The sequence below is a fragment of the Rathayibacter sp. AY1C5 genome, from assembly GCF_002931705.1.
GTDB lineage: Bacteria > Actinomycetota > Actinomycetes > Actinomycetales > Microbacteriaceae > Rathayibacter.
This window is the reverse complement of sequence record NZ_PSWD01000004.1, coordinates 56,423-166,474: the sequence shown is the minus strand read 5'-3', so window position 1 is coordinate 166,474 and position 110,052 is coordinate 56,423. Positions and strand designations below refer to the sequence as shown.

Genomic DNA, 110,052 nt, shown 5'->3' with positions numbered 1-110,052 from the left:
ACCTGAGTCTTGAACCGGCTCGTCTTGGTGAGCAGGTTGATCAGCTCGTCCGGCAGGTCGACGGTGTCCCCTTCCTCGTCGACGGCGCCCATGAGGACGACGTCGCCCGAGATGAAGTCCCGATGCCGGAAGGCGCTGTTGTGTGCCCACAGAAGCAGAGTGGCTCTGAGGTTGGCGGGCAGGTTCTTGATCTTGCCCTCGTCGTTCAGGTAGAGCGACGACTCCGGGTTGGTCAGCTCGATCACGTCGAACGTGCCGCCGACCGCTGTCTGGTACTCGGTAAAGTCATCGAACGAACGAAGCTCCAGCGGCTGCTCTGTGTCAGCCGGTACAACGAGGCCCTTGGGCATCTCATCACATCCTTCTCGTGGTTGGTTAGCACGCCCGGTGTTGGGCGCGCAGTTCCGATCACGAAGAGGCGGGAGCGAAATACTCCTCGATCAGGCCCACCGCTGCGTCGTAGCCGATGGCGAATCGTGCTGTGTATCCACGGTCCTTAAGCGCAGCGAGCATCGCGGCTTGCTCCTCCAGGTGCTCGTCAGCGCGAAGGGTCCCGTTCTTCTTGAAGACGACCACTCCGTCTCGCTTCAGCTCGATACAGAGGCCCTGAGAGACGCCTCTCGGCTCGTAGATCACCAGGTCCGGCCAAGCACGGCTGGACTGCAGGCTCTTGTGGAGCTTCGCTTGTCCGATCGTGAGCTTCAGACCGGAGGCGAAGTCTGAGCGAAAGATGACGTCGGGGTAGTGGGTCTTCAAGTAGAGGCAGACCCGCTGCTGGACGACCGACTCGGTGTTGGGCAGCATCGCCCTACGCATGCAGGTCTCCGTCACCAAGCCTCCGGCTTCTCAGTCGGAGCGTGCGGTCAGTCAGGCCGGCGAGGGCTCGCTGAGCAGCAGCGGCGTCCGCTTGAAGCGTGAGCGTTCTGACCAGCTCGTCGAGCGCCTGGTCCGTGGTGTCCTCATTGTCTTCCGCCCACGCCCAGAACTCGGGAGTGGCTTCGTCCTCGGCCAGGCCGATGCTTCGGTCCTCACGGAGCAGGTTCACCCAGCCGATGCGGTCCAGAACGGCTGAGCGGTGCTCCTCGATGCGAGCAGCGTGCTCGGCCCGTGTCTCGGTAGGTTGCAGGGCGTAGAGCGTCTCCAGCCTGAAGAGAGCGGGGCCGGTGGGATCTGGGGGAGTGGTGCGTTCGATAGTTGTGTCCTCCTAGTTCCGCGCACGCAAGGTGGGATTCCATGCGCGGAACTAGGAGGTCGACGAGCGGAGGGTGGTTACCCGTCGACCAGAGGTTGTGCAACGACTGCATCGTGAGGCGACGATTCGAACGTCGCAGTTTGGGCAGTTATCGGACTGAGGATCACCCCGGCGAGACGTCTCCGTCTTCGCTGCCATCGGCGTAACTTTCGCCTAGCATTCATCCTTCATGCTTCTCACGTGCTCAATCTGTCGTTTTGTTCAAGGTGCGAGGCGGCTGTGCTTCTTTACGTTGCGCACACGGTACGTCTGCCACGGTATTGACGCTCACCGCCTAAGTGGACGATAACGGTCTTCCACACTGATATTCGCATTTCTATTCTTGTTGGTCAATGCTATTTTGACCAGCTTTGACGATCCGGTCGGTGGCTCCAAAGACCTGACGGATGTCTGTCTCGGTCGGTTCACCTCCCGCAAGCCACTGCTGGATGTACGCGCGGCTTTCGCTCGGATCCATCTGGTCCTCCGCGCCGATCTGGTGTATCGCCAGGTAGGCCGTCGACTCCGCGCCGAACTCTGCGGTGCCACGATGCATCCCGCCGAGTTCCTCCTCTTCGGGCTCGTCGGACGTGTGCCCAAGCTCGACGTGACCCAGCTCATGCATCCGTGTCTTCAACGGGTAGGGAGCAACAGGGGAAACGGCGATGGTGCGGTCGTAGGAGTACCCCATGACGTTCCCGTTGTAGAGGCGGAACGGCTCCTCAGTGACATTCAGCGTCTCGAGTGCGCGGTCTTCATCCCAGTTCGGCGGCACGTAAGGAGGCAGCTCGCCTTCGCCGGCCACCTGCGCGTAGTGGAAGAGCGCACGGACGACCTTGAACCGGCGCATCGTCTTCGGCAGCTCGGCTTCTGTGTCAGGTGCCGGTTCAGCGGCGCTCTCGTCGCCCTTGAGGCGCACGGTGATGGGGCGGAGGATCGAGTACGCCTTCTCGCCCTTCTTCACGTGGTAGCCGAGCTCCTGCCAGCGCTTGAACGTGGCGACGGGGGACGGCGGGCAGCCCTGCATCGCCAGGAAGCCGAGGTTGCGGAGGCTGTAGTTGTGGAAGCGGTTGTAACTGTCACCGAACCGTCCTTCGATCATCAAGATCGACTCCAGCAGCTCAGCGTTGCTCGGTACGTCGATGGGCGGCTGACGCTCGCTCACGCGCCTGACTCCTTGAAGGCCTTCTGTACTTCGTGGAACAGGGCGACGTCACCTCCCTGGTCGGGGTGGTTGGCCAGGAGTTTGCGACGATAGGCAGCTCGCACGACATCGGCGCCCGCGCTCGGCTGAACCTCCAGCACCTCGTACCAGAGTCGCGACTGGTAGGGCGTGACGATCGCGCTGGCGGGTAGGGACTTGAAGCCACGGAAGGCGGCTTTGACCATCTCCTTCGCTCCCCAGCGGTCGAGCCCGCGTAGGGCTTCAACTGTCAGGCGGATGGCTTGAAGGTTGTCATCCACATGCGTCCACTTGTCGCACGGGATGCACTGGCTCTCACCGTCGAGGTCGAAGTACACGGCGACGCCGCGGTCATCGGGCATCCGTTGCTTCGCGTAGAGCAGTCCGTCCTGTCTCGTCATCATGTTGGAGCTGATGACGACGTTGCGCGCGCCGAGCATCCTCAACTCATTGAGTAGCTGATCGCGAGCGTACGAGAACGGCGTCTTGAACTTGGCCGTCTGAGGCGACTTCGTGCGCGGCCAGCTCGCGGGCCACTGGAGTGGGTAGGCCTCGATCATGCGGCGTCCCATCCGCAGCGATCACCGCCGTCGCAAGGGTGGTGTGCTCGTTGGCGTGGGCAGCGACCGATGTCGTGCAGGATGCGGTGGAGGAGCGCGATCACTTGGACGCTCCTGGTTGATGTAGCTGGTTCTGTTGCATGTCACCTCCTTCGGTGTTCGTTGATGTGGTTGGTCACCCGTAGGGTGTGGTTGTGGATCTCAGCGTTCTGCTCGACGACGTTTTGCAGTGGTGGTCGCAAGTCGAGGGACGCACGAGCTGGCTTGAACTGATCGCCGCCTTCTTGAGCATCATCCTGTCCGTCATGATCGCGCTTTCGATTCAGGGTCGCGACTTCCGAAAGCGAACCGCAGAAGCCGCTTCCGCGGTTATGGTCGCGGAAACCAATCGGACTTTGGAAAGACGACAAGAGTTGCTGGTTCGTTGCCTCGACCTAGTTACCGAAGCGTTCGATCTCTGTCTCAAGTCGGCGGATGGTGACTGGAGACAAGCGGAGCGTCTGAGCTTGAAGCTCAGGGTGGAGAACGCAGCGGAAATGATCGCGATGGAAGGTGGTAGCGGAGCATGGCTTGCTGGCCACGAGTTCCGCACCAAGACATTGAAGCTGATGAAGAAGCAGCCCGTCAAGTTAACGTCTTATTCTGACAAGAAGAACTTGAACTCGACTGCAATGAGTGCAAGCTTCTCCGCGCAGCAAATTCGCGAGGAGCTTATTAAATGGCTGAAATCGCCAATTCAACACAAATCGTGACCCGGAGCGAGCAGCGGGTGTACGACACGTTTTAGTGTGCCGCCGCTCGATGCGGGCCGCGACCTGTGGAAAAGTCGTCAGCATCGTCGTCTTTGACGGAGTTTTCAGATCATGGTCTGCGATACATATCAGCCCATGAACACGCCGCGCTGTCCAACTTTTGAACTAATTGACAAAGTGCTGTTCTGTTGCCTGGCTAGGCCTGTCTTCACGGCCCCTGGTGGGAACGTCGCAGAAGATACATTTCACGACTCGACGCTATTGCGACAGTTCGAGTATGCCGTCGATCTGCTTTGCTCGGTAGACCATGTTCTGCGATCCGTCAGCAGTTGCACTGAATCCCACCCAGTCTTTCGTGCGCACGACGAGACAAATCTCGTCCAGCGTCAATGCGCTAAATATTTCTAGCGTGGAGAGCTTATTACCCTCATTGATCGATAGCAGGTATTTCTTTATTTCGGTCATTTGACCCCTTGTGTTTAAATGGTTCTATCTATGCACGACCGCTACGACATCGAGGAGATCCTCTACTACGCCCAGAAGGGCATGTCAGCCCGCTTCATCAAGGAGGAGCTGGGGCTCTCGATCTCGGAGCGTCAGGTGCAGCGTCTGGTCGCGTCCCGTCTGGGTCGACGACCGACGCGTCAGGCGATCCAGCGTCCGGACTCGCTCCGTGACCGCGTGGTCGCCTACATGGAGTCGCAGGGACTCGATCGGTACTACTGCACCGCGTGCGAGCGGCGCCGGCTGGAGCCTGGCTTCATCCGCGCGCTGAACGCTGACCGTTCCCTCGACGTCCTGGTGTTCGTGTGTCGCCACTGCTCTGTGGCGAGCGACGTCTAGGTGGCTTGCTTCTTATCGGCCTCGTACTTGCGCACGAGTGAGTTCAGCTGCGCCACGTCGAAGGAGGTGAGACCTCCAGAACGTCGGAGCTTGGGAACCTTCACGCCTGCCGTCTTCAGCACCTTGATTCGTGCGGCTAGAGCGGCTCTCGTGAGGCCAAGACTCTTAGCTGCGCTGTCGAGGTCATCACTGCGCAGGTAGGTGACGAGTGTCTCTCTATAGTCCACTGCCACGGTCAGTCCTTCTTCACCCGCAGCGTGCCCGCTGGCACGCCGAGCTTCGTCTCGATCTCCGCGACGGACAGCTCTGTCGTGTCGTCGGCGGGGGACCCCTGCTTGATGGTCCAGTCGTAATTCTGCAGGTACTTAGCGGTGTCCCACTCACCCAGCTCGCCTTCGCCGTTGTCAAGGAAGATCATCTTTCCAGCAATGCCTAGGACTTCGCGCTCATCTCCGTCACTATTGACGAGGATGTCACCGACTTGGAGATCATCCCATTCGATTGTCGATCGTTCTAGCTGGTCGGCCTTGAATACTTCGGTCGTTCCATCTGCTGTCCTCAATTTATAGGAATAGGGCTCGCTGATGTCAATTGATTCGACGTGCGCTAGGTGGCCAGGCAACACCTGGTGATTCAACGTACCGAATTTGCCCGCATCTATTCTCACTTGGACTTTTTGACCTACCTTGAACTCGCTCATATCACCTCCTTGGTGTCATTAGTTTTTGCCCTGCCCCGGCGCGAGATGCGACCGCCCTTGGTGCCGGCCACGCTGGCAAGCTCGCGATTCGCCGCGAAGCCACCGGTGTTTCCGTTGCTGCCGCCCCTCTTGCCGATCCTCTTGAAAAAGTTCGGATCTCGGGCGAGGATCTTCGCGGTCGCCTTCGCTGCGCCTGCTTTCGTCCCGGCCACTAGCGATTGCCCCATGGCCAGGTTCGTTTGTCCTTCTTTGCCGAGATCATCTCAACGTGTCGGTCGAGTCGACGGTTCAACTCAGCGACGGCTGATTCAAACTCATCCCGTGTCGGTACCAGCGCGAGCTGGTCCAGGCCGTCTTGCAGTCTCTGCTCAACGCCCGTCAGTACCGGCGGAGTAGCACGGCGTACAGGCTTGAGCCCCGCTTTCTCTGCCGCGTGGAACTTCTGGTCCTTCGCGTTGGCGATGTACGACGAGCGTTGCTGCTTGTGCAGGACAAACGCTGGCCACGTCTTCGTGCGTCGGACCGTACGGACCGTCTGAGGCGTCACGTGATGGAACTCCGCCATCTCGGCGACCGTGCGGCGTCCGTCTTTGACGTCCCGCGCGATTGAATGAAACTTGATCTTGGTAAGTGCTTTCGGCATGCTCTAGATTCCTTGGGCCGTGCCCGTTAGTTGTAGTGGTGCCAGCAGTGGGAGCAGCTGTGCTCGTGCTGGCGTGCTCTCACAGTGGGCGCAGAGGCCGTCACTGTCTCGCGGTTCGTTCTCGCGTAGGCATGCTCGGCAGGTGCCGGGCTGAGCGCACCCCGCTTCGTGCTCCAGGATCTCGGCTTCGGCCGTCATGTCCTGCTCGTGGTCGCTGAAGTACTCGAAGACGTTCACTGCGCGTCCTCCAACTCTTGGAGCTTGGTGATCACCGTAGATGCGTGCGCGCTGCTCTTCACCTTCTCAAGCGTGCTGAGCACCCACTCGTCGTCCTTGCCTTTGCGCTTCGCGAGGGACTCAATGAGTGCGACCTGGCTCTCGCTGGCCGGCTTGGCGGTCGGAGCCGCAGCCTTTCGGCTGACAACTACCTTCGATCCTTCAGCTTCGTCGCCGTCGTCATCCTCGCCTTCGATGGCGATGCCGAGGTTCGCAGTGAACGCGTATCGACGGTAGTAGGTGATCATCGAGCCGACCTCTTGCGGTCGCAGTCCCTCGATCGGGATGCGGAGACGACTCGTCTCGCTCTCGCCTGACTCGTGCCGGATGACGGTGCTGAGGTAGGTGAAACCGTTCTCCTCAGTGTTGATCGGTTGCGTAACCGCGAGCTTGTTCTTCGCTAGGTATGGCTGCGCTGTCTCCTCGACGGTCGCCAGGTCGGCATACTTGTACGCTCGTGACCCTGCCTGACCGGAGGTAGTGCGCTTCACGACTGTCATCTCTGCTCGGAACTCTACGAGCGCTTGAGCGAGCGTGTTAGCTTCTGCTGACCCTTCTGCCATGTGTGTTCTCCTTCTTTAGTTGTCGTAGTATCTGTCGCAGCTCCTTTCTCTTTTCGATCGCGAACGCGCCGTTTCGGACGCTCAGGTTGGTGAGTAGTGTGACGACCGATATCTTCTGTCCGGTTCGTTCTGTCTCTCGCTGTCCTAGCTCCTTAAGTGCTGTCCGCATGAGTGGATCCCATTGATCCGTTGCTTTGACTTTAGTAGCCCCGCTGCCGTAGCTAGCACGCTCGATCTTCCAGGTGCCTTCTTCCATGTGTGATTGTCCTAATTGTGTCCCCCTTGTTTAGTTTTGGTATCCATGGATGAGCGACTGTCGGACCAAACTTTGTGTCCCGCGTTCTTCCTGTGTCTCATTATGCGCTTATGTCACGAATAGTCAATACTTTTGTCTGCTGAAATTGTATGGACTTATCCACATCTTGAAAGAGTCGCACTTCTGTCGTTCCGCTGGGTGTGTGGATCGCTGTGGTGGAGACGTGCCGGTCGACCCACGGCAGATCCGCGCCAGCACAGGGATCGGCGCCGCGTTGACACGCGTACTGTCGTGCCCCATAGTCGCTTCCATGATTCTCCTCGACCGTGACCGCCAAATAGTCCTGTCCGTTGGACGCTTCGGACAGTTGGCGGCCGGCCACATTCGGACAATGCATTTCGAGGGCTCTTCGGACACCCCTATGTACCGGGCCCTCGCGCGCCTCGTCGAGCAGAAGTTCCTTTCACGCCTAGAGCGACGCATGATCGGAGGCACAGGGGCAGGTAGCGGTCAGTTCGTCTTCCAGCTCGGACGCAAGGGGTGGGCGCTGTGTGGCAAGGAGGGGACGTACTGGCCGTTCCGCGCGGTAAAGCTGCACACGATGGCCATCGCGGACGCCTACACGGCGTTGCTGGACTACCAGAAGCGGGGGCGCATCCGCATCGAGAGCTTCGACGCTGAGCCGGAGAGCCACCGGAAGGTCGGCAACGTCATCGTGCGGCCAGACCTGTTCGTCGACATCGCGGACCTCGGGAAGCGGCGCAACCTGGCGTTCTGGGTTGAGATCGACATGGGCACGGAGCGCCAGGCACAGATCACCGAGAAGCTGACGAGCTACGTAGCCGCGATGAACGCGGCGGAGTCGTTCGTGCCGTACGTGCTGTTCATAGCACCAGACGACGAGAGAGCCGCCAAGCTGCGTTACTGGATCAAGCAGCACGGCGAGGGCGACTCTGAGTTATTCCTTGTCTCCACGGCCTCTGCGTTCGCGCCTTTGATCTTCGGTTAACGCACCATATAAGTATTGACTATTTCTCGAGGTGAGCGCATAATAAAAGCATAACTAAAGAGGTACAGAATATGACGCGACTCGGACTCATCAGACAGCAATATAGCCAGCAAGTAGTGGCACGCCCATTTAGCCGGTTCACGCAACGCGCGGCGGAGATTGAAGCCAACCGCACGTGGTGTGAGAAAGCGGACGCGTGGGGAGTAGCAGCATGATCGTCGACACGACTACTGGTGAGATCCTCGATCTGACGCCACTCCGCCGTAAGCCCACCGGTCCAAGGACTCGACGGATCAACCACCGCACGTATCGTCATCGCCGTAGGAGCTTAGAGCGCGAGACGCTTCTAACTCTTTGTACTTTCGCCGTCGTGTCCTGTGTCTTCTGGCTCAACTTCGGCGCTTAAGCGCCTTCGTGGAGCGTATCGACGGTATCGCTCGACGATCTGCGACTGGTAACGCTCTCGCTTCAATCCCTCCGCCCGCTCAGCGTCCACCGCGCTCTGCGGGCGTTTGATGTCTGGCGGCACTGTGTACTGCTTGTTCGTGAGTTTGAGTAAGTCGCCGCCCATATGTTTCGTAGTATGGGGGAGGATGGCCGGTTTGCCTAGTCTAATTCCGTCGAATTCGAGTGGATTAGATTGACTAAACTCGACTGCTGGCTCATAATCAGGCACAGTTCAAGCGCCTTCAATGCTGAAGCTGCTGAACCATCAAGTTAGATAGGGAAAAGAAAACCCGCTCGGGTAGAGCGGGTGGCCTTCAATGCTGCCTTCATTATACGACAGTCCTGCTACTTGGTAAATACTTTTACAACGAACAGTACGCAGTCTGTCTTTGAGGATAGCTGTGAGGTCTCGTCTAACTGGCCAGATGTCATTCCAGGAGGTGATGAAGATGCAAGTTCGAGTCTTGCGACCTCTCACATATCCTCAATCAAAATTGCACCGCTAGCCGTAACCCCTGTCCCTCCGTGGAGTGCAAGAACAAGCCAAGGCAGCAAGAGCGAGCACCCTCAGGTGTAGTGAGCCGTGACTAACCATCAAATCACTTCTCTTACAGAGTGCTTGAACTACCAAGAAGTCACGGTTGGACCAGAACCCAACTGTCAAGCCGAGGGAAGCCTCGTGAGCATTGGCCGTGACGTACGAGTAGGTTGTGATCGGTTCAGCGGGCTCGCTCCTCAGTAGTAGGGGAGGAGGGTCTAATTGGAGCTCTCCAGTAGGAAGTTACAGAAGCGGTAAGCAGTCCACCCAAACAGTGTCCAGGCGACGGGGATGGCGATTACTGGACGAACGATGCGGTCTGTCAGCCATCTGACTTTTTTCGGTTCCAGGACTGCAAGCTCCGCCGAGGCCGCGTCGTACTCTGGTGAATCGAGAGGTTTTGGGGCTCTAGCTATTCGCTTCATTAAGCGACGGTGCCGCACGAGTTCGACTACCGCGTTAGCCGGCCTGAACCTGTGTAGCACGAAAGCAGTGAACCAAGTCAGGGCCGCAACGGTGAACATGGAGACGCCGATCACAATCGCCCAGACCTGATCCCCCGGGAGCAGGTCATTGATCCACGCGTAGATGAGAACTGGGGAACCGACGATGACGATCGCAGCGGTGCCCGCTACCGTTCGAGTCGCTACCTCGCGCCAGAACGCCTGATCTCGCCACCAGATGGCAGGCCACTCAACGGGGTGGACCGCGGACTTGTCGTCGCTCACAGAGCAACCGTAGGACACGCCGCGTCGTCTCGCGTTCGAACATACGTTCGACTACCGTCTGAGGCCATGGGATCGAATCGACGCTACGCCGACCACTACGACCGCCTGATGAGCCAGCGGGTCGCGGAGGCCGGCGTACGTCCTGAGCCGGTCAGCCTGACGCCCGAGGAGCTGGACCTGGCGAAGAGCCCTGCCCGGCGCGGGGAGACGGTGAAGGTCCGCGCCTGGGTGCGCTTCGCTGAGCAGCCCGTCGTGCTGGAGGCGTACGCCGTCGAGTGGAACGACAGGGGCGTCCACATCGAGTGGAGCATGAGCGACGGGACGAAGCTCGACGCCTGGGTGTGGGCGAACGCGGTGCGGAGGATCTAGCGCCGCTCGAACCGGACGTCGCTGCTGCGGCCCTCGTGGCTCTCCTCCAGCACCCATCCTTCGTGCGCACGCTTTTCGACGGTGACGACGTGACCGTTGATGGTGATGCGGAGGGTCGGGTTGAAGTACTTCATCGGTCCCTGTGGGTGTGAGGTCCGCCACGTGCCGCCCCATCGGCTGGAGGGGTCCGACTCGCTCCACTCTGTGACAGTCCCGTCCTCGTTCAGCACGTTGATGAACACCTGGCCGTTGACGTACTTGTACAGCTCTACGCCGACGCCGCCGATGTAGTCCGTTGCCTCATTACGGCCGATGCGCTCTTCCTCATCGTTCATGTCATCCCACCCCTGTTCGTCCCGGTAACGTAGCCAGATCATAGCAGAAAAGTATTGACTATTGTTACGATAAGGCGTATAAGTAAGGATAGTCAAACATAAACGGAAACACAAACATGACTCACCTAATAGCAATCAAGAACTACGCAGCGCCGACCAAGGTCACGTTCGCGGAAGTCAAGTAAGCACAACTAAACAAGGACAACTGAATATGAGCAACACAACACACGAAGATAAGTTCATCCCGAGCAAGCAACCGAATGCGCTCAAGCGGGCACTCCAGTCGCGAGTCCTCCCATGGTTCATCGTGACCATCCTCGTCACCGCGTCCCTCGGCGTCATCACCGGCTGGATGCTGGCTCGTGAGAACGACCGTCAGATCAACGCAGCCGTAGCTGCCGCGTCTTTAGCCATCGAACGCTAGACACCGTCGCCAGCGTTCCAGTTGAACCACAGACGGAACCAGAGCCACCTCGCGCACCGATCGAGCCGCACACGAGCTCTCAGAGCGTCAAGGAGCCATCACCAGCAGCGAGCGGCTGCGAACAGTATCGACCGTTGCTCGCGCAGTACGCGTGGGACGTCGATGTTGCGCTCGCTGTCATGCAGGCCGAGAGCGGCTGCGACCCGAGCGCATTCAACGGCGCGAACAGCAATGGGTCAAACGACGCTGGCCTCATGCAGGTCAACAGCGTCCATGTGGCGAGCGGGCTCATCGGCGACGAGGAGCGGTTCGACGCCGAGGCGAACGTCCGCGCTGCATGGGCGATCTACGCAGGGCGAGGTTCGTTCTCGCCCTGGAGCGCGTACAACAGTGGCGCCTACGAGCGATTCTTATAGTGAAGAATAGTATTGACTAATTGAACCGATAGGCGCATAGTGAAAGCAGATAACTAAACAGGAACACTTCAATGAAGAAGATCAAGCAATTCATCCTCAACCTGCGACGAGCAGACCGCACTCCGGTGCAGTACGACACCGAGCTGACGCGAACGTATAGCGATTATGGGCGAGGTCAGCGATGACTGACGAGGATATGCGCAAGGAAATACTGAGCCACGTGACCTTCATAAGGTTCGGTAAGTCGTCTGGTCTTTGCTCTCAAGAACAGTTGTCCGAGGTGGTCATGGCGGCCTCGTCACTTGTCGACTACGTGCGGCAGTATTCTCGTGCCTATGCGGAGGAATTGATCGGTTCAGATGATCCGGTGTTCGGTCCGCAGAACGAGGCCGGGGACATCGACCCCTACGACTACGTAGTGACAGGACGAAACGATCTTCGTTGGGAGCTGCGCCAGCGTAACAAGGAGCACGCCTGATGGACTCCGACCTAGAGCACAGCATCGCCGCCAAGTTCGCCGGTACCTCCGACCAGGCCCTCGTGCGCCGCATGGAGCGGGCAGAGGACTTCGGCTACGACGACGAGAGCGTGGAGCTGACCCATCGACTCAAGCTCGGCGGGCTGGCGTGGAAGTGGGCGAACGTCGACGTGCGGGAGAAGGTGCAGATCTACAAGGAAGAGGAGGCGAGAGATGAGTAGGGAGATCAAGTTCAGGGCATGGCAACCTTTCAACTCGCTGCATCGCCAGAAGGGTATGTACCTCGTAGATGACATGGTGTGGCACAAAGTGACGGACGAGCAACCGGAGCAGGGCGAGGTCTTTCTGACGAAGGAGATCGGGAGCTCTCGCAGTAGCGAGTTCTTTGGCGACATCGAGGTCATGCAGTTCACCGGCCTCTACGACAAGAACGGCGTCGAGATCTACGAGGGCGACATCTTGAAATACTTCTGGAAGAGCAATTGGGGTGACCGAGAGGAGATTACTCGGCTGGTGTCGGTCGTGTACGAAGACGGTGCCTTCAAACAGGACGAAGCGGGACAGATCGACGACTGGCTTCAGTGGGATGCACTGGAGGTCATCGGCAACATTCACGAGAACTCGGACCTCCTCGCGTGACCGACCACCTCGACGCCCTCCGCTCCGCCCTCCACGCTCGCATCAAGCTCGCGACCGAGGCGCGTCGTACCGCCCGCACCAAGCCGACGACCTGCGCTCACACATGGGAGACGTTCAAGCAGACCGTGACGGTCGAGAACGTCGGCTTCGCGGGCAAGGCTTGGTTCGTCGTGCGCGGCTGCCGGCGCTGCCAGACGAAGGCGCTGGTGGACTACCGGGTGGACACCGTGTCCTGAGAGTTGTGCAGGGACCTTCCGAACCGCTACCGTGCGGTCAAACCCGAGAGGACGCCGCGATGCGACGTAAGTACGGCTCCGCCTTTGCTGTTGTTCTCATTCCTCTCCTGCTGTCCGGCTGCGGTGTACAGATCAACCCGGAGGCATTGCAGGACGACGCTTCGACGTCCGACGGATCAGCTGTCGGGGTTGATGCCAGCGACGAGATGATTTCAGACCCCGAAGGCAACTGGCTCTCGATCTCGCAAATGGATTCGCGTAACTCCATCGTCGAAATCTGCACAAATGCGGAGGACGCGCTTAAGGTGAAGGGCGCGTGGATCTATCGCGAAGAGCCGTCCTCATTTGAAGCAGCTCTACTGCTTGCGCTTGATGGAAAAGCTGCAAGTCCTGCTAGGCCAGGTCTGCCATCCCGCGTTCAGGCTCAACCTGCCGGAATGGCACACCTGGCAGAGGTTGCTGCGAGTTGCGCTGACGTCGTTTCTACTATTCAGTACGTCGCATCGGTCGAGAAAACGGATGAAGCGTTGGCGGCTCGTAGCACGAGCGGTGCAACTGAACCCGACTTCGCTTATCTGAGTTCCCTCGTTGCGGAAATAACAAAGCAAGAATGATGTTTTCCATATCCCTATTTGCGAAAGTGACTAATGAAGCGCAATAGTGCACTGGCAATGATTCCGGTAATTCTGATGCTTGCAGGTTGTGCCGCAGATGTGCCGGAAGATGTGCCGTCCGGCGGCTCCACGAGCGCTCTAGTGACGGAAGGCGAGAAGCTTACGATCGATTCTGCCGGAAATTACCTGTCCGAACGAGACGCCAGGATTCGAGAGACTTTCATTAGCATCTGCACCACCGGTGACGATGCTAACAATGTCCGGGGTGGTTGGAGCAATGAGGACCAGCCGCTGACCTTCGATGAGGTGCTTCTTCGGGCGATTGATGGGACCCCGGCCACGGGGGATACCCCGAGAACACGCTCGGTCGTGATCGACTGGTCTGATGGCATTCAGCATGTGCTTGATCAAACTGAGAGCTGCGCAGACCTAGTCAGCATGCTTCCCTACTATTCAGATATTGACGAATTGGACGCCGCCCTTCAGGATCGTTGGGATATGGGGATAGCGGGAGCTGACTTTTATTCGTTGCATGAGATTACGTTCCCAATCCTCAACGGAGAGGTTCCCTCTTCACAGTAGGCAGCGAGTGTGCGATAAATAGACATAGATGGCAGACCCCGCGCAAAATGGCAGCCAAAAGGCAGAAAAGCTACTGAAGAGTGGCGTTCCTGCCAGTGTGGGCAAAGCGACTCAGATCAAGAAGGGTCAAGTCCTCAACCCCAAGGGTCGCCCGAAGGGAAGCAAGAGCCTCTCGACGCTGATCCAGCAGATGATGATGGACGAAAACTTCGAGACGCTGCTCCCAGACCCACAGACCGGTTGGAAGGAGTTCAGGGGCGCTCCCGCCAGGGCGATCGTGACGGCCGCGATGCTTCGCGCCGTCCAGGGTGACCTCAAGGCGGCCGACTGGCTGGCGAAGTACGGCTACGGCACGAAGGTCGAGATCGACGCGACGATCACTGAGGGACCGATACCGCTGCTCGCAGGCGTGGCGCCTGAGGGCCCGCTCGTAATCGAGGACGACGACGATGGCGGCACTGCTCAAGCAGACGACAGCGCTGACGAAGATCAGCAGTCTTAGGCGTCGCCTCCGGATCATCCAGGGCGGGACCAGTGCGTCGAAGACGTTCTCGATCCTGGCTTACCTGATCCACGTCGCGCAGACCAACCCAGACATCCTCATCAGCGTCGTCTCGGAGTCGCTGCCCCACCTCAAGCTCGGAGCGATCCGCGACTTCCGCTTCATCATGAAGGCCCAGCGCTACTGGGATGAGAACGCCTGGAGCAAGGGCGACCTCTACTACACGTTCGCCAACGGCGCCGTGCTGGAGTTCTTCTCTGTCGACTCCTCCAAGGCGCACGGTCCCCGCCGTGACGTGCTCTTCCTCAACGAGTGCAACAACGTCACGTACGAGGTCTACACCCAGCTCGAGACCCGCACCCGCAAGCTCGTCATCCTCGACTACAACCCGACCAGTGAGTTCTGGGTCCACACCGAGGTCATGCCGCACAACCCGCACGACTTCCTGAAGCTGACGTACCGGGACAACGAGGCGCTGGAGCCGGCCATCGTGCGCTCGATCGAGAGCCGCATGCACGACGCCAACTACTGGCGCGTCTACGGCCTGGGGGAGATCGGTCTGCTGGAGGGCGTGATCTACGAGAACTGGGAGCAGGTCGAGGCCGTGCCCGAGGGCGCGCAGCTCCTCCGTCACACCTTGGACTTCGGCTTCACCAACGACCCGTCGGCGGTGGTGGACCTGTACCGCTACGAGGGCGGCTTCCTGCTCGATGAGCGGCTGTACCTCACAGACCAGAAGAACAAGGCGCTGGCCAACGCACTCCGCACCGCTGAGTGGCTGACGCCTGCCGCGCAGGACGGCACCTACGTTGGCCGCACGCACACGCTGACGATCGCGGACTCCTCCGAGCCGAAGAGCATCGCGGAGATCCGGGACTACGGCGTGCTCATCACGGGTGCGGTGAAGGGGCCGGACTCGATCGACTACGGCATCCAGCTCGTGCAGCAGCAGAAGCTGTACGTCACGGCGCGGAGCGTGAACCTCATCAAGGAGCTGCGCAACTACGCCTGGAAGATCGACAAGAAGACGGGGAAGAGCCTCAACGTCCCGATCGATGACTGGAACCACGCGCTGGACGCGGTGAGGTACGGCATCGCTGATGTGCTGAGCGCCAAGAAGCGATCGTCGGTCACGGTGATCTGAGGCCGCTACGGTGGCGGGATGACGTGTATCGGGTTCTGGGAGTGTGTCGAGCCGGGTACGTGGCCCGACTGGATCGCCGCAATCGCGACGACCCTCGGTATCGCGGGGGCTCTCATAGGATACGGCTTAAACCGTCGAGCGAAGTGGCGCGAGCAGGCGCTGGAAGTGGTTGTGCGCGCGCAGTACAGCGAACACCTGGAGGGTCATCAGGTTGCCGTTGAGAACCTATCCGATCGCGTGATTGTTGACCCCGAGTTGTGGTTCTACCAGTCAGACCGAGAGGTCGGGCGCGCTATCCGGACTAATCCTCGTGATGACGGCTATGTGCCAACTGAAGCGGGAATCATGTATGAGGCGTGGGAAGATCGTTCCGGCAATTCCACCGCTTTCTTCAAGCGAATCAAACCGGGAGCCATCTCAGAGACTGTCATATCAGGCTTCGAGGCATACGCCAATGCAAAGCTTGTTTTTATTGACGCAAAGGGCCGACGATGGATGACTGACATTCGAACTGGACGGATGCGTCGCTTATGGACTCGCAAAACTCCCTTCATTGCAATTCGCTGATTGGTATTCCCGAAGTGGCCGCGTTGCTTTACTATGGGCTCTAGAAGCACATAAGCAACGCCCTACATGCCAAACAGAATATCGAAACTCCGCAATAGACTCGCTCAAGCAATCTCTCACAAAGAGTTTATTCCGCCACTCTCGATGTTCGACCTGGCCAACGGCAGTGCCGTGCCACTCGTCACCTACGCCACCAAGCCTGAGCAGCTCCGCACCAACATCGGCTGGGTCCGCGCTGCCAACCGCGCGATCGTCACACCGACCGCCTCCGTGCCACTCAAGCTCCGTCGCCTCAAGAGCAACGGTGACTTCGAGGAGATCACGGAGCACGAGATCCTGACGCTCCTGGGCGACCCGCACGTGGCTCTCAACGGCAAGAAGCTCCGCGAGTTGAACCACACCTACCTCAACCTCACCGGCGAGACGTTCATGCTCATGCGCAAGAGCGGCACGCCGTTCGAGATGAGCGCTGGCGTCAAGGCGCTGCCCGACGCGATCGAACTGCTCCCGTCTCACCTCGTCCAGTTCAAGCTCGGCAAGGAGCGCTTCTCAGACAGCGTGATCAAGTACGCCCAGCAGGAGTACAAGATCGGCGAGGTCATCCGTGGCTACAACCCTGACCCTGAGAACCCGTACTACGGCGAGTCGATCATTAGCGCCGCCGCTGCGGCCGTCGACTCGGACCAGCAGATGCAGTCCTGGAACCGCCGCACGTTCAGCAACAACGCCCGTCCAGGTCTGGTCTTCAACCTCCAGGGCGAGAACATCGACCCTGCTGTCTACGATCGGCTCAAGCAGCAGATGGACGAGCTGTACACCGCTGACGGCGCCTTCAAGTCGCTCGTCGTCGAGAACGGTGACGTGAAGCCCTACATGCTCACCCACCAGGACCTCGACTTCCTCGCGTCTCGCGCGTTCACCCGAGACGAGATCCTCGCGATCTTCTCGGTGTCTCCGTCGATGCTCGGCATGACGACCGACTTCAACCGCGCCAACATGGACGCGGCTCGCTACCTGCACATCCTGCTCAACGTGATCCCACGTCTCGACGACGAGATGGCGATGTGGAACACCCAGCTCGTGAAGAAGTACGACCCGACGCTTGAGCTCTACTACGAGTCTCCGATCCCTGAGGACGTTGAAGCGAAGCTCAAGGAGGCGCAGGCCGGCACGAACTTGTGGCGCACGATCGACGAGACGCGCGAGGAGTACGGCCTCGAGCCGCTACCTGATGACCTCGGTGCGCAGTTGGTCGTCCCGATCAACACGACGACCCTCGACCGCGTGATCAACGCACCGAAGCCGACTGCCGGCGCCGGTGACGCTGCAGGCGGCGATGACGCCGACGTGCAAGACGACACCAAGAGCGAGGGTAAGAAGAGCGTCCCAAAACCAAGGCAGTGACCCGCGAGGAAGAGGGAGCCGTCAAGGCAGACCTCTACACGCGCAAGGCCACCGGCTACGAGACGAGTCTTCTCACCGGGATTCAGCGCGAGTTCAACCGCCAGCGAGACGAGGTGCTGGCCAACGTCGCGACAGTGCAGCGCACCTTCACCGGACAGCGCACGAAGGACTACGTCGATTCGCTCCTCAACTGGGAGCAGGCCGACGTGGCCATGAAGGCTGCCGTCGAGCCAGCCCTCCTCGCCGTGATCATCGAGACCGGCATGGACGCCATGCAGCAGATCGGCATGCAACCGAGTACCTACGACCCGTACAGCGAGGCCATCACCGCCTGGTACCAGCAGCGCACCACGAAGCTCGCTGAGGACGTCAACGATGAGACGGAGAAGCAGCTCCGAGCAACGCTGACCGAAGGCGTCAACGCGGGGGAGAGCAGCTACCAGCTCCAGGCTCGCATCGAAGCGGTCATGGGGTTGGCCTCCACGCTCCGCGCTGACCTGATCGCCCAGACCGAGATCGCCCGAGCGCAGAGCTACGCGGACATCGCGGCCTGGGACCAGAGCGGCATCGTCACGGCGAAGGAGTGGTACACCGCCCAGGACGAGCGCGTCTGCAAGTTCTGCGGACCGATGCACGGCCGAGTGATCGGGCTGGAGGAGAACTTCTACTCGAAGGGCGACGTCCAGACCGAGGCCGGCACGAACCGGAAGGGGGAGGAGACGACCTACGTCTACAACCACGACTATGACGACGTGATGGGCGCTCCGCTGCATCCTCGATGTAGGTGCACCTTGCTGCCTCTCCGCGCTCGTTAGTCGCCCAGCGCGGTGTCAATCTTGTCCATCAGCAGGACTAGGTATTGATCCGCCTGCGTCGATGACACAGAGGAGTTGGCAACGGCAATATAGGAGCCGTACTGAACGGCGGAGAACGTCTGGAGATCGTCCTCAAACGTCGAGGTGAGACCGATAGCGCCGTCAACTGATGAACTGACGGCCTCATAGGTGCGTTCTCCAGTCACCGACGTCGCGGGACACTCATCCATTGTTATGCGGACGTCGTTCATTGCGGCGCTGGCATCTTCTTCGGACGCGTATTGCTCGACGAGTACGCTGCCGTCTTCGTCTGCTCCCGATGAGGAGTCAATGAAGCCATTACCAGCTCTCTCCACCCACGGATTGGTATACCGAGATACCAGCGCCTCTGCACATTTACCAACCTGCTCTCCGAAATCTGGGATTTCAACTTCGTCTCTCGATTGGACAACGACTCCGCCGTTCTCGCTATTTCGACTTACAACCGAAAAACCAAATCTGTCCTCAAGATTCTCATTTGTGGGAATGAGCTCCGAAATCTCGACCTTGCTGAGATCAAGCGCCTCAGCCTCAGCCTGCGTCGGAGCCGGCGTCGCTACTGCCTCCGCGCCCGAAGGAGCGGGGCCAGAGGAGCATCCTGTCGTCAGGGCGAGTACAACGGCGGTGGACATCAACGTGGCACTGCGGCGTAGGGTCATGAAGCGGATGCTAGCAGTGACGAAGGTTTCGGGGCGAGATCGTTTCGAGCTTGTCATAAATGCTGCATTCCCTCATATTGGGCGGCATATGGCAGGCAAGTACAACTTCACAATTGAGCAGGGCGTCGCCTTCACCCGCGTCATCACGTGGAAGGACGGCTCAGGCGCGCCCGTCAACCTCACGAACAAGACCGCGCGCATGCAGGTGCGCGACGCAGACGGCACGGTCCTATTGACACTCACGGACACGGACGGCCTGACCCTCGGCGGCGTGGCCGGCACGATCGCGATTGAGCTCAGCAGCGCACGCACCACGGCGCTCGACTTCGACACCGCGAACTACGACCTGGAGATCACCGAGGGCACCTCCGTTGTGAAGCGCCTCCTCAAGGGGGTGGTCACGCTCGACCAAGAGGTCACCGTATGAGTGATCTGATCCAGGTACTCGAGGACGTTGTCAACGTCAGCGTCGACGAGACGCGTGTCGAGGTCATCACGGTCGGGATCCAGGGTCCTCCTGGTGCGCCTCCTGACACCGCAGTGAAGTCGGTAGCCGGCCGAGTCGGTCACGTCGTCCTCTCCAAGGCCGACGTCGGCCTTAACCTGGTCGACAACACGTCTGACGCAGCGAAGCCCGTCTCTGCGCCCGTACAGACGGCTCTGAACGCGAAGTACAACTCCAGCAACCCGGCTGGCTTTGTTGACGCGTTTCAAGCTGCTGCTTCTGCGCCCGTTCAGACGGTCGCAGGCAGGCAGGGCGCCGTCACCCTCGTGAAGGGTGACGTGGGGCTCGGCAACGTGGACAACACGAGCGATGCGGGCAAACCGGTGTCGACGGCAACGATCAGCGCGCTGGCACTCAAGGCTCCTCTGGCCTCACCTGCGTTCACCGGGACCCCCACGGGCATCACGAAGGCGCACGTCGGTCTCGGGAGCGTCGACAACACCAGCGACGCTGCGAAGCCGGTCAGCACGGCGACACAGGCAGCGTTAGACGGGAAGTTGCAGATCGGTGGTGACATCGGAGGGACGATCACGGCACCGGTGATCAAGAACGTGCAGAAGGTGTTCAACGTCTTCGACTACGGCGCGCTGGGTAACGGCAGTGACGACACCGTAGCGATCAACGCAGCCATGACAGCTGCCGGAGTTGGGGGAGTGGTGGTGCTTCCGTTTACCACGACGGGCTACACGATCGCTGGCTCGCTCATCCCGCGCGATGGACAGCAGATCGTTGGACAGCGCGTGCGCTTGACCACCTCAGCACCAGCCTCGGGTCACAACGGCATGATCAACATCAACAACCGCGCCAACGTCACTATCAGTGGAATCGATTTCGAGGCGAACCTCAACGTGACCAACAGCTATACGGCGATCACCTCCTACGGGCACACCAACCTGCGGATCCGCGATTGCAGCTTCACAGGTACGACTAACGCCTTTGGTGGTTTCGTCATGCTGGACGGCCAGAATGGCTATGCATCTATGGTCGACACCTTTATCGACGACTGCCGATTCTACTCGGCGGCGGGGATCTCGCGCTCCATTCACCTCTACGCGCGGAGCGGACGGACCGTGGAGCGCACCCGAATAACGAACTGTCGATTCCAGGGAACTAGAGGACCAGCGATCTATCTCGATCCTTACTCGGATGTAATCGACACACTCGTCATCAATAACCAGTTTAAGGACATTCTTTACGGGGGAAGTACCACTTCAGTCGGAGTAGCTTTCTACATCGGCGTGCAGACGACCGGGCGGGCAATCAATTCCGTCTTAACCGGCAACAACTTCTCAAATGCAATTATCTCGGCCGGTCACCAGCAAGGCTTTGCCTACTTCTACAACGCTTACGGAATCGTGATTAGTGACAACATCATGCGTGGAGCGTGGACGCCTAGTCAGAACAGCGTCGGTCCAGCCCTTGCTCCTGGTCGCATCTCGACACCGTCCTACAACGTTCTAGTGACCGACAACTACATTGAAGGATTCGACTCTCCAGTCGACGTCGACAGTCAGATAGCGGCGACCTACACGAACAATATCGTCGCCAACTGCGGTGACGGCATTATCATCGGCTACAACATTCAAAAGTATGTCAAGGTCAACAACAACATTTTCTACAACAGCCCTCACAGAACCACCAATGTCCTGATGTCGCTCGGCGGCGCAACGACTGTCCTAAAGTGTGAGGTCAAGGACAACATCTTTATCGATGACCGAGCCGTGCCGACAGCAACAATCGCAGTCAAGGCTTTTAGTCATATTGACCACAGTGGCGTTGAGATCACGGGCAACAGGTTCTACGTTCCCAATGGTGTGTTGACACAGACCGCAAAAGAGTACGGCGACGAGGTCCTACCGACAGTCTTCGATCACAACGAGTTCCACGACTCAGCTGGTATGGTGTCGTCAGTCTTAGCGGTTGCGCAAGGTGGTACCGGTTCGGCTACCAAAGCCTTTGTAGATCTGCTGACCGCTCAGACGATTGCCGGTACGAAAACCTTCACTGGGAATATGCTCTCGCTGGCTCCGGCCGGCGGCAACACCGAACTGCATATCGAAGGCACCACCGCTACCCAGCAGTACATTTCGTTTACGAAGTCCGGCACATTCAGATGGCAGATGTATATGCCGGGAAGCTCCACCGACCTCCGGTTCTCGGGTGGTGGCTCTGACCGGCTCGTCTTGCAGCTAGATGGCAAGGTCGGCGTAGGGCTCTCTAGCCCTACCTCGACATTCCAGGTGAATGGCTCGCTCGCCACCAAGGTCAACCAGATCTCCGCCGCCACCACACTCGACGCCACCTACTGCTCCGTCGAGCTGAACACGACCGCCACCCAGACGCTACCCGCCCTCGCGACCTGCCAGGGCCGCATGTACGAGTTCGTCAACATCAACGCTGCCGCCGCGACCATCAAGGGCAGCGGTACCGAACTGATCGGCAACGTGACGACGGCCAACACCTACACGCTGGCGTCCGGCGCGTCGGCGACGTTGAAGGCGTTCCCGAGTGCGTGGAGGGTCGTCTAGCCCGCTACGGTGAGCGGGTGGATGCGCGGAGGTTCTGGGATGGGATTGCCCAGTGGTTTGGGTACGACTTCTGGAACTGGGGGAGTGCCGCAGACTGGGTCACCGGACTTTTGACCGGCGGTGCTGTTCTACTCGCGGTGGCCACATTCGCTTCAGAGCGACGACGGGAGAGACAGTCTCAGGCCGACCGGATCGTCGTTCGTCTTCGACCTCAAGAAGACGGCACCATTAAAGCAATCATCCGGAACTACAGCGATTCCGATATTTCTGATGTAAATCTAGTGGTTCGTTCTCTTGGGGACGTAAAATTCCTGTCAATTCTATACTTGACCCTTGTCAGGGTGCTTAGAGATGGCGGAATTCTGGCAGTCAGTCTGACTTCTCTACTGCCCCCCAAACTGACAAAAGCAACTGTCGTTCAGGAAGACCCATTTTCAGAGATTCCGCCTGGAAAGGCAGAGACGGTTGTGATAAATCTCTCGAGACCACGCAGACATGCTTTCATCGCGCATCTTACCTTCACTGATTTTCGAGGAACGGTCTGGACACGCGACTTGATCCGCAAAAAGTATGTTCGTGACCCCGAATTTCTGTATTATCTGACGCAATGATAACGTTCCGAGTAACTAAACTTCCCGTTCAGCTTCGCGTCCTACCGGACGTATCACCGCCGCGCGCGCTCTCACTTCCGACCGTAAGTCCCGCATCGCTACCCAGTACGGTCCCTCGTGCGCAAAGTGGTCGTTCAGCGGCGGCACCAGGTCGCCAACGATCAACCGCTCGTGCGTTCCCGGCGCGGGCGTCTCGTGCCACGTCACGTTCAGGTTGCTCGCTATCCAGTGGGTGAGGAGCGAGTCGCCCTCCGCCGTGAGCCCGAACTTCTGACCCGGCCCGGGCGCGACCTGATCCCGTAGCTCCAGCTCGTCGACGAGCAGCGCGACAAGGGACCGTCTCAGCGTGGACATGCGCGTCGTCTTGAGGTGCATCTCCGATCCGCGTACCGCGAGGGTCGTCTTCGCGATACCGACGTAGAGCGGGCGGCTCGTGACGACGTCGGGGAAACGCGCAGGCCAGAACGGCGTCAGCGCCCCGTGCAGATCCCACCAGGCGTAGAGGCCGGGGGAGTGCACGTCACGGAGAGCTTCCGGTGCGACGGGTGCTGCGCTGAGGAGAGCGTCACGCTCGTCGGTCCAGTTCATGGGGGCAGTGTAGGGCCGCTACGGTGAGCGGGTGGATGGATTGTGGGCCGCCCTGGCCAGTTGGAACTGGGGCAGCGTCGCCGACTGGGTGGCCGGGATCGGCACCGTGGGAGCGTTGTATTACGCAGTGCACTCCTTCAACAGGTCCGGACTTGCAGCGGATCGGGCCCAGGCTGACCTCATCGCGTTCGATCATGAAGTTGTAAAGCTGAAGAACTTTGACACGTTGGAGAGATTCAACTTCGAGGGCGTCATTCGTGTCACGAACCGATCTTCGCAGCCGATCACGCTACGCGCTTTCAACGTCGACGACTATCCGGCGGGGCGCATCAGATTGGCCTGGGCGGCGCTCCGAGCGCGGACCCGGTGGCCGATCAAGTTGAGCAGAACGATCTGGATCGAGCAGGCAAAGCGGTACACCTCGTCGACGACGCGCACTGATTTCTCCGTCACGACTGCTGGCGTGGAGCGTTATCAACGCGAGGATCTGGTTCTCGCACCAGGGGAGGAAGCCGAAAGCTCCTTCTATACGTCGAAGAAGAATCACGAGGTTGTCGAGATTCGTTTCACCGACGCTCGGAACCAGTCCTGGAACATGCGGTTTGGCGACCGTCATCCCCAACGCTTGAAGATGCGACAGACTCCTCGCCTAGTAACCCGAAAAGAAATCACGATGGACGACCTCTTCGGAAGGTCGGAGAGTCAGTAACCTCGCTATTGCAATTCCCTCGCCACTTCCCTATAAGTAGTGGCAAGTATGAAGACACAACTGAACAAGAAGATCAACAAGCTGTTCAACATCAGCCTGAAGTCCATCAACGACGAGGAACGAACAGTGCAGTTCGTGTTCAGCGACGACAGCGTGGACCGCTACGGCGAGAAGGTCGACCAGAAGACCTGGGACATCACGCACTACAAGAACAACCCCGTGGTGCTCTGGGGCCACGACCCGTCTGAGCCGCAGAACATCCTTGGACGTGCCGTCGACATCCAGCTCGACCAGAGCGGCAAGTCGCTCCTTACAGCCCAGTTCGACACCGCTGAGGTGAATCCGAAGGCCGACCTGATCTTTCGACAGGTCAAGGCGGGCACGCTTCGCACCGTCTCGGCTGGCTTCATCCCTCACTCCATGGAGTTCGAGGACGACGTGCCAGTTCTCAAGGACAACGAGCTGCTCGAAGTGAGCGTCGTCGCCATCCCGGCGAACCGCAACGCTCTAGCGCTCAGCTACAAGAGCGGTGGGCTCGACACGAAGGACGCCAGCTTCCTCATCAAGAGCATGCGCGACGAGGCCGACGCCATCGAGGCGCAGGTCACGAAGGACGCGTCTGACGATGACGACGACAACGAGCTGACCAAACTTACTCAGCAGATCGCTTTGCTGACCGAGACGGTGACGGCTCTCACGACCCAGGTCGCAGAGCTCAAGCCAGCCGACTCAGACGACGCCGGCGACGGTGGCGACGACGACGCGAGCAAGGGCGACGCGGACGACTCAGCTAAGGACGGCGATGACGACCAGTCCGGTGCCGAGGAGGACGAGATCGACCTAGAAACCGACCTCACCGACGACCAGATCGCTGCGCTCGAGGCAGAGCTAGCCGAGAACGAATAGCAGAACACAACAAACGAACACTCGAAGGGGGTGATAGATGACCAAAATACAAGAGCTGATTCAGAAGTCTGTCGACGAGAAAGTCGCAGCGTTTGCGGCTGACGTCGAGACCAAGCTAAAAGCGATCAGCAAGGACCAGATCGCATCGAAGGAAAATAACACAGACGACGAAAAAGATCGCATCAAGTCGTTCTACACGGCCCTAGCTGCTGGCGACCGCGCTGCAATGAACGCGATCAACGACATGATCTCGAAAGACTACAAGGCGAAAGCTCAGACAGTCGGCACGAGCAACCAAGGTGGCATTCTGGTTCCGACCACGATCGACCAAAGTATCCGCGACAAGCTCGAATATGTTTCTCCGATGCGTCGGATCGCGACCGTCATCAGCAACATGCCTGCGAAGCTCGTACTGAGCACCGGCTCATTGCCAACTGTTTACTGGGTAGCAGAAGGCGCGCCAATCACTGAGAGCGGCGTGACATTCACTCAGACCACACTGACACCAAACAAGCTGGCCGGACTCGACAAGTTCACGAGTGAAGTCTTGGCCGACGCTGCGATCAACCCGAGCATCCAGAACTACGTCGAAGACCGCTTCGTCCTAGCGATGGCACTCGCTGAGAACGCTGCGTTCGTAAACGGCGACGGATCTGGAAAGCCATTCGGCCTCCGATCAACAGCGATCACTCCGACCTCAGTCCCTCAAGTAGGTACGACTGCAGGTTCGCTTGCATATGTCGACCTCGTCAACCTGAAGTACGCGCTCGGAACTGCGTATCGTGAGACAGGTACCTTCGTGATGCCGTCAGCGGCGATCCAGCTCATCGAGAAGCTCGTCGACACGTCAGGCCGCCCTATCTACCGCGAGAGCATCGCTGTGGGTACACCGGCGACACTGCTCGGACGACCAGTTGAGATCGTTGACGAGATCCCAACCAACCTCGGAACTGGCACGAACAAGACCGAGATCTGGTACGGCAACTTCAAGCAGTACATCATCGGTGACCGCGGCGGCCTTCGCGTCGACCTCGGTACTGATGCTGACGACTTTAGCCGCGACAAGATCAGTCTTCGCATCATCAAGCGAGTTGCTGGTCTTCCAGTAGGTAACTACAACTTCGGGAAGCTCACAAACGTCTTCTAGGCAGTTCATCCGCGAACCAGAGCCCTGTTCACGCAGGGCTCTTTGTGTTTTATTAGGAGCAGATGAGTCAACTAATCACCGTCACCGAATTGAAGGGCTACCTCGACGAAGAGGTCAACGCTGTTCAAGCCGCCCTCGCGGTGAACGCCGTGAACGAGTACGTCGAGAGCGAGACGGGACGATCCTGGGGTGAGATCCTCAGCGGTACCGAGACGCACGACTACGCGTCCGTGATCTTCCTCCGACACCAGGACGTGATCACCGCCACCGACGTGGAGGTCAACGGGAGCACCCTGGGCGACGACGCCTACTCGATCAGCGACACTGGCCGGCTCGTGCTGAGCGCGGTCCGCTCTGGGTTCCGTGCCGAGCGCAGTGCCGTCCGTGTCACGTACACCTACGGGGTGCTGTTCCCGCCGGCTGACCTCAAGCTGGCCGCACTCGCGCTGGCTGCTGACTTCTACAACTACGTTGGTGACGGCCAGAAGGAGGTCACCTCTGAGGGCATCGGCTCGATGCGTCTGACCTATTCGACGGGCAAGGACACCGCGACAGGTGGGCTCCACTTCGCCACGATCAGCCGCTACAGGACGCGCAATGTATGACGTCGCGCCTCTTCCCCCACCGGGTCAGCGTTAGACGATCGATCCCAGTCGGGACGAACGGCCGCACGACCCGCTCGACAGTCAGCTCCGGCCTCGTGTGTCTGGTGACGCCGATGGCTTCGCGGGCGGAGATCGAGAACAACTACTCGCCCGGAGTTGGGTACGACGTGTACCTCCGACCTGGCGCTGACGTGCGTACCGGTGACCAGCTCGTGTGGGGGGAGGTCACGTTGAACGTGCGAGCTGCACGGCTCTACGACGTGCCGAGGATCGGCCACATCCACGTCCTCGCGGCGCGTGAGGGCCACTAGGCCATGCAGGTGAACATCGACGCACGCGCGGTGCAGAAGGTCTTCAGAGAGCTTCCTGCGCGGTCAGTTGCCACGCTGAACGGTCTGATCCTGGCGTCAGCGATCGACACGCAGCGCGAGATGCGAAAGGTCGCGCCAGTCGGAGCAAGTGGTGACATGAGGCGCGCGGTGAAGTACGTCACCCACCCGTCATCGCTATCAGCCGAGATCTTCCCTGACACCCCGTACGCCGAGGCGGTTGAGAACGGGACCCGCCCGCACGCGGTCAGCGCCCGCCCCGGATCGTCGCTCGCTCGCTGGGCGCGGCACAAGGGGATCGACCCATACGCGGTTGCTGCGTCGATCAAGAAGAAGGGGACGAAGCCACACCCGTTCGTGAAGCCGACGTTCTCGAAGGCAAGGGTGACCGTACCAAAAGACATCATCAACGGCATGAGCCGATACATCGAAGGAGTCAACAATGGCCGAATCTAAATCACTCGACATCCGCAATGCCCTACGGAGCCGGCTACAGGCTATCCAGCTCGACGACGAGCCGGCATTCACGGAGGTATCGGGTATCCCGTTCGGGGAGTTCGACAGCTACCCATCAGCGAGGATCTTGCCGTCCGTTCAGGACAACGAGAAGGCAGCCTTTCGACAGAACGACCGCACCCCGAGTTGGGTCATCCGCACTTACCTGCCGTTTGGCGCGGCAGACCAGGAGGCTAGCACCGACAAGATGTACGTCTTGATGGACGCCATCTTCGACGCCCTGGACGAGGCGGACCAGGACAACACGTTTCAGGAGGCAATCGGCACGTACATCCTCGCGGTTGATCGAGGCGAGTGGTCAGTAGATGAGACGGCAGTAGGGGTCGTGCTTTATGCCGACATCAACGTCGAGGTCAGCTATAGCAAAGATTTGTGAACTGTCTTACATTGAAGGTATGAACAAAGTCAACCCAGAAGAGAAACCGAAAGCCGAGGTCGCTAGGAAAGTCATCGCCGCAAAGCGAAAGTACTTCGTGCCTGGCCACGGCGAAGTCGAAGCGGCGGATGTCGCTGAGGTCGAGAAGAAAGTAAAGAAAGAGGTAGGTGATGCCAACTAGTGACCAATACATAGGACGACGCGAGGCCATCGGGCTCGGAATCGAAGCGACGCCGGGAACGCCGGTCGCTCCGCAGTTCTGGCTCCACTGGTTGACCCAGGGGATCCAGCCGAAGAAGACGACGGTCGAGAACGAGAGCGCCATGGGCGTCGTCGACCGTGTGAACGATAGCCAGGTAACAGCGAAGTGGGTCGAAGGAACGATCGGCGGCAAGGTCACCGTGCAGTCCATCGGCGCGATGCTCCTCGGGATGTTCGGCAACGTCAGCACCGGCACCGCCGTCGGCGGCGTCTACCCGCACACCTTCACCAACAGCCAGTCGAGCATCCCCAAGACGTTGACTGCTGCTGTCGTCTCACCGCTCGCGTCGAAGCGACACCCGTACACGACGTTCGACAACCTGGAGATCACGGCCGAGGCCGGCGGTTGGGTTGAGGTATCAAGTGCCATCAAGGCACGCATCGGCACGACCTCCACAGAGACGATCGCCCTCGCATCCGAGACGGAGTTCACGAGCAAGCACGTCACCCTCAAGGTGGCTGCGAACACGGCAGGTCTGGGCGCGTCTCCAGCGGTCAAGGCGAGCCGTGTAGCGCTCACTCTCGAGCGCACGTCTGAGGCGTTCGCCCCCCTCGGCACGGACGATGCACTTGAGTTCGACCGCGGAGCCTTCGAGGCACGCGGCGAGTTCGTCGTGCGGCTAGGGGACACCCAGTACGAGGACGACTTCCTCAGCAACGCCCTCAAGGCGATGAGCATCACCATCTCGAACGGCAACGACAGCCTTGCGTTCACTGCCTCAAAGGTTCGCTACCGAGAGTTGGAGATGACCCGCGACCGCGATGCTGTAGTCACCGCGACAGTGCAGTTCTTCTGCGAGTTCGACACGGCTACGAATAGCTCGATCGTTCCACTACTCAAGAACACGCGAGCGTCGTACGTGGCGGCTTAGTGATGGCGGACGCTGTGTACGAGGAGATAGAGCCCTTCGGGGCTCTTTTCTTTTGCTGCGGCTTATGAGTAAATGATGGCAACACTTTATCGGAGAAACATCAATGACTCGCCAGCTCGCCATCACTAAAAGAACAACTTTGGATCAGTTCGAGGGCTGGAGCGATTGCTACGTCGAGTGGCGACCGAGTACCTATGGAGATAGCTTCAAGCTACGTGCGACCAAGGTAGAGGGTGTCGATGAGGAGACGGCCTTCACAGCCATTCTAGATCTCGTCAAAGAACATATTGTTGGCGGTAAGGTCCGTGTCGTTGAGGACGGAGAAGTGAAGCTCGTCGACTTTGAGAAGAGTGACATCGATCTCATGCCGACAGACATGGTCGACCGCATCTTCGCAGACATCACGGGGGTCGAGTTTGAAGACCCAAAAGGATCGGCAACGACACAGTCGCTCGACGAGCCGAATCCATCCGAGAGCACTTCCGTAACGTCATAGTCCGCGACGACTCGAAGGTGCCGCCATGGGTGGTCGACGAAATTAATCACTTCCGCTATAGGGAGCGATTTCACCTTAGTGCTGCAGAAATGCTGAATGAGCCGCAGGCCGATATAAAGCTGGCTTTCCTCATATGGTCATTGGATAGCGACCGTGCTAAATTGGAGGAAAGAAAGGCTAGACCCTAACTAAATACCGACACGCTTGATGGCATCCAACTCAATATCGATTCTGATCAAAGCTAGGGATGAAGCGTCCAAGGTTATTGATGGCGTCGGTGGGTCGTTGGACGGGGCCTCCGAGAAGTCGGGGAAGTTTGGTACTGCTCTAGCCTCTATGGGCAAGGTTCTAGGTGGCGCTGTCGTCGCCCTGGGCGCAGCAGGAGCCGCCGCCGCCGGAGCCGGCGCGGTCATCGGTTTCAAGTTCAACAGCTCTGTAGAACAGGCAAGCGCCAAGCTCAACGCGTTCATGAAGGACGGCGACAAGGTTGCCGCAACTCTTGAATGGGTAAAGAAGGAAGCGTCTGAGACGCAGTTCAGCTTCACCGAGATGGCGGACGCCGCTGCCAACCTCACGCCGGTCGCCAAGACGTCGGGACAGTCTCTCGAATCTCTGGTCAAGCAAGCCGAGATCCTCGCCGCCCTCAACCCGACCGAGGGTCTGACCGGAGCAACTTTCTCTCTCCGCGAAGCACTGAGTGGTGACTGGGTATCAATCGTCGACCGCTTCAATTTGCCTCGACAGCGCATCAATGAGCTAAAGGCACAGGGCGTGCCGGCGATGGAAATTATCAGCCGAACGCTTAATGAGATGGGCATCGACTACAGTCTCGTTTCCGCACAAGGAAAGACGGCTGCCGCGCGGTTTGACCAGATCAAAGACAAGCTCACCATGCTGGCGGGCACCGCGACGAAACCAATCTTCGACCTGGTATCGCAGGGACTCGACAAGATCAACGAGTTCGACGCGACGGCGTGGGGTGATCGTCTAGCGGCTGGAGTGCAGAACGCCATAGGGGCGCTCAAGTTGTTGACTTCTGGAGATTTCAAGGCCTCTGACTGGATGCCAGGGATTCAGGAAGACAGCGCAATCGTCGACACCATCCTCCGCATACGCGAGACGGTGATCGCAGCGCTCGACTACATCCGACCAGCTTGGGAGGCCCTATCCAAGGTGGTCGCCGATGAGGTGCTCCCAGCTTTCAAGCGGCTCATGACCGAGGCAATTGGTCCTTTGGCAGGCTCACTTGGGAAGATTCTTGTGGTGGCGATCAAGGCTGCAATCGGCATTATCGCCTTCCTTCTATCTGCGCTCGCGAATATCACGACATTCTTCCTTGACCTCCCGAAGAACATCGCCGCAGGGATCGAGGGCTTCAAGGGCATGATGGCTGACCTTTGGACTTCAATGGTTCAAGGTGTGGAGAACGCAATCAGCCAGGTGGGTCAGTTCTTCGATGGTCTGCCCGCAGCGATTGCTTTTGGTCTCGGTGCGGCGGCCGGCTACGTGTACTTATTCGCGACCGAGACTGTGCCCGCGGCTGTCAATGCGGCGGTCGCTTGGTTCGCGCAGTTACCCGAGCGGATCGGTCAATTTGCCTCTGATGCCGTTGGTCGCGTGGTGAGCTGGTTTACATCTATGCCGCAGCGCACTAGCGATGGACTGGCTTCATTCTGGCCACAGGTGGGAGCTGCTTTCGATGGCTTCAAGAACAGTGCAGTTGCATGGGCGCAAGATACGGTAGCTGAGATCGTACGAGCCTTCGCCGACCTACCCGGCCAAATCTCTAAGAAGTTCGAGAGTGCCGTCAATGGTGCAAAAGGCTTTCTATCGGATGCTGGTGCCAACATTGCGAATGGCTTCAACTCAGTAGTGAATGCGAAGCACGCGCTCGGTACCAACTACGCACCAGGCGGCACGACGCTCGTGGGTGAGCACGGTCCCGAGCTGGTCAACATGCCTGCTGGTTCGCAGGTGACCCCGGCGTGGAAGACCGCCTCCCAGGACGCGTCAGGAGCCGCAGGAGGCTCGTCGCTCACCATCAACGGCAATGTCATCCTCCAGACCGCTGGAGCTGTCGACGCGTTCTTCAAGCAGCAGGACCAGGCGCAGCGTTTCGCCCGTATGGGCATGGGAGCTCCTGCCTGATGCCTGCCCTTCAACTCGCGTACGGAGCGCTGAATCTCCAGACGACCTCGATCACTTCGGTTGAAACGGACGTCTGGAGCCCGGCGCAGAAGAACATCCAGACGGAGGACCTCGCGCAGCATGACGGGGCCGTCTTTGTTCGCGACTCCCTGAACCCGAAGACGTTCACGGTCGGGGGCTGGATCCGCGCTGCCACCATCGCCGAACTCGACGTCGCACTCGACTCGTTCTACCTAGGACTGAGCCCGTCGCAGCAGGCGTTCGAGATCGACAACGGCACAGGACGGCGCCGATACATCTGCACGGCGCAGCAGCCGATCATCGGTAGGCCGAAGGGACAAACCAGCGCCAGCTTCTCCATCGCCTTCGTCGTTCCCTCAGGCGTCGGGTCTGACCTCGCTGAGCGGTTCCTGATCCAGTCGTACCCGCTGACTTCGGCCGGCCAGGCGATTCCGATCGCAGTTGGCGGCACCTACAAGGCACAGCCCGTCCTACGCCTCGAGCTGACGACAGTCGCAGGCAGTGGGAGCCGCACAGTCACTCTCACCAACGGCTCTTCCTTGAGGGGGATCGCCATCACTCGCGTCTGGGCGAGCGGCGACGTCCTTGAAGTGGACCTGCTGAACCAGACCGTCTACGTCAACAACGTGCCGACACCGTTCGCTGGCGTCTTCCCATCCTGGGCTCCTGGCGCCGGGGTCATCAACTACCTCGACGACTTCACCGGCCGAAGTGCAAACCTGACTGCTCGCTACACGCGACGCTGGTTGTAGCCATGGCTGTCCAGTACGTCCAAGGCTCGGTGAGTCCGGCGAACGGCTACGACCTCTCGGTCACGACGACCATCAGCGGAGTCACGGCGGGCAACACCCTGCTCTTATTCATCGTCGGAGGGGATACCGCGAACGTCGCGGCATCGGTCACCGACAACCGGGGCAACATGTGGACCAGGATCCGCAGCCGCTTCTTCCAGCGCGGACAGCAGCTCTGGCTGGCGACCAACGTCGCAGCCGGCACGACGATCGTGAAGGCGCTGACGCCGGTTGTAGGTGGCACACCTGACTACAACGCAATGGCCATGACCGTGCGCGAGTACTCCGGCGCTCACCCGACGCACCCCATTGCGGGCATCAGCTTTGACGACGACGGTGAGTTCCTGCAGACGCACCAGGGCAAGGTGACGAACCCAGCAGACGGCTCGCGCTTGGTAGCGATGTACGCGGGTAGCAACGGAGCGTCCTCGTACTCATCGACGGGCACAGGGACCAACCTGACGACCGCGAACAACGGAGACTTCACCGGTTCCGCCGTCCTCGATGCTCCAGCTCCAGTTGCTGGCACTGAGTACGGCGCTCAGATCAACTCGACCGAGTACATGCGTGGCACAACCTGGGCAGTCATCCTGCGCGCAGCGGGGGAGCCGACACCCTCACCGTCGACTGACACGGTGGCCCGGGACTACATCTACAAGATCTCGAAAGCGGACGGGACCTACATCGGCGTCTGGCGCGACGTGATCGACGACCTCCAGTTCACCCAGCAGATCAATACACCGGGAACGACGACGACGGTCCGTCTTGCTCGCTCCGCTGAGAACATGCTGGAGCAGCGCACGCCACTGACCGACCACACTGGCGCTCCATACACCGACCAACTTGGTCAGCCGTACTTCGTGACCACGGAGACGCCGAACGCGATCGGTCCGGACACTGACGTCGAGAACGGGCATCTGGTGGAGGTGTTCGTGAGCTACGGCCGCTTCGAGCCGCTGACCGACCACCTAGGGCGCCCGTACACCGACACCAACGGCAACGCCTACCAGGTGAGTGCAGGCGCGCCGCTTGGAAGCGCCGTCTTCCGAGGCAAGATCATCGACTACGAGGCGACATACGGGTCCGCGGTGGGCGTGACCGTCACCCTCGCGTCACATGGAACCGAGTTGACCAAGGGCGAAGTCATCAAGAACGGCGCGAACACCACAGTCACCTTCTCTGGCGCTCAGATCGAGAGCATCGTCAAGACGATCCTGGACACGAACCCGGGGAGGATCGGCTACACGGCGGCGACGATCTCAAGCACGGGCGTCGGGATCACCTCGAAGTTCAGCCTGAACACGAAGCTCGAAGGCATCAAGAGCGCGTTCGACCAGACCGACGCCGGCTGGTTCTGGTTCGCGAACCCCGCGGACAACCTCGTCTACTTCCGTCCGCGCTCGGCGTCGGCCGATCACACGCTCCTGATGGGCAAGCACCTGACGGGCGTCAAGATCAAGAAGAGCGCCGAGGATCTGCGCAACCGGATCTACTTCGTCGGCGGTGACACCGGAAGCGGACCGCTCTTCAAAGTGTTCGAGGATCTGGCAGCCATCACGGCCCACGGACTCGGCGTCTACCGCATCACGGACAGACGCTTCACTCAGCCGCTGTCGGCGCAGCGCTATGCATCCAAGGTCATGTCGCGCTTCGCTCGACCGATCTTCACTTCCACGATCGAGGTTTCCGCAGCGCTCTACGACATCGAGAGCATTCAGCTCGGCCAGATGATCGCGATCAAGAACACCGGTAACTTCATCGACGCGCAGCTGCTCCAGATTGTTTCCCGCTCCTACATGCCGACGAAGCTTGTGCTAGAACTTGGCGAGATTCTCGACGACCAGCGCTCGATTGTCGCGGACATCGAAGAGGAGTTGTCAAATGAACAATACCAACAGCTTCCTGTATCTCCGTCTTGATGATAAATTGAGGCTATAAAGGAATACTGACCCATGGTACAAATACCCGACCAACCAGCTAAGACAAATGCGGCAGCCGAGGATCTACTACTCATTCGAGACGTAGCGGCCGGAACGGATAAAAGAGTCACGGTTGGAGGGCTTCGCTCCGCCATGCACCCCGTCACTGTCGACGCAAACGGCTGGACAAAGCTCGACATGGGGACATTCTCCATCTGGAAAAAGCGAGTCACGTACTCGATGACTACCAGCGCAGGCGGCTCGTACACAATCCCAATCTCCTCGTCCAACCTGCCAACCGGCATGGCGACTCTTGGTAACAACACGATCCAGGGATCGATGATTCAACTCGGGTCCGCGTTCAATCTCAACTGGAACTTCGAGATGTCATCTGCCTCGACTGGTCTTGCCATCACTGCTTACGCGTTGATCACCGGAACGCCTTCCGGATCGATCGAGATCGTAATCATTGGAGTAAATTAGCGTGTCGATTCCGAGCAATGCAGACATCATGAACAAGCTGATCGAGATCAGCACTAGTCAAGCGGTGCAACAGGATCAGCTCACGAGGGTCGAGGCGCAAGCCATCAAGACGAACGGTCGCGTCAACTCTATCGAGGAGTGGAAGACCGGACTGCTCGCCGTCGCTTCGTACCAAAAGGAGCACCCGAACAGCGCAAACCAGACGATCAACGCTCCCAACGCGAGGATGGTTCAAGTCGTGCCGAACAAGTGGTTCCAGAGCAAGGAGCTGGTCGGAACGGTCGGCTTGATCGGCGCCGCCATCGCCGCAGCGATCGGATTCTGGGCAGGGGGTGCATCGTGATCTCGGCAACGCTCGTCGCGTTGCTGCGGCTCATCCCGTACATCTTCACAGCAGTGAACGCGTGGACCAAGGGCTACAGATGGCTGACGATCTCGGCCGTGTTCGTCTCGATCTTGGCTTTGGCGAATTATCTCTATGTGATACCTCACGAGATTCAAGGTCTGCTGAGCAGCGTCTATGCGCTCCTGTTGATGACGCACGCCCTGGACCTGAAGCCTAAGGGGTCCGAGTGATGCAGAACATTCTTTTCCCGATGAAGGTGATGAAGATCACGACACGTGCAGGCGAAGGAACGCATGTCGGAAGTAACGCTATTGACATCGCTGGATCGGATGCGGGTATCGAGAGCGCTTTCGCGCCATTTACCGGAGTGATCAAAAAGATTTGGGCTAACGGCAACACCGTGTGGTTCGAGAGCGTGGAGCCTGTGCAATTCGCGGACGGACGCCAGGACTTTGCGGTGGTGAGTATGACACACGACAACTCGATCGCGGACCTGTCAGTCGGGCGACGTATCGAGCAGGGCGAGGTGTTCTATCAGGAAGGAACGGCAGGCAACGCATACGGCAATCACATTCACCTTGAGATCGGCGCCGGGAAGTTCAGTGGCTCGGGGTGGCATCAGATCGCGAACGGGAACTGGGTAATAAATAACTCCTACCCTGCCGTGTCCGCGTTCTTCCTTGACGGAACGACGGTACTGAACGGTGGTGGTTACGCATGGAAGGAGTTGAAAGGAGATGAAGACATGATCACGAAGGACGATGTATCGCTACTACGCATCATCAACAGCGAAGTGAAGGGCTACCCGTTCAACGAGACGCACGCGGGTCAGTTCGACCAACAGGAGCTAGCCGGGTGGGTCGGGCGAAGCTGGCGTGATCTCGTGTCGTCCGGCTGGGACCGCTCAGCAGAGTGGCGGGCACGGCGCATCGAAGCGCTGAGCTTCTCGGACCAGTACAGGCCGCAGATCGCTGATCTTGAAGCGCGGCCGACAGAGGTCACGGTGGAGAAGCCGGTTGAGGTCATTAAGGAAGTCATCAAGGAAGTACCGGTCGAACGTATCGTCGAGAAAGAGGTCGTCAGAGAGGTGATCGTCGGCGATGCGGACCGAACGGCCGGCGAGATGATACTGGTCGGATTAAAGAAGCTCTTCGGGGCAAAGTAAGGAGATTACATGGCAGAACCAACAAAGAACACACCAGCAGGGAAGGGCATCCGTACCGCGATTCAGGCGATCGGCGGTGCGTTGGTCGGCCTCGTTGCCGTCGTCTGGGCAGTGCCGGGCGTACCCGAAGCGGTCACCAGCTTCCTCGTAGACAACACGATCCCGCTGCTTCTCGCAGTAGGTATCCCATCGGGACTGATCGCGTTCTTACAGAACAAGGTCGAGAAGAACTAGCTCTGAGACGCGCTCAGAGCGCGCAGGACGCGGTCAAGGCTCGAAGATGAGCCAACGGACACTCAAGCCCTCAGCGATTGCTGGGGGCTTTCTCGTGCGGTCGTGTGTATAGTCGGCAACGATCATTGCAACCCGGAGGACAATATGGCTCAGAAGCTCACTCTCGTCGACGACCTTGACGGCACCCCCATCGATGACAACGACGGCGGAACAGTGCGGTTCTCCCTTGACGGTGTCTCGTACGAGGTCGATCTGAACAAGAAGAACATGGAGACGCTCCTCCAGGCGTTCTCCAAGTACATCGAGGTCGCGCGCAAGACGAGTGGACGCACCGCCCCCGCCAGCTCCAGCAGCAGCGCGAAGAAGAGCAACCCGCAGGAGCTCCAGGCGATCCGCGAGTGGGCGAAGAAGAACGGCCACCAGGTTTCCGACCGCGGGCGCATTCCCGCGACGGTGGTCGACGCTTACAACGCCGCCAAGTAGATCTGAACTAGACGAAGGCCGGGTGCTTCACTGCACTCGGCCTTCGTCATTGCTTCGCAGGGACGGTCAGTCTGTCCACTCCCTGACTCCCACGGTGGGCTTCCGCCTACTGGACGTCGGTTCGACCGGCTTGGCGGTGCGCCGGGTCTCGATCTCTGTGTCTACCTGGTCGATCGGTCGCCCGTACATCGCTCGTGACATCTTTCGGATCGCTGTTGTCGAAGACGAGGGGCGGCTGAGGTCTCGGGTACGCATCGTGAAGGGCTGCGACACGCCACTACTGGTCGAGACGCGCGCGATGGCCTCCCGGGTCTGGAGGTTCATAAAGTCCTCGGCGGTGACCAGCGTGCCGAACTCAGAGGCCATCAACCTCGCGTCGGTCTGGGTGGTCTGAAACACGATCTTCGTCCGGGCGTTGGCAAGTACCGCTTCACGAAGCTCGGGCTTGAGCTGACCGGTGTGCTGATGGGCGAGGACCATGCCCAGGCCGAACGACCGCGATTGAGCGAGCATGTCTGCTGGGCTCGTCGGCATCGTCACGAAGTTCTGGAACTCGTCCATGTAGAGGATCACCGGCTTCTCATGCTTCGTCGTGCGTACCGAGTTCCAGAGGGAGTTCATGATGAGCGTGCCGACCATCGATGCGGTCTGCGTTCCGATCCGCACGCCGTTCAGGTTGACCAGGAGGATCTTGCCCTCCCGAACGACGTCGTCCATCTTGAACGTCGACTTGCTCTGACCCAGCGAGTTCCGTACTTCGGGCCTGGTGCTGAACTGCCAGAGACGGCGATGAAGTGGCGCGCTCTCACGGTCCTGCGATTTCGGGTCTGCCCTGAGGTATCGCTCCCAGAACTTCCGGATGTCGCGGTTCTTGATTGATGCAACCAAACCGTCCCTCCAGGCTCGTTCCTCGTCCGTCTGGGGGCTCAGGATCGTTGGTAGATCGATCATCGTGCCGCCGTCGACCTCCGCAAGCGCGTGGAGGCCGTGATACATCACCTGCGGCGTGATGACACCGCCCTCTGGGTACATCGATGCCAGCAGCGCGTTCAATTCGTCGACCGCGGAACGAGACGAACTCTGCTCCAGCACGTTGAAGCCGATCGGGTAGGACGTGTCGCTCAGGTCCCAGACGATCACGTCCTTGAGCCGGTGCTCTGGCACACGCTCGAGAGCGGACTCGAAAAGGTCACCCTTCGTTTCGATCAACACGACGCCGAACCCATCGCGGAAGTCCCCTTCGACCATGTTCGTCGCGAGCGCGGTTTTGCCTGACCCGATCGGCCCCATGATGTGGACGTGCTTCATCCGATCGATCCTGTCGATGGCGATGAGTCGCTCCTTGCCGGGGACGGTGGACTGCCCGATGACCGTTCCACCGTTCGAGCCGTTCGACACTGCGTTGGTGACGTGCATGTGGCGGGTGTGACTCTTCGGCAGGCCGGCGATGTACGGGGTACCGAGCGGCCATGCAATCAGAGCGCTCAGCTCCATCACACTGACCTGAGCCGGGAAGAGCAGGGGAGCGGACGCAGTGTTGACAGCCTCGATGAACTTGGCCTTGGTTGAGGTCTTCCGTGTGAAGCGGTTGGCGCCGGAGGACGTCGCAGACAGCGTGAGCAGAACGTCGCGGTTGAGGCGATCGACCTGCTCGGGGGCGCACTTGATCGCGACCCGGCCGACGCTCATGTAGTTCGGGGTCTCCAGCTTCGCGCGCCGATCCGTGATCTCATCGTGGCTCGCTTCGATCCGTCCGGCGAGGGAGGAGCGGATGCGCATCTCATTCGACCGTGGCCGTTGATCCGAGGCGGGCGGCCGCTCAGGCGCTTTGGGAGCGATGACCCACTGCATGAGGACGGTTTGGTCGCCGTCGAGCGCCTGGACGCTCGTCAGGATCGAGTGGGCAAAATCGGTGCCGTCTGAGATGGCCAGTTGGCGGGAAGGGTTGCTCATGCCCACCTCAGTGACCTGATCCCACTGCATCAGCGGACGCTCTTTGTCCTGCGTCACACGAACTCCGGGGACCATCGTCTCCAGATGACTGATGATGAAGGCCGCGTCCCCAGGGGGAACCAGCAAGCGATGGATGATGCCGCGGTCGTCCGCCCACGTCTCGAAGACGATGGTGGGCGTGTTGAAGAAGCCGAGCCAGCTCGACTTGAGTGTGCCGCTGATCGAACGGAGGAACGCCCTCACGCGCTCTTCGGTGAGGCCGGACGGGAACGTCAGTTGGTAGCACTTCATGGGTGAGTGGTGCGTTGACATAGATCCGCCTTCACTTTGATACGAAAGAACCTCATTTACAAGAGGCGTCTGCGGTTGCGGAGGATCTTCCAGATGAGAAACAAGATCGCGAGGCCGACCACCGCAAGGAAGAAGATCGTGAGCGCTAGCGCGATGGTCGGTAGGTAGGGGCGGATCGTGGCGGCAGCAACCTGTATGAGGACGGCCGCCGCCACGATGAAGAGGAGAGCGCTCCAGGCTTTACGAAGCACGACAGGGACCAGCCGCCGAGGAGGTCACTTGAGACGACCGGTCTTCGCGTACTGAGCGAGGATCTCCCTGGCGGCCTGCTGCTGGTACTGCTCGTCGAGCATCGCTTGGGTCAGCTCGTTCTTGATCTGCTTCTTTCGGCCCGTCTGCTGGAGCTTCTTGTCCAGCTGGATCAGCTTTCTTCCGATCCAGACTCCCGCTCCTGCGGCGACGAGGAGTCCGATGATGGCGGCGACTGTCTCAAACATGATGTGTCTTCCTCTTAGTTGTTCTGGAAGTTGACGAACGCGTGCCTGCGCTCGTCCTCGTCGATCCACTCAATTGAGCCGATCACGTTCCCGACGCCGTCCCGCTGGATGCCCACCGTTCGATGACGCTGCGTCTCCATGCCGTAGCTGCCGAGGCTCGACGGGTAGCCGGCGATGGCCCGAAGGACGTCTAGGCCAGGGGGCTCCTCAGCCATCGCCGGCGGGTTCGGTGCTGCGCTGTTCGGCTTCACGCCTCTCAGTAGGTCGAGGATCTTGCTCATGAGTGCCCTCCATGTGGCTGGGCCGGACGGTTGTCCTGACCAGTGCGATCATGTTTGCCCACAGCGACAAGTTTGTCAACAGTTGCAAAACTGTCAGCGCTGACTAAGGTAGGAAGCATGGAAACTCACACCTGGTCAGCGACCGACATCAACCTCGCCTTCCAGCGGTGGCGCAAGAAGGCGACTTTCTACGGCGACCCAGCCGCGATGAAGGACGATCCCGAGCGTCACGGGTACACGCCCGAGCAAGTACGAAGCGCGATGGAGGAGGCGCGCGGCATCATCGCCCCATCGATGCAGTTGGTGCTTGCCTGGCGAGCGCTGGGGGGCGACGGCCTTGGCGGCGGTCTCATGCAGCGGCGGGAGGACTACCTGGAGGAAGCTGGCGTGAGTCTTCGTACGGCGATCCGGCTAGAAGAGGCCGGCTTAGAGGAGCTGGCGGGAGCGGTCGCGATGTTGCTCGATGAGATCCGAGCCGGTGACTTCGACCGTCGTGCGCGAGGGTTCGCCCAGCAGATTCGAGCGCTGTCGCACTACATGAAGGAGGGTCAGAAGGTAGACCCTGACCTCGCAGATCACGTGGGCGAGCACCTCTACGCGGGCGAGGTTGCCGCGTTGATGGGGCTCCTGGATATGCCAGCGGATGCTCCTCGACCGCAGCACGGCATGGGTCCCGGCTCCAAGGAGTGGGAGGCCCGGGTCGGCAACAGCGACGAGACGTCACTCCACTAGATCGGCTCAGGCCTTCCAGTCGATTCGAACGTAGGCGGGATCGAACACCCACTGCTTGTACCTGATCTGCTTTCGTCCGGCGGGGTGTGGAAGCGGGTCGATCCAGACGCGATCAACCACCAGGTCCATGAGCTGACGCCGCCACAAAAGATCGGCGCCGTTCCAGGCGTCCCGCAGGCTCGTCCCAACTGGTGCGTTCGCGAAGGCCGACGTCGCCGTCATTGCGTCGATCTTCCTGCTCAGTCCGTTCAGACGAGCGCGCGCCGTCGTCTTGGCGGTCCGGTACTCGTCGAAGGTGAGGTCGCCTTCGCTGTATAGGGAGAGGATCTCTTGAAGGCGAACTTCCTGTGTCTGCCGATCGTCGAGGAGGCGACGAAGCCGAGGAGCTTCGGTCTGTGTGGAGGCGACGAGGCGACCAAGGTGGTCGGAGTCGAGTCGGAAGAGCACGGCTTCCTTAACCAGATCCTCTACAGCAGCACCGATGCGTGACACCTTTCCGCATCCGATCTTCCCCTTCTCGTCGTCGTTCGCTCGGCAGCGGTACGTGGGCGTGTGTGACCCGTCACGTTGCTGCTTGCTGAAGCTGTTCATACGGTTGCCGCATCCGCCGCAGTAGGCGAATCCGTGGAGAAGGTGCTTCCGGAACGGGCCGCGCTGCTTGTGATGGTTCTGACTCATTGCGATGGCCGTCTGCATGCGCTGCCATGTGTCTTGATCGACGAGGGGTTCCCACTTGGCGGCGTATTGAGCCGACCCGTTGTGATCGCGGAGGCCGACGTTGCGAGGGCGAATGGCAACGTTGCGCACCTTCAGGGCGTTCCAGCCCTTGTCGTGCTGCGTACGAATCCCGCGGGCGTTCAGGTCGAGCGCGATCGTCCTCCAGGACTGACCGCTGATACAGCGATCGATCATCTCCCTGACGACCGTCGCTTCTCTCTCGTCGAGTTCCATCGACCCGGGGAGCCAGCCGAACGGACGCTGACCGCCGCTCCACTCGCCGTTCTGTGCTGCCTGGAGCTTCGCCGCCTTCTGGCGCTCGATGCCGATCTCTACCTCGTAGCTGGCGACCGCGCCGTGGATCCGAGCACCCATACGTCCGCTGGGAGAGTCGAGGCGAAGGGGGCCGGCCTGCACGGTGAACGTCGGGATGTTGAACTGGTCTGATGCCTCTATATAGGGCTCTAGTTCTGTGGGGCGGCGGTGCACGCGATCCGTGTGCCAGGCGAACACGGCCTGGATCGCTCCAGACTTCATGGCAGAGAGCAGCGCCTCGTAGCCGGGACGCTTCTTGCCGCTGTACGCGCTGATGTCGTTGTCGCTGAAAACGGTCACAACCTCGTAGCCCTCGCGCTCCGCGAGCTTCCGGCAGTCAGTCTCTTGCCGTTCAACGCCGAGCCCCGCGCCGACGCGGTCCTTTGAGATGCGAACATAGATCGCGGCGGTGCGACGAGGCTGTTCGATTGTGGGTCTGATCAGGTCTTTCATATTGGTATTACTGAACATAAGTATGCGCCTCCGGAGTGGAGTCGTCAAGATCATTCGACGAGGCCCCCGAGTTCTCGTCCGTCGCCCTCGATGCGTTGCGCCAGCCGCTCGAATCCGGCGTGATCCGCATCCACCGCGCGAACGCCGTCGCCGAGTTCCCCGCGCGGGTGCAGCTCGTCCTCGCGGCGAACCCGTGCCCGTGCGGCCGCTTCGGCATCCCCGGAGAGACCTGCACCTGTGCTCCCTCGGTCCGCCGCCGCTACCTCGCGCGGCTCAGCGGACCGCTGCTCGACCGCGTCGACATCCGCCTGACGGTCCGCCGCATCAGCGCGGCTCAGCTGGCCGCACGTCGAGACACGTCCGGAATGTCGACGGCTGAGGCCCGCGCCCGTGTCGCCGCGGCGCGGTCCCTCGCAGCGGCTCGCCTCGCCTCCACTCCGTGGACGCTCAACTCGGAGGTCTCCGGCGCCTGGCTGCGCTCGGACCCGGTGCGCCCGACCAGTGCCGAGTCCCGCACGCTCGACCGGGCTCTGGAGCGAGGTCTGGTGACCATGCGCGGCTACGACCGGGTCCTGCGCCTGGCCTGGACGCTCGCGGACCTCGACGCGGCCGACCGGCCGAGTGCCGCCCACCTCGCGCGCGCGCTCGTCCTCCGTGGGGGTGCCGCGTGATCCGGCCCGACGCGCTCTTCGACGCCGCGGAGCTCGACGCCGTTCGTCGACTGCTGCCGAGCGGTTCAGCCGATCAGGGCTCGGCTGCCGACGGCGAGCCTCCGGGCGAGTCCGGCTGTGCTCGGAGCGCACTCGTCGACGCTGCAGCCCGGTGCGGCTGGAACTCTCTGACCGAGCCCGGCGACTCCGTCGCCGCCCTCCTCATCGCGAGGGTCGGCGCGGCCGAGGCCTTCGCCCACGTCGTGTCCTCGTCGTCCGCGGAGGAGATCCTCGCGCCCCCGCATCGCGCTCCCTCCGACCAAGGAGGCCCGGCACCCGCGCCCCTCGACTCCGAGGTCGCCGCGCTCCAGTCGGGGCTGGCGCGCTGGCGACCGCGCCTGGACCGCAGGCTCCTGTTCCGACGTCTCGAGATCGCCGAGCGACTCGGCGCCCGGCTGCTCCTGCCCGGGGCTCCCGTGTGGCCCGAGTCGCTCGACGACCTCGGGCCGCACGCGCCACTCCTGCTCTGGCTGCGCGGTGATCCCGCCGCCTTCGATCCGCCGCACCGCCTCGCCCTCGTCGGCGCCCGCGCTGCGACCGGTTACGGCGAGCACGTGGCCGCCGAGCTCGCCGCGGGCGTCGCGGCGCGAGGCGTCGCCGTCGTCTCGGGCGGTGCCTTCGGGATCGACGCGGTCGCCCACCGCGCCGCCCTCGGCTCCGGAGGCCGGACGGTCGCCTTCCTCGCCGGGGGAGCGGACCGCCTCTACCCGACGGCTCACGCCGACCTCCTCCACCGCATCATCGCCACCCCCGGCTGCGCCGTCGCAACGGAGGTCCCGCCGGGCACCACGCCCACCCGCTGGCGATTCCTGCAGCGCAACCGCCTCATCGCCGCCTCCACCGCGGGCACCGTCGTCGTCGAGGCCGGCGCCCGCTCCGGATCCCTCAACACCGCCGGCCACGCGGCTGCCCTGGGCCGCCCCCTCGGCGCGGTCCCGGGCCCGGTCACCAGTGCCTCCTCCGCCGGCTGCCACCGGCTCCTCCGCGAGTACGCGGCGACCTGCGTCACCTCGCCGGCGGATGTGCTCGAACTGCTCGCTGTCGGCGACGCCGACGGATCGTGCCGAGCGCTGACCGCGGCTGAGGCGCGAGTCCTGGCCGTCGTCGAATCCGAAGGAGGCTGTGACGCCGCAACCGTCGCCCGGCTCTCCGGGGATTCGCTCGATTCGGCACTGTCGGCGCTGGGTGCGCTCCTCGCAGACGGACGCGTCCACCGTTCCGAGGACGGGGACTGGGAGCGGGCACCCGGGTGAGCGGCCCCGCCGCCGCGGCGCTGTCGGCGGTCCGCCCTACGCTGAAGGGGCATCGGCGAGGGGAGCGGCATGGACGCCACGGCAGCAGGACACGGCGGAGAGCGCCCGCAGCTCGGGCACTTCCGCGCCGCCGACAGGGTCATCGCGCATCTGAGCGACACGCACCTGCTGGCCGACGGCGCTCCGCTCTACGGGAAGGTCGACACGGTCGCCCGCCTCGCGCAGGCGGTCGGCCGGCTGGCCGAGCGCGGCGGACGCCTGGACGCGATCGTGGTGACCGGGGACGTCGCGGACCGCGGCGAGGAGGACGCCTACCGGCGCGTGCGCGAGCAGCTCGACCCCGTGGGCGAGCGGTTCGGCTGCCCGATCGTCTGGGTGATGGGCAACCACGACGAGCGCGGAGCCTTCCGGCGGGTGCTCCTCGAGCAGGACCCGGCGGGCGCGGGACCCGTGGACCAGGTCGTCGACCTCGGCGGGCTCCGGCTCATCGCGCTCGACAGCGCGGTGCCCGGCTTCCACCACGGCGACCTCACCGACGCCCAGCTGGCCTGGCTGAAGGACGAGCTCGCCGCACCGGCCCCGCTGGGGACGATCCTCGCCCTGCACCACCCTCCGCTGCCCACGCCGCTCGGCGCGATGACCGTGCTCGAGCTGCGGGGGATCGACCGCCTCGAGGAGGTGGTGCGCGGAACCGACGTCCGCGCGATCCTCGGCGGCCACCTGCACTACCCCACGGCTGCGACCTTCGCGGGCGTGCCCGTGCTCGTCGCCGGCGCCACCAGCTACACGATGGACCTCGGAGCGCCCGAGCGGGAGCTCGCCGGCGTCGACGGAGCGCAGAGCCTCTCGCTCGTCCACGTCCACCCGGGGACGGTGGCCGCCTCGTTCGTGCCGACGGCACCGGCCCCGATCGCGACGCGGTTCGGCACCGACCTGATCGAGCGGCTTGAGGGGCTCGACGAGCAGGGGCGCATCGACCTCTGGTCGCGGATGCCGGACGGATCGTGACCGGCGAGACGCTCGCCGACTCGGTCGAGCACTTCCTCCGGTACGTCCTCGATGAGCGGTCCCTCTCGCCCGCCACCGCGAAGGGCTACCGCTCCGACCTGGCGCGCCTGATCGCCCACACGGAGGAGAAGGGGCGGCTCCTCACCGCCGAGCTCGACCTCGAGCTGCTGCGCGACTGGCTCTGGCGAGAGTCGGAGTCGGGGATCGCCCGCGCGACCCTCGCCCGGCGCACCGCGGCCGTCCGCTCCTTCTCCTCCTGGGCGCATCGGACCGAGCGGCTCCCCGTCGACGTCGCCGCACGCCTCAAGACGCCCAAGTCGGGACGGACACTGCCGCGGGTCCTCACGCTCCCGCAGGCGGAACAGGTGCTCGACACGGTCGCGGCGCGAGGCGCGACCGAGGACCCGGTGGCGCTGCGGGACCTCGCGATCGTCGAGCTGCTCTACGCCTCCGGCATCCGCGTCTCCGAGCTGGTCGCCGTCGACCTGGGCGACGTCGATCTCGGCCGGCTCACCGTGCTCGTCACCGGCAAGGGCGCCAAGCAGCGGGTCGTCCCGTTCGGCGTCCCCGCGAAGGAGGCGCTCGTCGACTACCTGGAGCGCGCCCGACCCTCTCTCGCGACCGGCGACGGGAGCGGGGCCCTGCTGCTGGGACGGCGGGGCGCGCGCCTCACCCCGCGCACGGTCTACGGCGTGGTGGCGAGGCTCCTCGACGGCGGGCAGGGCTCCGGACCGTCCGGTCCGCACACCCTCCGCCACACCGCGGCGACCCATCTGCTCGACGGCGGAGCCGACCTCCGCGCCGTCCAGGAGCTGCTCGGCCACGCGAGCCTGGGCACCACGCAGATCTACACCCACGTCTCGACCGAGCGGATCCGCGACGCCTACCGCCTCGCCCACCCCCGCGCCTGACCGGACGCGCGAGTCGCTGGACGCACCCTTCCGCGCCACTCGCTGAACACCCTGCGCCATGTCGTCCATCGGCAGGAGCACCGCCCGGGGGATCCCGCCGAAGAACCGCATCGGCGAAACGTAGTCGCCACCCTCGCGGACGCCGAGGTGCACGCACCTCCCGTCGCAGTGGCCGCCCGCACCCACTGCTCCGACGGGCTGGCCCGCGGTGAGGACCTGCCCGGCCGTCACCGATCCGTCGACCGGCTCGACCGTCGAGACCAGACCGTCCGCGTGCACGATGCTCACCACGGACCGGTCGACCACCCTGCCCGAGAACGACACGGTACCCGCAGCGACGGCGACCACGGGCTGCCCGGCCGCTGCGGCGAGGTCGATCCCGCGGTGCCCGGGGGCGTAGCGGTGCGCTGGCGCGCCCCACGGCTCCACGACGGAGAAGCCCGCGACGGGGGAGGTCCACCGCGGGTCGGACCGGCCGGGGGACGAGGTGCCGGAGGGCGAGGCGCCGAGAGGCGCCCCGACGAGCAGAGCGGCGAGGGCGAACACGCCCGGGCGCAGGAGTCGGGATCGGAGCATGCGGCCACCCTCCTGGAGCCGGTCCGAGACCGGTGGTCGGCCGAGCGGATCAGGGGAGGAGAGCGCGACGGGCCCGGCTGTGGAGGGAGGACATCGGCCGGGGGAGAGCGCAACCCGTCCCGGCGGTGCCGCGGCGAGGAGTAACGTGCCGGTGATCCGGCTCGGGAGCGGCACCCCGCCCCCACCGGCGGCGAGAATCGGAGACGACCATGACCAGCGGACGATCTGACACGACCAGCGGGAGAGCGGACATCCCGAACCCCTCGGCGGCGAAGCTGAAGAGGAAGGTGGTCGGCCTCGCGATCGCGGCGGCGGTCGGCGGCTTCCTCTTCGGCTTCGACTCGTCGGTGGTGAACGGTGCCGTGGAGGCGGTGCAGGGCGAGTTCCAGCTCTCGGCCGCGCTGATCGGCTTCGCCGTCGCCTCCGCGCTGCTCGGCTGCGCGCTCGGCGCGTACCTCGCGGGCCGCCTCGCCGACCGCTGGGGCCGCATCAAGGTCATGCTGCTCGGCGCCGGGCTCTTCTTCATCTCCTCCATCGGCGCCGGCGCGGCGTTCGCGGTCTGGGACCTCGTGCTCTGGCGCGTGGTCGGCGGCCTCGGCATCGGCATCGCCTCCGTGATCGCTCCGACCTACATCTCGGAGATCGCGCCCAAGGCCATCCGCGGAGCCCTCGCGTCGCTGCAGCAGCTGGCGATCACGCTCGGCATCTTCGCCGCCCTGCTCTCGGACACCCTCATCGCGAACGGCGCGGACGGCGCCTCCGAGCCCTTCTGGTTCGGCGTCGCCGCCTGGCGCTGGATGTTCATCGCCTGCGCCGTGCCGGCCGTCATCTACGGCCTCCTGGCCCTGACCCTGCCGGAATCGCCCCGTTACCTCGCGACCCGCGGCCGCTCCGAGGACGCCCGCGCGGTGCTCGCGACGGTCACGCCGCGCGACGAGGTCGACGAGGCGCTCGCGGACATCCAGAAGAAGATCGACGAGGACTCCGAGAACGCGAAGCGCTCCAGCCTCCGCGGTCCCGCCCTCGGCCTGCTCCCCGTGGTCTGGGTCGGCATCCTGCTGTCGGTGTTCCAGCAGTTCGTGGGCATCAACGTGATCTTCTACTACTCCACCTCGCTCTGGAGCGCGGTCGGATTCGACGAGTCCAACTCCTTCGCGATCTCGGTCTTCACCTCGGTCGTGAACGTCGTCGTCACCTTCGTGGCGATCTTCCTGGTCGACAAGGTCGGCCGGAAGCCGCTGCTGCTGGTCGGCTCGGCCGGCATGGCCGTCTCGCTCGCGCTGATGGCCATCGCCTTCAGCCAGTCGACGATCAGCGGAGAGGACGTCTCGCTGCCCGGCGCGTGGGGGCCGATCGCCCTCGTCTCGGCGAACGCGTTCGTCGTCTTCTTCGGTGCGACCTGGGGCCCGCTGGTGTGGGTCCTCCTCGGCGAGATCTTCCCGAACCGGATCCGGGCGGCCGCCCTCGGCCTGGCGGCCTCGGCCCAGTGGATCGCGAACTTCGCCATCACGGTGACCTTCCCGATCCTCTCGCAGGACGTGTCGCTCACCCTGGCCTACGGCCTCTACGCCGCCTTCGCGGCGATCTCGTTCGTCTTCGTCTTCATGTTCGTGCCCGAGACCAAGGGCCGCTCGCTGGAGGAGATGGACACCCTGCACATCCGCACCGTGATGAAGTCGGCGCGCAAGTAGCACCGGCCTCCCGCGCCCCGACGGCCGCCCTCCCGCAGCAGCGGGGGAGGCGGCCGTCCTGGTGCTAGACTCCACGGAGCACCTCGCTCGTCGGGGTGACTACGCGCGCCCATTCGGCCTCCGCTCCCCACGGTCCCTCTCCGCTCACGCGGCCGGGGCGGGAGTGCGCCGGGCGCCAGGGCGACGTGCCGACCGGCCGTCGCAGACAACCGAACGGGAGTTCGGCGCCGTCGTGCGCCCGGGCCCCGAGACAAGGAGAACGACTCATGGCAGTCGTCACCATGCGCCAGCTGCTCGACAGCGGCGTCCACTTCGGGCACCAGACCCGTCGCTGGAACCCGAAGATGAAGCGCTTCATCCTGACCGAGCGCTCGGGCAGCTACATCATCGACCTCCAGCAGTCGCTGGCCTACATCGACAAGACCTACGACTTCGTCAAGGAGACGGTCGCCCACGGCGGCACCATCCTCTTCGTCGGCACCAAGAAGCAGGCGCAGAACGCGATCTCGGAGCAGGCGACCCGCGTCGGCCAGCCCTACGTGAACCAGCGCTGGCTCGGCGGCCTCCTGACCAACTTCCAGACGGTCTCGAAGCGCCTCGCCCGCATGAAGGAGCTGGAGGAGCTCGACTTCGACGACACGTCGAAGAGCGGCTTCACCAAGAAGGAGCTCCTCATCAAGAAGCGCGAGCTCGACAAGCTGCACAAGTCGCTCGGCGGCATCCGCAACCTCTCGAAGACGCCGTCGGCCCTCTGGGTCGTCGACACCAAGAAGGAGCACCTCGCGATCGACGAGGCCAAGAAGCTGGGCATCCCGGTCATCGGCATCCTCGACACGAACTGCGACCCGGACGAGGTCCAGTACCCGATCCCGGGCAACGACGACGCAATCCGCTCGGTGAGCCTGCTCACCCGCATCGTCGCCGACGCTGCGGCCGAGGGCCTCATCCAGCGCCACCAGAAGCCCGAGGCCGAGGGCAACGTCTCCGCCGTCGAGCCGCTGGCCGAGTGGGAGCAGGAGCTGCTCTCCACCGGTGCGCCCGCCGCCGACGTGCAGGAGCCGAACGAGCAGGCCGGCGCGGAGACCGAGAAGGTCGCCGACGCCGAGGCCGAGACCGCCGACGAGGCCGTCGTCGAGGCCGAGACCCCCGCCGCGGAGGAGGCCCCCGAGGCCGACGCCGCCGCGACCTCGACCGACGAGACCGCCACCGCCTGACACCCCGTTCCGTGACGGGGGTCGGACGCCGCACCCGCGGTCGTCCGGCCCCCGCTCGGTCGGTGCACGTTCACCACGAGTAAGAACCGCCGTCACCTCGGCGTGCTGGGCTCCTCCCGTGAGCCCGCCGCGAGTGACGGCGCCACAGGGTTTCCGAACCAAGAGGAGTTCCGAGAACATGGCAAATTTCAGCCTCGCTGACGTCAAGACGCTGCGCGAGCAGCTCGGTACCGGCATGGTCGACACGAAGAACGCGCTGGTCGAGGCCGACGGCGACCTGGACAAGGCGGTCGAGATCCTCCGCCTCAAGGGCGCCAAGGGCAACGCGAAGCGCGCCGACCGCTCAACGAGCGAGGGCCTCGTCGCCGCCGCCGAGAAGGACGGCGTCGCCACGATGATCGAGCTCGCCTGCGAGACCGACTTCGTCGCCAAGGGCACGAAGTTCATCGCCCTCGCCGACGCCGTGCTCGCCGCGGTGGTCGCCGCCGGCTCCACCACGGTCGAGGAGGCCCTCGCGGCCCCCGCCGACGGCAAGACCGTCGCCGACCTCATCAACGACGAGGCCGCGATCCTCGGCGAGAAGGTGGAGCTGCGCCGCGTGGCCTCCGTCTCGGGCGAGCACTTCGCGATCTACCTCCACAAGACGAACAAGGACCTGCCCCCGCAGGTCGGCGTGGTCGTCGGCTACGCGGGTGAGGACGCCGAGACCGCGCGCTCCGTCGCCCAGCACATCTCGTTCGCGAACCCGTCCTACCTCTCGCGCGAGGACGTGCCGCAGTCCGAGGTCGACAACGAGCGCCGCATCGTCGAGGAGATCTCGCGCGGCGAGGGCAAGCCCGAGGCCGCCCTGCCGAAGATCATCGAGGGACGCGTGAACGCGTACTTCAAGCAGGTCGCCCTGCTCGACCAGGACTACGCGAAGGACAACAAGCTGTCCGTCAGCAAGGTCCTGAGCGACGCGGGCCTGACCGTGTCGGGCTTCGCCCGTTTCAAGGTCGGCGCCTAACAGCACTGCAGGAGGGAGTCCGGGTCGTTCAGTCGACCCGGGCTCCCTTCGCTCTGCCCGGGGCGGCCCCGGGCGTGGTCGCGGGGCCCGCTCCGCGCGGGATAGGTTTGTACGGGTCTACGGGAGGAAACGTCCATGACGGAGACGGATGCGATGACGACGGGCAAGCGCCGCAGGGTGCTTCTGAAGCTGTCGGGGGAGGCGTTCGGAGCCGGCACGCTCGGCGTGAACCCGGACGTGATCAGCGCCCTGGCGCGCGAGATCGCCGATGCCGCGACCGAGGTGGAGATCTCGGTGGTCGTCGGCGGCGGCAACTTCTTCCGCGGAGCCGAGCTCTCGCAGCGCGGCATGGACCGCGGCCGGGCCGACTACATGGGGATGCTGGGCACGGTGATGAACGCCCTCGCCCTTCAGGACTTCCTCGAGCAGGCGGGCGCCGAGACGCGCGTGCAGTCCGCGATCGCGATGACGCAGGTCGCGGAGCCCTACATCCCCCGCCGTGCGATCCGGCACATGGAGAAGGGCCGCGTCGTCATCTTCGGCGCCGGCGCCGGACTCCCGTACTTCTCGACCGACACGGTCGCCGCGCAGCGCGCGCTCGAAACGCACGCCGACGTGGTCCTCGTCGCCAAGAACGGCGTGGACGGCGTGTACGACGCCGACCCGCGGACGAACCCCGACGCGAAGAAGCTCGACGCACTGACCTACCAGGAGGCGCTCCAGCGGGGCCTCAAGGTGGTCGACTCCACCGCGTTCAGCCTCTGCATGGACAACGGCATGCCGATGCAGGTCTTCGGCATGGAGCCCTCGGGCAACGTCGCGAAGGCCATCCGCGGCGCCGAGCTCGGCACGCTCGTCTCGAACTAGACTGACCACTTCCCTCTCTTAAGGAGCTCCCTGTGATCTCGGATGTACTGGCCGACGCGAAGACCAAGATGGGCAAGGCCGTCGAGGTCGCCAAGGAGGACTTCTCCACGGTCCGCACCGGACGCGCGAACCCCGGCATGTTCCAGAAGGTGCTGGTGAGCTACTACGGCACCCCGACGCCGCTGTCGCAGCTCGCCTCGATGCAGAACCAGGAGGCCCGCACGCTCGTCCTGACGCCCTACGACAAGGGCTCGCTCCGCGACATCGAGCAGGCCATCCGGGACATGCCGAACCTCGGCGCGAACCCGACCAACGACGGCACGATCATCCGGGTGACCCTGCCGGAGCTCACCGCCGAGCGCCGCAAGGAGTTCGTCAAGATCGTCCGCACCAAGGCCGAGGACGCCAAGATCGCGGTGCGCAACATCCGCCGCAAGGGCAAGGACGACCTCGACGCGCTGAAGGGCGACATCGGCGACGACGAGCTCTCCCGCGGCGAGAAGGAGCTCGAGGCGCTCACGAAGCAGCACGTCGACGCGATCGACGAGGCGCTCAAGCGCAAGGAATCCGAACTGCTCGAGGTGTAGCGGTGCCCGAGATCCCCGAAGGACCCGAGGGCGGCGAGAAGAGACCGTCTCCGCACGTCCCGGGTGCCCGGGGATCCCGGATGGTCACCCGCGACGCGCTGCGTGCGCGCGCCCAGCAGGGCCGGGCCGACGTCGAGCGCCAGCTCGAGGCGACCCGCGCCCAGCTCGAGGCGACGAACGACCGCCTGACCGCGCGCTCCGGCCGGAACCTCGTGTCGGCGACCGCGATCGGACTCCTCGGCGGCGGCGCGATGGTCGTCAGCCTCCTCCTGGTCAAGGAGCTCTTCATGGTGCTCGCGGGGGTGGTGGTGCTGCTCGCGGCGCTGGAGCTCTCGAACGCCCTGCGCCACGCCGGTCGGGACATCCCGCGCATCCCGACCGGGATCGTGGCGGTCGTCGCCGTGCCGGCCGCCTACTACGGCGGCCTCGGCGCCGCGTGGGCCACGGTCCTCGGCGGATCCGTCCTCGTCGGCCTCTGGCGGCTGGGGGAGCAGCTCTTCCGGCGCACCGCCTCCAGCCGGAGGGACCTCGCCCTCGACATCGGCCTCGGCGCGTTCGTCCAGGGCTACACGACCTTCCTCGGCGCCTTCGCGATCCGTCTCGTCGCCGAGCCCGGCGGCCAGCTCTGGGCGTTCGCGTTCCTGGTGCTCGTGATCGTCGTCGACACCGGCGCCTACGTGAGCGGACTCACCTGGGGCAAGCACCCGATGGCACCGCGGATCAGCCCGAAGAAGACCTGGGAGGGGTTCGCCGGTGCGGCCGTAGCGGGGATCGTCGTCGGCGTCCTGCTCGCCCTGCTGATGCTCGGCCAGCCCTGGTGGGTCGGTGCGGTGTTCGGGGCCGTGGTGCTGCTCACCGCGACGCTCGGCGACCTCGCCGAGTCGCTGATCAAGCGCGACATCGGCATCAAGGACATGAGCTCCTGGCTGCCCGGCCACGGGGGAGTCCTCGACCGGCTGGACTCGATCCTGCCGTCGGCCGCAGCTGCCTACGTGCTGTACTTCCTCTTCGCCCACTGAGCGCACGCCTCACCGGGGCGTGCCGATTCCGCTCCCGGCGCGCGGCTTGGCATGATGTCGGGATGACCGCTCCCTTCCCCCGAGCCCGCGAGTCCCGTCCCGGCTACGACACGGCCGAGGTCGACTCCTTCCTCGCGTCGGCGCGCGAGGCCTACTCGCAGCTCTCCGGGGGACCGGCGGACCTCCGCGCCGCCGACCTGCGCCACACCGCGTTCACCCTGCGCAAGGGCGGCTACTCCGCGCCCCACGTCGATGCGGCGCTCGAGCGCCTCGAGGACGCCTTCGCCCTGCGGGAGCGCCAGTACGCGATCGCGGCCCGGGGCGAGGAGGCGTGGCTCGCGGACGCGCGGTCGACCGCCCAGGAGATCGTGAACCGGCTGGCCCGCGCTCCCCGCGAGCGGTTCACCCGGGCCGGCGCTCTCACGACGGGCTACAACGTCCGCCAGGTCGACGCCTTCGCCGACAGGATCTCCGGCTACTTCCGCGACGGATCGGTGCTGACCGTGGACGACGTGCGGACCGTCTCCTTCGCCCCGCAGCGCGGCGGGTACGCCGAGGCGCAGGTCGACCTGCTGCTCGACACGGTCGTCGATGTGATGCTGGCGGTCCGCTGACCCAAGCCGGATCTGCTGGCCGATCAGGTCATCGTCCGTTATGCTTTCGTAATCGTGGCTCAGCATCCTCAGACCTCCGTCGCCCACACGCCCGCGAACCGCACCAGCGGTCGCCCGGCGGTCCCGCACCAGACCCCGGTGCGGCGCTCCTGGGCTCGGATCCCGGTGACGGTGCTGGCCTTCACGGCGTCGATCGCGTTCGCCATGGTGAACGTCGTCGATCCGTCCAGCGGCGCGGTCGCGTCCCCCTACTACCAGGCCCCGGCGCGCTTCAATGGCGACTCCGCGCAGCGACTCGTCGTCGCGGACGCCGTCGAGCGGACCGTCCAGCGCGACTCGTTCGGCGCCGAGGCGAAGCCGACGCCCACTCCGACCCCGACGCCCACTCCGACCGAGACTCAGACCGCTTCCGCGACCGCCGACGAGGAGGAGTCGGGCTCCGCCGAGGCCGAGACCGCTGCTCCCGTCCAGCGCGCCGCCGCTCCGGATCCCGGATCCGCGAAGGCCATCGCGTACGACATGATCGTGCAGCGCGGCTGGGCCGACAGCGAGTACGACTGCCTCGTCCTCCTCTGGAACCGCGAGTCCGGCTGGAACGTCTACGCCGAGAACAAGTCCAGCGGTGCCTACGGCATCCCGCAGGCACTCCCCGGCAGCAAGATGGCGACGGCCGGCTCCGACTGGGCGACCAACGCGAGCACCCAGATCACCTGGGGCCTCGGCTACATCTCCGGCCGCTACGGCTCGCCCTGCGGCGCCTGGGCCCACTCCGAATCGGTCGGCTGGTACTGATCGTTCCCCTCCGCTCGGCACCGCGTCCGGCGGGCTGAGGCTCTCGCTACCCTGGTGCCGTGGATTACGCGCTGCTCGGGGTCGTCGGGATCATCACGGTCGTCACCGTCGCGCGGTTCTCGAGCCGCCTCGGGATCGCCGCACCGCTGCTCCTGGTCGTCATCGGGATCGGCGCGTCCTACCTCCCCGGGGTCCCGGACATCGAGGTCGAGCCTGAGCTGATCCTCGCGGGCGTGCTGCCGCCGCTGCTGTACTCGGCCGCGATCCAGGTGCCCCTCACCGACTTCCGGCGGAACCTGCGCTCGATCTTCGGGCTCTCGGTGCTGCTGGTCGTCGTGACCGCCCTCGTGGTCGGCGGCTTCCTCTACCTCGTGTTCCCCGATCTGAGCCTGCCCGCAGCGATCGCTCTGGGCGCCGTCGTGAGCCCGACCGACGCGGTGGCCGCGACCTCGATCGGCAAGAAGCTCGGACTCCCGCCCCGCCTGGTGACGGTGCTCGAGGGCGAGAGCCTCGTGAACGACGCGTCGGCGCTGGTGCTGCTGCGCGCCGCGACGGCTGCGGCGGCCGTGGTCGGCGCCTCCGTCACGACCGACGCGATCGACGTGGGCGAGGTGGGGGTCCTCTTCGTCTACTCCGTCCTGATGGCGATCGTCCTCGGACTGGTGATGGGCGTGCTCACCGTCTTCGTGCGCTCGAAGCTGCGGGACCCGGTGCTCGACACCGCCGTGTCCTTCGCCGTGCCGTTCCTGGCCTACATCCCGGCCGAGGAGCTGGGCGCGTCCGGGGTGCTCGCCGTCGTGGTCACCGGGATCTACACGGGGCACAACAGCGCGCGCTTCCTCTCGCCGCAGTCGCGGATCAGCGAGCGGGTGAACTGGCGGACGGCGCAGTTCCTGCTCGAGAACGGCGTCTTCCTGCTCATGGGCGCCGAGATCAAGGCGATCGTCTCCGGGGTCGTGGACCCGGGCGAGTTCGGAGTGGGCACCGCGGTGCTGCTGGGTCTGGCCACCGTGGTCATCCTGATCGTGCTGCGGGCCCTCTTCGTGTGGCCGCTGCTCCTGTGGCTGCGCAGCTCCGGTCGGCGGGCGGAGCGGATCAACCGGCGGCTGGCGGTGGGCCTCATGCGACTGCGCAACAGCGCCACCAGCGACGAGCGCTTCCGGCGGCGGCAGGTGAGAGCGGAGCGGCTCTACCTCCGGCGCGAGACCGATCTGGCCGCGACCACGAGCGAGGCGTTCGGCTGGCGCGGAGGAGTCGTCCTGTCCTGGTCCGGGATGCGCGGCGTGGTCACGCTCGCCGCGGCCCAGTCGCTGCCGGACGAGACTCCCTACCGCTCCCAGCTGATCCTGATCGCCTTCACCGTCGCCGTCGTGACGCTGCTCCTGCAGGGTGCGACGCTCCCCGCGCTGATCCGGCTCACCGGCATCCAGGGCACCGACGGAGAGGCCGACCGCCGCGAGCTCGCGACGCTGCTCGACGAGGTCGCGGCCACGGGCATCCAGGCCCTCCCCGAGGCGGTGGCGGAGCTGCCCGACGGCGAGGCGGGCGAGCGCGTCCTCGAGCGCGTGCGCCGCGACACTCTGACCCGCTCGCAGGTGGCGTGGGAACAGGTCGGCCGCGCGGAGGATGCGCCCCTCGGCCCGCACGCGCAGTACCTGCGGCTGCGCCGAGCGGTCCTGCTCGCCGAGCGGGAGGCACTGCTGGACGCCCGGGGGCGCGGGGTCTACTCCTCGCGGACGCTGCGGCGGGCGCAGCTGATGCTCGACGCCGAGGAGACCCGGCTCGAGATGGACGACAGCTCCCACTGACGGGAGGGGCCCGGCGGCGGCCTCCTAGACTGGGGAGATGCCGCGCAGCAACAGACCCCGGGGCGGCCGCCGTGACGACGACGACGAGCAGCGCGACCTCTCGCAGATGCTCGCCGGCTTCCGGCGCACCGAGTCGCACGCCGGCCGGGAGTGGAACGTCCAGCCCGTCTCCGCAGCGCGGGCCGTGAAGAACTACCTCTGCCCGGGCTGCGGGCTCACCATCGACATCGGCCAGCCGCACCTGGTCACCTGGCGGGCCGACGGCGCGCTCGGCGACGCGGCCGACCTGGCCGGCCGCCGCCACTGGCACACGCACTGCTGGAGAATCCGAGGAGCACGATGACCCACGAGATCCGCGGAGGCGTCGTCCTCCCCGCCCGCCGCGAGGACGTCGAGCTGCACACCTCCGACGGCCTGACCCTGGTGGGGGAGCTCGCGCTGCCCCTGGAGCACGAGCCGGTCGCGACCCTGGTCACCCTGCATCCGCTGCCCACCCACGGCGGCTTCATGGACTCGCACATCCTGCGGAAGGCCGCCGCCCGCCTGCCCGCGCTCGCCGACCTGGCGGTCCTCCGCTTCAACACCCGCGGCACCGCGTCGCCGCGCGGCACGAGCGAGGGCGCGTTCGGACACGGCACCGAGGAGCGCGCCGACGTCGCCGCAGCCCTGGCCCTCGTCGCGGACCGCGGACTGCCGCACCCCTGGCTGGTCGGCTGGTCCTTCGGCACCGAGCTCGCGCTGAAGTGGGGGAGGGAGCACCCCGTCGAGGGAGCGATCCTGCTCTCGCCGCCGCTGCACCGCACGAGCGCGGAGGAGGTCGCCGCCTGGGGCGAGGACGGCCGCCCGCTCGTGGCGCTCGTCCCGGAGTTCGACGACTACCTGCGGCCGGAGGCGGCCGCCGAGCGCTTCGCGAGCGTGCCGCAGCTGGACCTCGTCGCCGTGGACGGCGGGAAGCACCTCTGGGTCGGCGAGGCGCAGACCCGGCGGGTCCTCGACGAGATCGTGCGCGTGGTCGCGCCCGCCTCGTCCCCGCTGCCGACGGAGTGGGCGGGCGAGCTCGGCTGAGCCCGCCCGCCCACCGACCGCCTAGCGGCCGGACGAGCCGCCGTCGGAGCCGTCGCCGTCAGAGCCGCTGCCGTCGGAGCCGTCGCCGTCGCTGTCGTCCGCGAGTCCGTCGATGTGGCCGATGAGCCCGCGCAGTCCGGACACGTAGCCGGCGATCGCGTCGCGCTCGGTGCGGATCTCGTCGAGGCGCCGCTCGGCGGTGTCCATCAGCTCGCGGCTGCGGCGCTCCGCGTCCGCGACGAGCTTCTGCGCCTGGTCGCGCGCGTCGTCGAGGAGGGCGTCGGAGTCGTCCTGGGCCTTCCGGCGCAGTCGCGTCGTGTCGTCGAGGGCGTCGCTGCGGAGGGCGTCCGCCTCGAGGCGCTTGTCGTTCGCGCGTCGGATGGCGTCGGCGAGCTGCAGGTTCGACTCGTCGAGGTAGCGCTGGGTCTGCGCGACGGCCTCCTGGTGGCGGAGCAGGTCGTCGCGGTCGGCCTCCTCGCGGCGCGCGGCGAGCTCGACCACCAGGTCGATCCGGGCCTGCTCGACCTCGCGCGAGAGCGCAGCGGCCTCGTCGGCGGACGCGGCGCGCAGGCCCGCCAGCTCGGCGTCGAGCACGGCGACGGCCTCGGCGCGCTCCTGGGTGAGCCGGGTGCGCTGGTCGGCGATCTCGCGCGCGCCCTCGGCGCGGACTGCGGCGACCTCGGCGTCGAGCGCGGCGCGGGTCGAGAGCACCTCGGCCTCGACTGCCGCGCGCGCCTGGGCGACCTCGGCCTCGACGGCCGCCCGGAGCCGGTCCACCTCGGAGGCGACCTCGGCCCGCAGGAGCTCGTTGGCCTGGGCGAGGCGGGCGGCCTCGGCGCGGGCGACCTCGATCTCGCGGGCGGCGACGGCGCGCATCTCCGCGGCCTCGCGCTCGGCCTCGGAGCGGATCGCGGCGGCCTCGCGCTTCGCGGTGGCGCGGGTCTCGGCGGCCTCGGTCGCCACGGTGCCGCGGATCGCGGCGGCCTCGCGGACGGCGTCCTGCGTCATCACGTCGCGGTCGTCGGCGGCCTTGCCGAGCGTCGCCGCGGCCTGCGCCTCGGACTCGTCGCGGGTCCGGTCAGCACGGCGGCGCGCCTCGGTCACCAGGCGCTCGGCCTCGTCGCGCGCCTCCTGGAGGATGCGGTCGCCGTCGTCGCGGGTGGATCGGCGGAGGGCGGAGGCGTCGTTCTCGGCCTGGGCGATGATCCGCTCGGACTGCTCCTCGGCCACGCGCAGGGTGTGCTCGAGCTTGGCGCCCAGGCCGGCGTAGGTGGGAGTGCCGACCTGCTGCAGCTCCTTCTCGAGGCCCTCGATCCGGGAGGAGAGGCGCTTCACCTCGCGGCCGCTCTCGGCCGCCTGGGTGTTCGAGTGGATGAGCTCGCGGCGCAGGCCCTGGACGGCCTTGTCGACCTCGTCCCGGTCGTAGCCACGGAACACCTGGGTGAATTCGGCCTCGTCGTTCGCCACGTCGTCTCCTTCAGAGCAGGACCGCGGTGGGGCTCGCGGCACTGGGAAAGTGTATTCAGCAGGGAGGCCGCGGCCGGGGCGACACCCGCACCGCGCGCCGCTCCGGCCGCACTCTCGGCTTCTCCCGGGCATCGGAGCGAGGGCATCGGCTATCGTGGACTGTCTTTGTCTGTTGCCGTCGCGCCCCGGTCCGGCTGCGTACCCCGAGCCGGCCCCGGCCGTCACCCCGATCCGGCAACGCAGGAGGAGTTCTTTCGTGCGGTTCGTCTTCGCCATCATCGCCACCGTCATCGCTGCCGCGATGATCGTGCTCGGCATCGGTCAGCGGACGGTCTGGGCTCCTCCGGAGTCCCTCACCGCCGAGACCGCGCTCGACTCCTCCGCTCCCTACGCGGTGATCGACGGCAGCACCCTGGGCGCCAACCCGGGACGCCAGACGATCACGGTCGAGGGCAGCGGCGACCTCGTCGTCGCCTACGCCCGGACCTCCGACGTGCTGGGCTGGGTGGGCGGCTCGAGCTACGACGCCATCGGCTACGAGCGCGCCGACGACACCCTCACCTCCGCGGAGGAGACGGGGGAGCGCGTCCAGCTCTCCTCCGACGTCGAGACCGCCGACGCGGCGGTCGTCGATCCGCGCGGCTCCGACCTCTGGCTCGAGGAGTTCGAGGGGAGCGGGAGCGTGACCCTGGCGCTCGACGTGCCGGAGGACGTCTCCATCCTCATCGCGAGCGACGGCACCGCGCCGGCAGCCGACTCCGTGCGCGTCAGCTGGCCCGTGGACACCGCGACGCCCCTCGCCGGCCCGCTGCTGCTCGGAGGAGCCGTGTTCCTCCTCCTCGGCCTCGTCCTCTACATCTGGGCCTTCGTCCACCTGCGCCGTCAGCACGGCCCGCGCCGGAAGGGACCGCAGGGTCGGATCCCCCGCGGAACCCGCCGCCCCCGGCCGCGTGCCGGGATCCAGGCCTCCACGGCGTCGCCGGCGCCCTCGCGCCGCCGGGCCGCCCTGGTGCTGCCCGTCGTCCTCGGGACGACGGTCCTCCTCTCCGGCTGCAGCTCCGACTACTGGCCGGATCTCGCCGCGGGCGCGAGCGAGGCGCCGACCGCGTCCGCCACGGCGACCGCGGGGGCAGAGCCGGTCTCGGCCGAGCCGACCCCCGTGGTCACCACGCAGCAGGCGGAGGCCGTCGTCGCCGAGGTCGCCGATGTCGCGTCGCGCGCCGACGCCGCCCGGGACGCCGGGATCCTCGCCGAGCGCTTCCAGGGCGAGGCGCTCACCGAGCGCACCACCAACTACGACGTCGTCGCCAAGGGCGGGACGATCGACCCGCCGCAGACGATCCCGGCCTCCCCGGTGAGCCTGGTGCTCCCGCAGGACACGGAGTCGTGGCCGCGCCTGGTGACCGCCGTCGTGCAGAACTCGACGGACTCCACCCAGGCCCCGATCGCGCTGATGATGAGCCAGGCGAGCCCGCGCGTCGACTACAAGGTCGACTACGCCATCTCGCTCGAGGCCAACGCGCGCATCCCCGACGTCGCGCCCGTCACCGTCGGCACGTCGATCGTGGCGCCCGACTCGCGCCTGATGAAGCTCGCCCCGCAGACCGTCGGCTCCGCGTACGCGGACGTGCTCGCCAACGGCGACTCGAGCCAGTACGCCGAGCTCTTCGCGGCCGACGGCGACACCCTCCGGGGGCAGGTCGGCGTCGACAAGAAGAACGCCGACCGCGAGGCGCTGCCGGACACCGCCTCGATCGAGTTCTCGAACGCCGCCGGCACGTCGCCGACGATCGCGCTCGCGACGAACGACTCGGGGGCCCTCGTCGCGGCGAGCATCGCCGAGACGTCGACCGTCCGCCCCACTGCCGAGGGCTCGACCGTCTCGACCTCCGGCGCCTCGCAGACCCTGCTGGGCACGGACAAGTCGACGACCGGCATCGAGACCACCTACGGATACCAACTGCTGTTCTACGTACCGCCCGTCGGATCGGAGGAGAAGATCGTGATGCTCGGATGGAGCCAGGGACTCGTCTCGGTGGTGCAGCTGCCGTGAGCACCGTCCCGCCCCTGCCCGGAAACCTCCGCGGCGCCGTCGACCTCTCGTCGCTGGTGAACCGCCGCACCCCGCCCGCCGCCTCCGCCGGCGCCCCGGCCGCGCCCGCCGCTCCCGGAGGCGCGCCCGGCGCGAATCCGCTGCTGCTGACCGCCGGCGACGCCGAGTTCGACCAGGTGGTCCAGCTCTCGTCGCGCGTGCCGGTGATCGTCGACCTGCGCGGCTCCTGGTCGGACCAGAGCCAGAGCATGACCGCGCTGCTCGAGAAGGTCGTCGTCTCGTACGCCGGCGCGTTCGTGCTCGTCGGGGTCGATGTGGAGTCGAGCCCGCAGCTGGCGCAGGCGTTCCAGGTGCAGTCCGTGCCGACGGTCGCCGCGATCATCGGCGGCCGCCCGGTGCCCCTGTTCAGCGGCCTCGTCGCCGAGGAGCAGCTGCGCGACCTGCTCGAGCAGGTCCTCCAGCTCGCCGCTCAGAACGGTGTGACGGGCACGGTGCCGGTGGAGGGAGTCGCTCCCGCCGAGGGCGGCGAGCGCGAGCCCGAGCCGCTGCCGCCGCACCACCAGGAGGCCTACGACGCGATCGACCGGGGCGATTACGTCGCGGCGATCACCGAGTACGAGACCGCCATCGCGCAGAACCCGCGCGACGACCTCGCCGTCGCCGGTCTCGCGCAGGTGCGGCTGCTGGCCCGCCTCCAGGGCCGCACGCTCGACGACATCCGCTCGACCGCCGCAGCCGAGCCGTCGAACCTCGACGCGCAGTTCGCCGTCGCCGACCTGGACGTCTCGGGTGGCCACGTCGAGGACGCCTTCGACCGACTGCTCTCGATGTTCCCGCGCCTCGACGCCGAGGGGAAGGCCGCCGTCCGCGCTCGTCTCCTGGAGCTCTTCGAGATCGTCGGCCAGACCGACTCGCGCGTCAACAAGGCTCGGGCCCGGCTCACCGGCCTCCTCTACTGACGCCGGCCGGAACGCCGAGAGGCCGCCCGCTCGCGACGATCGTCGCGGCGGGCGGCCTCTTCCGTGCGGGGACCGATCAGTCGGCGGGTCGCAGGTAGAGCACGGCCAGCGGGGGCAGGACCAGCTCGGCGGAAGCCGGGCGGCCGGCCCACGGCTCCTCGCGAGCCTCGACCGCTCCGAAGTTCCCGACTCCGCTGCCGCCGTAGATCTCGGCGTCCGTGTTGACGAGCTCCTCCCAGCGGCCGGCCGTGGGCAGGCTCACGCGGTAGCCGTGCACGGGCGAACCCGAGAAGTTGGCGATGACGGCGATCGGGCGACCCTCGCTGTCCTTGCGCAGGAACGAGACGACGTTGGCCGCCGCCGCGCCGCCGTCGATCCACTCGAAGCCCGACTGCTCGTGGTCGAGCTCCCAGAGCGACGGCGAGTCGCGGTACACGCGGTTCAGCTGACCGACGAGGCTCCAGAGACCGCGGTGGCTCGGCTGATCGAGGATCCACCAGTCCAGACCGCGCTCCTCGCTCCACTCGGAGTACTGGCCGAACTCCTGGCCCATGAAGAGGAGCTGCTTGCCGGGGTGCGCCCACATGAAGGCGAGGTAGGCGCGCACGTTCGCGAGCTGCTGCCAGTGGTCGCCCGGCATCTTCTGGATCAGCGAGCCCTTGCCGTGCACGACCTCGTCGTGGCTGATCGGCAGGACGAACTTCTCGCTGAAGGCGTAGACGAACGAGAAGGTGATCTCGCCCAGGTGGTACTGGCGCCACAGCGGATCGTTCGCCATGTAGTCGAGCGAGTCGTGCATCCAGCCCATGTTCCACTTGAGCCCGAAGCCGAGGCCGCCGGAGCTGGTGGGCTGGGTGACGCCGGGCCAGCTCGTCGACTCCTCGGCGATCATCATGATGCCGGGGTGCAGCTTGTAGGCCGTGGCGTTGACCTCCTGGAGGAAGCTGATCGCCTCGAGGTGCTCGCGTCCGCCGTACTGGTTCGGCAGCCACTCGCCCTCCTTGCGGGAGTAGTCGAGGTAGAGCATCGAGGCGACGGCGTCCACTCGCAGGGCGTCGACGTGGAACTCCTCGAGCCAGAACAGGGCGTTCGCGACGAGGAAGTTGCGCACCTGAGTGTGCCCGAAGTCGAAGACGTAGGTGCCCCAGTCCATCTGCTCGCCGCGGCGCCAGTCCGGGTGCTCGTAGAGCGGCTCGCCGTCGAAGCGGGCGAGGGCGAAGTCGTCCTTGGGGAAGTGCCCGGGCACCCAGTCGACGATGACGCCGATGCCGGCCTGGTGCAGACGGTCGATCAGGTACTTGAGGTCGTCGGCCGTGCCGAAGCGGCTCGAGGCGGCGTAGTAGCCGGTGACCTGGTAGCCCCAGGAGCCGCCGAACGGGTGCTCGGCGAGCGGCATGAACTCCACGTGAGTGAAGCCGAGCTCGGTGACGTACTCGATCAGCGGGTCCGCGAGGTCGCGGTAGCCCAGTCCCGGACGCCAGGAGCCGAGGTGCATCTCGTAGACGCTGAGCGGCTGCGTGTGCGGATCGACCGAGGCTCGCTTCTCCATCCAGCCGGAGTCGCCCCACTGGTGGTGCGAGACGGGGACCTTGGACGCCGTCGCGGGCGGCACCTCCGTGGCGCGGGCCATCGGGTCGGCCTTGCGGACCCAGTGGCCGTCACGCGAGAGCAGGTCGAACTTGTAGGAGGCTCCGGGCTCGACGCCCGGGACGAAGATCTCCCAGACCCCGGTCGTCCCGAGGTTGCGGAGGGAGTGGCCCTCGCCGTTCCAGTCGTTGAAGTCGCCGACGACCCGAGCGGCCTGGGCGTGCGGGGCCCAGACGGCGAAGCTCGTGCCCCAGACCCCCTCGTGCTCGCGGTGACGGGCGCCGAGCGCCTCCCAGAGGCGCTCGTGGCGGCCCTCGCCGATGAGGTAGAGGTCGAAATCACCGACCGTCTTCGAGAAGCGGTAGGGGTCCTCCGCGGTCCACTCGCCGCCGCCGCCGTAGCGGGCCTCGACGGTGTACGCCTGCGGACCGAGGACGTGGAAGCCCTGCCAGATCCCGTCGCTGAGGTGGCTGAGCTCGACGCGGGCGCCGGTGGCGAGCACCACGGCGACCTTCTCGGCGAGCGGGCGGCGCACGCGGACGACCGTCACCGGGTCGGAGACGCCGGGGGCCGCGACGAGGTGCTGGCCCAGGACGTCGTGGGGGAGCGCGTTGCTGCCGGTGGCGAGCTGCTGCAGCACCCACTCCGGGATGTCGGGCAGCGCGATCGCAGCGGTGCCGTCGACGGGGCCCGAAGCGGATGCGGGGTCCGCGGTCGTCTCGGCGGGGCCGGCGGTCGTCTCAAAGGGAGCGGCGCTGTCGGCTGCGACGGAATCGGCGGCGTCCGTGTCGTCGGGCAGGTCGCCCTCGGCCCCGCTGCCGACCGGAGCGGACTCCGCGTCGTCGGCGTCGCGCTCGACGGTCACGGCGTCGTCGCCCGCGACCGGCTGAGGCGCCTCCGGGACCGTCTCGACCGCGTAGCTGCGCGCGTTCTCGCCGTCCGCTCCGGGGTGCTGTCGTGCGTCGGACGCCGCGTCGGCGACGTGCGCGCCGTGGCCGGAGGTGGTCGCCGAGCTGGTGCCCGTCGTGGGGACCGTCTCGGCGTGCGCGCCGAGGCCCGCCTCCGCGGCCGGGCTCGTGTCCTCGGGGGTGGTTCCGCTCATCGCTCGTCCGCCTTCACGCTCAGGATGTGCACGGGCTCGACGAACGAGTCGAGCCGCACGTAGTCGTCGCTGCCCCAGGTCCAGACGGCGCCGGTGATCAGGTCCTCGACCTCGAAGGTCGCGCTCCAGTCGAGCCCGATCGCGGGCAGGTCGAGGTGGACCGTGGTCTCGCGGGCCGAGTGCGGGTCGGTGTTGACGACGACGATGATCGTGTCGTCGGTCCCGGTGCCCGTGAACGCGGCCTGCAGGTGCTTGGAGTAGACGAGGATCGCGTCGTCGTCGCTGCCGTGCACGTGCAGGTTCCGCAGCTGCCCGAGCGCGGGGTGCGAGCGCCGGATCTCGTTGAGACGCGTGATGTACGGCGCCAGCGAGCGGCCCGACTCCTCGGCGCCGGCCCAGTCGCGCGTCTTGTACTCGTACTTCTCGTTGTCGATGTTCTCCTCGGCGCCGGGGCGAGCGACGTTCTCGACCAGTTCGTAGCCGGCGTAGACCCCCCACAGCGGCGACGCGGTCGCGGCCAGGGCCGCCCGCACCTTGTACGCCGAGCGGCCGCCGTACTGGAGGTACTCGGTGAGGATGTCCGGAGTGTTCACGAAGAGGTTCGGCCGCATGTAGTCGGCCGTCTCGTGGGAGATGCTCGTGAAGAACTCGCCGAGCTCCTCCTTGGTGTTGCGCCAGGTGAAGTACGAGTACGACTGCTGGAAGCCGACCTTGCCGAGTGCGCGCATGATCGCGGGGCGGGTGAACGCCTCCGCGAGGAAGACGACCTCGGGGTGCTCGGCGTTGACCTCGTGGATGATCCACTCCCAGAAGTCGAGCGGCTTCGTGTGGGGGTTGTCGACGCGGAAGATCCGCACGCCCAGGTCGATCCAGTGCCGCAGGACCCGCAGCGACTCCTGACGGATGCCGTCGGGGTCGTTGTCGAAGTTGATCGGGTAGATGTCCTGGTACTTCTTCGGCGGGTTCTCGGCGTAGGCGATCGAGCCGTCGGGGAGCGTCGTGAACCACTCGGGGTGGCTGGTGACCCAGGGATGGTCGGGCGAGGCCTGCAGGGCGAAGTCGAGGGCGAGCTCGAGGCCCGCGGCCTCGACCGCGGCGTGGAAGGCGCGGAAGTCGTCCTCGGTGCCGAGGTCCGGGTGGATCGCGTCGTGGCCGCCCTCGGCCGAGCCGATCGCCCAAGGCGAGCCGGGGTCGTTCTCGCCGGCGTCGAGCGTGTTGTTCGGGCCCTTGCGGAAGGAGCGGCCGATGGGGTGGATCGGCGGCAGGTAGAGCACGTCGAAGCCCATCGCGGCCACAGCGGGGAGGCGGTCGATCGCGGTGCGGAAGGATCCGCTGGTCACGGTCCCGTCCTCGTGGCGCACGGCGCCCTCGGAGCGGGGGAAGAACTCGTACCAGGCGCCGACGCCGGCGCGGGTGCGCTCGACGTGGACGGTGCGCGGCTCCGAGACGCTGGTGAGGCTCATCACCGGGCGGGCGTCGAGCGCGCCGTGGACGGCGGGATCGGTCGCCGCGGCGAGGCGCTCCTCGGCGCTCAGCGTGGTGTCGCCGACGCGGGCGGCGGTGTCGGAGAGCAGGCTGCGCTCGCCCTCGGGCCGCGAGGAGTCGTCGGCGCCGCTGCGCAGCAGGCCCTCGCCGATGGCGAAGGTGACGTCGATGTCCAGGCCGGCCGGGATCTTGACCTCGGCCGTGTGGAGCCAGGTCGCCCAGTCGTCGGCGTAGGCGCGGATGCGGTAGCTCCAGTCGCCCTCCTCGTCGAGGGCCACGAGGCGCCCGTAGCGGTCGGTGCCGGTCGCGAGGAGCGACATGCGGTGCTCCGACTCGGCCCCGGACGGCGAGCTCAGCAGGAGGTCGACGCCGATGAGGTCGTGCCCCTCGCGGAAGGCCGTGGCGGCGAAGGGGACGACCTCGCCGACGAACGCCTTCGCGGGCCAGCGGTCGTCCTCGAGCCGCGGCTGCGGGTCGATGATCGGCAGGCGCTCGGCGCGGACGCGGTAGCCGCTCCCGGTCGTCGCGGGCGCCGGCGACGCGTCGGGTGCGTCCGCGGTCACCGGGGCGGCCGGAGCACTGTCGGCCGCGGGGGGAGCAGGAGTCGCCTCGGGGGCGGCAGCGGGCGCCGGAGCGGCCGTCTCGGGAGGCGCCGACGCCTCCTGGGGTGCGCGTCCGCGACCCGCTCGCCGTGCGTCCTTGCCGTTCTGAGCCTTGCCGAAAGGTATCTGAGCCACGTCACGACAGTAGCGACCGGCGGCGGCTCGCACACGACGGTTGCGCCCGCGCTCGGGCCTGTGCAAACGGACCCGGGGAGCGCGTGCCGGAGGGTCGCGGCGGGTCCGCGTCCCGCCGATCCGCGGTGGTCGGGGTCCGCTAGGGTGACCGAGCGCGACCGCCCCGGTGCTCCGCGACCGGGCGCTCCGGGGTCCGCAGAGAGTCGAGGGGTGCCGTGAAGGCGATCCGCCGCTTCATCGTCCGCTCCGTCCTCCCGCCCGAGCTCTCGGCTCTGGGCGATCTGGCGGGCAATCTCCGCTGGGCCTGGCACGAGCCCGCCCGGCGCTTGTTCGAGCGGGTCGATCCGGAGCTGTGGCGGCGCGGGGGAGCGGACCCCACCGCTCTGCTCGGAGCAGTGAGCCCCGAGCGCCTCGCCGAGCTGGCGGGGGACCAGGGCTTCGTCGACGAGGCGTGGCGCCTCCGCGACGAGCTGGAGCGCTACCGCACCGAGCCGCGGTGGTACCAGTCGCTGCCGGAGTCCGCCCCGCGCTCGATCGCCTACTTCTCGCCGGAGTTCGGCATCGCGGCGGCGCTGCCCCAGTACTCCGGCGGACTCGGCATCCTCGCGGGCGACCACCTGAAGGCCTCCTCGGACCTGGGCGTGCCGCTCACCGGCGTGGGCCTCTTCTACCGGTCGGGCTACTTCTCGCAGAAGCTCTCCGCCGACGGCTGGCAGCTCGAGTCCTACCCCTCGCTCGATCCCGACGGGCTGCCGCTGCGCGTCGTCCGTCTCGCCGACGGCTCGCCCGCCCGCATCGTGCTGGCGCTCCCCGAGGGACGCGCGCTCTACGCCCGGGTCTGGCGCGCGGAGGTCGGCCGGGTGACCCTCCTCCTGCTCGACACCGACATCCCCGAGAACGAGGACTCGCTCCGCTCCGTCACCGACCGCCTCTACGGCGGCGGGGGCGAGCACCGCCTGCTGCAGGAGCTGCTGCTGGGCATCGGCGGGGTCCGCGCGCTCGAGCTCTGGGCCGAGGTCTCGGGCGGCGTCCTCCCGGAGGTGTTCCACACGAACGAGGGGCACGCCGGCTTCCAGGGGCTCGAGCGCATCTCCGGCCTGATCGGCGCGGGCCTGGACTTCGACCAGGCTCTCCAGGTGGTGCGGGCGAGCACGGTCTTCACCACGCACACTCCGGTGCCGGCGGGCATCGACCGCTTCGACCGCGGGATGATCGAGGAGTACTTCTCCACGGAGCTGCTCCCGGGCGTGCAGGTCGAGGACGTGCTCGCGCTGGGCGCCGAGCCGGGGGACTCCGGGACGGCGTTCAACATGGCGTACATGGGCCTGCGGCTCGCGCAGCGCTCCAACGGCGTCTCGACGCTGCACGGCGAGGTCAGCCGATCGATGTTCTCGAGCCTCTGGCCCGGCTTCGAGACGGCGGAGGTGCCGATCGGCTCGGTGACGAACGGCGTCCACGCGGCCACCTGGACCGATCCGATCCTCCGGCGGCTCGCGGAGGAGCGGCTCGGCACCGACGACACGACGCGGGCCGACTGGGCCTCGGGTGCGCTCGGCGACACCGAGCTGTGGGCCGCGCGCCGGGCGATGCGGGAGCAGCTGGTGCGGGACGCCCGCCGCCGGGCCGCCCGCTCCTGGCGCGAGCAGAACCCGGGCGGCCTCCCGCCGGCCTGGCTCGACGAGCTGCTGGACCCGGACGTGCTCACCATCGGCTTCGCGCGGCGGGTGCCGACCTACAAGCGGCTGACCCTGATGCTCCACGACCCCGAGCGTCTGCGCGCGCTGCTCACCCACCCGCAGCACCCGATCCAGATCGTCATCGCGGGCAAGTCCCACCCGGCCGACGAGGAGGGGAAGCGCCTGATCCAGCGGCTCGTCCGCTTCGCGCAGGAGCCGGACGTGCGCCGCAGGATCGTCTTCCTGCCGGACTACGACATCGCGATGGCGCAGCTGCTCTACCCGGGCACCGACGTCTGGCTCAACAACCCGCTGCGCCCGCTCGAGGCGTGCGGCACCTCGGGGATGAAGGCGGCGCTCAACGGCTCGCTCAACCTCTCGATCCTCGACGGCTGGTGGAACGAGTACTTCGACGGCGAGAACGGCTGGGCGATCCCCTCCTCCGACCGCGCGCTCGACCCGGAGGCCCGCGACACGCTCGAGGCCGAGGCGCTCTACGAGCTGCTCGAGACCGAGGTCGTGCCGCGCTACTACGAGCGCGATCACGACGGCGTGCCCCGGCGGTGGGTGCGGTCGATCCGGCACACCCTCGCGACCCTCTCGCCCGAGCTCTCCGCCGAGCGGATGGTGCGCCAGTACGTCGAGGCGCTCTACTCGCCGGCCGCCGAGGCCGGGCGCGCCGTCGCCGCCGACCACTTCGAGCCGGCCAAGGAGCTGGCGACCTGGAAGCGGCGGGTCCGCGCCGGCTGGCCCGGGGTCGCGGTCGCGTCCGTCGAGTCCGGCGGGATCGACGCGGTGCCCCAGCGCGGGGACCGGCTCGCCGTGCGGGCGGGCGTGCGCCTGGGCGAGCTCTCGCCGGCGGACGTCTCGGTCGAGGTCGTCTACGGGACGACGTCCGCTGACGGCTCGCTCACCGAGGTCCGCCACCACGAGCTCGAGGTGGTCGAGGAGTCGGGTGCCGTGGTGCCGGCCGACGCGGTCGGGCGCGTGCCCTACGCCGGAGTGGTCACCCTCGACCGCAGCGGCTCCTTCGGCTACACCGTCCGCGTCGTGCCGCGGCATCCCCTCCTGGCCCGCTCCGCCGAGCTGGGACTGGCCGCCGCCGCCGGCTGACCCCGCCCGGTCCCTCTCCGCGAGATGCCGCTCCGGTGCGCCTTCCTCGGCGTCTCGCGGACCGGAGTGGGATCTCGCGGGAGGAGGACGGCGCATCGAGCGAAACGGCGCCCGGAGGAGGACGGCGAGGGATCGGGGGTCAGCGCGCGATGTCGGCGAGGAGGGCGGCCGTCGCGGCGACGAGGTCGGCGGGGGTGAGCTCGATGTCGAAGCCCCGGCGCCCGCCCGACACGAGCACCGTGTCGTGGAGCTCGACGGTCTCGTCGATCACGGTGCGATGCCGCGTCCTCTGCCCGAGCGGCGAGATGCCGCCGAGCACGTAGCCGGTCCGGCGCTGGGCCAGCACGGGGTCGGCCATCGCCGCCCGCCTGCCTCCGACCGCGGCCGCGAGCTCCTTCAGCCCGAGGGAGCCGGTGACGGGCACGACGCCCACCACGAGCTCGCCGTCCACATCGACCATCAGGGTCTTGAACACGCGCTCCGGCTCGACGCCGAGCGCCTCGGCCGCCTCGAGCCCGTAGCGCGTCGTGGCCGGGTCGTGCCGGTACTGGCGGGGAGTGAAGGGGACGCCCGCCGCCGTCAGCGCGACGGTCGCCGGGGTCCCCGGCCCGCTCCGCGCCATCAGGCGTCCTGCTCGGCCGCCGGCCCGTGCGCGGCGAAGAGCTGCATCGAGGTGCCGGCCACGCGGATGACCTGCCCCGGCTCGAACGACTCGCCGTGCTCCAGCGGCTCCGGCTCCTCGCTGTTCCACAGGCGCGTGTAGCCGGTGACCCCCTCGCCGTCGGCGAGCACGACCGTGGTGTCCTGCTCGACGCCGTGCACCACCAGCAGGACGCGGTCCGGCTCGCCCTCGACCGGCGTCGAGGCGGCGAGGTACTGCAGCGTCCGGTTGGCGGCGGAGGTCCAGTCGTGCTCGCTCATCCCGCGCCCGTGGGCGTCGAACCACGTCATGGTCGTGGCGCCCGGCTCGCTCGCGTCGCCGCTGCCGTAGCGGGAGGGACGCAGCGCCGGGTGCTCACGCCGCAGGCGCAGCAGGGTGCGCGTGTGCGCGCGGAGCGCGAGCTGCCAGTCGGCCAGGCCCTCCCAGCGCACCCAGGTCAGGTCCGAGTCCTGGCAGTAGGCGTTGTTGTTGCCGCGCTGGCTGCGCCCGGTCTCGTCGCCCGCCGTGATCATCGGCACGCCGGCCGACAGCAGCAGGGTGCCGAGAAGGTTCCGCATCGCCTTGCGCCGCGCCAGCGTGATCCGCTCGTCGGTGGTGGGGCCCTCGAAGCCGTGGTTGAAGGAGCGGTTGGTGTCGGCTCCGTCGCGGTTCGACTCGCCGTTGCCGATGTTGTGCTTGACGTTGTACGAGACCAGGTCCGCCAGCGTGAAGCCGTCGTGCGCGGTGACGAAGTTGACCGACGCGAGGGGGCCCCGCTCCGCCGAGAACGTGTTGGACGAGCCCGAGAGCCGGGTCGCGAAGCCGCCGATGCCGACGGGGGCCGTGCCGGCGCGGCGGGCGTAGTCGATGTCCGAGAGCCAGAAGTTGCGGGCGCGGTCGCGGTAGCGGTCGTTCCACTCCGACCACCCGGCCGGGAAGTTCCCGGTCTGCCAGCCGCCCATCCCCACGTCCCAGGGCTCGGCGATCATCTTCACGCCGGCCAGCGCCGGATCCTCGACCGCGGCCCGCAGCAGCGGGTGGTCGCTCCGGAAGTGCGCGATCTCGTCCCGGCCGAGGGTCGCGGCCAGGTCGAGCCGGAAGCCGTCGATCCCGACCTCGCCCGACCAGTAGCGCATCGAGTCCAACGCGAGGCGCTGCGCCGCGGGCCGGCCGAAGTCGATCGTGTTCCCGCAGCCGGTGACGTCCACGTAGTGGCCCTCGGGCGTCTGGCGGTACCAGCCGGCGTCGTCGATCCCGCGCAGGCTCGACATCGGCCCGCCCGGCCCCTCCTCGGCGGTGTGGTTGTAGACCACGTCCAGGATCACCTCGAGGCCGGCCTCGTGCAGGAGCTTCACCATCCCCTTGAACTCGCGGAGCACCGCGGTCGGTCCGCCGCGCTGCGCGGTGGAGGAGGCGTACGAGGCGTGCGGGGCGAAGAAGTTCAGCGTGTTGTAGCCCCAGTAGTTGGTCAGCCCCTGCCGCAGCAGGCGCTGCTCCGACACGAACGCGTGCACGGGCAGCAGCTCGACCGCCGTCACGCCCAGATCGAGCAGCGCCGAGACCGTCGACTCGTGCGCCAGGCCGGCGTAGGTGCCGCGCAGCTCCACGGGCAGCGCCGGGTTCAGCCGGGTCAGCCCCTTCACATGCGCCTCGTAGATCACGGTGCGGTCCATCGGGGTGCCGGGCCGGGAGGAGGAGCCCCAGTCGAACGCGTCGTCCACGACGACCGAGCGCCACTCGTTCTCCGCCACCCGGTGCAGGCCGCGGGAGTACGGCTCCAGCAGGGCCCGGCGGGGGTCGAAGCGGTGCCGGGGGCCCGTCGGCCCGTCAACGCGCAGGGCGTAGCGGCGGCCGGGGGCCAGCAGATCGGAGCGCGCGGACCAGACCGCGGCGTCGTCGCGCGCCAGCGGGACCGTGCGGGTCACCCAGGTCGGGTCCTTCTCGTCGTACAGCAGCAGATCGACGGCGCTCGCGCTCTCGGACCAGACCCGCAGCTCACCGCCCTGATCGTCCACGGTCACGCCGAGCCGGGCCAGGGGATCGTGAGAGGTCATGCGACTTACAGTAGTGACGGGCACCGGCTCCCTCCGTGCCCCCGACGCGGGACGAAGGGCTGCTGTGATCTACCTCGACCACGCCGCGACCACCCCGCTGCGCGCCTCGGCGCTCGCCGCGTTCGCGGAGGCGTCCGCCCACGGCGGCAATCCCTCCTCCGTCCACGGCTCCGGCCAGGAGGCGCGCCGCCGGCTGGAGGACGCCCGGTCGGCGCTCGCCGGGGTGCTCGGCTGCGAGCCGATCGAGGTGATCCTCACCGCCGGCGGCACCGAGGCGGTCAACCTCGGGATCAAGGGCCTCTACTGGCAGCGCCGGAGCGAGGACCCGGCCCGCGTCCGGGTCCTGGTCGCCGAAGGGGAGCACCACGCGACACTCGACTCGGCCGCCTGGCTCGCCGAGCACGAGGGCGCCGTCCTCGAGTGGCTGCCGCTCGACGACGAGGGCACCCTGCGGCCGGAGGCGCTCGCCGCGGTGCTGGAGGAGGACCCCGGCTCGGTCGCCCTGGTCACGGTGCTCTGGGTCAACAACGAGATCGGGACGATCAATCCGATCGCCGAGCTGGCGGCGGCGTGCGCCCGCGCCGGCGTCCCCCTCCACGTCGACGCGGTCGCCGCCCTCGGGCACGTGCCGCTGCGGATCGCCGAGATCCGCCGCGCCTCCGGCTCAGGGCGCGGCGCGGGACTGGCCGCCGTCAGCGTCTCGGGTCACAAGGTCGGCGGGCCGATCGCGACCGGTGCGCTCGTGCTCGCCCGCGACGCCCGCGTGGTCCCGGTGCTGCACGGAGGCGGACAGCAGCGGGGCGTCCGCTCCGGCACTCAGGACGTGCCGGGCGCCGCGGCCTTCGCCGCCGCCGCGGTCGAGGCGGACGCCGAGCGGTCGGCGGAGGCGCAGCGCCTTGCCGCCCTGCGCGACCGGCTCGTCGCGGGCGTCCTCGCCGCCGTGCCGGGGGCGACCCTGACCGGGCCCGCCCTCGACTCCGGACGCCGGGTCGCCAACAACGCGCACCTCGCCTTCCCCGGTGCGCAGGGCGACTCCCTCCTCTTCCTCCTCGACACCTCGGGCGTCTCCGTCTCGACCGGGTCCGCCTGCACGGCGGGGATCCCGGAGCCCTCGCACGTGGTCCTCGCGCTCGGCCGGAGCGAGGACGAGGCCCGCGGGGTGCTCCGGATGACGCTCGGCCACACCTCGACCGACGCGGACGTCGACGCCCTCCTGGCCGCGCTGCCCGGCGCCTACGCCCGCGCCGCCCGAGCCGGACTCTCGAACCGCGCGGTGCTGCCCGCCTGACCCCCTGCCGGCCGCGCCCCCGGGAAACGTAGACTCGCACGGTGAAGGTTCTGGCGGCGATGAGCGGTGGAGTGGACTCGGCCGTGGCCGCGGCCCGCGCGGTGGAGGCGGGGCACGACGTGGTGGGCGTGCACCTCGCCCTGAGCAGGATGCCCGGCACGCTTCGCACGGGCAGCCGGGGGTGCTGCACGATCGAGGACTCGATGGACGCGCAGCGCGCCGCGAACGTCCTCGGCATCCCGTACTACGTGTGGGACTTCTCCGAGCGGTTCAAGCTGGACGTCGTCGACGACTTCGTCGCCGAGTACTCGGCGGGCCGCACCCCGAACCCCTGCATGCGCTGCAACGAGCGGATCAAGTTCGCCGCCCTGCTCGAGAAGGCTCTCGACCTCGGCTTCGACGCCGTCTGCACCGGCCACTACGCCTCCCTCCGCACCGCCGCCGACGGCTCCCCGGAGCTCCACCGCGCGAGCGACGAGGCGAAGGACCAGTCCTACGTCCTCGGCGTGCTGACGGAGCAGCAGCTGCGGCACTCGATGTTCCCGCTCGGCTCCACGCCGTCCAAGGCGCTCGTGCGCGCGGAGGCGGCGGAGCGGGGCCTCAGCGTCGCGAGCAAGCCCGACAGCTACGACATCTGCTTCATCCCCGACGGCGACACCCGCGGCTGGCTCGCCGAGCGCGTCGCCCCCGAGACCGGAGCGGTCGTCGATCGGGACGGCGCGGTGGTCGGCTCCCACGAGGGGGCGCACGGGTACACGGTGGGCCAGCGCCGGGGCCTGCACCTCGGCGTCCCCGCGCCCGACGGCCGGCCGCGCTTCGTCCTGGAGGTGCGGCCGGTGAGCAACGAGGTCGTGGTCGGTCCGCGCGAGGCGCTGCGCATCGGCGAGATCGCCGGCGAGCGGTTCACCTGGGCGGGGGCCGCTCCCGAGGACGCGGACGCGCCCTTCCGCTGCGACGTCCAGATCCGCGCCCACGCCGACCCGGTCCGCGCCTCCGCGGTGGTGTCGCACGTCGATGGCAGGGTGGAGCTCGTGATCACTCCGGACTCGCCGCTCGACGGCGTCGCCCCCGGCCAGACGGCCGTCGTCTACCTCGGCACCCGCGTGCTGGGCCAGTGCACGATCGACCGCACGGTCGCGGCCGACGCCGCGGTGCTCCGGTGAGCGCCGTCGAGCCCGCCGCCCGCGTCGAGGAGCTGCGGGCGCGGATCCGGTCGGCGAGCGACGACTACTACGCGGCCGACTCCTCGCCGCTGTCCGACGCCGAGTACGACGCCCTGGTGCGCGAGCTCGCCGCGCTCGAGGCCGAGCACCCCGAGCTCGCCGCCGAGGACTCGCCGACGCGGACCGTCGGCGGGATCGTCGGAGCGGGCCTCGCCCCGATCGACCACGCCGAGCGGATGCTCTCCCTCGACAACGTGTTCTCGGCCGAGGAGCTGCGCGAGTGGTGCGAGAAGACGGTGGCGTCGGCCGACCGCCCCGTCGCCTGGCTCACGGAGCTCAAGATCGACGGGCTCGCGATCTCCCTCCACTACGAGAACGGCCGCCTCGTCACGGCGGCGACCCGAGGCGACGGCCGCACCGGCGAGGACGTCACCGTCAACGCCCTCCGCGTCGCGGGCATCCCCGAGCGCCTCTCCGGCGAGGGCCACCCGGCACTCGTCGAGGTCCGCGGCGAGGTCTTCATCCCCGTGGCCGCCTTCGCCGAGCTGAACGCCCTCCAGGAGACGCTGCGCGACGAGGCGGTCGAGGAGGCGCGGACCCGCTGGTCGACCCGCCCGGCCGCCACCCGAGGCGTCTTCGAGGAGGAGAAGGCGCGCACGAGCGCGCTGCGGCGCTTCCCGACCTTCGCCAACCCGCGGAACGCGGCGAGCGGCGGCCTCCGCCAGCAGCTCGACAAGAAGTCGGGTCTCGACCTGCGCGCCGGCGAGGCGCGCGTCGGCTCCCTCGCGCTCTACGTGCACGGCATCGGCGCCTGGCCGGACCCGCCGGTCGCGACCCAGTCCGAGGTCTACGGGCTCCTCTCCTCCTGGGGACTGCCGGTCAGCGGCCACAACCGCGTCTCGGCCTCCGTGGAGGAGGTGCTCGCCTTCGTCGAGCGCCACGGCCGCGAGCGGCACTCGGTCGAGCACGAGATCGACGGCGTGGTCGTGAAGGTGGACGAGCTCGAGCTGCACGACGAGCTCGGCGCCACCAGCCGGGCGCCGCGCTGGGCGATCGCCTACAAGTACCCGCCCGAGGAGGTGCACACGAAGCTCCTCGACATCGTCGTGAGCGTCGGGCGCACCGGCCGCGCGACACCGTTCGCCCAGATGACCAAGGTGAAGGTCGCGGGGTCCGAGGTGCGCCAGGCCACGCTGCACAACGCCGACGTGGTCAAGGCCAAGGGCGTGCTCATCGGCGACACGGTCGTGCTGCGGAAGGCCGGGGACGTGATCCCCGAGGTGCTCGGCCCGGTGGTGGAGCTCCGCGACGGCTCCGAGCGCGAGTTCGTGATGCCGACGCAGTGCCCCGAGTGCGGCACCACGCTCGCTCCGGCCAAGGAGGGCGACGTCGACCTGCGCTGCCCCAACGCGGAGTCCTGCCCCGCGCAGGTCCGCGGACGCGTCGAGCACATCGGCAGCCGCGGCGCGCTCGACATCGAGGCGCTCGGCGAGGTCAGCGCCGCCGCCCTGACCCAGCCCCTGGTGCCCGCCGAGCCGCCGCTGCGGACCGAGGCCGGCCTGTTCGAGCTCACGGTGGCCGATCTCTTCCCGATCGAGGTCGTCGTCCGCGACTCCGAGACGGGTCTGCAGAAGCTCGACGCGAAGGGCGATCCGAAGGTCGTCACGCCCTTCAAGCGCAAGCGGCAGCTCGCCAAGGACGGCGCCTTCGACCCGGAGGCGGGAGCCTTCGCGGGGGACGCGGCCTCCGTGCCCTCCACCAACGCCCTCCGGCTGATCGAGAACATCGAGCGGGCGAGGACCAAGGAGCTGTGGCGTCTGCTGGTCTCGCTCAGCATCCGGCACGTCGGCCCGGTCGCCGCGCGCGCGCTGGCGGGCTACTTCGGCTCGCTCGACGCGATCCGCGGGGCGAGCCGCGACGAGCTCGCCGCGGTCGACGGGGTGGGCGGGATCATCGCCGACGCCCTGATCGCCTGGTTCGAGGTCGACTGGCACGTCGAGGTCGTCGACCGCTGGGCCGCGGCCGGAGTGCGCTTCGCCACGCCCGGCCACCCCGGTCCCGGTGCCGCGGACGCCGCCGGCGGGGTGCTCGCGGGTCTCACGGTCGTGGCGACCGGCAGCCTGGAGGGGTACTCCCGCGAGGGGGCGCAGGAGGCCATCCTCGCGGCCGGCGGCAAGGCCGGCTCGAGCGTCTCCAAGAAGACCGACTACGTCGCCGCCGGTCCCGGCGCCGGCAGCAAGCTCGGCAAGGCCGAGGCCCTGGGGCTCCGGATCATCACCGCGGCCGAGTTCCACCTCCTGGTGACGGAGGGACCGGACGCGATCGCACTGCCGGAGGAGGCGTCCGCCGACGCTCCGGAGGAGGCCGCCGCCGGCCCGGACGGGGACGTCGCCGGCGCATCGCGCTCCGACGCCTCGCCGGAGGACGACGCCGTGCCGGACACCGACGCCGTCCCGGACGCGGCCGCCCCGAGCACGGAGGAGCCGACCGGGCCCGATGCCTGACGCGGGCGGCGGGGAGCGGCGTGCGTTCCTGCGCCGCTCCCTCGCCGACGCAGCGTCGCTCGCGCTCGACGCCGCGGTTAGGCCCACCCCCGCCGAGCGCCGGACCGCCGAGGTGCTGGGCCGGATCGACCACCTGGTCGTGCTCTCCTTCGCCGGCCGCAGCCGCGACCAGGTCCTCGGCGCGCTCGACGATCCGGACGGTCCGGTGTTCACCGGTGATACGGACGCCGTGATGACCGCGCCCGGCCCGGACGATCCTCCGGGCGCGCGCTTCGCCCCCGAGATGCTGCCGGTGCACGCGCTCCTCGCCACGGCCTTCGCCCGGGCCGACCACTGGCGCGCCGACGGCCGCGATCCGCTGCCGGCGGCGCTGCGCGCGGCCCGGGAGACCGGCACCGGCTGGGCTCTCGCGGTCGACGAGCGGCAGGGCGTCTCGATCACGCTCCTCGCCGATCCGGAGTGGCCCCACCGCGATCCGGGCGCCGCCGGCTCCCGCGGCGGGCGCCTCCTTCCCATCGACGCGCTGGCCGCCGAGGCCGCAGCCGGCACCCTGCCTCCGCTCGTCCTGGTCGAGCCGCGGTCCCTCGTCGATCCGGCCGACTTCGCCGACGCCGCAGCCGCCGGCACCGATCGATCCGCCGATGCGCGCCTCGCGGAGCAGCTGCTGCACGTCGTGTTCGACGCCGTCCGCGACGCGGAGCGGGCGGGGCGGCGGATGCTGCTCCTCGTCACCGCGCGGGGGAGCGCGGAGCGGCCCGGCACGGTGCCGGCGCTCGTGCTCGCCTCGGCCGTCCCCTCGGGTGCACGGATCGGCGTGCCGCTCGGTCCGGAGACTCCCGCGCAGCTCGTCCGCGCCCGGGCGGGCGTGCGCCGGGCCCTCGTCGATCCGCAGGTCCGTGAGCTGGCCGCACTCCTCAGCGGTCCCGACCGGTCCCTCGCGCGCTGGCCCCGCACGGCGCCGGCGTTCGCGCCGCCCGCGCCGGTCGGGCGCCGCCTCCGCGACGCGGCCCGCCGCGCGCACGTCGACCCCGAGCCGGAGTCAGGACTGCTCGCCCGCGTTCGAGCCGCCGTCCCGGGCGCGTCGCTACACTCCGAGCAGGCGCAGGCGGCGCAGGAGAGGCGGCGGAGATGACCAGCGAGCGGACTCCCTCGGAGCACGACGACGGAGCTCCCCGCTCCCGCTCGCGCCGCCGCTTCCTGGCCGGCACCGCCGCCGCCGGAGTCGGAGCCGGAGCCCTCGCCGGTGGCGCGATCGGCGCGGCCGTCGCCTCCGGCCCCCGCCGCGAGGAGGAGCCGCGACTGCCCGCCCGCACGGAGCCGGGATTCGACCACGTCGTCGTGATCATGTTCGAGAACCGCTCCTTCGACAACGTCCTCGGCCGCCTCTACGGACCGGACGACCTGCCCGCGGGCGAGAGCTTCGAGGGCCTCCTCCCCGACGAGCGGACGAACACCAGCGCCGGGGGACTGACCGTCGGCACGCACGTCTACGAGGGCGCCACCGACTCCGTGATGCGCCAGCCCGACCCGGACCCGGGCGAGGAGTACCCGCACGTCAACACCCAGCTCTTCGGCACGGTGGATCCGCCCGAGAACGCCGGCCGCACCGTCGGCGCCATGACCGCGCCCTTCAACGCGCCCGCCGACGCCGCCGCCCCGACGATGAGCGGCTTCCTCGAGGACTACGTCCAGCACCTGAGGGTGATGAAGAAGGGGCAGGAGCCCACGGCGGAGGAGGCGCGGACGATCATGGGCGGCTTCTCGCCGGAGATGCTGCCCGTCTTCTCCACCCTCGCCCGCGAGTTCGCCGTCTTCGACCAGTGGTTCTGCGCCGTCCCCTCCCAGACCTTCTGCAACAGGTCCTTCCTGCACGCGTCGACCTCGCACGGCTTCGTCACCAACAAGCAGGGCGGCGGCTACGAGAAGTGGCTCGCGGACGACCTGGCCGACGCGCCGACGGTGTTCAACCGCCTCGAGGAGGCGGGGAGGACCTGGCGCGTCTACTTCGACGCGCTGCAGGTGGTCTCCTACACCGGCTTCCTGCACGCGCCGGTGCTCGAGAAGTACTGGAAGACCCACTTCTCGACGATGGACCGCTTCTACGCCGACGTGGAGAACGGCGAGCTGCCCGACTACGCCTTCCTCGAGCCGCGGCTCGTCTTCGACCACAACGACATGCACCCGCCGACCGGCGTCCTGCACGAGGACGAGGTCGACGGCACGCCCGTCTACGACAGCGCGCTGTCCGACGTCCGCGCCGGAGAGCTGCTGCTGCACCAGGTGTACTCGGCGATCCGGGAGAGCGCGAGCACGACCGGCTCGAACGCGGTGAACACCCTCCTGCTGGCGACCTTCGACGAGCACGGCGGCCTCTACGACCACGTCCCCCCGCCGTCGGCGACTCCGCCGGGCGACGGCCGCGAGGGCGAGATGGGCTTCGCCTTCGACCGGCTCGGCTGCCGCGTGCCGGCGATCGCGGTCTCGGCGTACACGAGGGCCGGCACGATCGTGCACGACGAGCTGCACCACGGCGCCGTGATCCGGACCCTCAGCGCCCTGCACGGCCTCGAGCCGCTGACCGCTCGCGACGCCTCCGCCCCCGACCTCTTCGGGGTGCTGACCCTCGACGAGCCGCGGCAGATCGGCGACTGGCCGACCACGGTGCCGCAGTACCTGCCTCCGAACCCCGAGGCGGCGCCCGCGCATCCGGCGCACGTGAACCGCGACAAGCCGCTGAGCCCGCCCGCCGTCGGCCTGATGGGCCTGCTGCTGGCCCGGTACGGCGAGCCCGGCGAGGACCTGCCGACCACCTACGAGGGCGCGTACAACGCACTCCTGAAGCACGGCGCCAGCCTCTTCGGCGGCTCCTGACGGGCGGGCGGCACGGGCGGAGGCGGTGCGGGCGCGCCGAGTAGACTGGCGGCCGGAAATCCCCCCGAACCACCAGACGGAGACGCATGTCCGAGATCACGGCCGACACGGTCGCCCATCTGGCCCAGCTGGCCAGGATCGACCTCACTTCCGACGAGATCGGGAGCCTCACCAGGGAGCTCGGCCAGATCGTCGACTCCGTGCGCGCGGTCCAGGCCGTCGCCACGCCCGAGGTGCCGGCGACCAGCCACCCGATCCCGCTCGAGAACGTCTTCCGACCCGACGTGGTCGGCGAGACCCTCACGCTCGAGCAGGCGCTCTCCGGCGCGCCCGAGCACGACGGCAGCCGCTTCCAGGTCTCCGCGATCCTGGGGGAGGAGCAGTGAGCGCGCACGGCGACGAGCTCGTCCGCCTCAGCGCGTCCGCCCTCTCCGAGAAGCTGGCCGACGGCTCGGTCTCCTCGGTCGAGGCCACCCGCGCCCACCTCGAGCGCATCGACGCGGTCGACGGAGCGGTCCACGCCTTCCTCCACGTCGCGCGCGAGGGCGCGGTCGCGTCCGCCGAGGCGATCGACCGCCGGCGCGCCGACGGCGAGTCGCTGCACCCCCTCGCCGGAGTGCCTCTCGCGGTCAAGGACGTCATCGTCACGAACGACATGCCGACCACGAGCGGCTCCCGCATCCTCGAGGGCTGGCGCCCGCCCTACGACGCGACCGTCATGCGCAAGGTCCGCGAGGCCGGGCTGGTCCCGATCGGCAAGACCAACATGGACGAGTTCGCGATGGGCTCGACCACCGAGCGCAGCGCCTACGGCCCCACCCACAACCCGTGGGACCTCGACCGCATCCCCGGCGGCTCCGGCGGCGGGTCCGCCGCGGCCGTCGCGAGCTACGAGGCGCCCCTGGCCCTCGGCTCCGACACCGGGGGATCGATCCGCCAGCCCGCGCACGTGACCGGCACCGTCGGCGTGAAGCCGACCTACGGCGGCGTGTCCCGCTACGGAGCGATCGCGCTCGCCTCGAGCCTCGACCAGATCGGCCCCGTCTCCCGGACGGTCCTCGACTCCGCGCTGCTGCACGACGTCATCGCGGGCCACGACCCGCGCGACTCGACGTCGCTGCGCGACTCCTGGCCCTCCTTCGCCGACGCGGTGCGCCGCGCCGACGTGACGGGCCTCCGGATCGGCGTGGTCAAGGAGCTCGACGGCGGCGAGGGCTTCCAGCCCGGCGTGCTGGCGCGCTTCCACGAGGCGCTCGAGATCCTGCAGGGCGCCGGAGCCGAGGTCGTCGAGGTGAGCCTCCCGAGCGTCGAGCACGCGGTCGCCGCCTACTACCTGATCCTCCCCGCGGAGGCCTCCAGCAACCTCGCCAAGTTCGACTCGGTCCGGTTCGGCCTCCGGGTCACGCCGGAGGGCGGCGGCACGGTCGAGCAGGTCATGTCCGCGACCCGCGAGCAGGGCTTCGGCCCCGAGGTCAAGCGCCGGATCATCCTCGGCACCTACGCGCTCTCGGCCGGCTACTACGACGCCTACTACGGCAGCGCGCAGAAGGTCCGGACCCTGGTGCAGCGGGACTTCGACGCGGCCTTCGCGGACGTCGACGTGATCGCCTCGCCGACGGCACCGACGACCGCCTACCGCCTCGGCGAGAAGCTCGACGACCCGCTGGCGATGTACCGCGGCGACGTCGCGACCATCCCGGCGAACCTGGCCGGCATCCCCGGCATCTCCGTCCCCGCCGGCCTCGCCGACGAGGACGGGCTGCCCGTCGGCATCCAGTTCCTCGCTCCCGCCCGGGAGGACGTGCGCCTCTACACCGTGGGCGCCGCGCTCGAGGCGCTGCTCGAGGAGAAGTGGGGCCGCCCGCTCCTCGCGCAGGCCCCCGACCTGACCCACTCCGTGCTCTCCGCGACCGAGGAAGGTGCCGTCTGATGGCCTCCGCGCACACGTCCGCTCCCGAGCTGATGGACTACGACGAGGTCTTCGAGACCTTCGAGCCGGTGCTCGGCTTCGAGGTGCACGTCGAGCTCAACACGAAGACCAAGATGTTCTCGGACGCGCCGAACGAGTTCGGGTCCGAGCCCAACACGAACGTGACCCCGGTCGACCTCGGCCTCCCGGGCTCGCTGCCGGTCGTGAACGAGCAGGCCGTCCGCTACTCGATCAGCCTCGGCCTCGCCCTGGGCTGCTCGATCGCCCCGTCCAGCCGCTTCGCGCGCAAGAACTACTTCTATCCGGACCTGGCGAAGAACTACCAGATCTCGCAGTTCGACGAGCCGATCGCCTTCGAGGGCTCGGTCGAGATCGAGCTGGCCGACGGCTCGCTCGTGCAGATCCCGATCGAGCGCGCGCACATGGAGGAGGACGCCGGCAAGCTCACGCACGTCGGCGGCGCCACCGGCCGCATCCAGGGCGCCGAGTACTCGCTCGTGGACTACAACCGCGCGGGGGTCCCGCTCGTGGAGATCGTCACGAAGCCCATCTACGGCGCGGGGAAGAGCGCGCCCGAGTACGCGAAGGCCTACGTCGCGACGATCCGCGACATCGTGCTGGCGCTCGGCATCTCGGACGCCAAGATGGAGCGCGGCAACCTGCGCTGCGACGCGAACGTCTCGCTCCGCCCGATCGGCCAGGAGAAGCTCGGAACCCGCACCGAGACCAAGAACGTCAACTCGCTCCGCTCGGTCGAGCGCGCCGTCCGCTACGAGATCCAGCGCCAGGCGGCGATCCTCGCCGCGGGTGGCACGATCACGCAGGAGACGCGCCACTGGCACGAGGACACCGGCCGCACCTCCGCGGGCCGGCCCAAGAGCGACGCCGACGACTACCGCTACTTCCCGGAGCCCGACCTGCTCCCGGTCAAGCCGAGCCCCGAGCTGATCGAGGAGCTGCGCGCCGCGCTCCCCGAGAAGCCCGCCGACCGCCGTCGCCGCCTCAAGCAGGAGTGGGGCTTCACCGACCTCGAGTTCCAGGACGTCGCCAACAGCGGCCTGCTGGTCGAGATCACCGAGACCGTCTCCGCGGGAGCCGCTCCGCAGGCGGCCCGCAAGTGGTGGACCGGGGAGATCGCGCGCCTCGCGAACGCGGCGGGCGAGGACCCGGCCTCCCTGGTCACCCCGGCCCAGGTCGCCGAGCTCGCTGGTCTGATCGAGAGCGGCACGCTGACCGACCGCCTCGCCCGCGAGGTCCTCCAGGGCGTCATCGCCGGAGAGGGCACCCCGCAGGAGGTCGTCGACGCCCGTGGACTCGCAGTCGTCTCGGACGACGGAGCGCTCATCGAGGCGATCGACGCGGCACTGGCCTCGCAGCCCGACGTGCTCGCGAAGATCCGCGACGGCAAGGTGCAGGCCGCCGGTGCCGTGATCGGTGCCGTGATGAAGGCCATGAAGGGGCAGGCCGACGCCGCCCGCGTCCGCGAGCTCGTCCTGGAGCGCGCGGCCGGCTGAGCCGGTGCGCGGGGAGGTGCGGTCATGAGCGGTGGAACCGGCGACGCGTCCCTTCCCGCGCGGCTCGAGCTGCCGGCGGGCGCCCTCCTGCGTCCTCTCGTCTCGAGCGATGCGGACCTCCTGCACGCGGTGATCGGCGAGCAGCGACCGTGGCTCGCGGCTCTCCTCCGCGGGGACGATCCGGCCGCCCTGCCGTCGGCGTCCCTCGGCGACGACGTACGCGGTCTCCTGCGCCTCGAGGAGGAGTCGCGTGCGGGCAGAGCGCACGCGTTCCTGCTCGTCGGCCCGGACCGCACCGAGGCGCTGGGCGCTCTGAGCGTCCGGCCCGGCGGCGGCGACTCCGCCGAGGCCTCCTGGTGGGTCGTCCCCGCCGTCCGGGGCTCGCGGCTCGAGGAGGAGCTCGACGCCTACGCGCGCCGCTGGCTCCAGCAGCACTGGCCCTTCGCCACGGTCACCACGCCCGACAACCACCCCGACGATCCCGCCTCCCTGGCCGGGGCGAATATCGTGGCGCTCGTGCCCGTCGCGCCGGAGCGCACGGCCCTCCCCGACGCCGACGCCGCCTCGGCGGCGCTCCTCTGGGCGGAGTACCGCTCCACGCATCCGGGAGTCGACGAAGCGCTCCCGCCGGTCGAGTCGTTCGGCGACAGCACGGCGATGGCGGACGAGCTGCTGGGCCTCGTGCGGCGCGGAGTGAAGACGGCCACGGCGTCCCTCGCCGAGGAGGGGGCGCCCGTCGCGGGCGACCACTGGATCGTCTGCGACGGCGCGGGAGCGGCGCGTGTCGTCCTCGTGACGGACGAGGTGCGGACCGGTCCGCTCGACTCCGTCGACGACGCGTTCGCCTGGGCCGAGGGCGAGGGGGACCGCACGCGCGCCTCCTGGCTCGACGGCCACCGCCGCTACTTCGCCCGCGTCTCACCGGGCGGCCTCGGCGACGTGGTCTTCGAGCGCTTCCACGTGGTCTGGCCGGAGGCCGACGCTGAGCGCGCGGCCGCCTTCGCCCGCTCGGTCGGAGCGTTCCGGCCCGAGGAGCTCGACGGGACTCCCTCGCAGACCTAGGGGGTTTCCCGGATGCCCCGCTCAGGCGCCCTGCGCCAGAGTGGAGTCATGGCTACTCTCGTGCGCCCCCGTCGGGGCAGGATCATCGCCGGCGTCTGTGCCGGTCTCGCCCGCCGATTCGGCTGGAGCCCCTTCGTGGTGCGTCTCCTGTTCGTGCTCTCGTGCCTCCTCCCGGGGCCGCAGATCATCGCCTACCTCGTGATGTGGGTGGTCATCCCGAAGCAGAAGTGACCGAGGCCCCCGCTCCGAGCAGCCTCTGAGAGAACGCTCAGCACCCGGAGCGACGAGGGGCCTACGGTGGCGGTGTGCGTCCGTCGGGCGCCGAGGAGGAGATCATGGGATTCCTGGACCGACTGCTGGGCCGCGACGAGCAGCCCGAGAGCGCACGCCGCTCGACGTACGCGCCGCCGCAGGCCGCGGACCGCAGGCCCGAGTACGGCTCCCCTCCGGCGACGTCTCCGCGCACCGACGATGAGCGTGCCATCGAGCGCTACCGCTATCTCCTCCGCACCGCGCCGCCCGAGGCGATCGAGCAGGTGCACCGCGAGGCCTTCGAGCAGCTGACCCCGGAGCAGCGCCAGCAGGTCTTCCGAGAGCTCAGCGAGGGGGCCCCTGTCGGCGACGCGCCGAAGGACGACGATCCCCGCACGCTCGCCCAGTCCGCCACGAGGAGCGAGCTGCGCCAGCCCGGATTCATGGAGCGGCGCTTCTCCGGCGGCGGAGGCATGGGCTTCGGCGGCGTCCTCGCCTCCTCGATGCTCGGCACGATCGCCGGGTTCGCGATCGGCTCGGCCATCGCGGGCGCGTTCCTCCCCGACGCGGGAGGCGACTACGCCGGCGGTGACGGCGGGGGAGACGCCTCGGCCGACGGCGGAGCGGTTTCGGGAGGTGCGGACGCCTCCGGTGCGGACGCCGGAGACGGCGGCGGCTGGGGCGACTCCGGCAGCGGCGACTTCGGTGGCGGAGGCGACTTCGGCGGGGGCGGCGACTTCGGAGGCGGCGACTTCGGCTTCTAGCCTCGTTGCAGAGGGCCCCCGATCACGGACAGTGGTCGTGGGCCCTCGCTCGTTCCGGGCTAGTCCTCGTCGGTCAGCATCGCCTTCACCTGGCGGCGGAGGACCTTGCCGATCATGCTCCGCGGCAGCTCGTCGACGACGGTGATCCGCTTGGGCACCTTGTAGGGCGTCAGCGCCTCCCGGACGGCCTTGCGGGCGGCTGCGACGTCGAGCTGCGCGCCCGGCTCCAGGACGACCGCCGCCGCCACGGACTCGCCGCTGCGCGGATCGGGCAGGCCGACCACCGCCACCTCCTTGATCTCGGGCAGGCGGAGCAGCACCTCCTCCACCTCGGACGGCGAGACGTTGAAGCCGCCCGTGATCACGAGCTCCTTGATCCGGTCGACGATGCGCACGAAGCCGTCCTCGTCGATCGTCGCGATGTCGCCGGTGCGGAACCAGCCGTCGCCGGTGAAGGTCGCCGCCGTCTCGTCGGGCTTGCGGTGGTAGCCCCGGAACACCTGCGGACCGCGCACGACCAGCTCGCCCTGCTCGCCGGTCGCCACCTCCGTGTCGGGATCCTCGGGGTCGACGATCCGCACGTCGGTGCCGGGCAGCGGAAGCCCGACCGTCCCGGCGCGTCGCGTCGGACCGACCGGGTTGGCCATCAGGACCGGAGAGGTCTCCGAGAGGCCGTAGCCCTCGACGAGCGTGCCTCCGGTCAGCGCCTCGAACGACTCGACCAGCGCCGGGTCGAGCGGCATCGCGCCGGAGATGGCGATCTCGATGCCGCGGAGGGAGACGCCCCGCTGCTGCGCGCTGCGCGCCAGGCGCTCCGCGATCGGCGGAACGGCCGGGAGGAAGGTGGCGGGGTGCTTCTTGACGACCTTCAGCACCAGCTCCGGGTCGAACTTCGGGAACAGCACCAGGCGCGCGCCCATGCTCATCGCGAAGGTGAGGCAGAGCGTCAGCCCGTAGGCGTGGAACATGGGGAGCACCGCGTAGACCACGCAGTCGCCGCGGCGGACCGTCGGCACCCAGGCGCGCGACTGGGCGGCGTTCGCCGTCAGGTTCGCGTGGGTCAGCTCGGCGCCCTTGGGCGTGCCGGTCGTGCCGCTCGTGTACTGGATGACCGCGAGGTCCTCCGCGACCGGGCGCGGGTGCGCCGGGTCGATCCGCCGGCGCAGCAGCGTCTCCCAGTCGATCGCGCCGCGGACCGGCCCGGTCAGCGCGGCGCGCGACTCCCGGGCCTTCTTCAGCGGCAGGCGGAGGGCTGCGCGCATCGAGGCGGGCATCGCGCGGGTGAGGTCGACGGCGACGACGGTCTCGACGCCGAGATCGGCCGGGAGGTCCTGCACCGTCGGCACGACGCGGTTCCAGGCGATCGCGACACGAGCGCCGTGGTCCTCGAACTGGTGGCGCAGCTCGCGCGGGGTGTAGAGCGGGTTGTGCTCGACCACCACGGCGCCGAGCCGGAGGACGGCGTAGAAGGCGACGACGTGCTGCGGGCAGTTCGGGAGGACGAGGGCGACAGGATCGCCCGCGCGGACGCCCAGGCGGCGGAGGCCCTCTGCGGCCCGCTCCACCTCGTCGGCGAGCTGGGAGTAGCTGGTCGAACGGCCGAAGAACTCGAGCGCGACCTGGTGGGGATACCGCTCGGCCGACTCGGTGACGATGTCGACGAGCGAGCCGGTCGGGAGCTCGAGCTCCGTCGGCACGCCGGGCGCGTAGCTGCGGATCCAGGGGCGGGGCGGGTGGGTGCTCACCCGCCCCACTCTAGGAGGAGGTGCCGGGGCTCAGGCTCCCTGAGCCACCGCGTCCTCGATCGGGGTGGGACCGGAGACGATCTCCCACGTCTTCGCGATGGAGGTCGGCTGCGCCAGGGCGGCGATCACCGTGGCGGCGACGTCCGCTCGGGGGATGCTCCCCTTCTCGACGGAGGTGCCGAGCGTGATCGTGCCGGTGCCCTCGTCGTCCGTCAGCCCGCCCGGGCGGAGGATCGTGTAGTCGAGGCCGGAGTCGCGCAGTGCCGCGTCGGCGTCGCGCTTGGCCTCGACGTAGGCCTTCCAGCCCTCCTCCGTGTCCTCGGGGAGCGGCTCGTCCACACCGATCGCGCTGACCTGCACGAAGTGCTGGACCCCGACGATCGCGGCGGCCTTCTGGCTGAGGACGGACGCCCCCAGGTCGACGGTGCGCTTGCGCTCCGGGCCCGAGTCGGGTCCGGCTCCGGCGGTGAAGACCATGCCGTCGACGTGGCCCAGCGCCTCGGCGAAGGCCTCGGGCGTCGTGTCCTCGAGGTCGTGCACGAGCGGCTCGCCGCCCAGCCGGACGATGTCCTCGGCGTGATCGGGGTTGCGGATCACTCCGACCGACTCGTGGCCGGCGTCGTAGAGCAGGTGCAGGATCTGCTGCCCCACCTTGCCGTGGGCTCCGATGACGGCGATGCGTGTCATGGACGTTCCTCTCCTCGTCGGGGCGGGTCGCCCCGTGTTCGTGGTCCCCTCCATCCTGCCGCGGCGTCCCTGGACGCCCCCAGGCCTTGACGGCGTCCGGGCGCCGGGCCGTCAGGCGGCGAGGCGGTCGTCGCGTCCGGTGATGGCGAGCAGGCGGCTCTGGAGGGAGGCGGCGTCGTCGACCGGCACGGGCGCGGCGTAGAGGCCGCTCGCGCGCAGGGTCTCCTCCTGGGGTGCGAAGAGCTCCCAGACCGCTGCGACGAGCTCCTCGTCCAGCCGCTCGTCGCTGCCGGTCGCGCGGGCGAGGTCCCAGGCGTGGACGGTCACATCGGCCGTCTGCTCCTGCAGCAGCTCGACGGCGCTGACGGTGTCGCGCCCCAGCTGCACGGTCGCCGCCGGGTCGACGGTGCGGACAGCGACGCGCAGGCGGTCGGTCACGCGGCGCCACTCGCTCCTCAGATCGGTGGCGACGGACTCGAGTCGCAGCGCCGACTCGTCGCCGCCCGAGAGGAGCGTGTGCGCGCGCTGCTGCTCGCGGACGACGTGCAGCACGAGCGCGCGAATGTCCCACTCGGTGTCGGGCGTGGGGGCCGACCAGTCCTCGACGGCGCTCAGCCGGAGCTCGAAGGCGCGGTGTGCGCGGTTCTGCAGATCGAGCCAGCGGCTCATCTCGGCGCCGGGGCCGGTCTCGGTGGCGGTGGGGGAGTCGGGCTGCTCGTGCGTCATGGTCTCTCCGGAGCGTCGTGGTGCTCGGGTCAACCGCGAGTGGTCGGCGCTCATTCCCGGCCGGCCCGGGCGCAGCGGCCGGGAAGCCGATGTCGGTGGTGGGTGCGATCATGTCCGGAGGTGTGGTCGAGCAGGACGGAGCGGCGTGAGCAGGCAGGACGGAGCGGCGTGAGCAGGCAGGACGGCACCGCGTGAGCAAGCAGGACGGCACCGCGTGAGCAAGCAGGACGGCACGGGGCGGCAGGTCACGACCGAGCCCTTCGACGACCCGCGCGCGAGCATCATGCACATCGACATGGACGCGTTCTTCGCCTCCGTCGAGCTGCTCGACCGGCCGGATCTGCGCGGGAGGCCGGTCATCGTGGGCCACCACGGAGCGCGCTCCGTCGTCACAGCGGCGACCTACGAGGCGCGCCGCTACGGCGTCAACTCGGCGATGCCCATGGCGGTCGCCCTCCGCCGCTGCCCGCAGGCCGTGGTCCTCGAGCCGCACATGGAGCGCTACCGCGAGGCCTCTCGCCGCGTCATGGCGATCTTCGACTCCTTCACGCCGCTGGTCGAGCGCCTGAGCATCGACGAGGCGTTCCTCGACGTCGCGGGTGCCCGCCGCATCTCGGGCTCGCCGTTCGCGATCGGCACCGAGATCCGCCGCCGGGTGCACGCCGAGCTCGGGCTGACCTGCTCGGTCGGGATCGCCAGCACCAAGTTCGTCGCCAAGCTCGCCTCCGGCCGCTCCAAGCCCGACGGTCTGCTGGTCGTCCCCGCCGACGGCGTCCGCGAGTTCCTCGATCCGCTGCCCGTGAGCGCGCTGTGGGGAGTCGGCGCGAGCACGGAGGAGGCGCTCGTCCGCCGCGGTCTGCGCACCGTCGCCGACGTCGCGACCACCCCGCTGCCGTCGCTGGTGTCCGCCCTCGGCGAGGCGACCGGGAGGCGCCTGCACGCCCTGGCGAACGGGGTGGATCCGCGGCCGGTCGACACCCGCCAGATCGAGAAGAGCGCCGGACACGAGATCACGTTCGCCGACGACGTGGCCGACCCCGAGCTCGTCCGTCGTGAGCTGCTGCGGCTCTGCGACAAGGTCGCCGTGCGGATGCGCCGCTCGGGAGTGCGCTGCCGCACCGTCGCGGTGAAGGTGCGCTTCGGCGACTTCAGCACCCTCACCCGCTCCCGCACGCTCGTCGAGGCGACGGACGTGGCCCGGGTCCTCTACGAGGCCTCCTCCGCGCTCTTCGAGGCGGCCAACCCGATGCGGCGGCCCGTGCGGCTGATCGGCGTGCGCGGCGAGCAGCTGGTCGAGGGCGACGACGTCGCGTTCTCCCTGTGGAGCGACTCCGACGACTGGCGCGACGCGGAGCTCGCGGTCGACGGCGTGGCCGCCCGCTTCGGCTCCGGGGCCGTGCGTCCCGCCTCGCTCCTGTCCCGGTCGGCTCCCGAGTCGGCAAAGGGGATCGACCTCAGCGACACGCTCGCTACGCGGAACCGATCGTCAGACTGATCGGGCGGTGGTCGGAGCCGTTCGGCGGCAGGACCGCGACGGTCGCGGCGGTGACGCCGTCGGCGAGCGCGTGGTCGAGCGAGACGAGCGGCAGCAGGGACGGCCAGGTCGCCGGGAAGCCGACTCCGCCCGTGCGGACGAGGCCCGCCTCCGCCAGCACCGGAGCGAACAGGTGGTCGTCCGTCGGCGTGTTGAAATCGCCGATGACCAGTGTCCGCTCCGACGCGTCGTCTCGGAGAGCGGTGGCGAGGTTCGAGAGCATGGTGTCCCGCTCCTCGTGGTCGCCCGGCCGGAACGAGGCCAGGTGCACCACGAACAGGCGCGCGCTGCCGACCGGCGTGTCGACGTCGACGGCGAGCGCGCGCTCCCAGCCGAGACCGAGGTCGAGCGGCTCCTCGTCGGTCAGCTCGGTCCGGCTCCAGACGCCGACGGTGCTCGAGACGGACGAGTACGGGTACTCGTCGGCCAGCTCGGCGTCGACCGCGTCCACGGCGTCTCCGTCGAGCTCCTGCAGCGCGATCACGTCGGGGCCGCGGGCGGCGAGCGAGGCGGCCAGCCCACCGGCGTCGCCGCTCGTCTCGATGTTCTGGCTGACGACGGTGAACGAGCCGGAGCGCACGGCCGGCGCCGGAAGCGCGACCGGCAGCACCAGCACGCCGTAGACCGTCGCCAGCACGGTGACCGCGGCCGCCGTCCGGCGCGACCGGAGGGCCGCCGCGGCCGCGATGAGGAGCAGCACGACGAGCCCCGTCCACGGGATCCCGACCTCGAGGACCGACAGCCAGCCGATCGGATCGGGCAGCGCGCGGTGGAAGGCGAGGAAGGCGGCGAGCACGAGGCTCGCGACCGCCACCGCGGCCGAGCGCACGGGGCGGCGGCGGCGGGTGCGGGCGGACATCCGTCGATCATGGCAGCAGGTCCCCGGAGGTCCATGGACGAGTCCTGTGCGCCCCGGCGGGCCGCTTGTCGCCGCGGAGAGCCGCGGAGTACCGTCGCACCATGCCCAACATCGCAGTCTCCCTGGCCGACACCGTCACCACCGCGGGTACCGCGACGATCTACGGCGAGCCCGTCACCGTCGACGGCGTCTCGCTCGTCCCCGTCGCCCTCCGCTGGTTCGGCTTCGGCGGAGGCAGCGGCTCCGAGGACGGCCAGGAGGGCGGCGGCGGAGGCGGCGGCGCCACGGTCATCCCGATCGGCGCCTACATCAAGGACGACCTCGGCCTGCGGTTCCAGCCGAACGTGATCTCGGTCCTCGCCGTCGGCATCCCCTTCGTGTGGGTGACCGGCAAGGCCCTCGCGCGCATCATCCGCGCCCTCAAGAAGTAGCCGGAGCGGCCCCGCGTCAGCTGGCGCGCTGCTGGCGCGCGGGGTACCACTTCTTCTTCGTCCGGCCGAAGCCGACGATCAGCCGCTCGGCGTCGTCCGGCCGGCGGGGGTCGTAGATCACCGCGGCGGGCTCACCGGCCATCCACGCGTCCCCCCGCTTCAGCGGGTACTTTTGCGCGCGCTTCTCCACACCCTCGGCGGTCCGGTAGACGACCAGGAGCCTGCCCAGATCCCGTGCCGAATCGCGATCGCCGCGTGCCGGATCCGGCCCGACGACGCGCGCCGGCACCCGCGTGCCGTAGCTGAGCAGCTCGCGGCGGATCCGCGCACGGCGCTGCCAGAGCAGGGCCTGCAGCAGGACGATCAGCAGCACGGCCAGGACGACGACCACCGACCACGACATGACGTCTATGATTGCCGATGAACACGGGAGTCCGGTGCACCGGGCTGAGAGGAAGGCAGCAGCCTTCGACCGTCGAACCTGATCTGGGTCATGCCAGCGAAGGAACGTTTCGATCTCCTCTTACCAACCCGTGCCCTCCATTCGCTTCCACGAAAGGGCACGTCAGTGCAGAACACGAACGCGCAGAACACGAACGCGCAGAACCTCACCTCCTCCGCCCCGGCCCGGCGCGATCTGCGCTGGCGGGTCGTCGACATCGTGGTGGCGAGCGTCGTCGCCGTCGCGAGCGGGATCGTCTTCTGGGCCTGGGGCCTGGCGACGAACGTCCTCGGCCTCGCCTTCGAGTTCCTGCCCGGGCTCGGCGGGCTCCTCGGCGGCGGCTGGCTCTTCGCCGGCGTCCTCGGCGGCCTGATCATCCGCAAGCCCGGAGCCGCGCTCTACACCGAGCTGGTCGCCGCGGCCGTGTCGGCTCTGATCGGCACCCAGTGGGGCTTTACCGTGCTGATCTCCGGACTCGTGCAGGGACTCGGCGCGGAGATCGTCCTGGCGCTCTTCCTCTACCGCAGCGGCCGTCCGCTCGTCGCGATGCTGGCCGGTGCCGGTGCGGGGCTCGCCCTCGCGATCAACGACCTGCTGTCGTACTACGCCGTCAACGACGCGCTCTTCAAGACCGTCTACGTCGCCTCCTCGATCGTCTCGGGCGCGCTCCTGGCCGGGCTGCTGTCCTGGTTCGCGGTGCGGGGGCTCGCGGCCTCGGGAGCGCTGGACCGCTTCGCCTCCGGGCGCGAGGGCCGGACGGTCGAGGGAGCCGGCGCGGGCGCTCGATGAGCGGCGCTTACGTCCGGGCGCGGGGCTGGAGCTGGCGGCACGCGGGACGCTCCCGCGACGCCCTCTCCGGCCTCGATCTCGCGCTGGAGCCGGGGGAGCGCGTGCTGCTCCTCGGCCCCTCCGGCGCGGGAAAGAGCACGCTGCTGCACGCCCTGGCCGGCGTCCTCGGCGGGGAGGAGGACGGCTCCGCGGCGGGCGAGCTCGAGATCGACGGAGCCGCGCCGCTCACCCGGCGCGGTGTCGCTGGGCTCGTGCTGCAGGATCCGGACACTCAGGCGGTCCTGGCGCGGGTCGGCGACGACGTCGCGTTCGCCTGCGAGAACCTCGGCGTGCCGCGCGAGGAGATCCCCGCGCGGGTGCGGGAGGCACTCGGCGACGTCGGGCTCGACGTGCCGTTGGACCACTCCACCTCGGCGCTCTCGGGCGGGCAGAAGCAGAGGCTCGCCCTGGCGGGTGTGCTCGCCATGCGTCCGCGGCTCCTGCTCCTCGACGAGCCCACCGCCAACCTCGATCCGGACGGTGTACGCGAGGTGCGGGCGGCGGTGGAGCGCACGGCCGCCCGCACGGGGGCGACGCTGATCGTCGTCGAGCACCGGGTCGACGTGTGGGTCGGCCTCGTCGACCGGGTCGTGGTGCTCGGGCGGGACGGCGCGGTCGTCGCCGACGGCGCTCCAGTCGAGGTCCTCGATCGAACGCACGACGTGCTCCGCGCCTCCGGCGTCTGGCTGTCCGGTGACACCCCCGCCCGGCGCGGGGCGAGCGTGCTGCCCTCGCCCGCCGCCCTGAGCGCGCACGACCTCGCCATCGGCCGGCCCGTCCTCGGGCGCCGCCGCTCGACCATCGTGGCCTCGGGGCTCGAGCTCGCCGTCGACTCCGCGCGGGCCACGGCCGTGCTGGGACCCAACGGCGCGGGGAAGTCGACCCTCGCGCTCACGCTGGCCGGTCTCCTGCCGCCGGTCGCGGGGCGGGTGACCGCCTCCGAGTCGCTCCGCGCCGGTGCGGGCCCGGAGCCGATCCGCTGGACCTCGGCTCAGCTCGCCGGACGGATCGCGATGGTGTTCCAAGAGCCGGAGCACCAGTTCCTCACCGCTCGCGTGCGAGCCGAGCTCGCGCTGGGCGCCCGCGACGAGACGGAGCGGCATCGGGCGGAGGAGCTCCTGGAGCGCCTCGGCCTCGCGCACCTCGCCGACGCCAATCCGTTCACCCTCTCCGGAGGCGAGAAGCGGCGCCTGGCCGTCGCGTCCGCCCTCACCCGGTCGCCGTCCGTGCTCGTCCTCGACGAGCCGACGTTCGGGCAGGACCGCCTGACCTGGGAGGTGCTCGTCGACCTCCTCGCCGAGCAGCGCGACGCGGGCACGGCGGTGCTCGCCGTCACCCACGACGAGGCGCTGGTCGCCGCCCTCGCCGACTCGGTCGTCACCCTCGGCGCCCGCGAGGTGGTGTCGGGATGACGCTCCTCGACTCCGTTCCCGCGCGCAGCCGGATCGCCCGGGCCAACCCGGTGGCCAAGCTCCTCGCCAGCCTGGTCATCGCGTTCGCGCTCCTCCTCACGGTCGATGCGGTCTCCGCGGCGACGGCGCTGGCGCTCGAGCTGCTGGTTCTGCCCTTCGCGGGGCTCCGGGCGGGCGAGCTCGTGCGGCGGACGGCTCCCGTCTGGATCGCGGCTCCGCTCGCCGGCCTCTCGACTGTCCTCTACGGTCGCGACAGCGGCGCCGTCTTCGCGGAGTTCCTCATCGTCTCGGTCACGGAGGGATCCGTCGCCCTCGGGCTGGCCATCGCGCTGCGCGTCCTGGCGATCGGACTGCCGAGCGTGGTCCTCATCGCCACCACCGACCCGACGGACCTGGCGGACGGCCTCGCGCAGATCCTGCGCCTGCCCTCGCGCTTCGTGCTCGGCGCTCTCGCCGGCATGCGGCTCGTCGGTCTGCTCGTCGACGACTGGCGCACCCTGTCGATGGCCCGCCGGGCCCGTGGGGTCGCCGACGGCCGCGGGCCCGTCGAGGCGCTCCGCAGCCTCGCGGCCCGCACGTTCTCGCTGCTCGTGCTGGCCATCCGGCGGGGGAGCAGGCTCGCGACGGCGATGGAGGCGAAGGGCTTCGGCTCCGGCGTCCCGCGCACCTGGGCGCGGCAGTCGCGCCTCGGAGCCGGCGACCTCCTGCTGCTCGCGGGCGGAGTGCTGATCGCTGCCGTCGCCGTGACCGCCGCCGTCGTCACCGGCTCCTGGAGCTTCGTCCTGCATGGCTGAGCGGATCCTGCCGCTGACGGATCACACGGCGGGCGACCTCGCCCGCTCCGTGATCGCGCGGCGTCGTCGGACGGTGCTGCTGGACGGACCGAGCGGCTCCGGCAAGTCGACGTTCGCGCGCGCGCTGGTCGAGCAGCTCCGTCTCGCGCCGGCGGCATCGTCGGTCGCGCTCGTGCGGATGGACGACCTCTACCCCGGCTGGACGGGCCTCGACCGGGCGTCGCGGGAGACGGCCGGGACGCTCGTCCGCCCCCACGGCCTCGGCCTCGCGGCGCACTGGCGGCCCTGGAACTGGGCCGCCGGGACGACGGCCGGGCGCCGCGTTGTCCGCGAGCCACTTCTCGTGCTCGAGGGCTGCGGATCGGCCGGCGCCGCCGCGCGCCGCCACGCCGATCTGGTGGTCTGGCTCGAGGCCGACGACGAGGTGCGGCGCGTGCGCGCGCTCGAGCGCGACGGCGAGCTCTTCGCTCCGCACTGGGACGCCTGGGACCGCGACTTCCGCTCCTACTGCGCTCGGGATCGGCCCCGGGAGAACGCCGACCTCGTGCTGGACACGGGCGGCGGGGGAGCGGTGCGCGGCTGAGGGGTCCCCGCCGAGCGCGGCGACGAGCGGATGCCGGTGGGAGGCTCTCCCTCGGCGGCGGTCAGGCCCAGCCGAGCTCGTGCAGCCGGTCGTCGTCGATGCCGTAGAAGTGCGCGATCTCGTGGACGAGCGTGACGTGGATCTCGTCGCGCAGCGCGTCCAGATCGTCGCACGCGGCGAGGTGCGGCTCGCGGAACAGCACGATGCGGTCGGGCATCTCGCCGAAGCCGTAGCGCTCGCGCTCGGTGAGGGCGACGCCGTCGTAGTAGCCGAGCAGATCCAGGGTCCCGTCCTCGGGCCGGTCCTCCACGACGAACACGACGTTGTCGAACCCGTCGACCATGTCGTCCGGGAGCGCGTCGAGCTCGGAGATCACCAGGGCTTCGAAGGCGTCCTCGTCCAGCTCGAGCATCCGGGACCTCTCTGCGTCGGCGATCGCTGCCGGTCGCCGGATGTGCGAAGAGGCCCGGAGTCGGAACTCCGGGCCTCTTCCGCTGCATGCACAGCCACTGGGGTGAGTAACGGGGCTCGAACCCGCGACCTCCTAGACCACAACCAGGCGCTCTGCCAACTGAGCTATACCCACCAGGAGCGTGTTCCGGCGGGGTGACCCGCCGAAGCAACTGTACGAGAGTACTACATCCGCGAGGCGAACTCGTCCACGACGGCGGCCGACACGGCCTGCACCTCGGCGGTGCTCGGCCCCGGCTGCTCCACGAACACGGCACGGCGGTAGTACTGCAGCTCGCGGATGCTCTCGAGGATGTCGGCGAGGGCGCGGTGTCCGCCGTGCTTCTTGGGCGCGTTGAAGTAGATGCGCGGGAACCACCGCCGTGCCAGCTCCTTGATCGTGCTGACGTCGACGTTGCGGTAGTGCAGGTGGCCGTCGAGGCGCGGCATGAACTTCGCGAGGAAGGCGCGGTCGGTGCCGATCGAGTTGCCGGCGAGGGGGGCCTGCTGCTCCGCCGGGACGTGCTTCAGCACGTACTCCAGCACCTCGTACTCGGCCTCCGCGACGCTGACGCCGGAGGGGATCTCGACCAGCAGCCCGGAGGTCTCGTGCATCGACCGGACGAAGTCGCCCATGTTCTCGAGCGCGGTCGCGTCGGGCCGGATGACGAGGGAGAGCCCCTCGTCGAGCGGGTTCAGCTCGAAGTCGGTGACGACGACGGCGATCTCGACGAGCTCGTCGACGGAGAGGTCGAGCCCCGTCATCTCGCAGTCGATCCAGACAAGACGGTCGGGGGCGCTACTCATGCGGGGCAGTCTATCGGCGGCCGCCGACACCCGGTCCGGCCGCCTCGCTCCTCCTACACTGGACCCTCGTGATCACGCTCGCCTGCTGCCTCCTGATCGTCAACGCCGTGTGGAACGCGATCGTCTGGCCGCCCTTCCTCCGCCGCGTCCGCAAGGACCCGCGGGCGCGCGACGCGGACGGCCGCGCGACGACCTTCCTCCGCGTGCACACGGTGCTCATCGGCGTGTCGCTCGCCCTCGCCGTGGTCTCCCTGGTCGTGGGAGTGCTGGGACTCGTCCGGGGCGCCTAGGCCCCGGCGGGCGCGGCCTCTGCGCTTCGGTATCGTGGTCGGAGTCCGCCCCCGTAGCTCAGCGGATAGAGCAGGAGCCTTCTAATCTCTTGGTCGCAGGTTCGATTCCTGCCGGGGGCACCATCGGATCGGGAGCGCGCCGGTCGCCGTCCCTAGTCTTGTCCCGGTGGCGTGCGGATCAGCGTCGACGCCTCGCGCCCGTCCTTCGACCGCGTCGCGGCCTCTCCTCGAGCGGCGCTGCGCTCCTCCGAGGAGTGACGCCCGGCACCCACGGGGTTTTCCTCCGCTCCGGTGACCCTCGGACGAGGACTCGCGGTCGCTCCACCAGTAACACACCGGCAAATCGGAGGCAACACCGGCGTGTTTCCCACCCGAAGGCGTTTGAGTGTCATTCAGGCACCTAGTCTTGGGGTGTCCGGAATTACAACGACGTAACGAACGGAGGTACGACCATGCTGCTCCTCGCCATCCTCGGTGGAATCGCCGTCGCGTGGACGATCGTCGCGGCGCCCCTCGCCGTACTGGTCGGCCGAGTCGCCCGTGCACGTGATGCACACAGCTAGTCAGTACACGCACCGCCCGCACCACGGAGAAGGCCCCGATCGCACTCGCGATCGGGGCCTTCTTCTCGTGGTCGGGAGCACTCAGACCGAGCTGCGCTCCTGGCCTCGGTCGTCGTCCGAGGCGGACCGCTCGAACCGGGCCTCGTCCGCCCGGACGACCGCCTCGTCGTCGGCCGGCACGCCGTCGCGGTCTCCGTCGGCCGGAGCCGACGGCGTCGCGTCGTGCTCCGCGTCCGGCTGCGGCTGGGCGGCAGGAGCCGAGCGCTGCGGGTCGACGGGCGGCAGCTCCTCCACGGGACGCTCGCGCGACGGCACCTCCAGGCGGTCGACGTCGGCGAGCAGGCGGCGGGTCTCCTCCTGCGAGGCGTCCCCGGCCGACGCGGGGAGGACGATCGTGGGCGTCTGCGGGGCTGCAGAGCCGGAGGCGGAGCCCGCGCCGACGACGACCGGTGCGACGGCGGTCGGTGCGGCGGCCGGGGGAGCGGTGCGCTGGGGAGCGGCCTCGGCGGTGCTCGCGGCCCGATCGGACGACGGAGCGGACTCGGCGGAGCGGTCTCGACCCGTCTCCGAGAAGCGCCAGCGCTCGAGGTCGGCGAGGAAGGCCTTCCGGGCGCGCCCGGGCTTGTCCCGCCACTGCACGAGGCGGTCGCGGAACTCGCCCACGCTCGCCTGCGTCTGGTAGCCGCCGGTGCTCGACGTGTGCTTCAGCTCGGCGAGCTCGTGAGCGGCCCAGTTGGCCGCGACTCCGGAGCCCTTGACGGGCAGGAGGCGCAGGTGCGTCTCGGCCTGCGCGGAAGCGCGGTCGCTGAGGACGCGCTCCGGGCTGCTGAGGACGTTCCAGGCCGAGGCGTCGACCGCGGCGTCGACGAGCGTTGCGATGACCGCGTTCTTCCGCTCGTGATCCTGCTGACGGATGAGGCGCGCGATGGACGCTCGGAAGACGGAGGCGATCACGATCGCTCCGACCACCACGGCCAGCAGGACCACAGCGGCCGTGAAGACCGCCTGGTGTCCTTCGCTCGTGCGGATCCAGGACATGAACTCGTTCCACCACTGCATGGGGCGAACGCTATCCGGGGCGGTCGCCGCGGCCCGGTCGGCACGCCGCCGACCGGGCGGATCGGCGCGTCAGGCGACGCGGAAGACCTCGATCGCGTCGTCGACGCTCCAGAACTCGCCGAGCTCGGCGCCGGCGGGCATGCCCGCCCGCAGCAGCCGGGCGCGGTACCGCTCGCCGAGCGGATCCTCGACCAGCTCGATGTGACCGACCACGGCGCCCGAGCCGGTGCTCACGCGCCACAGCCGGGCGTTGACCCGGGTGAGCGTCGGCGGGGTGCGGGTGGCGTGCAGCGTGGACAGGGACATCGGTTCCTCCTGCTCGAGTCTCGGAGCACCCACCGGCCGAGTACTGTCGCAGACTACGGCCGACCACCGACATCCCCGCCGGGGCGTCAGCGCAGGGTCGTGCCGTGCACCGCGAACTCCTCGATCGCGTCGAGCTCCTCCTGCGAGAGGGGGCCGGCGTCCAGCGCGGCGACGTTCTGCTCGAGCTGCGCGACGCTCGACGCGCCGATGATGGCGCTCGTGACGGTGGGCACCCGTAGCACCCAGCTCAGGGCGAGCTGGGCCAGCGACTGGCCGCGCTGCTGCGCGATCGCGTTCAGGCCGCGGGCGCGCGTCAGGTACGCCTCGTCGATCCGGTCGGAGGAGAGGAAGCGCGACGTCGCCGCACGGGACCCCTCCGGCACGGTGCCGTCGAGGTAGCGGTCCGTCAGGAGCCCCTGCGCCAGCGGCGAGAAGACGATGCAGCCGGTGCCGAGCTCGTCGAGCACGGGGAAGAGGCCGTCCTCGGGTCCGCGGTCGAAGAGCGAGTAGCGGGGCTGGTGCAGGAGGAGCGGCACTCCGCTGCCCGCCAGTGCCGCCTGCGCGGCCCGGGTCTGCTCGGGCGAGTAGTTCGAGATGCCGGCGTAGAGCGCCTTGCCCGACTCCACCGCCGAGACGAGAGCGCCCATGGTCTCCTCGATCGGAGTCTCCGGGTCCGGCCGGTGCGAGTAGAAGACGTCCACGTAGTCGACGCCGATCCGCTGCAGGCTCTGGTCGAGCGAGGAGAGCAGGTACTTGCGCGAGCCGCCGTCCCCGTACGGGCCGGGCCACATGTCGTATCCGGCCTTGGACGAGATGACGATCTCGTCTCGGTACGGGCGGAGGTCCTCCGCGAGGATGCGGCCGAAGGCCGTCTCGGCGGCGCCGTAGGGCGGTCCGTAGTTGTTCGCGAGGTCGAAGTGGGTGACGCCCAGGTCGAACGCGCGGCGGAGGATCGCGCGCTGCGTGTCGAGGGAGCGGTCGGATCCGAAGTTGTGCCAGAGGCCCAGCGACAGGGCGGGCAGCAGCAGGCCGCTCCGTCCTGTGCGTCGGTAGTCCATGCGGTCGTAGCGGGCGGGGGCGGCGTCGTAGCTCACGGCGCGACTCTATTGCAGGGGGCGGATCCGCGGAATGCAGGAGGTGGTGAGCGTGTTGGACCGACTGACGCCTCCGGCACCCCGGACGCGTCGACGCGACAGGAAGTGAGTCACACGCAATGAGCACATTCGTACTCGCCGGAGGATGCTTCTGGTGTCTGGACGCCGTCTACCGCGTCCTCGACGGCGTGACCGACGTCGTCTCCGGCTACACCGGCGGCCGCACGACCGAGCCCGACTACGAGGACGTCTGCTCCGGGCGCACCGGCCACGCCGAGGCCGTCGCCGTCACCTTCGACCCCGAGGTCATCCCCGAGCAGGTCGTCCTCGACGTCTTCTTCACCCTTCACGATCCGCGACAGCTGAACCGCCAGGGCAACGACGTCGGCACGCAGTACCGCTCGGCGATGTTCTACTCCTCCGACGAGGAGAAGGAGCTGTTCGAGACCGCGCGCGACCGTGCGTCCGAGTGGTGGGACGGCCCGATCGTCACCGAGATCTCGCCGCTGGGCGTCTACTACCCCGCCGAGGACTACCACCAGGACTTCTTCGCGAAGAACCCGGGCCAGGGCTACTGCATGGCGGTCGCACTGCCCAAGGTGAACAAGATCCGCAAGTCCTACTCGAGGTACATCACCGCGTCGTAACGCTCCTCCACAGGGGACGATCCGCTCGTCCTCTCCCCAGAAGGGCCCGCCTCCACCTCGGAGGCGGGCCCTTCGTCGCGACACTGGCACTGCGGCGCCCGAGCGGTACCAGCCCCCTCCGCCCGGGCGCCGTGCCCGTCGCAGCCGTGGCGGGGCAGGAGTAGAGAGGACACGACCATGACCGACACGCTGACCGTCATCGGGACCATCGGCACCGAGCCCCGGAGCATCGACACCTCCAGCGGCACCGCGATGACCAGCTTCCGGCTCGCCTCGACGCAGCGGCGCTACGACCGCTCGGAGCAGCGCTGGGTCGACGTCTCGACCAACTGGTACACCGTCACCGCGTTCAACGGCCTGGCCGGCAACGCGCTGTCCTCCCTGTCGCGCGGCGACCGGATCCTGGTCACCGGGCGGCTCGGGGTGAGGGCCTGGGAGGCGGGAGGCAAGGCCGGTACCGATGTGGTCCTCACGGCAGAGGGCATCGGGCACGACCTCGCCTGGGGGACCAGCAGCTTCACGAAGACCGTCGGGCGCGCCTCTGCTCCCGCCCCTGCCGCCGAGCCCGCGTGGAGCGAGGAGGCGCCGCGCGAGGGCGCCGCGGCGGGGGACTGGGGCGCGTCGGGCCTTGACCGCGGTGATGCCGCGCCAGAGCCGCCGGTGGCGGCGGGCGTCGGCGGAGGCCCTCCCGGTCTCTCGGTAGGATCCGGGGAGACCCCGTTCTGATCCGGGGGACCGGAGCGAGAGCCGTCCCGGTCGGGAGGAGCCGGGCGTGACACGGAACCGAGCGGCCCGCATCGCGCTCGTGCTCGGCGGTCTCGCCGTCTGCCTCTCCGGCTGCACGTCGCCGTCGGCGCCGGACCCCGTGGTGTCCTCCTCCGCGGCCGAGGCGCCGGCACCGGCGGAGTCCACCGCACCCGTCGCCTTCGTGCCGGGCGGGACGACGGAGCAGAACCTCCCCGTGTTCGAGCAGACCCTTCGCGCGGCGGCCGAGCCCGATCCGGAGGTGAGCGGCTCCAGCGTGGTCGACGCGCTCGTCGCGGCGGGGTTCTCCCGCGAAACGATGCAGCTGACGGCCGACGAGACCTCGGTCGGACTCGACGCGGACTCGGTGCAGGTCTCCGTCAAGCTCGGGGAGTCGTGCCTCATCGGCCAGTACGGCCTGAAGAGCGGCGGGGTGCGGGCGGTGATCGCGGCTCCGATCGCGACCGGCGCCTGCCTGGTCGGCCGGACCGTCCCGATCCAGGGCTGACGCGCCGGCCTCGACCGGGAACCGCTCCGCCATGCGCCCCGGTCGGGGTCGGAAAGGACGAAAGGATCCTCGACAAGGCCCCTCGCCCGTCGAGTCCGAAAAAGCCCGGTGTTCGCTCATCGCTCCTGCAGGACCACTCCGACCGGTACGGATCCGAGCGTGAGCACCGCCTCGTGCGAGCGGACAGGTCGGCGATCCCGGTGGTCGGCGGCGCCCTCCCCTCCCCGGGACGCCGCTCCGCACGGTTAGGCTGCCCGGACCGACACGTGTGCCCCAGCGCGGGCACCGCGACGGACGTGCCGACGGGAGTGCTCGGCACGAGGACCACGACGAGGGGGAACTCGCCATGACCACATCCCGACCGCAGACGACGACGCGAGCGAGGTGGAGGCGCACCGCCATCGCGGTCGCGAGCACGGCAGCCGTCGTCCTCGGAGTGACGACAGGAGCCGGAGCGGCTGCCGCAGCGGAGAAGCGTCTGCTGACGAAGGTCACCCCCTACAACTGGTCGACCACCGAGACGTTCTCGGCCGCTCAGACCGCTCCCGTCGCGGGAGACGTCACCGGGCTCAACGTCACGCTGTCCGACTCCGCCCGGCCGACGGGGAGGTACCCAGCGTTCACGACGTACAACTGGGTGATCGGCGACTACGCCCTCACAGGGGCGGTGGACCTCGACGCCGGGGATCGCACCTTCCGCATCGACCTGAAGCAGCCTCTCTCCTCGTTCGGCGGTGGGACTGTCGCCCTCCAGATCACGGCGCAGAAGCAACCGCTGGAGGAGAACCAGAGTCCGATCGGCCAGCCGGTCGACAGCGGCTTCGAGCTGACCACGTCGGCCACCCTCTCCGTCGCCGGAGCCTCCGGCGCCGGCGGTGTCGGCGGGGTCGACCTCAGCAGCAGCGCACAGACGCTCCAGCGGAGCGCCGCGTACTTCGCGTACGAGAAGGTCGACACGGCTCTGGACGTCAAGGGTGGCGACACCGTCGTCCTCGAGTCCAACCGGGACGGCTTCTACGACCTCCAGGGGCTCGCCGCCTACGTCGGTCCCAGCAGGACCGAGCGGATCCCCGCCCAGGTGGTCGCGGACAACGATCAGTCCAAGGTCACCGTGACGATCCCGTCCAGCGCCTACGACGCCTACAAGGACCGCGTGAGCAGCCTGCTCCAGGTCACCGGCATCAGCAACGGCAGGGTGGAGCAGCCCCGCGGAGCGACCATCACGTCGGACGCCGCGGTCCGTGTGACGGGAAGCGGAGCCACCACCCCGCCGGTCACGCCGTCCCCGACGGCCACCGCGACCACCCCGCCGGTCACGCCGACCCCGACCACTCCTCCGGTCACGCCCACGCCGACCGCAACGCCGACCGCCCCGCCCGCCGGCTCGCCGGCCGTCTCGCGCATCTCGGGCACCGACCGTCAGGGCACCGCGGTCGAGGTGTCCAAGCGCACCTTCCCGGCGAACGTCCCCGTCGTCTACGTCGCCACCGGGCAGAACTTCCCGGACGCGCTCAGCGCCGGACCCGCCGCGGCCAAGGCGGGCGGGCCGCTGCTCCTGGTCGACCGCGACTCGATGAGCCAGGTCGTCCGCACCGAGCTGACGCGTCTCAAGCCCGCGAAGATCGTCGTCGTCGGCTCCGAGCTCAGCGTCGGCAGCCAGGTCTACAACGACCTGGCCGGGTATGCGCCGAAGGGGAAGACCACACGCATCGGCGGAGTCGACCGCTACGACACCTCGAAGCTGATCCTCCAGGACGCCTTCAGGGGCGCCTCCTCGATGGCCTGGCTGGCCACGGGCGAGAAGTTCCCCGACGCCCTGAGCGCCAGCGCCGCAGCCGGCGCGAATCGCGCTCCGGTGGTGCTGACCAACGGAACCGGCTCCACGGTGGACCCCCTCACCCAGCAGATCATCAGCGGCCTCAAGGTCAGTAGCTTGACGATCGCGGGCTCGACGCTCTCGGTCAGCGCCGGCATCGAGCGCTCGATCACGGGCCCGGTGATCACCCGCATCGGCGGGACCGACCGGTACGACACCTCGGAGAAGCTGAACAAGGCGGCCTTCACCTCGGCGACGACCGTCTACCTCGCGACCGGTGAGAAGTTCCCCGACGCCCTGGCCGGAGCCACGGCGGCGGGCTACACCAGGAGCCCGCTCTTCGCGGTCCAGCCCACCTGCGTGCCCCGGGCGGTCCTCGCCGACATCACCGCGTCCAAGGCGACGCAGGTGATCCTGCTCGGCAGCACGGACACGCTGTCCGAGGCGGTGGAGCGCCTGACGCCCTGCAGCTGATCCGCACCGTCGTCCGCTGACGCGATCCGCCCTCCCCACCGGCCCGGCCGGAGCGGAGGGCGGTTCGCGTTCAGGCGCTCCCTCCGACGCGGACCGGCGAGTTCCCGTTATCCTCGACTGGTGCGGACGGTCCCGCGGCCTGCGCTCCGCGTCGGCCGGGGCCCGGCGTCCCGCCCCGGTCCGAGCCTCCGTCAGCGCCTCCGCGCGGAGCAGGGGACCGGCGGGCGACCCGACTCCGCGCAGACCGACGGACTTGAGGACTGGGCATGGCTGAATACATCTACTCGATGGTGCGCGCGCGGAAGGCGGTCGGCGACAAGCTGATCCTGGACGACGTCACCATGTCGTTCCTGCCGGGAGCGAAGATCGGCGTGGTCGGGCCCAACGGCGCCGGCAAGTCGACGATCCTGAAGATCATGGCGGGGCTGGACACGCCGAGCAACGGCGAGGCGCGGCTCAGCCCGGGCTACACCGTCGGCATCCTGATGCAGGAGCCCGAGCTCGACGAGACCAAGACGGTGCTCGAGAACGTCCAGGAGGGCGTGGGCGAGATCAAGGGCAAGATCGACCGCTTCAACGAGATCTCCCTCGCGATGGCCGACCCGGACGCCGACTTCGACAGCCTCCTCGCCGAGATGGGGACCCTGCAGGAGGCGATCGACGCCGCCGACGCCTGGGACCTGGACTCGCAGCTGGAGCAGGCGATGGACGCGCTGCGCACCCCGCCGGGGGACTCCCTCGTCACCAACCTCTCGGGTGGCGAGAAGCGCCGCGTGGCGCTCACCAAGCTCCTCCTGCAGAAGCCCGACCTGCTGCTGCTCGACGAGCCCACCAACCACCTCGACGCCGAGAGCGTGCTCTGGCTCGAGCAGTTCCTCTCGAAGTACCCCGGCGCCGTGCTCGCCGTCACCCACGACCGGTACTTCCTCGACAACGTCGCGGAGTGGATCGCCGAGGTCGATCGCGGACACCTCTACCCCTACGAGGGCAACTACTCGACGTACCTCGAGAAGAAGAGCGCCCGCCTGGAGGTCCAGGGCAAGAAGGACGCCAAGCTCGCCAAGCGGCTCACCACCGAGCTCGACTGGGTGCGCAGCAACGCCAAGGGCCGTCAGGCCAAGTCGAAGGCGCGCCTGGCGCGCTACGAGGAGATGGCGGCCGAGGCCGAGAAGACGCGCGTGCTCGACTTCGAGGAGATCGTCATCCCGGTGGGCCCCCGTCTGGGCTCCCAGGTCATCGACGCGAAGAAGCTGCACAAGCAGTTCGGCGAGCGCGTCCTCATCGACGACCTCAGCTTCACGCTGCCCCGCAACGGCATCGTCGGCGTCATCGGCCCGAACGGCGTCGGCAAGACCACGCTCTTCAAGACGATCGTCGGCTTCGAGCCGCTCGACTCGGGCGACCTGAAGATCGGCGAGACGGTCGACATCTCCTACGTCGACCAGAGCCGCGGCGGCATCGACCCGCAGAAGAACCTGTGGGAGGTCGTCTCCGACGGGCACGACTACATCACCGTCGGGAAGACCGAGATCCCCTCCCGCGCCTACGTCTCGCAGTTCGGCTTCAAGGGCCCGGACCAGCAGAAGAAGGCCGGCGTCCTCTCCGGTGGCGAGCGGAACCGCCTTAACCTCGCGCTGACGCTCAAGCAGGGCGGCAACCTGCTCCTGCTCGACGAGCCCACCAACGACCTGGACGTCGAGACCCTGGGCAGCCTCGAGAACGCGCTCCTCGAGTTCCCGGGCTGCGCCGTGGTCATCACGCACGACCGGTGGTTCCTCGACCGGATCGCGACGCACATCCTCGCCTACGAGGGCACCGAGGAGGATCCGGCCAACTGGTACTGGTTCGAGGGCAACTTCGAGGCGTACGAGGAGAACAAGATCGAGCGCCTCGGCCCGGACGCGGCGAAGCCGCACCGCTCCGCGTACCGCAAGCTCACCCGCGACTGATGCGCCTGCACGTCGCCATCCCGCTGCGCTGGTCGGACTTCGACGCCTACGCGCACGTGAACAACGCCGAGATGCTGCGCCTGCTCGAGGAGGCGCGCATCCAGGCGTTCTGGAAGCCGGACTCGCCGCAGCCCGGCGGGATGGCGACGGCGGTGCTCGACGCACGGCCGGGCGCCGAGTCGATCAGCCTCATCGCCCGGCAGGAGATCGAGTACCTCGCGCCGATCCCGTACATGCGCGCGCCGATCGACGTGGAGCTGTGGATCGGGCGGATCGGCGGGGCGAGCCTCGAGGTCTGCTACGAGCTCTACTCGCCCGCCGGCGTCGTCCCGCGGGTGCTCTTCACGAAGGCGGCCACCACTCTGGTGCTGGTCACGGCCGCGACGGGCAGGCCCCAGCGCATCCCGGAGGAGCTCCGCGAGGCGTGGGGCCCCTACGTCGAGGAGCCCATCACCTTCTCGAAGCGGGGCTGAGCTCAGCCCAGGGGGACGCGGACCATGCCCTCCTGGGCGACGCTCGCCACGAGCACGCCCTCCTGCGTGTAGATGCGCCCGAGCGAGAGCCCGCGTCCGCCGGACGCGCTCGGCGCCTCCTGCACGTAGAGGAGCCACTGGTCCACGCGCGCGGGGCGGTGCCACCACATCGCGTGGTCGAGACTCGCGATCCGCAGGCCGGGCGTCGTCCAGGCCGCACCGTGTCGGCGGAGCGTGGATTCGAGGATCGTGTAGTCGCTCGCGTAGGCGAGGGCGGCGCGGTGCAGCATCGGATCGTCCGGCAGTGGTCCGAGCGAGCGCATCCACACGCTCTGGTGCGCGACCCGCTCGGGGTCAGCCCGGAGGTACACCGGCTGCTCGACGTGCCGCACGTCGAAGGGGCGCTGCGTGGCCCAGAAGCTGCCGACCGGGTGGTCGACCCCCGCGAGGATCTCGGCGGTGCTCGGCAGCGACTCCGGGTCGGGGATCCCCTCCGGCATCGGCGCCTGGTGGTCGAGGCCCTCGTCCTCGGTCTGGAACGAGGCGATCATCGAGAGGATGGGGCGTCCGTTCTGGTAGGCCTGCGTCCGACGGGTGCAGAAGGAGCGCCCGTCGTGGATCCGGTCGACCGAGAACGTGATCGGCAGGGAGACGTCTCCGGGGCGGAGGAAGTACCCGTGCATCGAGTGCACGGAGCGCCCCTCGACGGTGCGACCGGCCGCGATGAGCGACTGCGCGAGGACCTGGCCGCCGAAGACCCGCCCCTCGGGCATCCACTGCGAGGGACCCGTCGAGATGTCCTCGCTGGTGCGGGCGCCGGTGTCCGTCAGGTCGAGCGCGGTGAGGAACGAGGACAGGGGATCGGGCACGGTACCTCCGGGGTGTCGGGCGGTCGGGCGAGCGGCCTCGGGTAAGTTTATCGACGCGATGAGTTCGTCCTTCTCCCTGGCGGATCCGCCCAGCCTGTCGGATCTGCGCGTCTTCCTCGGCCGTTCGGCCCGGGTCGAGGACGGTGCGGTCCGGCTCCTCGCCGACGACCACGTGCTGGCCGCCTACACGCCGATCCTCCAGCCCCGCGGTCTGCTCGACCGCTCCGCGACCGTGCTGGGCCTGCGCGTCTTCGCGCTCGACGAGCCCGCCGGCTTCGACCGGGTCGTGCCGATCCGTGCGCTGTCGGACCGCCTCGCCCGCCTGCAGTGGGAGCCGGGCGGAGCGGACGGCAAGCCGGTCGTCCTGCCCGACGGCGACGACGCGACGGCGGGGCCCTGGGCGGGCGTCTCCCCGCCCCGCGGCGGCTGGACCCGGCGCGAGCCCGTGGACCCGGGCTTCCTGGAGCGCGTCGCGCGCGAGGGGATCGACGAGATCGCGGCGGCCGTCGGCTCCGAGACGGGCGAGCAGATCGTCGGCCGCGTGCGGTCGAGCGTCTGGGGCCGCCCGCTCGACGGCCTCGAGGACGTCCCGGCGGGAGCGGCGTTCGCCCTCTTCGCGCTCGGGTTCCTCGGCGCCGACGACCCGGTCGCCCTGCTCGAGAGCGGCGCCTGGCGCCGCCTCACCTCACGGCGCGGACACGTGCTGGTCCGCACCCCGGGCTGAGCGGCTACTCCTCGAAGGTGTTCACCATCGCGTGGGCGGCGCGCTCCAGGTAGTCCCAGAGCAGGGCGTCGTCGGCCGGAGCGAGCTCGAGATCGTCGACGGCCGTCCGCATGTGCTGGAGCCAGTGGTCGCGGGCCTCGGGGTTGATCCGGAACGGCTGGTGCCGCATCCGCAGGCGCGGGTGGCCGCGCTCCTCGCTGTAGGTGCCCGGGCCGCCCCAGTACTGCTCGAGGAAGCCGGTCAGCCGCTGGATCGCGCCCTCGAGGTCGTGCTCGGGGTACATCGGCCAGAGGACCTCGTCCTCGCGGACGCCCTCGTAGAAGCGGCGGACCAGGCGCTCGAACGTCGGCCGGCCGCCGATGTGCTCCCAGAAGCTGCGCAGCGGAGGCGTGCCGCCGATCTGCAGGCCGCTCACGAGCGCGCTCCGGTCGGGCCGGAGGTGCCGCCGCCGTCCTGGGGCGGCGTCCCGCTCCCGCGCCGCAGCGCGCGGGGGAGCCGCACGGGCTTGCCGTGCTCGGTGCTGATCGTGGGGGAGGGCGTGGTCCGCGGCGGTTTGGCGCCTCCGACGCTCGTCGCCCCCTCGAAGCCCTCGAGGACGACGGTGGCCAGCGAGGGGAGCTTCACGTCGAGCGCGTCGAGCGACTTCTTCAGGCGCAGGCGCAGCTCGCGGGCGACGTCGTCCTTGGCGGTGGTGCGGGTCTTGACCACGACCCGGATGACCAGGGCGTCGTCGGCGATGGACTCCAGGCCCCAGAGCTCGGGCTTGTCGATGATCCGGGCCCGCCAGCGACTGCTCGCCGCCAGCTCGTTCGCGGTCGCGAGGACCGTGGACTGCACCTGCTCGAGGTCCGTCTCGTAGGGCACGGCCAGGTCGACGATGACGCGCGACCAGCCCTGCGACATGTTCCCGACCCGGACGATCTCGCCGTTGCGGACGAACCAGAGGGTGCCGTTGACGTCGCGGATCTGCGTCACCCGGACGCCGACCGACTCGACCACGCCCGTCGCCTGCCCGGTGTCGACGACGTCGCCGACCCCGAGCTGGTCCTCTGCGACCATGAACAGCCCGTTCAGGACGTCCTTGACGATGTTCTGCGCGCCGAAGCCGAGGCCCGCGCCGAGGGCGGCCGTCAGCAGGGCGAAGGAGCCGATGAGGTCCTTGTCGATCGTCGTCACGATCATGACCAGGGCGATGACGACGATCAGGATCGAGCTCAGGTTGTTGAGGATCGACCCGAGCGTGCGCGTGCGCTGCACCACCCGCACGGCCGCGAGCGGCGACGCGGCGATCGACTGGGTGTCCTCGACGCGCTGGCGGCGCTTCACTCCCGACACGATCTGATCGACGACGCGGCCGATCACGAAGTGGGCGATGACGCGCACCAGCAGCGCGCCCAGCACGATCCCGAGGATCGCGACCACCTTCCAGAAGGGCTCGGACTCGAAGAAGGAGACGGTGGCGGCGACAGGGTCCGGCGTGGAGGTCTGAAGAAGCAGCATGACCGCTCCAGGCTACGGGACGCCTCTCTCCGAGACGGGTGCACGAGCCCCGAGCGCGTATAGATTCGAGGCGGGTCCGCTCGGACCCGGACACCGCCCTGGGAAGGACGCCCGATGCTCCACTCCACCCGGACTCCCGCCGAGAAGCGCCGCCTCTTCCGCGAGC

121 protein-coding genes, 2 tRNA genes, 1 pseudogene and 1 riboswitch (2 of these 125 only partly in view) are annotated in these 110,052 nt (G+C 67.8%); of the genes and pseudogenes, 86 read left to right on the top strand and 38 right to left on the bottom strand.

Features of this window, described 5'->3' with window-relative positions; genetic code table 11:
• Positions 1 to 350: the 5' portion of a DUF3846 domain-containing protein gene (locus C5C57_RS05690; protein ID WP_104297419.1), read on the bottom strand. It extends 130 nt beyond the left edge of the window; the window shows 350 of its 480 coding nt (coding positions 1-350); the start codon lies at positions 348 to 350; its stop codon lies beyond the left edge, outside the window.
• Positions 351 to 408: 58 nt separating this feature from the next.
• Positions 409 to 804 carry a hypothetical protein gene (locus C5C57_RS05685; RefSeq protein ID WP_146082381.1) on the bottom strand — a complete coding sequence of 132 codons (396 nt, stop codon included), beginning with the start codon at positions 802 to 804 and terminating at the stop codon, positions 409 to 411.
• Positions 805 to 814: 10 nt separating this feature from the next.
• Between C5C57_RS05685 and C5C57_RS17720 the strand changes: the two genes are divergently transcribed.
• A complete protein-coding gene (locus tag C5C57_RS17720) occupies positions 815 to 1,072 on the top strand; it encodes a hypothetical protein (protein ID WP_146082380.1) in 258 nt (85 codons plus the stop codon).
• 496 nt (positions 1,073 to 1,568) lie between these two features.
• On the opposite strand, the gene C5C57_RS05675 is transcribed toward C5C57_RS17720, so the two are convergent.
• Positions 1,569 to 2,396 carry an ArdC-like ssDNA-binding domain-containing protein gene (locus tag C5C57_RS05675; RefSeq protein ID WP_104297416.1) on the bottom strand — a complete coding sequence of 276 codons (828 nt, stop codon included), beginning with the start codon at positions 2,394 to 2,396 and terminating at the stop codon, positions 1,569 to 1,571.
• A complete protein-coding gene (locus C5C57_RS05670; protein ID WP_181069104.1) occupies positions 2,393 to 2,974 on the bottom strand; it encodes a J domain-containing protein in 582 nt (193 codons plus the stop codon). The genes C5C57_RS05675 and C5C57_RS05670 overlap by 4 nt, the downstream gene beginning before the upstream one ends.
• 194 nt (positions 2,975 to 3,168) lie before the next feature.
• Here C5C57_RS05670 and C5C57_RS05665 point away from each other — a divergent pair, with 194 nt between their 5' ends.
• Positions 3,169 to 3,726, top strand: coding sequence for a hypothetical protein (locus C5C57_RS05665; protein ID WP_146082379.1), 558 nt, complete (start codon positions 3,169 to 3,171; stop codon positions 3,724 to 3,726).
• Between the two features lie 258 nt (positions 3,727 to 3,984).
• On the opposite strand, the gene C5C57_RS17715 is transcribed toward C5C57_RS05665, so the two are convergent.
• Positions 3,985 to 4,191 (bottom strand): hypothetical protein, encoded by a 207-nt coding sequence (locus tag C5C57_RS17715; RefSeq protein ID WP_146082378.1) that lies wholly within the window; start codon positions 4,189 to 4,191, stop codon positions 3,985 to 3,987.
• A 30-nt stretch (positions 4,192 to 4,221) separates the two neighbouring features.
• Here C5C57_RS17715 and C5C57_RS05660 point away from each other — a divergent pair, with 30 nt between their 5' ends.
• On the top strand, positions 4,222 to 4,569 hold the full coding sequence (locus C5C57_RS05660) for a hypothetical protein (RefSeq protein ID WP_104297413.1): 348 nt from the start codon (positions 4,222 to 4,224) through the stop codon (positions 4,567 to 4,569).
• On the opposite strand, the gene C5C57_RS17710 is transcribed toward C5C57_RS05660, so the two are convergent.
• The 5 genes from C5C57_RS17710 to C5C57_RS05645 form a co-directional block, all read right to left on the bottom strand.
• Positions 4,566 to 4,802, bottom strand: a complete 237-nt coding sequence (locus C5C57_RS17710; protein ID WP_146082377.1) for a hypothetical protein — start codon at positions 4,800 to 4,802, stop codon at positions 4,566 to 4,568. The genes C5C57_RS05660 and C5C57_RS17710 overlap by 4 nt on opposite strands.
• Positions 4,803 to 4,804: 2 nt before the next feature.
• The gene (locus tag C5C57_RS17705) at positions 4,805 to 5,269 is read right to left on the bottom strand and encodes a hypothetical protein (protein ID WP_146082376.1); all 465 of its coding nucleotides are present in this window, start codon (positions 5,267 to 5,269) and stop codon (positions 4,805 to 4,807) included.
• On the bottom strand, positions 5,266 to 5,496 hold the full coding sequence (locus C5C57_RS05650; protein WP_219827748.1) for a general stress protein: 231 nt from the start codon (positions 5,494 to 5,496) through the stop codon (positions 5,266 to 5,268). The genes C5C57_RS17705 and C5C57_RS05650 overlap by 4 nt, the downstream gene beginning before the upstream one ends.
• Positions 5,481 to 5,912: a hypothetical protein gene (locus tag C5C57_RS17700; RefSeq protein WP_146082375.1), complete on the bottom strand. Its 432-nt coding sequence runs from the start codon at positions 5,910 to 5,912 to the stop codon at positions 5,481 to 5,483. The genes C5C57_RS05650 and C5C57_RS17700 overlap by 16 nt, the downstream gene beginning before the upstream one ends.
• Positions 5,913 to 6,145: 233 nt before the next feature.
• Positions 6,146 to 6,751 (bottom strand): ERF family protein, encoded by a 606-nt coding sequence (locus tag C5C57_RS05645; protein WP_104297411.1) that lies wholly within the window; start codon positions 6,749 to 6,751, stop codon positions 6,146 to 6,148.
• A gap of 566 nt (positions 6,752 to 7,317) precedes the next feature.
• Between C5C57_RS05645 and C5C57_RS05640 the strand changes: the two genes are divergently transcribed.
• A complete protein-coding gene (locus C5C57_RS05640) occupies positions 7,318 to 8,016 on the top strand; it encodes a replication-relaxation family protein (RefSeq protein WP_181069102.1) in 699 nt (232 codons plus the stop codon).
• Positions 8,017 to 9,219: 1,203 nt separating this feature from the next.
• On the opposite strand, the gene C5C57_RS17695 is transcribed toward C5C57_RS05640, so the two are convergent.
• The gene (locus C5C57_RS17695; RefSeq protein ID WP_146082374.1) at positions 9,220 to 9,729 is read right to left on the bottom strand and encodes a hypothetical protein; all 510 of its coding nucleotides are present in this window, start codon (positions 9,727 to 9,729) and stop codon (positions 9,220 to 9,222) included.
• 66 nt (positions 9,730 to 9,795) lie between these two features.
• Here C5C57_RS17695 and C5C57_RS05635 point away from each other — a divergent pair, with 66 nt between their 5' ends.
• Positions 9,796 to 10,098 carry a hypothetical protein gene (locus tag C5C57_RS05635; RefSeq protein WP_104297409.1) on the top strand — a complete coding sequence of 101 codons (303 nt, stop codon included), beginning with the start codon at positions 9,796 to 9,798 and terminating at the stop codon, positions 10,096 to 10,098.
• On the opposite strand, the gene C5C57_RS05630 is transcribed toward C5C57_RS05635, so the two are convergent.
• Positions 10,095 to 10,475 carry a hypothetical protein gene (locus C5C57_RS05630; protein ID WP_104297408.1) on the bottom strand — a complete coding sequence of 127 codons (381 nt, stop codon included), beginning with the start codon at positions 10,473 to 10,475 and terminating at the stop codon, positions 10,095 to 10,097. The genes C5C57_RS05635 and C5C57_RS05630 overlap by 4 nt on opposite strands.
• 169 nt (positions 10,476 to 10,644) lie before the next feature.
• On the opposite strand from C5C57_RS05630, the gene C5C57_RS05625 reads away from it, so the two are divergent.
• The 13 genes from C5C57_RS05625 (at position 10,645) to C5C57_RS05580 (ending at position 18,254) form a co-directional block, all read left to right on the top strand.
• The gene (locus tag C5C57_RS05625; protein WP_104297407.1) at positions 10,645 to 10,857 is read left to right on the top strand and encodes a hypothetical protein; all 213 of its coding nucleotides are present in this window, start codon (positions 10,645 to 10,647) and stop codon (positions 10,855 to 10,857) included.
• Positions 10,858 to 10,991: 134 nt separating this feature from the next.
• Positions 10,992 to 11,273, top strand: a complete 282-nt coding sequence (locus C5C57_RS05620; protein ID WP_219827747.1) for a transglycosylase SLT domain-containing protein — start codon at positions 10,992 to 10,994, stop codon at positions 11,271 to 11,273.
• A 181-nt stretch (positions 11,274 to 11,454) separates the two neighbouring features.
• The gene (locus C5C57_RS05615; RefSeq protein ID WP_104297406.1) at positions 11,455 to 11,751 is read left to right on the top strand and encodes a hypothetical protein; all 297 of its coding nucleotides are present in this window, start codon (positions 11,455 to 11,457) and stop codon (positions 11,749 to 11,751) included.
• A complete protein-coding gene (locus tag C5C57_RS05610; protein ID WP_104297405.1) occupies positions 11,751 to 11,972 on the top strand; it encodes a hypothetical protein in 222 nt (73 codons plus the stop codon). The genes C5C57_RS05615 and C5C57_RS05610 overlap by 1 nt, the downstream gene beginning before the upstream one ends.
• Complete coding sequence (locus tag C5C57_RS05605; RefSeq protein WP_104297404.1) at positions 11,965 to 12,390, top strand: YopX family protein; 426 nt, start codon at positions 11,965 to 11,967, stop codon at positions 12,388 to 12,390. The genes C5C57_RS05610 and C5C57_RS05605 overlap by 8 nt, the downstream gene beginning before the upstream one ends.
• Positions 12,387 to 12,626, top strand: coding sequence for a hypothetical protein (locus C5C57_RS05600; RefSeq protein ID WP_104297403.1), 240 nt, complete (start codon positions 12,387 to 12,389; stop codon positions 12,624 to 12,626). The genes C5C57_RS05605 and C5C57_RS05600 overlap by 4 nt, the downstream gene beginning before the upstream one ends.
• Positions 12,627 to 12,685: 59 nt before the next feature.
• A complete protein-coding gene (locus tag C5C57_RS17690; protein ID WP_146082373.1) occupies positions 12,686 to 13,240 on the top strand; it encodes a hypothetical protein in 555 nt (184 codons plus the stop codon).
• 33 nt (positions 13,241 to 13,273) lie between these two features.
• The gene (locus C5C57_RS17685) at positions 13,274 to 13,822 is read left to right on the top strand and encodes a hypothetical protein (protein WP_146082372.1); all 549 of its coding nucleotides are present in this window, start codon (positions 13,274 to 13,276) and stop codon (positions 13,820 to 13,822) included.
• Positions 13,823 to 13,850: 28 nt separating this feature from the next.
• Entirely contained in the window at positions 13,851 to 14,324 is a 474-nt protein-coding gene (locus C5C57_RS05595) for a DUF5681 domain-containing protein (RefSeq protein ID WP_146082371.1), read from the top strand.
• Positions 14,272 to 15,468 carry a PBSX family phage terminase large subunit gene (locus C5C57_RS05590; RefSeq protein WP_104297401.1) on the top strand — a complete coding sequence of 399 codons (1,197 nt, stop codon included), beginning with the start codon at positions 14,272 to 14,274 and terminating at the stop codon, positions 15,466 to 15,468. Before C5C57_RS05595 ends, C5C57_RS05590 begins: the two co-directional genes overlap by 53 nt.
• Before the next feature lie 18 nt (positions 15,469 to 15,486).
• Positions 15,487 to 16,035 (top strand): hypothetical protein, encoded by a 549-nt coding sequence (locus tag C5C57_RS17680; RefSeq protein ID WP_146082370.1) that lies wholly within the window; start codon positions 15,487 to 15,489, stop codon positions 16,033 to 16,035.
• 144 nt (positions 16,036 to 16,179) lie between these two features.
• Positions 16,180 to 17,439 carry a phage portal protein gene (locus tag C5C57_RS05585; protein WP_181069100.1) on the top strand — a complete coding sequence of 420 codons (1,260 nt, stop codon included), beginning with the start codon at positions 16,180 to 16,182 and terminating at the stop codon, positions 17,437 to 17,439.
• Positions 17,436 to 18,254, top strand: a complete 819-nt coding sequence (locus tag C5C57_RS05580; RefSeq protein WP_104297399.1) for a phage minor head protein — start codon at positions 17,436 to 17,438, stop codon at positions 18,252 to 18,254. Before C5C57_RS05585 ends, C5C57_RS05580 begins: the two co-directional genes overlap by 4 nt.
• Here the strand turns inward: C5C57_RS05580 and C5C57_RS17675 are convergent.
• Entirely contained in the window at positions 18,251 to 18,952 is a 702-nt protein-coding gene (locus C5C57_RS17675; RefSeq protein WP_146082369.1) for a hypothetical protein, read from the bottom strand. The genes C5C57_RS05580 and C5C57_RS17675 overlap by 4 nt on opposite strands.
• 88 nt (positions 18,953 to 19,040) lie before the next feature.
• Here C5C57_RS17675 and C5C57_RS05570 point away from each other — a divergent pair, with 88 nt between their 5' ends.
• From C5C57_RS05570 to C5C57_RS17670, 3 genes are read left to right on the top strand one after another with little or no spacing between them, the layout of a single operon-like run.
• Positions 19,041 to 19,379, top strand: a complete 339-nt coding sequence (locus C5C57_RS05570) for a hypothetical protein (RefSeq protein ID WP_146082368.1) — start codon at positions 19,041 to 19,043, stop codon at positions 19,377 to 19,379.
• Positions 19,376 to 21,985 carry a right-handed parallel beta-helix repeat-containing protein gene (locus C5C57_RS05565; RefSeq protein ID WP_104297396.1) on the top strand — a complete coding sequence of 870 codons (2,610 nt, stop codon included), beginning with the start codon at positions 19,376 to 19,378 and terminating at the stop codon, positions 21,983 to 21,985. The genes C5C57_RS05570 and C5C57_RS05565 overlap by 4 nt, the downstream gene beginning before the upstream one ends.
• A 17-nt stretch (positions 21,986 to 22,002) precedes the next feature.
• Positions 22,003 to 22,596 carry a hypothetical protein gene (locus C5C57_RS17670; RefSeq protein ID WP_146082367.1) on the top strand — a complete coding sequence of 198 codons (594 nt, stop codon included), beginning with the start codon at positions 22,003 to 22,005 and terminating at the stop codon, positions 22,594 to 22,596.
• A 15-nt stretch (positions 22,597 to 22,611) separates the two neighbouring features.
• On the opposite strand, the gene C5C57_RS05560 is transcribed toward C5C57_RS17670, so the two are convergent.
• A complete protein-coding gene (locus C5C57_RS05560) occupies positions 22,612 to 23,184 on the bottom strand; it encodes a GIY-YIG nuclease family protein (RefSeq protein WP_146082366.1) in 573 nt (190 codons plus the stop codon).
• A 31-nt stretch (positions 23,185 to 23,215) separates the two neighbouring features.
• Between C5C57_RS05560 and C5C57_RS05555 the strand changes: the two genes are divergently transcribed.
• The 19 genes from C5C57_RS05555 (at position 23,216) to C5C57_RS05480 (ending at position 36,991) form a co-directional block, all read left to right on the top strand.
• Positions 23,216 to 23,893, top strand: coding sequence for a hypothetical protein (locus tag C5C57_RS05555; RefSeq protein WP_146082365.1), 678 nt, complete (start codon positions 23,216 to 23,218; stop codon positions 23,891 to 23,893).
• 48 nt (positions 23,894 to 23,941) lie between these two features.
• Entirely contained in the window at positions 23,942 to 24,799 is an 858-nt protein-coding gene (locus tag C5C57_RS05550) for an HK97 family phage prohead protease (RefSeq protein ID WP_104297393.1), read from the top strand.
• A gap of 37 nt (positions 24,800 to 24,836) precedes the next feature.
• Positions 24,837 to 25,946 carry a phage major capsid protein gene (locus C5C57_RS05545; RefSeq protein WP_104297392.1) on the top strand — a complete coding sequence of 370 codons (1,110 nt, stop codon included), beginning with the start codon at positions 24,837 to 24,839 and terminating at the stop codon, positions 25,944 to 25,946.
• Between the two features lie 62 nt (positions 25,947 to 26,008).
• Positions 26,009 to 26,551 carry a hypothetical protein gene (locus tag C5C57_RS05540; RefSeq protein ID WP_104297391.1) on the top strand — a complete coding sequence of 181 codons (543 nt, stop codon included), beginning with the start codon at positions 26,009 to 26,011 and terminating at the stop codon, positions 26,549 to 26,551.
• A 113-nt stretch (positions 26,552 to 26,664) separates the two neighbouring features.
• Complete coding sequence (locus C5C57_RS17665) at positions 26,665 to 26,862, top strand: hypothetical protein (RefSeq protein WP_146082364.1); 198 nt, start codon at positions 26,665 to 26,667, stop codon at positions 26,860 to 26,862.
• A gap of 9 nt (positions 26,863 to 26,871) precedes the next feature.
• Positions 26,872 to 27,336, top strand: a complete 465-nt coding sequence (locus C5C57_RS17660) for an HK97 gp10 family phage protein (protein WP_181069098.1) — start codon at positions 26,872 to 26,874, stop codon at positions 27,334 to 27,336.
• The gene (locus C5C57_RS05525) at positions 27,323 to 27,772 is read left to right on the top strand and encodes a hypothetical protein (protein ID WP_104297388.1); all 450 of its coding nucleotides are present in this window, start codon (positions 27,323 to 27,325) and stop codon (positions 27,770 to 27,772) included. The genes C5C57_RS17660 and C5C57_RS05525 overlap by 14 nt, the downstream gene beginning before the upstream one ends.
• A gap of 19 nt (positions 27,773 to 27,791) precedes the next feature.
• Positions 27,792 to 27,953: a hypothetical protein gene (locus C5C57_RS18030; RefSeq protein WP_181069096.1), complete on the top strand. Its 162-nt coding sequence runs from the start codon at positions 27,792 to 27,794 to the stop codon at positions 27,951 to 27,953.
• Positions 27,943 to 28,905 (top strand): phage tail tube protein, encoded by a 963-nt coding sequence (locus C5C57_RS05520; protein ID WP_146082362.1) that lies wholly within the window; start codon positions 27,943 to 27,945, stop codon positions 28,903 to 28,905. The genes C5C57_RS18030 and C5C57_RS05520 overlap by 11 nt, the downstream gene beginning before the upstream one ends.
• Positions 28,906 to 29,008: 103 nt before the next feature.
• Positions 29,009 to 29,401: a hypothetical protein gene (locus tag C5C57_RS05515; protein ID WP_104297386.1), complete on the top strand. Its 393-nt coding sequence runs from the start codon at positions 29,009 to 29,011 to the stop codon at positions 29,399 to 29,401.
• A gap of 207 nt (positions 29,402 to 29,608) precedes the next feature.
• Positions 29,609 to 31,549, top strand: a complete 1,941-nt coding sequence (locus C5C57_RS05510; protein WP_146082361.1) for a hypothetical protein — start codon at positions 29,609 to 29,611, stop codon at positions 31,547 to 31,549.
• Positions 31,549 to 32,322, top strand: coding sequence for a phage tail domain-containing protein (locus C5C57_RS05505; RefSeq protein ID WP_104297384.1), 774 nt, complete (start codon positions 31,549 to 31,551; stop codon positions 32,320 to 32,322). Before C5C57_RS05510 ends, C5C57_RS05505 begins: the two co-directional genes overlap by 1 nt.
• A gap of 2 nt (positions 32,323 to 32,324) precedes the next feature.
• Positions 32,325 to 34,280, top strand: a complete 1,956-nt coding sequence (locus C5C57_RS05500; RefSeq protein ID WP_104297383.1) for a hypothetical protein — start codon at positions 32,325 to 32,327, stop codon at positions 34,278 to 34,280.
• Between the two features lie 33 nt (positions 34,281 to 34,313).
• Positions 34,314 to 34,763: a hypothetical protein gene (locus C5C57_RS17655; RefSeq protein ID WP_146082360.1), complete on the top strand. Its 450-nt coding sequence runs from the start codon at positions 34,314 to 34,316 to the stop codon at positions 34,761 to 34,763.
• A gap of 28 nt (positions 34,764 to 34,791) precedes the next feature.
• Positions 34,792 to 35,106, top strand: coding sequence for a hypothetical protein (locus tag C5C57_RS05495; RefSeq protein ID WP_146082359.1), 315 nt, complete (start codon positions 34,792 to 34,794; stop codon positions 35,104 to 35,106).
• Positions 35,103 to 35,339: a hypothetical protein gene (locus tag C5C57_RS05490; RefSeq protein ID WP_104297381.1), complete on the top strand. Its 237-nt coding sequence runs from the start codon at positions 35,103 to 35,105 to the stop codon at positions 35,337 to 35,339. The genes C5C57_RS05495 and C5C57_RS05490 overlap by 4 nt, the downstream gene beginning before the upstream one ends.
• A complete protein-coding gene (locus tag C5C57_RS18325; RefSeq protein WP_219827746.1) occupies positions 35,336 to 36,274 on the top strand; it encodes an IMCp domain-containing protein in 939 nt (312 codons plus the stop codon). The genes C5C57_RS05490 and C5C57_RS18325 overlap by 4 nt, the downstream gene beginning before the upstream one ends.
• A 9-nt stretch (positions 36,275 to 36,283) precedes the next feature.
• Positions 36,284 to 36,508, top strand: a complete 225-nt coding sequence (locus C5C57_RS17650; RefSeq protein WP_146082358.1) for a hypothetical protein — start codon at positions 36,284 to 36,286, stop codon at positions 36,506 to 36,508.
• Between the two features lie 144 nt (positions 36,509 to 36,652).
• Positions 36,653 to 36,991, top strand: a complete 339-nt coding sequence (locus tag C5C57_RS05480) for an Lsr2 family protein (protein WP_104297380.1) — start codon at positions 36,653 to 36,655, stop codon at positions 36,989 to 36,991.
• Between the two features lie 66 nt (positions 36,992 to 37,057).
• Here C5C57_RS05480 and C5C57_RS05475 read toward each other — a convergent pair whose 3' ends face one another.
• From C5C57_RS05475 to C5C57_RS05465, 3 genes are all read right to left on the bottom strand, one after another.
• On the bottom strand, positions 37,058 to 39,256 hold the full coding sequence (locus C5C57_RS05475; RefSeq protein ID WP_104297379.1) for a type IV secretory system conjugative DNA transfer family protein: 2,199 nt from the start codon (positions 39,254 to 39,256) through the stop codon (positions 37,058 to 37,060).
• 254 nt (positions 39,257 to 39,510) lie between these two features.
• On the bottom strand, positions 39,511 to 39,732 hold the full coding sequence (locus C5C57_RS05470; RefSeq protein ID WP_104297378.1) for a hypothetical protein: 222 nt from the start codon (positions 39,730 to 39,732) through the stop codon (positions 39,511 to 39,513).
• Positions 39,733 to 39,746: 14 nt separating this feature from the next.
• Positions 39,747 to 40,013: a hypothetical protein gene (locus tag C5C57_RS05465; RefSeq protein ID WP_104297377.1), complete on the bottom strand. Its 267-nt coding sequence runs from the start codon at positions 40,011 to 40,013 to the stop codon at positions 39,747 to 39,749.
• Positions 40,014 to 40,130: 117 nt separating this feature from the next.
• Here C5C57_RS05465 and C5C57_RS05460 point away from each other — a divergent pair, with 117 nt between their 5' ends.
• Positions 40,131 to 40,745, top strand: a complete 615-nt coding sequence (locus tag C5C57_RS05460; protein ID WP_104297376.1) for a hypothetical protein — start codon at positions 40,131 to 40,133, stop codon at positions 40,743 to 40,745.
• Positions 40,746 to 40,751: 6 nt separating this feature from the next.
• On the opposite strand, the gene C5C57_RS17645 is transcribed toward C5C57_RS05460, so the two are convergent.
• Entirely contained in the window at positions 40,752 to 42,248 is a 1,497-nt protein-coding gene (locus tag C5C57_RS17645) for a recombinase family protein (RefSeq protein ID WP_181069094.1), read from the bottom strand.
• A gap of 17 nt (positions 42,249 to 42,265) precedes the next feature.
• Here C5C57_RS17645 and C5C57_RS05445 point away from each other — a divergent pair, with 17 nt between their 5' ends.
• The 4 genes from C5C57_RS05445 to C5C57_RS05430 all read left to right on the top strand — a co-directional run bounded on the left by C5C57_RS05445 (position 42,266) and on the right by C5C57_RS05430 (position 46,112).
• Positions 42,266 to 42,901, top strand: coding sequence for an ATP-binding protein (locus C5C57_RS05445; protein WP_104297375.1), 636 nt, complete (start codon positions 42,266 to 42,268; stop codon positions 42,899 to 42,901).
• Entirely contained in the window at positions 42,898 to 44,193 is a 1,296-nt protein-coding gene (gene dprA / locus C5C57_RS05440) for a DNA-processing protein DprA (RefSeq protein WP_258072415.1), read from the top strand. Before C5C57_RS05445 ends, dprA begins: the two co-directional genes overlap by 4 nt.
• A gap of 69 nt (positions 44,194 to 44,262) precedes the next feature.
• Entirely contained in the window at positions 44,263 to 45,201 is a 939-nt protein-coding gene (locus C5C57_RS05435) for a phosphodiesterase (RefSeq protein ID WP_104247625.1), read from the top strand.
• Positions 45,198 to 46,112 (top strand): tyrosine recombinase XerC, encoded by a 915-nt coding sequence (locus C5C57_RS05430; protein ID WP_104232497.1) that lies wholly within the window; start codon positions 45,198 to 45,200, stop codon positions 46,110 to 46,112. The genes C5C57_RS05435 and C5C57_RS05430 overlap by 4 nt, the downstream gene beginning before the upstream one ends.
• 123 nt (positions 46,113 to 46,235) lie before the next feature.
• Here C5C57_RS05430 and C5C57_RS18640 read toward each other — a convergent pair.
• Positions 46,236 to 46,688 (bottom strand): annotated as a pseudogene (locus C5C57_RS18640) (murein hydrolase activator EnvC family protein); the annotation flags it as partial.
• Between the two features lie 209 nt (positions 46,689 to 46,897).
• Here C5C57_RS18640 and C5C57_RS05420 point away from each other — a divergent pair.
• The 11 genes from C5C57_RS05420 (at position 46,898) to C5C57_RS05370 (ending at position 57,351) form a co-directional block, all read left to right on the top strand.
• Positions 46,898 to 48,379, top strand: coding sequence for a sugar porter family MFS transporter (locus C5C57_RS05420; protein WP_104247624.1), 1,482 nt, complete (start codon positions 46,898 to 46,900; stop codon positions 48,377 to 48,379).
• A 266-nt stretch (positions 48,380 to 48,645) separates the two neighbouring features.
• Positions 48,646 to 49,593, top strand: coding sequence for a 30S ribosomal protein S2 (gene rpsB, locus C5C57_RS05415; protein WP_104223896.1), 948 nt, complete (start codon positions 48,646 to 48,648; stop codon positions 49,591 to 49,593).
• A gap of 178 nt (positions 49,594 to 49,771) precedes the next feature.
• Entirely contained in the window at positions 49,772 to 50,599 is an 828-nt protein-coding gene (gene tsf, locus C5C57_RS05410; protein ID WP_104223895.1) for a translation elongation factor Ts, read from the top strand.
• 153 nt (positions 50,600 to 50,752) lie between these two features.
• Positions 50,753 to 51,466, top strand: coding sequence for a UMP kinase (gene pyrH / locus C5C57_RS05405; protein ID WP_374952923.1), 714 nt, complete (start codon positions 50,753 to 50,755; stop codon positions 51,464 to 51,466).
• A 32-nt stretch (positions 51,467 to 51,498) separates the two neighbouring features.
• Positions 51,499 to 52,053: a ribosome recycling factor gene (frr, locus tag C5C57_RS05400; protein WP_104223893.1), complete on the top strand. Its 555-nt coding sequence runs from the start codon at positions 51,499 to 51,501 to the stop codon at positions 52,051 to 52,053.
• A gap of 80 nt (positions 52,054 to 52,133) precedes the next feature.
• Positions 52,134 to 53,072, top strand: coding sequence for a phosphatidate cytidylyltransferase (locus C5C57_RS05395; RefSeq protein WP_104232500.1), 939 nt, complete (start codon positions 52,134 to 52,136; stop codon positions 53,070 to 53,072).
• 62 nt (positions 53,073 to 53,134) lie between these two features.
• Entirely contained in the window at positions 53,135 to 53,686 is a 552-nt protein-coding gene (locus C5C57_RS05390; protein WP_104247623.1) for a DivIVA domain-containing protein, read from the top strand.
• Positions 53,687 to 53,740: 54 nt separating this feature from the next.
• Positions 53,741 to 54,478, top strand: a complete 738-nt coding sequence (locus tag C5C57_RS05385) for a lytic transglycosylase domain-containing protein (protein ID WP_258061290.1) — start codon at positions 53,741 to 53,743, stop codon at positions 54,476 to 54,478.
• Between the two features lie 59 nt (positions 54,479 to 54,537).
• Positions 54,538 to 56,286: a sodium:proton antiporter gene (locus C5C57_RS05380; RefSeq protein ID WP_104226863.1), complete on the top strand. Its 1,749-nt coding sequence runs from the start codon at positions 54,538 to 54,540 to the stop codon at positions 56,284 to 56,286.
• Between the two features lie 37 nt (positions 56,287 to 56,323).
• A complete protein-coding gene (locus C5C57_RS05375) occupies positions 56,324 to 56,629 on the top strand; it encodes a hypothetical protein (protein ID WP_181027199.1) in 306 nt (101 codons plus the stop codon).
• On the top strand, positions 56,626 to 57,351 hold the full coding sequence (locus tag C5C57_RS05370; protein WP_104247621.1) for an alpha/beta hydrolase: 726 nt from the start codon (positions 56,626 to 56,628) through the stop codon (positions 57,349 to 57,351). Before C5C57_RS05375 ends, C5C57_RS05370 begins: the two co-directional genes overlap by 4 nt.
• Positions 57,352 to 57,372: 21 nt before the next feature.
• On the opposite strand, the gene C5C57_RS05365 is transcribed toward C5C57_RS05370, so the two are convergent.
• Positions 57,373 to 58,818: a DivIVA domain-containing protein gene (locus tag C5C57_RS05365; RefSeq protein ID WP_104247620.1), complete on the bottom strand. Its 1,446-nt coding sequence runs from the start codon at positions 58,816 to 58,818 to the stop codon at positions 57,373 to 57,375.
• A gap of 256 nt (positions 58,819 to 59,074) precedes the next feature.
• On the opposite strand from C5C57_RS05365, the gene C5C57_RS05360 reads away from it, so the two are divergent.
• Entirely contained in the window at positions 59,075 to 60,871 is a 1,797-nt protein-coding gene (locus tag C5C57_RS05360; RefSeq protein WP_104247619.1) for a hypothetical protein, read from the top strand.
• On the top strand, positions 60,868 to 61,830 hold the full coding sequence (locus C5C57_RS05355) for a tetratricopeptide repeat protein (RefSeq protein WP_104247618.1): 963 nt from the start codon (positions 60,868 to 60,870) through the stop codon (positions 61,828 to 61,830). Before C5C57_RS05360 ends, C5C57_RS05355 begins: the two co-directional genes overlap by 4 nt.
• A gap of 76 nt (positions 61,831 to 61,906) precedes the next feature.
• On the opposite strand, the gene glgB is transcribed toward C5C57_RS05355, so the two are convergent.
• Positions 61,907 to 64,519 (bottom strand): 1,4-alpha-glucan branching protein GlgB, encoded by a 2,613-nt coding sequence (glgB, locus tag C5C57_RS05350; protein WP_104247617.1) that lies wholly within the window; start codon positions 64,517 to 64,519, stop codon positions 61,907 to 61,909.
• Entirely contained in the window at positions 64,516 to 66,486 is a 1,971-nt protein-coding gene (locus C5C57_RS05345; RefSeq protein ID WP_258071967.1) for an alpha-1,4-glucan--maltose-1-phosphate maltosyltransferase, read from the bottom strand. Before C5C57_RS05345 ends, glgB begins: the two co-directional genes overlap by 4 nt.
• Before the next feature lie 470 nt (positions 66,487 to 66,956).
• Here C5C57_RS05345 and glgP point away from each other — a divergent pair, with 470 nt between their 5' ends.
• The gene (gene glgP / locus C5C57_RS05340; protein WP_104226856.1) at positions 66,957 to 69,530 is read left to right on the top strand and encodes an alpha-glucan family phosphorylase; all 2,574 of its coding nucleotides are present in this window, start codon (positions 66,957 to 66,959) and stop codon (positions 69,528 to 69,530) included.
• 139 nt (positions 69,531 to 69,669) lie between these two features.
• Here the strand turns inward: glgP and ybaK are convergent, their stop codons facing one another.
• Both ybaK and glgX read right to left on the bottom strand, forming a co-directional pair.
• On the bottom strand, positions 69,670 to 70,152 hold the full coding sequence (gene ybaK / locus C5C57_RS05335) for a Cys-tRNA(Pro) deacylase (protein ID WP_104247616.1): 483 nt from the start codon (positions 70,150 to 70,152) through the stop codon (positions 69,670 to 69,672).
• Positions 70,152 to 72,224 (bottom strand): glycogen debranching protein GlgX, encoded by a 2,073-nt coding sequence (gene glgX, locus C5C57_RS05330; protein WP_104247615.1) that lies wholly within the window; start codon positions 72,222 to 72,224, stop codon positions 70,152 to 70,154. The genes ybaK and glgX overlap by 1 nt, the downstream gene beginning before the upstream one ends.
• Here glgX and C5C57_RS05325 point away from each other — a divergent pair.
• The 11 genes from C5C57_RS05325 to C5C57_RS05275 all read left to right on the top strand — a co-directional run bounded on the left by C5C57_RS05325 (position 72,223) and on the right by C5C57_RS05275 (position 85,572).
• Complete coding sequence (locus tag C5C57_RS05325; RefSeq protein WP_104247614.1) at positions 72,223 to 73,512, top strand: cysteine desulfurase family protein; 1,290 nt, start codon at positions 72,223 to 72,225, stop codon at positions 73,510 to 73,512. The genes glgX and C5C57_RS05325 overlap by 2 nt on opposite strands.
• 41 nt (positions 73,513 to 73,553) lie before the next feature.
• Entirely contained in the window at positions 73,554 to 74,675 is a 1,122-nt protein-coding gene (gene mnmA, locus C5C57_RS05320) for a tRNA 2-thiouridine(34) synthase MnmA (RefSeq protein WP_181027198.1), read from the top strand.
• The gene (ligA, locus tag C5C57_RS05315; protein WP_104247612.1) at positions 74,672 to 77,179 is read left to right on the top strand and encodes an NAD-dependent DNA ligase LigA; all 2,508 of its coding nucleotides are present in this window, start codon (positions 74,672 to 74,674) and stop codon (positions 77,177 to 77,179) included. The genes mnmA and ligA overlap by 4 nt, the downstream gene beginning before the upstream one ends.
• Positions 77,172 to 78,311: a hypothetical protein gene (locus C5C57_RS05310; RefSeq protein WP_104247611.1), complete on the top strand. Its 1,140-nt coding sequence runs from the start codon at positions 77,172 to 77,174 to the stop codon at positions 78,309 to 78,311. Before ligA ends, C5C57_RS05310 begins: the two co-directional genes overlap by 8 nt.
• Complete coding sequence (locus tag C5C57_RS05305; protein WP_104247610.1) at positions 78,308 to 80,050, top strand: alkaline phosphatase family protein; 1,743 nt, start codon at positions 78,308 to 78,310, stop codon at positions 80,048 to 80,050. The genes C5C57_RS05310 and C5C57_RS05305 overlap by 4 nt, the downstream gene beginning before the upstream one ends.
• 86 nt (positions 80,051 to 80,136) lie before the next feature.
• On the top strand, positions 80,137 to 80,436 hold the full coding sequence (gene gatC / locus C5C57_RS05300; RefSeq protein WP_104226848.1) for an Asp-tRNA(Asn)/Glu-tRNA(Gln) amidotransferase subunit GatC: 300 nt from the start codon (positions 80,137 to 80,139) through the stop codon (positions 80,434 to 80,436).
• The gene (gatA, locus tag C5C57_RS05295) at positions 80,433 to 81,980 is read left to right on the top strand and encodes an Asp-tRNA(Asn)/Glu-tRNA(Gln) amidotransferase subunit GatA (RefSeq protein WP_104247609.1); all 1,548 of its coding nucleotides are present in this window, start codon (positions 80,433 to 80,435) and stop codon (positions 81,978 to 81,980) included. Before gatC ends, gatA begins: the two co-directional genes overlap by 4 nt.
• Positions 81,980 to 83,494, top strand: a complete 1,515-nt coding sequence (gatB, locus tag C5C57_RS05290; protein ID WP_104247608.1) for an Asp-tRNA(Asn)/Glu-tRNA(Gln) amidotransferase subunit GatB — start codon at positions 81,980 to 81,982, stop codon at positions 83,492 to 83,494. The genes gatA and gatB overlap by 1 nt, the downstream gene beginning before the upstream one ends.
• Positions 83,495 to 83,518: 24 nt before the next feature.
• Positions 83,519 to 84,556 carry an ASCH domain-containing protein gene (locus C5C57_RS18025; RefSeq protein WP_104297374.1) on the top strand — a complete coding sequence of 346 codons (1,038 nt, stop codon included), beginning with the start codon at positions 83,519 to 83,521 and terminating at the stop codon, positions 84,554 to 84,556.
• Positions 84,557 to 84,604: 48 nt separating this feature from the next.
• Positions 84,605 to 84,787, top strand: a complete 183-nt coding sequence (locus C5C57_RS05280) for a PspC domain-containing protein (RefSeq protein ID WP_104223873.1) — start codon at positions 84,605 to 84,607, stop codon at positions 84,785 to 84,787.
• 104 nt (positions 84,788 to 84,891) lie between these two features.
• Positions 84,892 to 85,572, top strand: a complete 681-nt coding sequence (locus C5C57_RS05275; protein ID WP_104288343.1) for a hypothetical protein — start codon at positions 84,892 to 84,894, stop codon at positions 85,570 to 85,572.
• A 59-nt stretch (positions 85,573 to 85,631) separates the two neighbouring features.
• Here the strand turns inward: C5C57_RS05275 and C5C57_RS05270 are convergent, their stop codons facing one another.
• The 3 genes from C5C57_RS05270 to C5C57_RS05260 form a co-directional block, all read right to left on the bottom strand.
• A complete protein-coding gene (locus C5C57_RS05270) occupies positions 85,632 to 87,317 on the bottom strand; it encodes a long-chain-fatty-acid--CoA ligase (RefSeq protein WP_104261291.1) in 1,686 nt (561 codons plus the stop codon).
• A gap of 30 nt (positions 87,318 to 87,347) precedes the next feature.
• The gene (locus C5C57_RS05265) at positions 87,348 to 88,004 is read right to left on the bottom strand and encodes an SDR family oxidoreductase (RefSeq protein ID WP_104223727.1); all 657 of its coding nucleotides are present in this window, start codon (positions 88,002 to 88,004) and stop codon (positions 87,348 to 87,350) included.
• A 111-nt stretch (positions 88,005 to 88,115) separates the two neighbouring features.
• Complete coding sequence (locus C5C57_RS05260; RefSeq protein ID WP_258071963.1) at positions 88,116 to 88,730, bottom strand: TIGR03086 family metal-binding protein; 615 nt, start codon at positions 88,728 to 88,730, stop codon at positions 88,116 to 88,118.
• Between the two features lie 214 nt (positions 88,731 to 88,944).
• Here C5C57_RS05260 and dinB point away from each other — a divergent pair, with 214 nt between their 5' ends.
• Positions 88,945 to 90,225, top strand: coding sequence for a DNA polymerase IV (gene dinB / locus C5C57_RS05255; RefSeq protein ID WP_104247311.1), 1,281 nt, complete (start codon positions 88,945 to 88,947; stop codon positions 90,223 to 90,225).
• Here dinB and C5C57_RS05250 read toward each other — a convergent pair.
• Positions 90,200 to 91,123, bottom strand: coding sequence for an endonuclease/exonuclease/phosphatase family protein (locus C5C57_RS05250; protein WP_104247310.1), 924 nt, complete (start codon positions 91,121 to 91,123; stop codon positions 90,200 to 90,202). The genes dinB and C5C57_RS05250 overlap by 26 nt on opposite strands.
• A 101-nt stretch (positions 91,124 to 91,224) precedes the next feature.
• Here C5C57_RS05250 and C5C57_RS05245 point away from each other — a divergent pair, with 101 nt between their 5' ends.
• The gene (locus C5C57_RS05245; RefSeq protein ID WP_104223724.1) at positions 91,225 to 91,554 is read left to right on the top strand and encodes a hypothetical protein; all 330 of its coding nucleotides are present in this window, start codon (positions 91,225 to 91,227) and stop codon (positions 91,552 to 91,554) included.
• A 16-nt stretch (positions 91,555 to 91,570) separates the two neighbouring features.
• Here C5C57_RS05245 and C5C57_RS05240 read toward each other — a convergent pair whose 3' ends face one another.
• Positions 91,571 to 91,957 (bottom strand): DUF3592 domain-containing protein, encoded by a 387-nt coding sequence (locus tag C5C57_RS05240; protein ID WP_104223723.1) that lies wholly within the window; start codon positions 91,955 to 91,957, stop codon positions 91,571 to 91,573.
• Positions 91,958 to 91,971: 14 nt separating this feature from the next.
• Positions 91,972 to 92,079: riboswitch (TPP riboswitch) on the top strand.
• Between the two features lie 43 nt (positions 92,080 to 92,122).
• Here C5C57_RS05240 and C5C57_RS05235 point away from each other — a divergent pair.
• The 4 genes from C5C57_RS05235 to C5C57_RS05220 are packed head-to-tail and all read left to right on the top strand — an operon-like array spanning position 92,123 to position 95,613.
• Positions 92,123 to 92,785 (top strand): ECF transporter S component, encoded by a 663-nt coding sequence (locus C5C57_RS05235; RefSeq protein WP_104226742.1) that lies wholly within the window; start codon positions 92,123 to 92,125, stop codon positions 92,783 to 92,785.
• A complete protein-coding gene (locus tag C5C57_RS05230) occupies positions 92,782 to 94,236 on the top strand; it encodes an ABC transporter ATP-binding protein (protein ID WP_104247309.1) in 1,455 nt (484 codons plus the stop codon). Before C5C57_RS05235 ends, C5C57_RS05230 begins: the two co-directional genes overlap by 4 nt.
• Complete coding sequence (locus C5C57_RS05225; protein WP_104232521.1) at positions 94,233 to 95,030, top strand: energy-coupling factor transporter transmembrane protein EcfT; 798 nt, start codon at positions 94,233 to 94,235, stop codon at positions 95,028 to 95,030. Before C5C57_RS05230 ends, C5C57_RS05225 begins: the two co-directional genes overlap by 4 nt.
• Complete coding sequence (locus C5C57_RS05220; protein WP_219812622.1) at positions 95,023 to 95,613, top strand: AAA family ATPase; 591 nt, start codon at positions 95,023 to 95,025, stop codon at positions 95,611 to 95,613. The genes C5C57_RS05225 and C5C57_RS05220 overlap by 8 nt, the downstream gene beginning before the upstream one ends.
• A 61-nt stretch (positions 95,614 to 95,674) precedes the next feature.
• On the opposite strand, the gene C5C57_RS05215 is transcribed toward C5C57_RS05220, so the two are convergent.
• From C5C57_RS05215 to orn, 3 genes are all read right to left on the bottom strand, one after another.
• A complete protein-coding gene (locus C5C57_RS05215; RefSeq protein WP_104297373.1) occupies positions 95,675 to 96,025 on the bottom strand; it encodes a metallopeptidase family protein in 351 nt (116 codons plus the stop codon).
• A gap of 98 nt (positions 96,026 to 96,123) precedes the next feature.
• A tRNA-His gene (locus C5C57_RS05210) sits at positions 96,124 to 96,199 on the bottom strand.
• Positions 96,200 to 96,249: 50 nt separating this feature from the next.
• Complete coding sequence (gene orn, locus C5C57_RS05205; RefSeq protein WP_104223718.1) at positions 96,250 to 96,870, bottom strand: oligoribonuclease; 621 nt, start codon at positions 96,868 to 96,870, stop codon at positions 96,250 to 96,252.
• Positions 96,871 to 96,938: 68 nt separating this feature from the next.
• On the opposite strand from orn, the gene C5C57_RS05200 reads away from it, so the two are divergent.
• A complete protein-coding gene (locus C5C57_RS05200) occupies positions 96,939 to 97,160 on the top strand; it encodes an SCO4848 family membrane protein (RefSeq protein WP_104223717.1) in 222 nt (73 codons plus the stop codon).
• Positions 97,161 to 97,207: 47 nt separating this feature from the next.
• Positions 97,208 to 97,283, top strand: a tRNA-Arg gene (locus tag C5C57_RS05195).
• Between the two features lie 521 nt (positions 97,284 to 97,804).
• On the opposite strand, the gene C5C57_RS05190 is transcribed toward C5C57_RS05195, so the two are convergent.
• From C5C57_RS05190 to C5C57_RS05180, 3 genes are all read right to left on the bottom strand, one after another.
• Positions 97,805 to 98,782, bottom strand: a complete 978-nt coding sequence (locus C5C57_RS05190) for a hypothetical protein (protein WP_104247308.1) — start codon at positions 98,780 to 98,782, stop codon at positions 97,805 to 97,807.
• Between the two features lie 69 nt (positions 98,783 to 98,851).
• On the bottom strand, positions 98,852 to 99,088 hold the full coding sequence (locus tag C5C57_RS05185) for a hypothetical protein (protein WP_104223715.1): 237 nt from the start codon (positions 99,086 to 99,088) through the stop codon (positions 98,852 to 98,854).
• 86 nt (positions 99,089 to 99,174) lie between these two features.
• Positions 99,175 to 100,182: an aldo/keto reductase gene (locus tag C5C57_RS05180; protein ID WP_104247307.1), complete on the bottom strand. Its 1,008-nt coding sequence runs from the start codon at positions 100,180 to 100,182 to the stop codon at positions 99,175 to 99,177.
• Positions 100,183 to 100,301: 119 nt separating this feature from the next.
• Here C5C57_RS05180 and msrA point away from each other — a divergent pair, with 119 nt between their 5' ends.
• The 6 genes from msrA (at position 100,302) to C5C57_RS05150 (ending at position 106,793) form a co-directional block, all read left to right on the top strand.
• On the top strand, positions 100,302 to 100,829 hold the full coding sequence (gene msrA / locus C5C57_RS05175; protein WP_104247306.1) for a peptide-methionine (S)-S-oxide reductase MsrA: 528 nt from the start codon (positions 100,302 to 100,304) through the stop codon (positions 100,827 to 100,829).
• Between the two features lie 177 nt (positions 100,830 to 101,006).
• On the top strand, positions 101,007 to 101,555 hold the full coding sequence (locus C5C57_RS05170; protein ID WP_104297372.1) for a single-stranded DNA-binding protein: 549 nt from the start codon (positions 101,007 to 101,009) through the stop codon (positions 101,553 to 101,555).
• Between the two features lie 46 nt (positions 101,556 to 101,601).
• Positions 101,602 to 102,081, top strand: a complete 480-nt coding sequence (locus C5C57_RS05165) for a DUF6993 domain-containing protein (RefSeq protein WP_104297371.1) — start codon at positions 101,602 to 101,604, stop codon at positions 102,079 to 102,081.
• A gap of 346 nt (positions 102,082 to 102,427) precedes the next feature.
• Complete coding sequence (locus tag C5C57_RS05160; RefSeq protein ID WP_104247303.1) at positions 102,428 to 104,371, top strand: cell wall-binding repeat-containing protein; 1,944 nt, start codon at positions 102,428 to 102,430, stop codon at positions 104,369 to 104,371.
• Positions 104,372 to 104,637: 266 nt separating this feature from the next.
• Complete coding sequence (ettA, locus tag C5C57_RS05155) at positions 104,638 to 106,320, top strand: energy-dependent translational throttle protein EttA (protein WP_104223708.1); 1,683 nt, start codon at positions 104,638 to 104,640, stop codon at positions 106,318 to 106,320.
• Complete coding sequence (locus C5C57_RS05150) at positions 106,320 to 106,793, top strand: thioesterase family protein (RefSeq protein WP_104223707.1); 474 nt, start codon at positions 106,320 to 106,322, stop codon at positions 106,791 to 106,793. Before ettA ends, C5C57_RS05150 begins: the two co-directional genes overlap by 1 nt.
• A gap of 2 nt (positions 106,794 to 106,795) precedes the next feature.
• Here the strand turns inward: C5C57_RS05150 and C5C57_RS05145 are convergent, their stop codons facing one another.
• On the bottom strand, positions 106,796 to 107,662 hold the full coding sequence (locus C5C57_RS05145) for an acyl-CoA thioesterase II (protein WP_244230637.1): 867 nt from the start codon (positions 107,660 to 107,662) through the stop codon (positions 106,796 to 106,798).
• Between the two features lie 58 nt (positions 107,663 to 107,720).
• Between C5C57_RS05145 and C5C57_RS05140 the strand changes: the two genes are divergently transcribed.
• The gene (locus tag C5C57_RS05140) at positions 107,721 to 108,386 is read left to right on the top strand and encodes a hypothetical protein (protein ID WP_104247302.1); all 666 of its coding nucleotides are present in this window, start codon (positions 107,721 to 107,723) and stop codon (positions 108,384 to 108,386) included.
• 4 nt (positions 108,387 to 108,390) lie between these two features.
• On the opposite strand, the gene C5C57_RS05135 is transcribed toward C5C57_RS05140, so the two are convergent.
• Together C5C57_RS05135 and C5C57_RS05130 are read right to left on the bottom strand one after the other, a co-directional pair.
• A complete protein-coding gene (locus tag C5C57_RS05135) occupies positions 108,391 to 108,801 on the bottom strand; it encodes a globin (RefSeq protein WP_279630823.1) in 411 nt (136 codons plus the stop codon).
• Positions 108,798 to 109,886, bottom strand: coding sequence for a mechanosensitive ion channel family protein (locus C5C57_RS05130; RefSeq protein WP_104223705.1), 1,089 nt, complete (start codon positions 109,884 to 109,886; stop codon positions 108,798 to 108,800). The genes C5C57_RS05135 and C5C57_RS05130 overlap by 4 nt, the downstream gene beginning before the upstream one ends.
• 114 nt (positions 109,887 to 110,000) lie before the next feature.
• Between C5C57_RS05130 and prpB the strand changes: the two genes are divergently transcribed.
• On the top strand, positions 110,001 to 110,052 hold the start of the coding sequence (gene prpB, locus C5C57_RS05125) for a methylisocitrate lyase (RefSeq protein WP_104273182.1). Its footprint extends 860 nt past the window's final position; only the first 52 of its 912 coding nucleotides appear in the window; it begins with the start codon at positions 110,001 to 110,003; its stop codon lies beyond the right edge, outside the window.

Coding starts and splice junctions, on each gene's coding strand:
- C5C57_RS05685 (WP_146082381.1), bottom strand. CDS start 804: ATGCTGCCCAACACCGAGTCGGTCGTCCAGCAGCGGGTCTGCCTCTAC.
- C5C57_RS17720 (WP_146082380.1), top strand. CDS start 815: ATGCAGGTCTCCGTCACCAAGCCTCCGGCTTCTCAGTCGGAGCGTGCG.
- C5C57_RS05670 (WP_181069104.1), bottom strand. CDS start 2,974: ATGATCGAGGCCTACCCACTCCAGTGGCCCGCGAGCTGGCCGCGCACG.
- C5C57_RS17715 (WP_146082378.1), bottom strand. CDS start 4,191: ATGACCGAAATAAAGAAATACCTGCTATCGATCAATGAGGGTAATAAG.
- C5C57_RS05660 (WP_104297413.1), top strand. CDS start 4,222: ATGCACGACCGCTACGACATCGAGGAGATCCTCTACTACGCCCAGAAG.
- C5C57_RS17705 (WP_146082376.1), bottom strand. CDS start 5,269: ATGAGCGAGTTCAAGGTAGGTCAAAAAGTCCAAGTGAGAATAGATGCG.
- C5C57_RS05650 (WP_219827748.1), bottom strand. CDS start 5,496: ATGGGGCAATCGCTAGTGGCCGGGACGAAAGCAGGCGCAGCGAAGGCG.
- C5C57_RS17700 (WP_146082375.1), bottom strand. CDS start 5,912: ATGCCGAAAGCACTTACCAAGATCAAGTTTCATTCAATCGCGCGGGAC.
- C5C57_RS05645 (WP_104297411.1), bottom strand. CDS start 6,751: ATGGCAGAAGGGTCAGCAGAAGCTAACACGCTCGCTCAAGCGCTCGTA.
- C5C57_RS05640 (WP_181069102.1), top strand. CDS start 7,318: ATGATTCTCCTCGACCGTGACCGCCAAATAGTCCTGTCCGTTGGACGC.
- C5C57_RS05635 (WP_104297409.1), top strand. CDS start 9,796: ATGGGATCGAATCGACGCTACGCCGACCACTACGACCGCCTGATGAGC.
- C5C57_RS05630 (WP_104297408.1), bottom strand. CDS start 10,475: ATGATCTGGCTACGTTACCGGGACGAACAGGGGTGGGATGACATGAAC.
- C5C57_RS05625 (WP_104297407.1), top strand. CDS start 10,645: ATGAGCAACACAACACACGAAGATAAGTTCATCCCGAGCAAGCAACCG.
- C5C57_RS05615 (WP_104297406.1), top strand. CDS start 11,455: ATGACTGACGAGGATATGCGCAAGGAAATACTGAGCCACGTGACCTTC.
- C5C57_RS05610 (WP_104297405.1), top strand. CDS start 11,751: ATGGACTCCGACCTAGAGCACAGCATCGCCGCCAAGTTCGCCGGTACC.
- C5C57_RS05605 (WP_104297404.1), top strand. CDS start 11,965: ATGAGTAGGGAGATCAAGTTCAGGGCATGGCAACCTTTCAACTCGCTG.
- C5C57_RS17690 (WP_146082373.1), top strand. CDS start 12,686: ATGCGACGTAAGTACGGCTCCGCCTTTGCTGTTGTTCTCATTCCTCTC.
- C5C57_RS17685 (WP_146082372.1), top strand. CDS start 13,274: ATGAAGCGCAATAGTGCACTGGCAATGATTCCGGTAATTCTGATGCTT.
- C5C57_RS05595 (WP_146082371.1), top strand. CDS start 13,851: ATGGCAGACCCCGCGCAAAATGGCAGCCAAAAGGCAGAAAAGCTACTG.
- C5C57_RS05590 (WP_104297401.1), top strand. CDS start 14,272: ATGGCGGCACTGCTCAAGCAGACGACAGCGCTGACGAAGATCAGCAGT.
- C5C57_RS17680 (WP_146082370.1), top strand. CDS start 15,487: ATGACGTGTATCGGGTTCTGGGAGTGTGTCGAGCCGGGTACGTGGCCC.
- C5C57_RS05585 (WP_181069100.1), top strand. CDS start 16,180: ATGTTCGACCTGGCCAACGGCAGTGCCGTGCCACTCGTCACCTACGCC.
- C5C57_RS17675 (WP_146082369.1), bottom strand. CDS start 18,952: ATGACCCTACGCCGCAGTGCCACGTTGATGTCCACCGCCGTTGTACTC.
- C5C57_RS05570 (WP_146082368.1), top strand. CDS start 19,041: ATGGCAGGCAAGTACAACTTCACAATTGAGCAGGGCGTCGCCTTCACC.
- C5C57_RS05565 (WP_104297396.1), top strand. CDS start 19,376: ATGAGTGATCTGATCCAGGTACTCGAGGACGTTGTCAACGTCAGCGTC.
- C5C57_RS05560 (WP_146082366.1), bottom strand. CDS start 23,184: ATGAACTGGACCGACGAGCGTGACGCTCTCCTCAGCGCAGCACCCGTC.
- C5C57_RS05550 (WP_104297393.1), top strand. CDS start 23,942: ATGAAGACACAACTGAACAAGAAGATCAACAAGCTGTTCAACATCAGC.
- C5C57_RS05545 (WP_104297392.1), top strand. CDS start 24,837: ATGACCAAAATACAAGAGCTGATTCAGAAGTCTGTCGACGAGAAAGTC.
- C5C57_RS05540 (WP_104297391.1), top strand. CDS start 26,009: ATGAGTCAACTAATCACCGTCACCGAATTGAAGGGCTACCTCGACGAA.
- C5C57_RS17665 (WP_146082364.1), top strand. CDS start 26,665: ATGGCTTCGCGGGCGGAGATCGAGAACAACTACTCGCCCGGAGTTGGG.
- C5C57_RS05525 (WP_104297388.1), top strand. CDS start 27,323: ATGGCCGAATCTAAATCACTCGACATCCGCAATGCCCTACGGAGCCGG.
- C5C57_RS18030 (WP_181069096.1), top strand. CDS start 27,792: ATGAACAAAGTCAACCCAGAAGAGAAACCGAAAGCCGAGGTCGCTAGG.
- C5C57_RS05520 (WP_146082362.1), top strand. CDS start 27,943: ATGCCAACTAGTGACCAATACATAGGACGACGCGAGGCCATCGGGCTC.
- C5C57_RS05515 (WP_104297386.1), top strand. CDS start 29,009: ATGACTCGCCAGCTCGCCATCACTAAAAGAACAACTTTGGATCAGTTC.
- C5C57_RS05510 (WP_146082361.1), top strand. CDS start 29,609: ATGGCATCCAACTCAATATCGATTCTGATCAAAGCTAGGGATGAAGCG.
- C5C57_RS05505 (WP_104297384.1), top strand. CDS start 31,549: ATGCCTGCCCTTCAACTCGCGTACGGAGCGCTGAATCTCCAGACGACC.
- C5C57_RS05500 (WP_104297383.1), top strand. CDS start 32,325: ATGGCTGTCCAGTACGTCCAAGGCTCGGTGAGTCCGGCGAACGGCTAC.
- C5C57_RS17655 (WP_146082360.1), top strand. CDS start 34,314: ATGGTACAAATACCCGACCAACCAGCTAAGACAAATGCGGCAGCCGAG.
- C5C57_RS05495 (WP_146082359.1), top strand. CDS start 34,792: ATGAACAAGCTGATCGAGATCAGCACTAGTCAAGCGGTGCAACAGGAT.
- C5C57_RS17650 (WP_146082358.1), top strand. CDS start 36,284: ATGGCAGAACCAACAAAGAACACACCAGCAGGGAAGGGCATCCGTACC.
- C5C57_RS05480 (WP_104297380.1), top strand. CDS start 36,653: ATGGCTCAGAAGCTCACTCTCGTCGACGACCTTGACGGCACCCCCATC.
- C5C57_RS05475 (WP_104297379.1), bottom strand. CDS start 39,256: ATGTCAACGCACCACTCACCCATGAAGTGCTACCAACTGACGTTCCCG.
- C5C57_RS05470 (WP_104297378.1), bottom strand. CDS start 39,732: ATGTTTGAGACAGTCGCCGCCATCATCGGACTCCTCGTCGCCGCAGGA.
- C5C57_RS05465 (WP_104297377.1), bottom strand. CDS start 40,013: ATGAGCAAGATCCTCGACCTACTGAGAGGCGTGAAGCCGAACAGCGCA.
- C5C57_RS05460 (WP_104297376.1), top strand. CDS start 40,131: ATGGAAACTCACACCTGGTCAGCGACCGACATCAACCTCGCCTTCCAG.
- C5C57_RS17645 (WP_181069094.1), bottom strand. CDS start 42,248: ATGTTCAGTAATACCAATATGAAAGACCTGATCAGACCCACAATCGAA.
- C5C57_RS05435 (WP_104247625.1), top strand. CDS start 44,263: ATGGACGCCACGGCAGCAGGACACGGCGGAGAGCGCCCGCAGCTCGGG.
- C5C57_RS05420 (WP_104247624.1), top strand. CDS start 46,898: ATGACCAGCGGACGATCTGACACGACCAGCGGGAGAGCGGACATCCCG.
- rpsB (WP_104223896.1), top strand. CDS start 48,646: ATGGCAGTCGTCACCATGCGCCAGCTGCTCGACAGCGGCGTCCACTTC.
- tsf (WP_104223895.1), top strand. CDS start 49,772: ATGGCAAATTTCAGCCTCGCTGACGTCAAGACGCTGCGCGAGCAGCTC.
- pyrH (WP_374952923.1), top strand. CDS start 50,753: ATGACGACGGGCAAGCGCCGCAGGGTGCTTCTGAAGCTGTCGGGGGAG.
- C5C57_RS05395 (WP_104232500.1), top strand. CDS start 52,134: ATGGTCACCCGCGACGCGCTGCGTGCGCGCGCCCAGCAGGGCCGGGCC.
- C5C57_RS05390 (WP_104247623.1), top strand. CDS start 53,135: ATGACCGCTCCCTTCCCCCGAGCCCGCGAGTCCCGTCCCGGCTACGAC.
- C5C57_RS05375 (WP_181027199.1), top strand. CDS start 56,324: ATGCCGCGCAGCAACAGACCCCGGGGCGGCCGCCGTGACGACGACGAC.
- C5C57_RS05370 (WP_104247621.1), top strand. CDS start 56,626: ATGACCCACGAGATCCGCGGAGGCGTCGTCCTCCCCGCCCGCCGCGAG.
- glgB (WP_104247617.1), bottom strand. CDS start 64,519: ATGAGCGGAACCACCCCCGAGGACACGAGCCCGGCCGCGGAGGCGGGC.
- ybaK (WP_104247616.1), bottom strand. CDS start 70,152: ATGGCGCGGAGCGGGCCGGGGACCCCGGCGACCGTCGCGCTGACGGCG.
- C5C57_RS05325 (WP_104247614.1), top strand. CDS start 72,223: ATGCGACTTACAGTAGTGACGGGCACCGGCTCCCTCCGTGCCCCCGAC.
- glgX (WP_104247615.1), bottom strand. CDS start 72,224: ATGACCTCTCACGATCCCCTGGCCCGGCTCGGCGTGACCGTGGACGAT.
- C5C57_RS05310 (WP_104247611.1), top strand. CDS start 77,172: ATGCCTGACGCGGGCGGCGGGGAGCGGCGTGCGTTCCTGCGCCGCTCC.
- C5C57_RS05305 (WP_104247610.1), top strand. CDS start 78,308: ATGACCAGCGAGCGGACTCCCTCGGAGCACGACGACGGAGCTCCCCGC.
- gatC (WP_104226848.1), top strand. CDS start 80,137: ATGTCCGAGATCACGGCCGACACGGTCGCCCATCTGGCCCAGCTGGCC.
- gatB (WP_104247608.1), top strand. CDS start 81,980: ATGGCCTCCGCGCACACGTCCGCTCCCGAGCTGATGGACTACGACGAG.
- C5C57_RS18025 (WP_104297374.1), top strand. CDS start 83,519: ATGAGCGGTGGAACCGGCGACGCGTCCCTTCCCGCGCGGCTCGAGCTG.
- C5C57_RS05280 (WP_104223873.1), top strand. CDS start 84,605: ATGGCTACTCTCGTGCGCCCCCGTCGGGGCAGGATCATCGCCGGCGTC.
- C5C57_RS05275 (WP_104288343.1), top strand. CDS start 84,892: ATGGGATTCCTGGACCGACTGCTGGGCCGCGACGAGCAGCCCGAGAGC.
- C5C57_RS05265 (WP_104223727.1), bottom strand. CDS start 88,004: ATGACACGCATCGCCGTCATCGGAGCCCACGGCAAGGTGGGGCAGCAG.
- C5C57_RS05260 (WP_258071963.1), bottom strand. CDS start 88,730: ATGACGCACGAGCAGCCCGACTCCCCCACCGCCACCGAGACCGGCCCC.
- C5C57_RS05250 (WP_104247310.1), bottom strand. CDS start 91,123: ATGTCCGCCCGCACCCGCCGCCGCCGCCCCGTGCGCTCGGCCGCGGTG.
- C5C57_RS05245 (WP_104223724.1), top strand. CDS start 91,225: ATGCCCAACATCGCAGTCTCCCTGGCCGACACCGTCACCACCGCGGGT.
- C5C57_RS05240 (WP_104223723.1), bottom strand. CDS start 91,957: ATGTCGTGGTCGGTGGTCGTCGTCCTGGCCGTGCTGCTGATCGTCCTG.
- C5C57_RS05230 (WP_104247309.1), top strand. CDS start 92,782: ATGAGCGGCGCTTACGTCCGGGCGCGGGGCTGGAGCTGGCGGCACGCG.
- C5C57_RS05225 (WP_104232521.1), top strand. CDS start 94,233: ATGACGCTCCTCGACTCCGTTCCCGCGCGCAGCCGGATCGCCCGGGCC.
- C5C57_RS05220 (WP_219812622.1), top strand. CDS start 95,023: ATGGCTGAGCGGATCCTGCCGCTGACGGATCACACGGCGGGCGACCTC.
- C5C57_RS05215 (WP_104297373.1), bottom strand. CDS start 96,025: ATGCTCGAGCTGGACGAGGACGCCTTCGAAGCCCTGGTGATCTCCGAG.
- orn (WP_104223718.1), bottom strand. CDS start 96,870: ATGAGTAGCGCCCCCGACCGTCTTGTCTGGATCGACTGCGAGATGACG.
- C5C57_RS05190 (WP_104247308.1), bottom strand. CDS start 98,782: ATGCAGTGGTGGAACGAGTTCATGTCCTGGATCCGCACGAGCGAAGGA.
- C5C57_RS05185 (WP_104223715.1), bottom strand. CDS start 99,088: ATGTCCCTGTCCACGCTGCACGCCACCCGCACCCCGCCGACGCTCACC.
- msrA (WP_104247306.1), top strand. CDS start 100,302: ATGAGCACATTCGTACTCGCCGGAGGATGCTTCTGGTGTCTGGACGCC.
- C5C57_RS05170 (WP_104297372.1), top strand. CDS start 101,007: ATGACCGACACGCTGACCGTCATCGGGACCATCGGCACCGAGCCCCGG.
- C5C57_RS05160 (WP_104247303.1), top strand. CDS start 102,428: ATGACCACATCCCGACCGCAGACGACGACGCGAGCGAGGTGGAGGCGC.
- ettA (WP_104223708.1), top strand. CDS start 104,638: ATGGCTGAATACATCTACTCGATGGTGCGCGCGCGGAAGGCGGTCGGC.
- C5C57_RS05150 (WP_104223707.1), top strand. CDS start 106,320: ATGCGCCTGCACGTCGCCATCCCGCTGCGCTGGTCGGACTTCGACGCC.
- C5C57_RS05140 (WP_104247302.1), top strand. CDS start 107,721: ATGAGTTCGTCCTTCTCCCTGGCGGATCCGCCCAGCCTGTCGGATCTG.
- C5C57_RS05130 (WP_104223705.1), bottom strand. CDS start 109,886: ATGCTGCTTCTTCAGACCTCCACGCCGGACCCTGTCGCCGCCACCGTC.